Source organism: Salinispora goodfellowii (assembly GCF_059570675.1).
In genome coordinates this window covers 1-111,351 of sequence record NZ_JCANTD010000015.1, presented here as the reverse complement: position 1 = coordinate 111,351, position 111,351 = coordinate 1, and the positions used below count along the sequence as shown (strand labels likewise).

General features: G+C 69.8%; 115 protein-coding genes, 3 tRNA genes, 1 rRNA gene and 2 pseudogenes (1 of these 121 only partly in view). 74 read left to right on the top strand and 47 right to left on the bottom strand.

Annotation, left to right across the window (positions count from 1 at the left end; all coding sequences use genetic code 11):
- From T398_RS15950 to T398_RS15930, 5 genes are all read left to right on the top strand, one after another.
- On the top strand, nucleotides 1-369 hold the final stretch of the coding sequence (locus T398_RS15950) for a substrate-binding domain-containing protein (protein ID WP_496447815.1). Its footprint begins 1,362 nt before the window's first position; only the last 369 of its 1,731 coding nucleotides appear in the window; its start codon lies off the left edge, out of view; the stop codon is at nucleotides 367-369.
- 238 nt (nucleotides 370-607) lie between these two features.
- Nucleotides 608-2,083, top strand: coding sequence for a sugar transferase (locus T398_RS15945; protein WP_496447813.1), 1,476 nt, complete (start codon nucleotides 608-610; stop codon nucleotides 2,081-2,083).
- Between the two features lie 128 nt (nucleotides 2,084-2,211).
- Complete coding sequence (gene xylA / locus T398_RS15940) at nucleotides 2,212-3,399, top strand: xylose isomerase (RefSeq protein WP_496447812.1); 1,188 nt, start codon at nucleotides 2,212-2,214, stop codon at nucleotides 3,397-3,399.
- Nucleotides 3,400-3,410: 11 nt separating this feature from the next.
- Nucleotides 3,411-4,871, top strand: a complete 1,461-nt coding sequence (xylB, locus tag T398_RS15935; protein WP_496447810.1) for a xylulokinase — start codon at nucleotides 3,411-3,413, stop codon at nucleotides 4,869-4,871.
- A gap of 34 nt (nucleotides 4,872-4,905) precedes the next feature.
- Nucleotides 4,906-6,330, top strand: a complete 1,425-nt coding sequence (locus tag T398_RS15930) for an MFS transporter (protein WP_496447808.1) — start codon at nucleotides 4,906-4,908, stop codon at nucleotides 6,328-6,330.
- 11 nt (nucleotides 6,331-6,341) lie between these two features.
- Here T398_RS15930 and T398_RS15925 read toward each other — a convergent pair whose 3' ends face one another.
- From T398_RS15925 to T398_RS15895, 7 genes are all read right to left on the bottom strand, one after another.
- Nucleotides 6,342-7,295: a carbohydrate ABC transporter permease gene (locus T398_RS15925; RefSeq protein WP_496447806.1), complete on the bottom strand. Its 954-nt coding sequence runs from the start codon at nucleotides 7,293-7,295 to the stop codon at nucleotides 6,342-6,344.
- 4 nt (nucleotides 7,296-7,299) lie between these two features.
- Complete coding sequence (locus tag T398_RS15920) at nucleotides 7,300-8,352, bottom strand: carbohydrate ABC transporter permease (RefSeq protein WP_496447805.1); 1,053 nt, start codon at nucleotides 8,350-8,352, stop codon at nucleotides 7,300-7,302.
- A gap of 67 nt (nucleotides 8,353-8,419) precedes the next feature.
- Entirely contained in the window at nucleotides 8,420-9,763 is a 1,344-nt protein-coding gene (locus tag T398_RS15915) for an ABC transporter substrate-binding protein (protein ID WP_496447803.1), read from the bottom strand.
- Nucleotides 9,764-9,958: 195 nt separating this feature from the next.
- Nucleotides 9,959-10,102 (bottom strand): GPGG-motif small membrane protein, encoded by a 144-nt coding sequence (locus T398_RS15910; RefSeq protein ID WP_496447802.1) that lies wholly within the window; start codon nucleotides 10,100-10,102, stop codon nucleotides 9,959-9,961.
- Nucleotides 10,093-10,869 (bottom strand): metallophosphoesterase family protein, encoded by a 777-nt coding sequence (locus T398_RS15905; RefSeq protein WP_496447800.1) that lies wholly within the window; start codon nucleotides 10,867-10,869, stop codon nucleotides 10,093-10,095. The genes T398_RS15910 and T398_RS15905 overlap by 10 nt, the downstream gene beginning before the upstream one ends.
- Nucleotides 10,870-10,879: 10 nt before the next feature.
- Nucleotides 10,880-11,158: a hypothetical protein gene (locus T398_RS15900; RefSeq protein ID WP_496447799.1), complete on the bottom strand. Its 279-nt coding sequence runs from the start codon at nucleotides 11,156-11,158 to the stop codon at nucleotides 10,880-10,882.
- Entirely contained in the window at nucleotides 11,155-11,739 is a 585-nt protein-coding gene (locus tag T398_RS15895; RefSeq protein ID WP_496447797.1) for a nucleotidyltransferase family protein, read from the bottom strand. The genes T398_RS15900 and T398_RS15895 overlap by 4 nt, the downstream gene beginning before the upstream one ends.
- A gap of 159 nt (nucleotides 11,740-11,898) precedes the next feature.
- Here T398_RS15895 and T398_RS15890 point away from each other — a divergent pair, with 159 nt between their 5' ends.
- Together T398_RS15890 and T398_RS15885 are read left to right on the top strand one after the other, a co-directional pair.
- Nucleotides 11,899-12,729 (top strand): dTMP kinase, encoded by an 831-nt coding sequence (locus T398_RS15890; protein WP_496447796.1) that lies wholly within the window; start codon nucleotides 11,899-11,901, stop codon nucleotides 12,727-12,729.
- Nucleotides 12,730-13,037: 308 nt separating this feature from the next.
- A complete protein-coding gene (locus T398_RS15885; RefSeq protein WP_496447795.1) occupies nucleotides 13,038-14,030 on the top strand; it encodes a sigma-70 family RNA polymerase sigma factor in 993 nt (330 codons plus the stop codon).
- 59 nt (nucleotides 14,031-14,089) lie between these two features.
- Here the strand turns inward: T398_RS15885 and T398_RS15880 are convergent, their stop codons facing one another.
- From T398_RS15880 to T398_RS15870, 3 genes are all read right to left on the bottom strand, one after another.
- Nucleotides 14,090-15,061, bottom strand: a complete 972-nt coding sequence (locus T398_RS15880) for a C40 family peptidase (RefSeq protein ID WP_496447793.1) — start codon at nucleotides 15,059-15,061, stop codon at nucleotides 14,090-14,092.
- A gap of 179 nt (nucleotides 15,062-15,240) precedes the next feature.
- Nucleotides 15,241-15,576, bottom strand: coding sequence for a DUF3817 domain-containing protein (locus tag T398_RS15875; RefSeq protein WP_496447791.1), 336 nt, complete (start codon nucleotides 15,574-15,576; stop codon nucleotides 15,241-15,243).
- A gap of 25 nt (nucleotides 15,577-15,601) precedes the next feature.
- Complete coding sequence (locus T398_RS15870; RefSeq protein WP_496447789.1) at nucleotides 15,602-16,015, bottom strand: hypothetical protein; 414 nt, start codon at nucleotides 16,013-16,015, stop codon at nucleotides 15,602-15,604.
- A gap of 158 nt (nucleotides 16,016-16,173) precedes the next feature.
- Here T398_RS15870 and T398_RS15865 point away from each other — a divergent pair, with 158 nt between their 5' ends.
- Genes T398_RS15865 through T398_RS15855 form a run of 3 tightly spaced genes read left to right on the top strand, consistent with a single transcriptional unit; the run spans nucleotide 16,174 to nucleotide 17,383 of the window.
- Nucleotides 16,174-16,494 (top strand): DUF6158 family protein, encoded by a 321-nt coding sequence (locus T398_RS15865; protein WP_496447788.1) that lies wholly within the window; start codon nucleotides 16,174-16,176, stop codon nucleotides 16,492-16,494.
- Nucleotides 16,494-16,811 (top strand): SRPBCC family protein, encoded by a 318-nt coding sequence (locus T398_RS15860; RefSeq protein ID WP_496447786.1) that lies wholly within the window; start codon nucleotides 16,494-16,496, stop codon nucleotides 16,809-16,811. Before T398_RS15865 ends, T398_RS15860 begins: the two co-directional genes overlap by 1 nt.
- A gap of 50 nt (nucleotides 16,812-16,861) precedes the next feature.
- Nucleotides 16,862-17,383 (top strand): DUF1360 domain-containing protein, encoded by a 522-nt coding sequence (locus T398_RS15855; protein ID WP_496447785.1) that lies wholly within the window; start codon nucleotides 16,862-16,864, stop codon nucleotides 17,381-17,383.
- A gap of 168 nt (nucleotides 17,384-17,551) precedes the next feature.
- On the opposite strand, the gene T398_RS15850 is transcribed toward T398_RS15855, so the two are convergent.
- The 3 genes from T398_RS15850 to T398_RS15840 form a co-directional block, all read right to left on the bottom strand.
- Nucleotides 17,552-17,758 (bottom strand): hypothetical protein, encoded by a 207-nt coding sequence (locus T398_RS15850; RefSeq protein ID WP_496447784.1) that lies wholly within the window; start codon nucleotides 17,756-17,758, stop codon nucleotides 17,552-17,554.
- A gap of 102 nt (nucleotides 17,759-17,860) precedes the next feature.
- The gene (locus T398_RS15845; RefSeq protein WP_496447783.1) at nucleotides 17,861-18,106 is read right to left on the bottom strand and encodes a hypothetical protein; all 246 of its coding nucleotides are present in this window, start codon (nucleotides 18,104-18,106) and stop codon (nucleotides 17,861-17,863) included.
- Nucleotides 18,107-18,145: 39 nt separating this feature from the next.
- Nucleotides 18,146-19,243: a 3-deoxy-7-phosphoheptulonate synthase gene (locus T398_RS15840; protein ID WP_496447781.1), complete on the bottom strand. Its 1,098-nt coding sequence runs from the start codon at nucleotides 19,241-19,243 to the stop codon at nucleotides 18,146-18,148.
- A 308-nt stretch (nucleotides 19,244-19,551) separates the two neighbouring features.
- Between T398_RS15840 and T398_RS15835 the strand changes: the two genes are divergently transcribed.
- The 9 genes from T398_RS15835 (at nucleotide 19,552) to T398_RS15795 (ending at nucleotide 28,978) form a co-directional block, all read left to right on the top strand.
- Complete coding sequence (locus tag T398_RS15835; RefSeq protein WP_496447779.1) at nucleotides 19,552-20,703, top strand: alkaline phosphatase PhoX; 1,152 nt, start codon at nucleotides 19,552-19,554, stop codon at nucleotides 20,701-20,703.
- Nucleotides 20,704-20,796: 93 nt separating this feature from the next.
- Entirely contained in the window at nucleotides 20,797-22,089 is a 1,293-nt protein-coding gene (locus tag T398_RS15830; RefSeq protein WP_496447778.1) for a M16 family metallopeptidase, read from the top strand.
- Nucleotides 22,086-23,432, top strand: coding sequence for a M16 family metallopeptidase (locus T398_RS15825; RefSeq protein ID WP_496447776.1), 1,347 nt, complete (start codon nucleotides 22,086-22,088; stop codon nucleotides 23,430-23,432). The genes T398_RS15830 and T398_RS15825 overlap by 4 nt, the downstream gene beginning before the upstream one ends.
- Nucleotides 23,433-23,512: 80 nt before the next feature.
- Nucleotides 23,513-24,538, top strand: coding sequence for an aspartate-semialdehyde dehydrogenase (locus tag T398_RS15820; RefSeq protein WP_496447774.1), 1,026 nt, complete (start codon nucleotides 23,513-23,515; stop codon nucleotides 24,536-24,538).
- Between the two features lie 80 nt (nucleotides 24,539-24,618).
- On the top strand, nucleotides 24,619-25,056 hold the full coding sequence (locus tag T398_RS15815) for a PPOX class F420-dependent oxidoreductase (RefSeq protein WP_496447772.1): 438 nt from the start codon (nucleotides 24,619-24,621) through the stop codon (nucleotides 25,054-25,056).
- A gap of 83 nt (nucleotides 25,057-25,139) precedes the next feature.
- A complete protein-coding gene (locus tag T398_RS15810; RefSeq protein WP_018222920.1) occupies nucleotides 25,140-25,556 on the top strand; it encodes a CBS domain-containing protein in 417 nt (138 codons plus the stop codon).
- A 149-nt stretch (nucleotides 25,557-25,705) separates the two neighbouring features.
- Nucleotides 25,706-26,077, top strand: a complete 372-nt coding sequence (locus T398_RS15805) for an SCP2 sterol-binding domain-containing protein (RefSeq protein ID WP_496447770.1) — start codon at nucleotides 25,706-25,708, stop codon at nucleotides 26,075-26,077.
- Nucleotides 26,077-28,134, top strand: a complete 2,058-nt coding sequence (locus tag T398_RS15800; RefSeq protein ID WP_496447768.1) for an amylo-alpha-1,6-glucosidase — start codon at nucleotides 26,077-26,079, stop codon at nucleotides 28,132-28,134. The genes T398_RS15805 and T398_RS15800 overlap by 1 nt, the downstream gene beginning before the upstream one ends.
- Nucleotides 28,135-28,249: 115 nt before the next feature.
- Nucleotides 28,250-28,978: a lysophospholipid acyltransferase family protein gene (locus T398_RS15795; protein WP_496447767.1), complete on the top strand. Its 729-nt coding sequence runs from the start codon at nucleotides 28,250-28,252 to the stop codon at nucleotides 28,976-28,978.
- Between the two features lie 107 nt (nucleotides 28,979-29,085).
- On the opposite strand, the gene T398_RS15790 is transcribed toward T398_RS15795, so the two are convergent.
- The 4 genes from T398_RS15790 to T398_RS15775 form a co-directional block, all read right to left on the bottom strand.
- The gene (locus T398_RS15790) at nucleotides 29,086-29,634 is read right to left on the bottom strand and encodes a dihydrofolate reductase family protein (RefSeq protein ID WP_496447765.1); all 549 of its coding nucleotides are present in this window, start codon (nucleotides 29,632-29,634) and stop codon (nucleotides 29,086-29,088) included.
- A 134-nt stretch (nucleotides 29,635-29,768) separates the two neighbouring features.
- A complete protein-coding gene (locus T398_RS15785; protein ID WP_496447764.1) occupies nucleotides 29,769-30,737 on the bottom strand; it encodes a YHYH protein in 969 nt (322 codons plus the stop codon).
- 217 nt (nucleotides 30,738-30,954) lie between these two features.
- On the bottom strand, nucleotides 30,955-31,146 hold the full coding sequence (locus T398_RS15780) for a DUF397 domain-containing protein (RefSeq protein ID WP_018216705.1): 192 nt from the start codon (nucleotides 31,144-31,146) through the stop codon (nucleotides 30,955-30,957).
- On the bottom strand, nucleotides 31,133-31,939 hold the full coding sequence (locus T398_RS15775) for a helix-turn-helix domain-containing protein (RefSeq protein ID WP_496447762.1): 807 nt from the start codon (nucleotides 31,937-31,939) through the stop codon (nucleotides 31,133-31,135). Before T398_RS15775 ends, T398_RS15780 begins: the two co-directional genes overlap by 14 nt.
- Before the next feature lie 420 nt (nucleotides 31,940-32,359).
- On the opposite strand from T398_RS15775, the gene T398_RS15770 reads away from it, so the two are divergent.
- On the top strand, nucleotides 32,360-32,554 hold the full coding sequence (locus tag T398_RS15770) for a hypothetical protein (protein ID WP_496447760.1): 195 nt from the start codon (nucleotides 32,360-32,362) through the stop codon (nucleotides 32,552-32,554).
- Between the two features lie 729 nt (nucleotides 32,555-33,283).
- On the opposite strand, the gene T398_RS15765 is transcribed toward T398_RS15770, so the two are convergent.
- On the bottom strand, nucleotides 33,284-33,793 hold the full coding sequence (locus tag T398_RS15765) for an SAM-dependent methyltransferase (protein ID WP_396758902.1): 510 nt from the start codon (nucleotides 33,791-33,793) through the stop codon (nucleotides 33,284-33,286).
- Nucleotides 33,794-33,821: 28 nt separating this feature from the next.
- Complete coding sequence (locus T398_RS15760) at nucleotides 33,822-35,216, bottom strand: NsdA family TPR-like regulatory protein (protein WP_496447759.1); 1,395 nt, start codon at nucleotides 35,214-35,216, stop codon at nucleotides 33,822-33,824.
- A 343-nt stretch (nucleotides 35,217-35,559) separates the two neighbouring features.
- Here T398_RS15760 and T398_RS15755 point away from each other — a divergent pair, with 343 nt between their 5' ends.
- The 3 genes from T398_RS15755 to T398_RS15745 all read left to right on the top strand — a co-directional run bounded on the left by T398_RS15755 (nucleotide 35,560) and on the right by T398_RS15745 (nucleotide 38,410).
- On the top strand, nucleotides 35,560-36,129 hold the full coding sequence (locus tag T398_RS15755; RefSeq protein ID WP_496447757.1) for a hypothetical protein: 570 nt from the start codon (nucleotides 35,560-35,562) through the stop codon (nucleotides 36,127-36,129).
- A 68-nt stretch (nucleotides 36,130-36,197) separates the two neighbouring features.
- Complete coding sequence (locus tag T398_RS15750; protein WP_496447755.1) at nucleotides 36,198-36,614, top strand: helix-turn-helix domain-containing protein; 417 nt, start codon at nucleotides 36,198-36,200, stop codon at nucleotides 36,612-36,614.
- A 350-nt stretch (nucleotides 36,615-36,964) separates the two neighbouring features.
- Nucleotides 36,965-38,410, top strand: coding sequence for a UDP-N-acetylmuramate--L-alanine ligase (locus tag T398_RS15745; RefSeq protein ID WP_496447754.1), 1,446 nt, complete (start codon nucleotides 36,965-36,967; stop codon nucleotides 38,408-38,410).
- Between the two features lie 3 nt (nucleotides 38,411-38,413).
- Here T398_RS15745 and T398_RS15740 read toward each other — a convergent pair whose 3' ends face one another.
- Entirely contained in the window at nucleotides 38,414-39,811 is a 1,398-nt protein-coding gene (locus tag T398_RS15740) for a UDP-N-acetylmuramoyl-tripeptide--D-alanyl-D-alanine ligase (protein ID WP_496447752.1), read from the bottom strand.
- Nucleotides 39,812-40,156: 345 nt separating this feature from the next.
- Between T398_RS15740 and T398_RS15735 the strand changes: the two genes are divergently transcribed.
- Nucleotides 40,157-40,696: a hypothetical protein gene (locus T398_RS15735; RefSeq protein ID WP_496447751.1), complete on the top strand. Its 540-nt coding sequence runs from the start codon at nucleotides 40,157-40,159 to the stop codon at nucleotides 40,694-40,696.
- A gap of 59 nt (nucleotides 40,697-40,755) precedes the next feature.
- Here T398_RS15735 and T398_RS15730 read toward each other — a convergent pair whose 3' ends face one another.
- Complete coding sequence (locus T398_RS15730) at nucleotides 40,756-41,481, bottom strand: sigma factor-like helix-turn-helix DNA-binding protein (RefSeq protein ID WP_496447749.1); 726 nt, start codon at nucleotides 41,479-41,481, stop codon at nucleotides 40,756-40,758.
- Between the two features lie 1,449 nt (nucleotides 41,482-42,930).
- Between T398_RS15730 and T398_RS15725 the strand changes: the two genes are divergently transcribed.
- Both T398_RS15725 and T398_RS15720 read left to right on the top strand, forming a co-directional pair.
- Nucleotides 42,931-43,323 carry a hypothetical protein gene (locus T398_RS15725; protein WP_496447747.1) on the top strand — a complete coding sequence of 131 codons (393 nt, stop codon included), beginning with the start codon at nucleotides 42,931-42,933 and terminating at the stop codon, nucleotides 43,321-43,323.
- The gene (locus T398_RS15720; RefSeq protein WP_496447745.1) at nucleotides 43,320-45,533 is read left to right on the top strand and encodes a tyrosine-type recombinase/integrase; all 2,214 of its coding nucleotides are present in this window, start codon (nucleotides 43,320-43,322) and stop codon (nucleotides 45,531-45,533) included. The genes T398_RS15725 and T398_RS15720 overlap by 4 nt, the downstream gene beginning before the upstream one ends.
- Here the strand turns inward: T398_RS15720 and T398_RS15715 are convergent.
- The 3 genes from T398_RS15715 to T398_RS15705 form a co-directional block, all read right to left on the bottom strand.
- A tRNA-Arg gene (locus tag T398_RS15715) sits at nucleotides 45,534-45,609 on the bottom strand. It abuts the gene before it with no gap.
- Nucleotides 45,610-45,694: 85 nt separating this feature from the next.
- Complete coding sequence (locus T398_RS15710) at nucleotides 45,695-46,735, bottom strand: alpha/beta hydrolase (protein WP_496447744.1); 1,041 nt, start codon at nucleotides 46,733-46,735, stop codon at nucleotides 45,695-45,697.
- Between the two features lie 117 nt (nucleotides 46,736-46,852).
- Nucleotides 46,853-47,242 carry an HPF/RaiA family ribosome-associated protein gene (locus T398_RS15705; RefSeq protein WP_496447743.1) on the bottom strand — a complete coding sequence of 130 codons (390 nt, stop codon included), beginning with the start codon at nucleotides 47,240-47,242 and terminating at the stop codon, nucleotides 46,853-46,855.
- 300 nt (nucleotides 47,243-47,542) lie between these two features.
- Between T398_RS15705 and T398_RS15700 the strand changes: the two genes are divergently transcribed.
- From T398_RS15700 to T398_RS15690, 3 genes are all read left to right on the top strand, one after another.
- Complete coding sequence (locus tag T398_RS15700; protein ID WP_496447742.1) at nucleotides 47,543-48,283, top strand: single-stranded DNA-binding protein; 741 nt, start codon at nucleotides 47,543-47,545, stop codon at nucleotides 48,281-48,283.
- 261 nt (nucleotides 48,284-48,544) lie between these two features.
- A complete protein-coding gene (locus T398_RS15695) occupies nucleotides 48,545-49,546 on the top strand; it encodes a cobalamin biosynthesis protein (protein ID WP_496447740.1) in 1,002 nt (333 codons plus the stop codon).
- The gene (locus T398_RS15690; protein WP_496447739.1) at nucleotides 49,543-51,096 is read left to right on the top strand and encodes a cobyric acid synthase; all 1,554 of its coding nucleotides are present in this window, start codon (nucleotides 49,543-49,545) and stop codon (nucleotides 51,094-51,096) included. Before T398_RS15695 ends, T398_RS15690 begins: the two co-directional genes overlap by 4 nt.
- Nucleotides 51,097-51,222: 126 nt before the next feature.
- On the opposite strand, the gene T398_RS15685 is transcribed toward T398_RS15690, so the two are convergent.
- Nucleotides 51,223-51,699 carry a rhodanese-like domain-containing protein gene (locus T398_RS15685; protein ID WP_496447738.1) on the bottom strand — a complete coding sequence of 159 codons (477 nt, stop codon included), beginning with the start codon at nucleotides 51,697-51,699 and terminating at the stop codon, nucleotides 51,223-51,225.
- Between the two features lie 61 nt (nucleotides 51,700-51,760).
- Between T398_RS15685 and T398_RS15680 the strand changes: the two genes are divergently transcribed.
- From T398_RS15680 to T398_RS15670, 3 genes are all read left to right on the top strand, one after another.
- Nucleotides 51,761-52,441: a uridine kinase family protein gene (locus T398_RS15680; RefSeq protein WP_496447736.1), complete on the top strand. Its 681-nt coding sequence runs from the start codon at nucleotides 51,761-51,763 to the stop codon at nucleotides 52,439-52,441.
- The gene (locus tag T398_RS15675) at nucleotides 52,428-53,774 is read left to right on the top strand and encodes a dipeptidase (RefSeq protein WP_496447835.1); all 1,347 of its coding nucleotides are present in this window, start codon (nucleotides 52,428-52,430) and stop codon (nucleotides 53,772-53,774) included. Before T398_RS15680 ends, T398_RS15675 begins: the two co-directional genes overlap by 14 nt.
- Nucleotides 53,775-53,961: 187 nt before the next feature.
- A complete protein-coding gene (locus T398_RS15670; protein WP_018216694.1) occupies nucleotides 53,962-54,168 on the top strand; it encodes a hypothetical protein in 207 nt (68 codons plus the stop codon).
- 87 nt (nucleotides 54,169-54,255) lie between these two features.
- Here T398_RS15670 and T398_RS15665 read toward each other — a convergent pair whose 3' ends face one another.
- Both T398_RS15665 and T398_RS15660 read right to left on the bottom strand, forming a co-directional pair.
- Entirely contained in the window at nucleotides 54,256-55,086 is an 831-nt protein-coding gene (locus T398_RS15665; RefSeq protein WP_496447735.1) for an SURF1 family cytochrome oxidase biogenesis protein, read from the bottom strand.
- 78 nt (nucleotides 55,087-55,164) lie between these two features.
- Nucleotides 55,165-57,297 carry a transglycosylase domain-containing protein gene (locus tag T398_RS15660; protein ID WP_496447733.1) on the bottom strand — a complete coding sequence of 711 codons (2,133 nt, stop codon included), beginning with the start codon at nucleotides 57,295-57,297 and terminating at the stop codon, nucleotides 55,165-55,167.
- A gap of 121 nt (nucleotides 57,298-57,418) precedes the next feature.
- Here T398_RS15660 and cobC point away from each other — a divergent pair, with 121 nt between their 5' ends.
- Genes cobC through cobA form a run of 3 tightly spaced genes read left to right on the top strand, consistent with a single transcriptional unit; the run spans nucleotide 57,419 to nucleotide 60,961 of the window.
- Nucleotides 57,419-58,555 carry an Rv2231c family histidinol phosphate aminotransferase CobC gene (cobC, locus tag T398_RS15655; RefSeq protein WP_496447731.1) on the top strand — a complete coding sequence of 379 codons (1,137 nt, stop codon included), beginning with the start codon at nucleotides 57,419-57,421 and terminating at the stop codon, nucleotides 58,553-58,555.
- On the top strand, nucleotides 58,555-59,646 hold the full coding sequence (gene cobT / locus T398_RS15650; protein WP_496447834.1) for a nicotinate-nucleotide--dimethylbenzimidazole phosphoribosyltransferase: 1,092 nt from the start codon (nucleotides 58,555-58,557) through the stop codon (nucleotides 59,644-59,646). The genes cobC and cobT overlap by 1 nt, the downstream gene beginning before the upstream one ends.
- A gap of 34 nt (nucleotides 59,647-59,680) precedes the next feature.
- Nucleotides 59,681-60,961, top strand: coding sequence for a uroporphyrinogen-III C-methyltransferase (cobA, locus tag T398_RS15645; RefSeq protein WP_496447729.1), 1,281 nt, complete (start codon nucleotides 59,681-59,683; stop codon nucleotides 60,959-60,961).
- A 72-nt stretch (nucleotides 60,962-61,033) separates the two neighbouring features.
- Here the strand turns inward: cobA and otsB are convergent, their stop codons facing one another.
- Both otsB and T398_RS15635 read right to left on the bottom strand, forming a co-directional pair.
- Entirely contained in the window at nucleotides 61,034-63,637 is a 2,604-nt protein-coding gene (gene otsB / locus T398_RS15640; protein WP_496447727.1) for a trehalose-phosphatase, read from the bottom strand.
- A complete protein-coding gene (locus T398_RS15635; protein ID WP_496447726.1) occupies nucleotides 63,634-65,034 on the bottom strand; it encodes an alpha,alpha-trehalose-phosphate synthase (UDP-forming) in 1,401 nt (466 codons plus the stop codon). The genes otsB and T398_RS15635 overlap by 4 nt, the downstream gene beginning before the upstream one ends.
- Before the next feature lie 329 nt (nucleotides 65,035-65,363).
- Here T398_RS15635 and ettA point away from each other — a divergent pair, with 329 nt between their 5' ends.
- The 4 genes from ettA to T398_RS15615 all read left to right on the top strand — a co-directional run bounded on the left by ettA (nucleotide 65,364) and on the right by T398_RS15615 (nucleotide 68,930).
- A complete protein-coding gene (gene ettA, locus T398_RS15630; protein ID WP_496447724.1) occupies nucleotides 65,364-67,040 on the top strand; it encodes an energy-dependent translational throttle protein EttA in 1,677 nt (558 codons plus the stop codon).
- 3 nt (nucleotides 67,041-67,043) lie between these two features.
- The gene (locus T398_RS15625) at nucleotides 67,044-67,490 is read left to right on the top strand and encodes an acyl-CoA thioesterase (protein WP_496447722.1); all 447 of its coding nucleotides are present in this window, start codon (nucleotides 67,044-67,046) and stop codon (nucleotides 67,488-67,490) included.
- Nucleotides 67,487-68,215: a DUF8185 domain-containing protein gene (locus T398_RS15620; protein WP_496447721.1), complete on the top strand. Its 729-nt coding sequence runs from the start codon at nucleotides 67,487-67,489 to the stop codon at nucleotides 68,213-68,215. Before T398_RS15625 ends, T398_RS15620 begins: the two co-directional genes overlap by 4 nt.
- Nucleotides 68,216-68,345: 130 nt before the next feature.
- Nucleotides 68,346-68,930: a type III secretion system chaperone family protein gene (locus T398_RS15615; protein ID WP_496447719.1), complete on the top strand. Its 585-nt coding sequence runs from the start codon at nucleotides 68,346-68,348 to the stop codon at nucleotides 68,928-68,930.
- A 58-nt stretch (nucleotides 68,931-68,988) separates the two neighbouring features.
- Here T398_RS15615 and T398_RS15610 read toward each other — a convergent pair whose 3' ends face one another.
- From T398_RS15610 to T398_RS15600, 3 genes are all read right to left on the bottom strand, one after another.
- A complete protein-coding gene (locus tag T398_RS15610) occupies nucleotides 68,989-69,477 on the bottom strand; it encodes a globin (RefSeq protein WP_496447718.1) in 489 nt (162 codons plus the stop codon).
- Nucleotides 69,474-70,853 carry an MFS transporter gene (locus T398_RS15605; protein WP_496447716.1) on the bottom strand — a complete coding sequence of 460 codons (1,380 nt, stop codon included), beginning with the start codon at nucleotides 70,851-70,853 and terminating at the stop codon, nucleotides 69,474-69,476. The genes T398_RS15610 and T398_RS15605 overlap by 4 nt, the downstream gene beginning before the upstream one ends.
- 272 nt (nucleotides 70,854-71,125) lie before the next feature.
- Nucleotides 71,126-72,169 carry a mechanosensitive ion channel family protein gene (locus T398_RS15600; RefSeq protein ID WP_496447714.1) on the bottom strand — a complete coding sequence of 348 codons (1,044 nt, stop codon included), beginning with the start codon at nucleotides 72,167-72,169 and terminating at the stop codon, nucleotides 71,126-71,128.
- Nucleotides 72,170-72,469: 300 nt separating this feature from the next.
- On the opposite strand from T398_RS15600, the gene T398_RS15595 reads away from it, so the two are divergent.
- Nucleotides 72,470-73,003 (top strand): HNH endonuclease, encoded by a 534-nt coding sequence (locus T398_RS15595; protein WP_496447713.1) that lies wholly within the window; start codon nucleotides 72,470-72,472, stop codon nucleotides 73,001-73,003.
- Between the two features lie 72 nt (nucleotides 73,004-73,075).
- Here T398_RS15595 and T398_RS15590 read toward each other — a convergent pair whose 3' ends face one another.
- From T398_RS15590 to T398_RS15580, 3 genes are all read right to left on the bottom strand, one after another.
- The gene (locus tag T398_RS15590) at nucleotides 73,076-73,948 is read right to left on the bottom strand and encodes a class F sortase (RefSeq protein WP_496447711.1); all 873 of its coding nucleotides are present in this window, start codon (nucleotides 73,946-73,948) and stop codon (nucleotides 73,076-73,078) included.
- A gap of 11 nt (nucleotides 73,949-73,959) precedes the next feature.
- On the bottom strand, nucleotides 73,960-74,430 hold the full coding sequence (locus T398_RS15585; RefSeq protein WP_496447832.1) for a hypothetical protein: 471 nt from the start codon (nucleotides 74,428-74,430) through the stop codon (nucleotides 73,960-73,962).
- 146 nt (nucleotides 74,431-74,576) lie between these two features.
- Entirely contained in the window at nucleotides 74,577-75,053 is a 477-nt protein-coding gene (locus tag T398_RS15580; RefSeq protein WP_496447709.1) for an Lrp/AsnC family transcriptional regulator, read from the bottom strand.
- A 162-nt stretch (nucleotides 75,054-75,215) separates the two neighbouring features.
- Between T398_RS15580 and T398_RS15575 the strand changes: the two genes are divergently transcribed.
- The 14 genes from T398_RS15575 to T398_RS15510 are packed head-to-tail and all read left to right on the top strand — an operon-like array spanning nucleotide 75,216 to nucleotide 88,089.
- Nucleotides 75,216-76,112, top strand: a complete 897-nt coding sequence (locus T398_RS15575) for a tryptophan 2,3-dioxygenase (protein ID WP_496447707.1) — start codon at nucleotides 75,216-75,218, stop codon at nucleotides 76,110-76,112.
- A gap of 20 nt (nucleotides 76,113-76,132) precedes the next feature.
- On the top strand, nucleotides 76,133-77,422 hold the full coding sequence (gene kynU, locus T398_RS15570) for a kynureninase (RefSeq protein WP_496447705.1): 1,290 nt from the start codon (nucleotides 76,133-76,135) through the stop codon (nucleotides 77,420-77,422).
- The gene (locus tag T398_RS15565; RefSeq protein ID WP_496447703.1) at nucleotides 77,422-78,759 is read left to right on the top strand and encodes an FAD-dependent oxidoreductase; all 1,338 of its coding nucleotides are present in this window, start codon (nucleotides 77,422-77,424) and stop codon (nucleotides 78,757-78,759) included. The genes kynU and T398_RS15565 overlap by 1 nt, the downstream gene beginning before the upstream one ends.
- Nucleotides 78,760-78,779: 20 nt before the next feature.
- Nucleotides 78,780-80,261: a 2-hydroxymuconic semialdehyde dehydrogenase gene (locus T398_RS15560; protein ID WP_496447831.1), complete on the top strand. Its 1,482-nt coding sequence runs from the start codon at nucleotides 78,780-78,782 to the stop codon at nucleotides 80,259-80,261.
- Nucleotides 80,258-81,055, top strand: coding sequence for a 2-keto-4-pentenoate hydratase (locus tag T398_RS15555; RefSeq protein ID WP_018216671.1), 798 nt, complete (start codon nucleotides 80,258-80,260; stop codon nucleotides 81,053-81,055). The genes T398_RS15560 and T398_RS15555 overlap by 4 nt, the downstream gene beginning before the upstream one ends.
- The gene (locus tag T398_RS15550; protein WP_496447702.1) at nucleotides 81,052-81,978 is read left to right on the top strand and encodes an acetaldehyde dehydrogenase (acetylating); all 927 of its coding nucleotides are present in this window, start codon (nucleotides 81,052-81,054) and stop codon (nucleotides 81,976-81,978) included. Before T398_RS15555 ends, T398_RS15550 begins: the two co-directional genes overlap by 4 nt.
- Nucleotides 81,975-83,030, top strand: coding sequence for a 4-hydroxy-2-oxovalerate aldolase (dmpG, locus tag T398_RS15545; protein WP_496447701.1), 1,056 nt, complete (start codon nucleotides 81,975-81,977; stop codon nucleotides 83,028-83,030). Before T398_RS15550 ends, dmpG begins: the two co-directional genes overlap by 4 nt.
- Nucleotides 83,027-83,800 carry a 2-keto-4-pentenoate hydratase gene (locus T398_RS15540; RefSeq protein WP_496447699.1) on the top strand — a complete coding sequence of 258 codons (774 nt, stop codon included), beginning with the start codon at nucleotides 83,027-83,029 and terminating at the stop codon, nucleotides 83,798-83,800. The genes dmpG and T398_RS15540 overlap by 4 nt, the downstream gene beginning before the upstream one ends.
- A complete protein-coding gene (locus tag T398_RS15535) occupies nucleotides 83,797-84,261 on the top strand; it encodes a RidA family protein (RefSeq protein ID WP_496447697.1) in 465 nt (154 codons plus the stop codon). Before T398_RS15540 ends, T398_RS15535 begins: the two co-directional genes overlap by 4 nt.
- Nucleotides 84,258-84,782: a 3-hydroxyanthranilate 3,4-dioxygenase gene (locus T398_RS15530; protein WP_496447695.1), complete on the top strand. Its 525-nt coding sequence runs from the start codon at nucleotides 84,258-84,260 to the stop codon at nucleotides 84,780-84,782. The genes T398_RS15535 and T398_RS15530 overlap by 4 nt, the downstream gene beginning before the upstream one ends.
- Nucleotides 84,782-85,867 carry an amidohydrolase family protein gene (locus T398_RS15525; RefSeq protein WP_496447694.1) on the top strand — a complete coding sequence of 362 codons (1,086 nt, stop codon included), beginning with the start codon at nucleotides 84,782-84,784 and terminating at the stop codon, nucleotides 85,865-85,867. Before T398_RS15530 ends, T398_RS15525 begins: the two co-directional genes overlap by 1 nt.
- Entirely contained in the window at nucleotides 85,864-87,330 is a 1,467-nt protein-coding gene (locus T398_RS15520) for an amidase (RefSeq protein ID WP_496447692.1), read from the top strand. The genes T398_RS15525 and T398_RS15520 overlap by 4 nt, the downstream gene beginning before the upstream one ends.
- A 53-nt stretch (nucleotides 87,331-87,383) precedes the next feature.
- Nucleotides 87,384-87,689 (top strand): aa3-type cytochrome oxidase subunit CtaJ, encoded by a 306-nt coding sequence (gene ctaJ, locus T398_RS15515; RefSeq protein ID WP_496447690.1) that lies wholly within the window; start codon nucleotides 87,384-87,386, stop codon nucleotides 87,687-87,689.
- A complete protein-coding gene (locus T398_RS15510) occupies nucleotides 87,676-88,089 on the top strand; it encodes a DUF5130 family protein (protein ID WP_496447688.1) in 414 nt (137 codons plus the stop codon). Before ctaJ ends, T398_RS15510 begins: the two co-directional genes overlap by 14 nt.
- Nucleotides 88,090-88,158: 69 nt before the next feature.
- Here the strand turns inward: T398_RS15510 and pepN are convergent, their stop codons facing one another.
- Entirely contained in the window at nucleotides 88,159-90,705 is a 2,547-nt protein-coding gene (gene pepN / locus T398_RS15505) for an aminopeptidase N (protein ID WP_496447829.1), read from the bottom strand.
- 217 nt (nucleotides 90,706-90,922) lie between these two features.
- Between pepN and T398_RS15500 the strand changes: the two genes are divergently transcribed.
- The 3 genes from T398_RS15500 (at nucleotide 90,923) to T398_RS15490 (ending at nucleotide 93,466) form a co-directional block, all read left to right on the top strand.
- Nucleotides 90,923-91,546, top strand: coding sequence for a mycothiol-dependent nitroreductase Rv2466c family protein (locus T398_RS15500; RefSeq protein WP_496447687.1), 624 nt, complete (start codon nucleotides 90,923-90,925; stop codon nucleotides 91,544-91,546).
- A gap of 133 nt (nucleotides 91,547-91,679) precedes the next feature.
- Entirely contained in the window at nucleotides 91,680-92,894 is a 1,215-nt protein-coding gene (locus T398_RS15495; RefSeq protein WP_496447685.1) for a DUF1015 family protein, read from the top strand.
- 104 nt (nucleotides 92,895-92,998) lie between these two features.
- Nucleotides 92,999-93,466 (top strand): ribose-5-phosphate isomerase, encoded by a 468-nt coding sequence (locus T398_RS15490; RefSeq protein ID WP_496447684.1) that lies wholly within the window; start codon nucleotides 92,999-93,001, stop codon nucleotides 93,464-93,466.
- Nucleotides 93,467-93,475: 9 nt separating this feature from the next.
- Here T398_RS15490 and T398_RS15485 read toward each other — a convergent pair whose 3' ends face one another.
- Together T398_RS15485 and T398_RS15480 are read right to left on the bottom strand one after the other, a co-directional pair.
- Nucleotides 93,476-93,793, bottom strand: coding sequence for a hypothetical protein (locus tag T398_RS15485; protein ID WP_496447682.1), 318 nt, complete (start codon nucleotides 93,791-93,793; stop codon nucleotides 93,476-93,478).
- 22 nt (nucleotides 93,794-93,815) lie between these two features.
- Nucleotides 93,816-94,513, bottom strand: a pseudogene (locus T398_RS15480) (GNAT family N-acetyltransferase).
- 133 nt (nucleotides 94,514-94,646) lie between these two features.
- Here T398_RS15480 and T398_RS15475 point away from each other — a divergent pair.
- From T398_RS15475 to T398_RS15455, 5 genes are all read left to right on the top strand, one after another.
- On the top strand, nucleotides 94,647-95,213 hold the full coding sequence (locus T398_RS15475) for a hypothetical protein (protein WP_496447680.1): 567 nt from the start codon (nucleotides 94,647-94,649) through the stop codon (nucleotides 95,211-95,213).
- Nucleotides 95,214-95,450: 237 nt separating this feature from the next.
- Nucleotides 95,451-95,774, top strand: coding sequence for a DUF6059 family protein (locus T398_RS15470; RefSeq protein WP_496447678.1), 324 nt, complete (start codon nucleotides 95,451-95,453; stop codon nucleotides 95,772-95,774).
- 204 nt (nucleotides 95,775-95,978) lie between these two features.
- Nucleotides 95,979-96,323: an ArsR/SmtB family transcription factor gene (locus tag T398_RS15465; protein WP_496447676.1), complete on the top strand. Its 345-nt coding sequence runs from the start codon at nucleotides 95,979-95,981 to the stop codon at nucleotides 96,321-96,323.
- A 20-nt stretch (nucleotides 96,324-96,343) separates the two neighbouring features.
- On the top strand, nucleotides 96,344-96,604 hold the full coding sequence (locus T398_RS15460) for a hypothetical protein (protein ID WP_496447828.1): 261 nt from the start codon (nucleotides 96,344-96,346) through the stop codon (nucleotides 96,602-96,604).
- Nucleotides 96,605-96,613: 9 nt separating this feature from the next.
- Entirely contained in the window at nucleotides 96,614-97,582 is a 969-nt protein-coding gene (locus tag T398_RS15455; RefSeq protein WP_496447675.1) for an NAD(P)-dependent alcohol dehydrogenase, read from the top strand.
- A 52-nt stretch (nucleotides 97,583-97,634) separates the two neighbouring features.
- Here T398_RS15455 and T398_RS15450 read toward each other — a convergent pair whose 3' ends face one another.
- From T398_RS15450 to T398_RS15425, 6 genes and pseudogenes are all read right to left on the bottom strand, one after another.
- On the bottom strand, nucleotides 97,635-98,075 hold the full coding sequence (locus tag T398_RS15450) for a hypothetical protein (protein ID WP_496447674.1): 441 nt from the start codon (nucleotides 98,073-98,075) through the stop codon (nucleotides 97,635-97,637).
- A 154-nt stretch (nucleotides 98,076-98,229) separates the two neighbouring features.
- A complete protein-coding gene (locus T398_RS15445; protein ID WP_496447673.1) occupies nucleotides 98,230-98,793 on the bottom strand; it encodes a hypothetical protein in 564 nt (187 codons plus the stop codon).
- A gap of 124 nt (nucleotides 98,794-98,917) precedes the next feature.
- Nucleotides 98,918-99,233, bottom strand: a pseudogene (locus T398_RS15440) (hypothetical protein).
- A gap of 382 nt (nucleotides 99,234-99,615) precedes the next feature.
- Nucleotides 99,616-99,834: a hypothetical protein gene (locus T398_RS15435; protein ID WP_496447672.1), complete on the bottom strand. Its 219-nt coding sequence runs from the start codon at nucleotides 99,832-99,834 to the stop codon at nucleotides 99,616-99,618.
- Nucleotides 99,835-100,082: 248 nt separating this feature from the next.
- On the bottom strand, nucleotides 100,083-100,628 hold the full coding sequence (locus tag T398_RS15430) for a GNAT family N-acetyltransferase (RefSeq protein WP_496447671.1): 546 nt from the start codon (nucleotides 100,626-100,628) through the stop codon (nucleotides 100,083-100,085).
- A 14-nt stretch (nucleotides 100,629-100,642) separates the two neighbouring features.
- Nucleotides 100,643-101,923, bottom strand: a complete 1,281-nt coding sequence (locus T398_RS15425; RefSeq protein WP_496447670.1) for an NsdA family TPR-like regulatory protein — start codon at nucleotides 101,921-101,923, stop codon at nucleotides 100,643-100,645.
- A 633-nt stretch (nucleotides 101,924-102,556) separates the two neighbouring features.
- On the opposite strand from T398_RS15425, the gene T398_RS15420 reads away from it, so the two are divergent.
- From T398_RS15420 to T398_RS15400, 5 genes are all read left to right on the top strand, one after another.
- Nucleotides 102,557-102,679, top strand: coding sequence for a hypothetical protein (locus tag T398_RS15420; protein WP_496447669.1), 123 nt, complete (start codon nucleotides 102,557-102,559; stop codon nucleotides 102,677-102,679).
- Nucleotides 102,680-102,685: 6 nt separating this feature from the next.
- Nucleotides 102,686-102,886 carry a hypothetical protein gene (locus tag T398_RS15415; RefSeq protein WP_496447668.1) on the top strand — a complete coding sequence of 67 codons (201 nt, stop codon included), beginning with the start codon at nucleotides 102,686-102,688 and terminating at the stop codon, nucleotides 102,884-102,886.
- A 72-nt stretch (nucleotides 102,887-102,958) separates the two neighbouring features.
- Complete coding sequence (locus T398_RS15410; protein WP_496447667.1) at nucleotides 102,959-103,216, top strand: DivIVA domain-containing protein; 258 nt, start codon at nucleotides 102,959-102,961, stop codon at nucleotides 103,214-103,216.
- 237 nt (nucleotides 103,217-103,453) lie between these two features.
- Complete coding sequence (locus T398_RS15405; protein ID WP_496447666.1) at nucleotides 103,454-103,654, top strand: hypothetical protein; 201 nt, start codon at nucleotides 103,454-103,456, stop codon at nucleotides 103,652-103,654.
- Nucleotides 103,651-104,055, top strand: a complete 405-nt coding sequence (locus tag T398_RS15400) for a type II toxin-antitoxin system VapC family toxin (RefSeq protein WP_496447664.1) — start codon at nucleotides 103,651-103,653, stop codon at nucleotides 104,053-104,055. The genes T398_RS15405 and T398_RS15400 overlap by 4 nt, the downstream gene beginning before the upstream one ends.
- A 124-nt stretch (nucleotides 104,056-104,179) precedes the next feature.
- Here the strand turns inward: T398_RS15400 and T398_RS15395 are convergent, their stop codons facing one another.
- Entirely contained in the window at nucleotides 104,180-104,356 is a 177-nt protein-coding gene (locus T398_RS15395) for a GNAT family N-acetyltransferase (RefSeq protein WP_496447662.1), read from the bottom strand.
- A gap of 78 nt (nucleotides 104,357-104,434) precedes the next feature.
- Nucleotides 104,435-104,508 (bottom strand) — tRNA-Gly (locus T398_RS15390).
- Between the two features lie 295 nt (nucleotides 104,509-104,803).
- On the opposite strand from T398_RS15390, the gene T398_RS15385 reads away from it, so the two are divergent.
- The 6 genes from T398_RS15385 (at nucleotide 104,804) to T398_RS15360 (ending at nucleotide 110,292) form a co-directional block, all read left to right on the top strand.
- Nucleotides 104,804-104,877: transfer RNA gene (locus T398_RS15385), tRNA-Pro, on the top strand.
- 143 nt (nucleotides 104,878-105,020) lie between these two features.
- Entirely contained in the window at nucleotides 105,021-106,373 is a 1,353-nt protein-coding gene (gene tig, locus T398_RS15380) for a trigger factor (protein WP_496447660.1), read from the top strand.
- 170 nt (nucleotides 106,374-106,543) lie between these two features.
- Entirely contained in the window at nucleotides 106,544-107,185 is a 642-nt protein-coding gene (locus T398_RS15375) for an ATP-dependent Clp protease proteolytic subunit (protein ID WP_018216647.1), read from the top strand.
- Nucleotides 107,186-107,199: 14 nt separating this feature from the next.
- Entirely contained in the window at nucleotides 107,200-107,862 is a 663-nt protein-coding gene (locus tag T398_RS15370; RefSeq protein WP_018216646.1) for an ATP-dependent Clp protease proteolytic subunit, read from the top strand.
- Between the two features lie 205 nt (nucleotides 107,863-108,067).
- A complete protein-coding gene (gene clpX, locus T398_RS15365; RefSeq protein ID WP_496447659.1) occupies nucleotides 108,068-109,357 on the top strand; it encodes an ATP-dependent Clp protease ATP-binding subunit ClpX in 1,290 nt (429 codons plus the stop codon).
- 128 nt (nucleotides 109,358-109,485) lie between these two features.
- Nucleotides 109,486-110,292, top strand: a complete 807-nt coding sequence (locus T398_RS15360; RefSeq protein ID WP_496447657.1) for a carbon-nitrogen hydrolase family protein — start codon at nucleotides 109,486-109,488, stop codon at nucleotides 110,290-110,292.
- Between the two features lie 72 nt (nucleotides 110,293-110,364).
- Here the strand turns inward: T398_RS15360 and T398_RS15355 are convergent, their stop codons facing one another.
- Complete coding sequence (locus tag T398_RS15355; RefSeq protein WP_496447655.1) at nucleotides 110,365-110,586, bottom strand: hypothetical protein; 222 nt, start codon at nucleotides 110,584-110,586, stop codon at nucleotides 110,365-110,367.
- Nucleotides 110,587-111,219: 633 nt separating this feature from the next.
- Between T398_RS15355 and T398_RS15350 the strand changes: the two genes are divergently transcribed.
- Nucleotides 111,220-111,351 (top strand): 16S ribosomal RNA (locus T398_RS15350); the annotation flags it as partial.

Sequence of the window (111,351 nt, the reverse complement as noted above, 5' to 3'; positions counted from 1 at the left end):
GCGGCGTTGACCCAGATTCAGCCGACCCGGGGTGACACTGGTCTGTTCGACACGGTGCTCGCCGCGTACGAGGCGGTCCAGGAGGACTGGGATCAGGGGCAGGTCAATTCGATCGTGCTCTTCACCGACGGTAAGAATGACGACGGCAACGGCGTCAGCCAGCAGCAACTGATCGCCGAACTGGAGCGGATCAAGGACCCGGAGCGGCCGGTGCAGGTGGTTCTGATCGGGATCGGCGCGGACGTCAGCAAGGCAGAGCTGGAGTCGATCACGAAGGTTACCGGCGGTGGCTCCTTCATTACCGAGGATCCGACCAAGATTGGTGACATCTTCCTGAACGCCATCGCGCTGCGCGAGACGGGCTCCTGAACTGACCCGAGGATCAGCGGCGAGTCTGTCAGTAACGTCGAGAACGATGCGGCGGGACTGACTCGGCCGGGCAGCCCGCCGCGCAAAGTGACGGTAATACGTCGGAAACATTCGGTGTCCATAATCCGCAGGGCAGGATGTCGTTGTTCCGGCGGGAACCAGGCCATCCCTCGGCTCGGACCACCGGGCCGTTTCCGGCCATGACCACCGGGGGCGAGGGTGAGGTGGGGGAGGGTCGGTGAACTCGGCGACGCTGCTGACCTCCGGCCGGTCAACGGCGGGCGGTGTGTCCCCGCCAAGGACTCGCGCTGCGCTGCGGTCCTACCTCCGGGCTCTGGTGGTGCTCGACACCGCGGCGCTCAGCCTCGCCGTTCTCGTCGGCTACCTCACGCGTTTCGGTATCGGGCCCCCCGGCGGCGCTGAGCTGCCCTACGTCGTGTTCGCGCCCGGCCTGGTGCTGGCGTGGCTGGTCTCGCTCAAGGCTTTTCGCTGCTACGACGATCGGGTCGTCGGCTATGGCGCCGACGAGTATCGGCGGGTGGGCGTGGCCAGCCTGCGCCTTGCCAGTGGGGTCGTGATCGCGGGCTGGATCCTGGATGTCGGCGTGTCCCGGGGGTTCCTCCTCACCTCCTTCGCCGCCGGTGTGGTCGGGCTCGAGCTGACCCGCTTCGTTGCCCGCAAGAGGTTGCACCGGTTCCGCGTCCGGGGCCGTGGTTGGTCCCGGAAGGTTCTCGTGGTCGGGGACGCCGCGCATGTCCTGGAGTTGGTGCACACGCTGCGGCGCGAGCCGTACGCGGGTTACCAGGTAATCGGGGCGTGCATCCCGGATGTGTTGCTCGCTCCGGTCCCGCAGCAGTTGGGGGACGTGCCCGTGGTGGGCTCGTTTCGGGGCATCCCCGAGGCTGCCACCGCCATCGGCGCCGACACCGTGGCGGTGACCGCCTCCGGAGAGCTGACCGCCACCCGGCTGCGTCGGCTCGGCTGGCAGCTGGAGAGCACCGGGGTTGATCTCGTGGTCGCGCCGGCACTGACCGATGTCACGGGACCCCGAATCCACACCCGTCCGGTGGCCGGGCTACCGCTGATCCACGTCGAAGCACCGGAGTTCCGGGGCGCCCGCAAACTGGTGAAAGGGCTGTTCGATCGGGCGTTCGCGCTCTTCGCACTGACCCTGCTGCTGCCGCTGTTGATCGTGATTGCGTTGACCGTACTGGTCGACAGCCGGGGGCCGGTGTTGTTTCGGCAGACCCGGGTCGGACAGGGAGGCCGGGAGTTCGGGGTGTGGAAGTTCCGCACGATGGTGGTCGACGCCGACGCCCGGCTGGTGGAGTTGGCGGCGCGGAACGAGACCGACGGCCTGCTGTTCAAACTGCGGGACGACCCCCGGGTGACCCGGGTCGGTCGACTGCTGCGCAACTGGTCGCTGGATGAGCTGCCACAGCTGGTCAACGTCCTGTTCGGGCAGATGAGCCTGGTCGGCCCCCGCCCACCGCTGCCCTCGGAGGTCGCCCGGTACGACGGCGATGTTGCCCGGCGGCTGCTGGTCAAGCCCGGCATGACCGGCCTCTGGCAGATCAGTGGCCGGTCCGACCTGAGCTGGGAGGACGGTGTCCGGCTCGACCTCTACTACGTGGAGAACTGGTCCCTCGCCGCCGATCTGACCATCCTCTGGAAGACCTTCGGCGCGGTGGTGAACCGCCGCGGGGCGTACTAGTTCGTGTGCTCCGAGCGGTCCGGCGGCGCTCGCCCCCGCGGCTTCGGATGGGTGCGCGTGGTGGGAGTCTTGGCCTTGGTCTGGTAGACCAACCACAGAACCTGGCGGACGACACCCCGGAGGCTGGCATGGCGCCCCGTCCCACCCCTGCCGACAAGTTCTCCTTCGGCCTCTGGACGGTGGGCTGGCAGGCCCGGGATCCGTTCGGCGATGCCAGCCGGCCGGCGCTGGACGCGGTCGAGGCGGTGCACCGCCTCGCCGAGTTGGGGGCGTACGGCGTCACCTTCCACGATGACGACCTGCTCCCCTTCGGGGCGGACGCTGCCACCCGCGACGCCCACCTCACCCGGTTTCGTCGGGCCCTCGACGAGACCGGCCTGGTGGTTCCGATGGTCACCAGTAACCTCTTCACCCACCCCGTGTTCAAGGACGGCGGCTTCACCAGCAACGACCGGGCTGTCCGGCGGTACGCGCTCCGCAAGGCGCTGCGCGCCGTGGACCTCGCCGCGGAGCTGGGCGCAGGCACCTTCGTCCTGTGGGGCGGTCGGGAGGGCGCCGAGTACGACGTCGCCAAGGATGTCCGCGCCGCGCTGGACCGCTACCGCGAGGCGGTTGACCTGCTCTGCCAGTACGTGGTGGCGCAGGGATACGAGCTGCGGTTCGCGATCGAGCCCAAGCCCAACGAGCCGCGCGGCGACATTCTGCTGCCCACCGTCGGGCACGCGCTCGCCTTCATCGCCACCCTGGCCCGCCCGGAGTTGGTCGGTCTCAACCCGGAGGTCGGCCATGAGCAGATGGCCGGGCTCAACTTCGTCCACGGCATCGCGCAGGCGCTCTGGCAGGGCAAGCTGTTCCACCTCGACCTCAACGGCCAGCGTGGGGTCAAGTACGACCAGGACCTGGTCTTCGGCCACGGTGATCTGCTCAATGCCTTCGCCCTGGTCGACCTCCTGGAGAACGGCGGTCCGGGGGGCGGGCCAGCCTACGACGGCCCCCGGCACTTCGACTACAAGCCGTCGCGCACCGAGGACCGGACCGGGGTGTGGGCCTCGGCCGAGGCGAACATGCGCACCTACCTGCTCCTCAAGGAGCGGGCTGCGGCGTTCCGGGCGGACCCGGAGGTGACCGCGGCACTGGCCACGAGCCGGGTGGGTGAGCTGGCAACACCAACCCTCGCCCCGGGCGAGACCCACGCCGGGCTCCGCGCCGACCGTACTGCCTTCGAGGAGTACGACGTGACCGCTGCCGGCGCCCGCGGCTACCACTTCGTCCGGCTCAACCAACTCGCCGTCGAGCATCTGCTCGGTGCGCGCTGAGGGCGGGCCGGATGCCGCTGGTCGCCGGAGTCGACTCGTCGACCCAGTCCTGCAAGATCGTCATTCGGGACGCGAAGAGCGGCGTCCTGGTCCGCCAGGGTCGGGCGCCGCACCCGGCGGGCACCGAGGTCGACCCGGCGGCCTGGTGGTCCGCGCTGGGCGAGGCGGTGTCGGCCGCCGGCGGGCTCGCCGACGTCGCGGCGATCTCGGTCGCCGGGCAACAGCACGGCATGGTCTGCCTTGACGACGCCGGCGCGGTGGTCCGCCCGGCGTTGCTCTGGAACGACACCCGCTCTGCCGGCGCCGCCGCCGACCTGGTGGCCGAGGCGGGCGACGGCGACGCCGGGCGACGGTTCTGGGCGGACGCGGTGGGGGTGGTGCCGGTGGCCAGCCTCACCGTCACCAAGCTGCGTTGGCTGGCCCGGCACGAGCCGGGCAACGCCGCCCGGGTGGCTGCGGTCTGCCTGCCGCACGACTGGCTCACCTGGCGGCTCGCCGGCGCCCCCGGCCTCGCGGCGCTGAGCACCGACCGCAGCGACGCCAGCGGCACCGGTTACTGGTCCCCGGCCAGCGCAACGTATCGCCGGGACCTGCTCGAGCAGGCGTTCGGCCGGATGGTGACCGTGCCCCGGGTGCTCGGCCCGGTGGAGTCGGCCGGCCGACTCGATCCGTCCGTGCTCGCGGGAGCACCGGAGCTGCCGGAGGTCTCGCTCGGCCCCGGCGCGGGTGACAACGCCGCCGCCGCGTTCGCGGTCGGCGCTGGCCCCGGCGACGTGGTCGTCTCGATCGGCACCTCCGGAACCGTGTGCGGTGTCGCGGACCAGCCGACGGCGGACCCGACCGGTGTCGTCGCCGGCTTCGCCGACATCACCGGTCGATACCTGCCGTTGGTCTGTACGCTCAACGCGGCCCAGGTGCTCGACGCCGCCGCCGCGCTGCTCGGGGTCGGCCTCGCCGAGCTGGCCGACCTGGCGTTGTCCGCGCCACCCGGGGCGGATGGCCTGGTCCTGGTGCCCTACCTGGCGGGGGAGCGGACCCCGAACCGGCCGGACGCCAGCGGCGCGGTGCACGGGCTGACGCTGCGTACCGCCACCCCGGCGCACCTGGCGCGGGCGGCCGTCGAGGGGATGCTCTGCGCACTCGCCGACGGCCTGGACGCCCTCGTCGCGCAGGGGTTCGCCGTCCGGCGGGTGATTCTGGTTGGTGGTGGCGCCCGCTCCGCCGCGGTGCGCCAGGTCGCTCCGCAGGTGTTCGGGGTGCCGGTGGTGGTGCCGCCCCCGGGCGAGTACGTCGCCGACGGCGCCGCCCGCCAGGCCGCCTGGGCTGTCCTGGGCGGGGCGCAGCCGCCGAGGTGGACCGGGGCCGGGTCACGACGCTACGAGGCGGACCCGGTGCCGGCGATTCGGGCCCGGTATGCGCAGGCCCGGGAGCACGTCCTCGACCACGGGAGCGCATCGTCGTCACCCCGGTGACCGGGTGGTGGGCCGGCCCTGGTTGGCTGCCGGTATGGCCTTGGTCACCGGTGGACCGGTGCGGACGTGGGGTGGCAGCCCGACGCACCGGTTCTACAGCGTCGTGGTGTTCGTGCTGCTCGCCTCCCTGGACAATGTGGCGATCGGCCTGGTGCCGCCGCTGTATGGCTCGATCGCCGACGCGCTCGATGTGTCACGGCGCCTACTCGGCCTGGTCACCGCGGCCAACTTCCTGGTCAGCGCGGTGGCGGCGGTGGGGTGGGCCTACGTCGGGGACCGCACCAACCGTAAGCCGCTGCTCATGGTTGGCACGCTGATCTGGGCGTTCGGCACCGGTGGCAGTGCGGTGGCGGGCAGCTATCCGACCTTCCTGGCCGCCCAGGTGGTCGGTGCGGTGGGGCTCGGCGCCGTTGGGTCGGTTGGCTTCTCGGTGGTCACCGACTTGATCTCGCCCCGCCGTCGGGGTCTGGTGATGAGCTTCTGGGGGCTGTCCCAGGGGGTCGGCACGCTGGCCGGCACCCTGGTGGGCGGCCTGCTCGGGGCGGCGGACTGGCGACGTCCGTTCCTGGTGCTCACCGTCGTGGGGCTCGGTGCCACCGCGGCCTACCTGTTCACCTTCGACATCCAGCGTGGTCAGGGCGAACCGGAGCTGGCCGACCGGTTGGCCGGTGGCGCCGAGTACGATCACCGGATCAGCCGGGCCGACCTGCCGCGGATTCTGGGCCGGCGGACGAATCGCTGGCTGATCCTGCAGGGGCTCACCGCGCAGGCCGCGTTCGGCTCGCTGGTCTGGCTGCCGGTGCTCTTCGCCGAGCGGGCGGAGGCGCAGGGCTACTCGGCTGCGACCGCGGTCGTGGTGGGCAGCGTCTTCGCCACCCTGTTCCAGCTCGGCGGGGTCTTCTCCATCGTGGGCGGGTTGGTCGGGGATGCCCTGCAACGCCGTACCCCGTCCGGCCGGGCGAAGGTCGCCGCGGTCGGGATCCTCGCGGCGTTGCCGTTCTATCTGGTGCTCTTCTTCGTGCCGATTCGCATTGACGTGCCCGACGGAGCCGGCTCGGGCACCATCGTCCGGGCGGTGCTGGCGAGTGTGCTGACCGAGCCGACGGTCGGGCTGAGTCTGCTCACTGCGTTGCTGGCACTCGCCCTGACCTCGGCCAACTCACCGAACTGGTTCGCCTTGATCGCCGATGTCAACCCGCCGGAGCATCGCGGCACTGTGTACAGTCTCGGCAACCTGGTCAACGGGGTCGGCCGGGCGACCGGGAACGGACTGGTCGGGGTGGTGTTCCACGGGCTGCGGGTGGCCTTCCCGCCGCCGTTGAACTACGCGGTCGGGCTCGCCGCGTTCCAGCTGTTCTTCGTGCCGACCGGGATCATGTACTGGCTCGCCGCCCGCAGCTCCCCACGGGATATCGCTGCGGTGCGGGTCCTGCTCCGGACCCGCGCCAAGCGGATGTAGTACGGGCGCGGTCACCCCTTGACGCTGCCGGCGAGGAGCCCGCGGACGAAGTAGCGCTGCAACGACAGGAAGACGAGCAGCGGTACGACGATGGCGACGAACGCGCCGGAGGTGAGGCGTTGCCACTCGTTGCCCCGGGTTCCGGCCAGCTCGGCGAGGCGGACGGTGAGCGGTGCGGTTTCGTCCCCGCCGCCGGCGAAGATCAACGCGACCAGCAGGTCGTTCCAGACCCAGAGGAACTGGAAGATGCCGTACGCGGCGAGTGCTGGGGTGATCAGCGGCAGCACGATCGTACGGAAGATCTTGGGGTGGGTGGCACCGTCGACCCGGGCCGCTTCCATCAGGTCCCGGGGTAGCTGGGACACGAAGTTGTGCAGCAGAAAGACGCCCAGGGGCAGCGCGAAGCAGGTGTGGGCGAACCAGACCTGGATGAACCGCTGCTCGTCGTCGAGGTTCCAGGCGGGCAGCAGGTCGATGCCGCCGACACTGATGCCCTGGGAGAAGAAGCTGAGCAGTGGGACCAGGGCCATCTGGAGCGGGACGATCTGCAACGCGAATATTCCGATGTAGATCCAGTCCCGACCCCGGAAGTTGATCCACGCCAGCGCGTACGCGGCCAGCGCCGCGAAGGCCAACGGGAACAACACCGACGGCAGCGTGATGACGATCGAGTTGAGGAAGTAGCTGGCCAACTGGCCGGCCGACGAGGAACGGCCGAAGAGTACCTGCTCGTAGTTCTCCAGCGTCAGCTGTGGATCAGCGAAGAACGTCCACCAGCCGGTCGTCTTGATCTGGTCCTCGGGTCGGAGGGACGAGACGAGGAGCCCGAAGGTCGGGATGGTCCAGACAATCGCGATCACGATTGAGGCAGCGGTCGCCCAGCGGGTGTTGAGCCGCCGGCGGACGCGGCCGGCGATTTTCGGCGGCACCGCGGTTCCGGCCCGCGTCGGGGTGGTTGTGGTCACGGGGTCATACCTCCCGCTGCCGACGCAGGCTGCGTACCTGGTAGATGACGATGGGAATGACCAGGATGAACAGGACGACAGCGAGGGCCGAGCCCTGGCCGGTCTGCCCGTACCGGAACGCCTGGTTGTACATCTCGGTTGCGATGACGTTGGTGTCGAAGTTGCCGTTCGTCATCGTGCGGACGATGTCGAAGAGCTTCAGCGTGGCGATCGAGATGGTCACCACCACCACGACCAGGGCGGGCCGGATGCCCGGCAGGGTGATCCGCCAGAACTGCTGCCAGGCGTTCACACCATCGATGCGAGCAGCCTCGATCATGTCGGTGGGGATGGCCTTGATGGCGGCCGAGAGTACTACCATGGCGAAGCCGGCCTGGATCCAGATCATCACCACGATCAGCAGCAGCGTGTTCAGTGGCGGGTTCGCCAGCCACTGCTGGGGCTCGCCGCCGAGCCACACCCAGATCTGGTTCAGCAGGCCGATCTGGTCTGCCCCCGCGGGCCGGAACGCGTAGACGAACTTCCAGATGATGCCGGCGCCGACGAACGAGATCGCCATCGGTAGGAAGATCAGGGATTTGGCCAGGGCCTCGAGGCGGGCGCGGTCAACGAGCACTGCGTAGATCAGGCCGACCGAGGTGGCCAGCAGCGGCACCAGGAGCACCCAGAGCGCGGTGTTTCGCAGGATGTCGACGATCTCGGGCCGGTCGACCAGCCAGCCGTAGTTGCGCAGCCCGACCCACTGCGTGCTGTCACCGTTCTTGAGCGACAGCACGAGGGTGCGGATCGCGGGGATGACCAGCCCGATGCCGAGCATCAGGACCGTGGGTAGCAGAAAGAAGAGGGCGAACAGGCCCTCGCGGGACCGGCGCCGGCCCGGCTCCAGCGGAGTCCCGGCGGCGACGGCCGCGGTGAGCCGGGCCTGCCGACGGCGGGTGAGCCGGGTGGGGACGACGTCGAGCAGCAGCAGCAGGCCACCGACCACCGCCACGAAGGCGACCACCCCATACAGCAACATGGCGAGTTTCGGCGCCTCGTCGGCGAAGTCGAAGTTCATCCGCCCTCCGGGGATGCGTGGGCTGGCGGTGGCCCGGCCGTGGGGCCGGGCCACCGGGGCGGGCTGATCAGCTGGGCCAGGAACTCTCGATGGCGGCCAGGGCCGCCGCGGTGTCCTTGCCGCTGATCCAGGACACCATCTCCTTCCAGAACGTCCCGGCGCCGACGGCGGCGGGCATCAGGTCGGAGCCGTCGAAGCGGAAGACCGTCTGCTTGTCCTGAAGGAGCTCGACCGAGAGCCGGTCGATCGGGTTGGTCACGTTCGAGAGGTCGAGCTTCGTGTTCGCCGACACCCAGTTGCCCAGCTTGGCCCGGGCGTTGGCGTACTCGCCGGAGGCGAGGTACGCCTGCACCGCCTGGACCTCCGGGCGGTCGTCGAAGGCGACGGTGAACTCGCCGCCCCCCAACACCGGCTTGCCCTTCGCCGGGTCGATGGGCGGGAAGTAGAACGCGAAGATGTCGCCGTCCTCGGCGACCTCGCTCTCCTCGGGCCACTGGTTGGCGTAGAACGACGCCTGTCGGTGCAGGGCGCACTCGCCCTGGAGGATCGGCAGGCCGGCCTCCTGGAACGAGGTGGTGGCGATACTCTGCACGCCGCCGTAGCCGCCGTTGACGTACGTGTCGTTTCGCAGGATGGTGCCGGCGCGATCGACGGCGTCCACGACGCGCTGGTCGTCGAAGGGGATGGCGTGGGTGGTCCACTGGTCGTAGACCTCGGGGGTCTGCGTCCGCAGCAGCACGTCCTCGATCCAGTCGGTGGCTGGCCAGCCGGTGGCGTCACCGGACTCGATGCCGACGCACCACGGCGTGATGTCGTCGGCGGCGGCGCGGTCACTGAGTTTGATCAGATCGTCCCAGCTGGTCGGCACCGACCAGCCCTGCTCCTGGAACATCTTCGGGGAGTACCAGACGAATGACTTGACGTTCGAGCCCAGTGGAGCACCGTAGAACTCCCCGTTCACGGTGCTGTATTGGAGCCAGTCGGCAGCGTAGTTCTCCTCGGCCATCGCCCTGGTCTCGGCCGATGTCGGCTTGAGCTTGCCGGCCTGCGCGAAGCGGTTCAGTAGGCCCGGCTGTGGGATGAAGGCGATGTCTGGCGCGTTGCCGCCGTCCACCCGGACCTGGAGCTGTGCCTCGAACTCGCCGCTGCCCTCGTAGTCGATCTCAATGCCGGTGCAGTCGGCGAACTGTTCCCAGGACTGCTCGAGCAGGTCCGCCTCGGCGTCGCGGATGGACGCGTAGATGGAGACCTCGGTGCCGCCGTTGCCCTGGTACTGCTCGTATACCGCGCATTCCGGCGAATCGGCCCTGCCGCTGTCGCCGTCGTCGCTACCGCAGGCGGTGGCGCCGACGGCCAGGCCGAGCACGCCAGCTAATACGAAGGCTTGGCGTGGTCTGGCGAAGACCGCCATGCCGTCCTCCTTCCTGGCCGGCGCGGGTCGGTGCGACAGACCTGGCGCCGGTCCGATGGGCGTGCTCCACACAAAAGCGTTTGCAGCTGGAGTGGTCCACCCCGAAGACGACACGAGCGGGTAACAATCTGAATACAGCGATGCGATGGTCTGGGTCGGTCAAGCGCTGAGCCGCCAGCTGGTTCCCTGCCACCGTCAGCTGATGACGTTGACCCCGCCCGGTCCGACCAGCAGCCCACCGACGATGAGGACGACTCCCCACAGGATCCGCTGCCGGAACAGGGCGAGAATGCCGGCCACCACCAGGACGGCCGAGATCAGCCAGAGAATCAGCTCCACGCCGGCTTGGTACCCAGGCTGCCCATCCGGGAAACCTCGCCCGGTTCGAGGTGCTCACCCAGGTGGAAGACGCTGTACGCCTGTTTGATCACCGGGTGTGCCACGTTCCGCACCCGTACTCCTCCGGGTGTGGTGCCGCGTTCGGTCCCGTGATGAGCATGTCCGTGTAGGGCGAGTGTGGTGGGGGCTGAGTCGATTGCCTGGCCCAGCTGGTAGCAGCCGAGGAAGGCATAGATCTCCGGCGGCTCGCCGGCCAGCGTGTCGGGCACCGGGGAGTAGTGGGTCAGGGCCACCAGCAGGTCGCAGTCGAGGGAATGTAGGGCGGCCTTGAGCGCGTCCGCGCTCTCGGTGCTGGCCTGCACGAACGCCTTCATCTCCGGTTCGCCGAAGTCGGCGGCGCACCGCCCGGCGAAGCCACCACCGAACCCCTTCACCCCGGCGATGCCGAGCCGGCTGCCGCCGCAGTCCAGCACCGTCCCGTTACCCTCCAGCACGGTGATTCCAGCGGCCTCGAGCACCTCCACCACCTGCGGTACCTCGTTGCACTGGTAGTCGTGGTTGCCGAGTACGGTCACCACCGGCACCCCCAGGCCACCGAACTCGCGTGCCACACACTGCGCCTCCGCCTCGGTGCCGTGCCGGGTCAGATCACCGGCGAGCAACAGCACGTCGGCGTGGTTCGGCATGTCCTCAAGAGCCGGCCGGAAGCGGCCGACCACGTCCTCGTCCAGATGTACGTCGCCCACGGCGGCGATTCGGATCACCATCGGGTCTCCCTCAGGGCAGTTGTTCGATCTCCGTGGGCGGGTGCGCGCGGATCACCCCGATGTCGCTGGTGACCGCCAGTTCCGGGAAGTGCTCGGCGACGCGCCGGAGAATCTCGTCCCGGCGTTGTACGCTCTCCACCTCGCCGTGCAGCACCAGGCCGAGCTCCCGGCGGACCACGGTGATGCCCTGCTCAGCCACGTCGGGGTCCTCGGCGAGGAGCCGGTGAATCTCGGCTGCCACGTACTCGTCGGTCGCCCGTCGGGTGGCCACGTCCTGGTGTTCGGTCACGGTGTTCCCCTTCGTTCCGGGGTGCCGGCGTACGCCACCACCTCAAGCCGGTCCAGCAGCACCAGGAACGCCTCGGCGTACGGCGAGTGGCGCGTGTCCCGGCATACCCGTTCCCAGTCGATCTGCTCGCGCAGCGAGCGAGCCAGGGGCAGGCCCCGGGTGAAGTCGCAGTGGTGCTGGGAGAAACTGAGCAGTTTGTGCACCATCAGCTGGGTCGCCGAGAGCACCGGCATGTGGATCGCGTCCACCGGACGGACGATGGTCTCGACGAAGGTCTTGTCCGTCACCGGTGTTTCGACGGGTCGGTGGATCAGGTCCACCACGCGGTCGTCGTCGATGACCTTGACCAGCCAGTCCTCGGGCGGGCGCTCGGCGAGGAAGCCGGCCGCGACCAGGGCGCCCAGGGCCTGGTCAACGTCGGACTCCCGGATCAGGAAGTCGACGTCGTGTTCGCTGGAGTGGCCGCCGTGCGCGTAGACCGCGAAGCTGCCGCCGAGCGCGAAGGGGATGTCTTGCTGCTTGAGCACGGCGGCGACCTTCTTCAACGTGTGCACCAGGGTCTCGGCCCCGCGCTCGGCCATCTGGCTCTCCGTTCCTGGTGGTCGGGAGGAGGTGTCAGGTCGGTACCCGGCATCATGGTCTGCCACACCTGGCAGCGCGCGCGGGAAAGCGTCAACTGCCACCAAAGGGTGGTGGAGCGGCCGAATGAGCGGGTGCGTGGGTCGGATAGCGTGTGCAGGGTGGCCGATTCCAAGCTGGCGCGACGCGGCAAGGCCCGATTGCGAGGCGGGAAGGCCCGACTGCGTGCCGTCGCCCTGATCGGCATCGACGGTTCGGGTAAGACGACGCAGGCCCACCGGCTGGCCGCGGCCCTGACCGCGATCGGGCTTCCCGCCACCTACCATCGCAACGCCGGTGGCCGGCGTTTCCTCGGCCGGATGGCGCGGTGGCTGGGTCGACGGGACGCGCAGCGGCTCCTCGGGCGGGCCGGCCTCCTGGCCGCAGAGTCCGCGTTGCGTTGGCTTGCCATCGCCGCCGCCCTGCTGGGGCGCCGGCTTACCGGCCGGGTCGCGGTGATGGACCGCTACTCCGCCTGCCAGTTTGCGAGCATTCGGGCGCACGGCGGTCATCGGTGGGAGCGGCTGGCCCGGCTCGGCTACCGGGTCTTCCCCCGGCCGCAGGTAACGTTTCTGCTGGTTGTTGACCCCGCCGAGGCGTACCGGCGGATCGAGCGACGCGGCACTGACCACGAGAGTATGCGATACCTGATCGCGGCGGATCGCGCGTACCGGAGCCTGCCAGAGCACCACACCTTCGTGCTGGTGGACGCGGACCGTCCGGCGGACGAGGTGACCCGGCAGATCAGGGAGCACCTGCACAGTTGGTTGGGCGCGGCGCCGGAGCCGGCTCGGGTTCCGGTGTCTGAGGTGATCGGCACGAATGGTGGGGTGGCCGCCGGGCTGGCCCCCGGGCGCGGCAGGGAAACGGCCCGCGGATTGTTCACCCGGGCGTGGGGTATCACCACGGGTGTGGATGAACCGACCGGGCCGCCGTGGCAGATCCGGGCGTGACCAGGATCGCAGCCTGGTGGTGACCCGGGTCGCTGTGCCGTGGTCGGGGTGGTGTTGCGATGGACTTGGGCCTGGACCTGGCCTGGACCGGTGGGCCGTCGATCCAGCTGTCGGGCGTCCTGCTCAGCTCAGGGCCGCCACCTGAGGTGCTGACAGCAAGTATGGACCGTTCTCTCAGCTAATTATCAGGCATTCGTGACACGTTCGACTCACGGAATGGAATCCCTGACGCGTCTCAACTGTTGTGCAGGTGTCAGCGCCGATGAGCAGCAGCGGAAGGTGCGGGGAGGGAGCTGGCGGACGTGGGGATGGCAAGGAACCGGGCAACCGGCGCGAGCGAGGGGACCGTGAGTAACGTGGACAAGAATATCGGCATGCGGACCGACGAGGTCGCCGAGGAGCGCGATCTGGTCGGCGTCTACCTTCACGAGATTTCCCGGACCCCGTTGCTGGACGCCGCCACGGAGGTCGATCTCTCCAAGGCGATCGAGGCCGGCCTCTACGCCGAGCATCTGCTTGACGAGGACCGTGTCCCGGCCGGCGTCGAGAAGGCCGAACTCCAACGGCTGGTCGCTGACGGGGCGCGGGCCAAGGACCTGTTCATCCGGGCCAACCTGCGACTGGTCGTGTCGATCGCCCGACGGTATGTCCGTTCCGGGATGCCGATGCTGGACTTGATCCAGGAGGGCAACACCGGCCTGGTCCGGGCGGTGGAGAAGTTCGACTACGAGCGTGGTTTCAAGTTCTCCACCTACGCGACCTGGTGGATCCGCCAGGCGATCAGCCGGGCGATCGCCCAGCAGGAGCGCACCGTGCGGCTACCGGTGCACCTGGTGGAGGATGTCAACCGGATGCGGAACGTGGCCCGGCAGCTCACCCGTGAGCTCGGTAGCGACCCGGAGCCGGAGCAGATCGCGACGGCGCTCGGCGTCACCATCGAGCGGGTCAACGAGCTGGTTCGCTGGTCGCAGGACACCGTGTCGTTGGATACGCCGGTCGGTGACGACGGCGACACCAACCTCGGTGACCTGGTCGCCGACAGCGACGCGCCGTCACCGGAGGAGATCGTCCTCACTGGTCTGGAGCGGCAGCGCATCGAGGGCCTCCTCAGTCACCTGGACGACCGGTCGGCGGGCATCATGCGCGCCCGCTACGGCCTCGAGGACGGTCGGGAGCACTCGCTGACTGAGGTGGCCTCGCGGTTTTCGCTCTCGCGGGAGCGGATCCGGCAGCTGGAGATTCAGGCGCTCGGCCGGCTGCGCGAGCTGGCCCGCGCCGAAGGGCTCCAGGCGGCAGCCTGAGCGGTACCGGGCCGGCGTCCGTCGGGGCGCCGGCCCGACCCTGTTTGGGCGGGTGGTGGTCAGCGGACCCGGCCATACCCCACGATCGGCATGATGTTCATGTCGCGTTTGAGCACGTTGCGCCCCGCGGTGGGGGCATCGATGATCTGACCATTACCCACGTAGAGGGCGACATGCCCCAGCCCGCGGTAGAAGACCAGGTCACCGGGGCTCAGGTCGTGGCGTTTGAGGTGCGCCACCACCTCCCACTGCCGGCGGGTGCTGTGCGGCAGCGACTTCCCGGCCGCTCGCCACGCCGCCGAGGTCAGGCCCGAGCAGTCGTACCCGGCGCCGTCGTCCCCGCCCCACCGGTAGGGCTTGCCCAGCGCCCCGTACGCGTACCGCACCGCCACCCCGGCCGCGCCGGAGACCGATGGTGTCGCTCGGACCTGGTCCGGGTCGGCCCCGGCGGGTTCGGTTGCCCGGCCGTACGCCTGCCGGCGCAGCTCGTACAGGTCGGCCAGGTCGCGCTCGATCCGCTTGCGGGTGCTGGCCAGCCCTCGGGCCTGCGCTGCCGCCTTCTCCACGGTTGCCTCCAGCCGGGTCCGTTGCGCGAGGAGCTGACGCTGGTCGTTGGTGCAGGCGGTGATGCGTTTCTGCCGCTCCTGGGCGAGTCGGTCGACGGTGGTGAGCCGGTCTACCAGGGTCGTGGCGTCGTCTGGGCGCAGTAGTGCGGTGGCGGTGCCGAGTTCACCGGTCTTGTACGCGGCCACCGCCAGTTGGTTGACCTCGGCTCGGCTCCGCGCGACCTGTTGCTCCAGCGGGCCCAGCCGGGCGGTCAACCGGGCCAGGGTGGCTTTGTTCGCCTTGAGGTCCTCGGCGAGGGTGTTGTGTGCCTCCACGACCTGCTCCAGCTCGGTGGAGGCTTTCTCGATCCGCCGGGTCAGCTCGGCGGGGGAGGGCTCGGCCTGGGCGGGCGCGACCGGTGCGACCAGCGTGGCCGAGATGGCGGCGACGGCGAGGGCGGGAAGGCGTTTCCGGATGGACGGCAAGTGCGACGGCTCCTTCTCCCCACCAGCCACCGGGTAGGGGCGGAGGCCCCAGCGGCGCCGGACCCGTGCCCTCCGGATGGACGGCGTTGAGCGGGCCGACCCGGACAAGGTAACCCGGGGCAGGAGTGAACCGCAGGGGAAGCCGAGGCGATTGTTGCCGAACGGAAGTACGTGAACTTCTATCGGACGGGGGTGTTGGCCACCGGCTCCGGGGGTGCGGCCTGCCCGGTCACCCACCCGCTCACCCGCCGCTCGGCGAAGAAGGAGACGAACGGAACGGTTCCCGCCAGCATCACCAGGATCATGCGTTTCAACGGCCAGCCGGCCCGCCGGGACAGGTCGAAGGCGGCCACCAGGTAGACCATGTAGAGGAAGCCGTGGGCCTGGCCCACCGTCTCCACCACGATCGGGTAATCGAAGCCGTATTTGAGCGGCATGCCGATCACCATGAGCAGGATCAGCACCACGCCGACGATCCAGGCGATCACGCGGTACCGGGTCAGGGCTGCGCCCACCGTCGTCCGTCCTTCCGACCCGGGCCTAGCCGGGGTAGTCGCCGGGCCGTGCACCCGGATTGTCGGTCAACCACCGCAGGTAGCGGTTGTAGGCGGTGAGCTCCGGATCGTTACTGTCCGGCACGGCGGCCGCGGTGCGGCTGGCCCGTACCGGCCGGCGTACCGCCAGCCGGGTCGGCTCGGTGGTCGTGGACGATTCGGTGGTTTCCGCCGCTGGGCCCGGCGCCTCGGGTCCGCGGAGTTCCTGGCGGACCTCCCGCCACCAGACGAAGACGACGAAGCCGGCAAAAACCGGCCATTCCACGGCGTAGCCCCAGCTGATCGGATTGCCGCCGGCCGCGCGGCTGAGCTGCCACCAGCCGAGCCCGAGGAAGCCCACGACGAGCACGACCAGGGCCACGTGGCGCACGATCCACGCCGGGGTCCAGAGCCGCTTCATGGCCTCGAGGGTACCGGGGGCGGGGGCGCGTTCCGACAGCCGTGTCCGCGCGGCTGGGCGTGTGTTCCGACCGCCGTGTCCTCGCAGCGGGCTGGTTTGCCGGCACCTCGGGTGGGCATCCGGCCAGACGCCAGCCCAGAACAGTGAAGGGGGCGACGATGACCGGATCCGTGCGGCGGGATGAGTACCCGAGCCCGGAGCAGCGGATGCCCGAATGGGATGGAGACCACCTGCACGACCGGGCCTCCGGCACCGCGGACTCCGACGGCGAACTGCTCGGCGTCGACCCGGCCGACCTCGGCGATGCCGACCTGATCCGTGAGTTGCGCAGCCTGCACCGAACGCGGCTGGACACCCTGCGGCACGCCGCCGACGCGGCGCTCGCCACCCACCTGCGCCGGACCGCCGAGCTCGAGACCGAGTATCTCGCCCGGCGTCCGGGGCGGGAGGTCGACCCGAGCCGACTGCGGGAGTCGTGATGGCGTCAGCCGAGCGGGGTATCTCGGCCCCTCCGGAGGTCGTGTTCAACACGGCGATCGACCCGAGCCGGATGTCGGCGTGGCTCCCCGAGCCGCTTCGCGTCGGCGGCCGGCCGGACACCGACATCCGTCGGGCGGAGCTGACGGCCCGCTGGCGGGCCACCGGGGACTGGACCGCCGAGATCCGGGTTGACCCGGCCGACGCCGGTGGGGCGTGGATCCGGCTCGACCTGACCGGTGGCACCGCCGAGCGGCTGGTGGACGAGGCGTTGGAAGACCTCGCCCAAGCGGTGGCCGACAACCTGCAGGCGGGCTGAGTCGGGGGAACCGTCGAGCCCCGCGGCTCGGCGATCAGACCGAGGGAGCGGTGACCGAGTTGAAGGCGAAAGTGACCCGTCTGCGTCGGGCCTACGCGCCACACGAGTACCGGCCGCTCGGCGGCTACCTGGTGGCCATGGGTGCCTACGCCGGGGTGACGTCCGCGATCGCCGGGCTGGTGAAGGCCACTCGGCGGCCGCTGCCGGAGCGGCCCGCGACGGCCGACGTGGTTCTGCTGGCCATCGCGACCTACAAGCTCAGCCGGCTGCTCTCCAAGAAGGCCGTGACCAGTCCGCTGCGGGCCCCGTTCACCCGCTACGCCCGGCCGATTGGCAGTGGCGAGGTGATGGAGGAGGTGCGCGACTCGGGCAGCTCCACCCGGCACGCCGTCGGTGAGCTGCTCAGTTGCCCGTTCTGCCTGGCCGTCTGGGTAGCTACCGGGCTCACCGGCGGACTGGTGCTGACGCCGCGGCTGACCCGTCTCGTCGCCACCGCTCTCACCGCTATGACGGCGTCGGACTTTATCCAGTTGGCGCACGCGACGGCGCAGCAGGCGGCCGAGCGGAGCTAGGGTCAGCAGCGCCGGATCCCTTGCTGACGTCAGCTCGTTCGCCCCTCCGAGTTCTGGTACACCTGCGCCGGCTGATCTCCGTCGCACGCACGATCACGGCGGGTCCGGGCGACACCGGACCCGCCGTGATCGTGCGACCCCTCGGCCGGCACCGAGCGGAGCAGGCGCTCAGCTCTCCTCGCCCGACCAACCGCGGGGAGACTCCTCTTCCCGCTCGTCGGCGTCCGCGCCGGTGATGATGTCTCGATCAACCGCGGTGACATCGTGCTCCCGGGCGAAGTCCGGCTCCGGCAGGGTGTCCCGGCCCTCCGGCGGCTGGCCGAGAGCCGCGAGCTGTTCCTGCTGCTCGGAGCGCCGCTGGGCGGGCTGGGACATGTCACTCTCCTTCATGACGGATCACCGGGCTGCGGATCGGCCCCCGGCATCGCCCGACCCGCTGCCGGGCGTCGGCGGACCGGCTCGTCGACCGCGGCCCAGTCAGGTGGCCGACCCGCCCAGCAGGTCGGCCGCCTCGTCCACGGAGTACTCGCCCTCGGGCAGTCCGCAGATGCGGGTGAGTAGCTCCGCCGGCAGCTGGGCGGCGACCGCTCGCCGGTAGATGTCGCCCTGGCTGATCCGTTCTTGGCCCCGGTAGAGGTCCTCGAGTAGGTCGTCGAGACGGCGCAGGTCGGACTCGGTCTCGGGCACCGCGGTAACGGGTGGGTTGTCGGTCACGGCGCCCAACTACCCGGGGCCGTAACCGGTAAACCACCCACCCGGCGGTCAGACCGGGGTGACGGCCGGAGCCCGCCGCCGGGTGCGTACGGCGGCCGCCAGGTCGGCCAGGACCTGCTCCGTGGTGTCCCAGCCGATGCAGGCATCGGTGATCGACTGCCCGTACGTGAGCTCGCGGGTCGGGTCCAGGTCCTGCCGACCCGCGAGCAGGAAGCTCTCCAGCATGACGCCGACGATGCCGTGCTGGCCGCCGGCGAGTTGGGCGGCCACGTCGGCGGCGACGAGTGGCTGGTTGCGGTGGTCCTTGCCGCTGTTGGCGTGGCTGGCGTCGATGATCAGCCGTTCGGGAAGCCCGGCGGCGCGCAGCAGCGCCAGCGCGTCGTTCACCGACTCGGCGTCGTAGTTCGGCTGGTTGCCCCCACCGCGCAGCACCAGGTGGCCGTCGGTGTTACCGCGGGTATGCATGATCGCTGGCGTGCCGGAGGCGTCGATGCCGGGGAAGACGTGCGGCACGCCGGCCGCCCGGATGGCGTCCACCGCGGTGGAGATGCTGCCGTCGGGACGGTTCTTCATGCCGATCGGCATCGACAGGCCGGAGGCGAGCTGGCGGTGTACCTGGCTCTCCACCGTCCGGGCGCCGATCGCGCCCCAGGCGACCGTGTCGGCGATGTACTGCGGGGTGATCGGGTCGAGGAACTCGCAGCCGACCGGAAGACCCAGGCGCAGCACGTCGATCAGGAGCGCTCGGGCCCGGCGCAGGCCGGTGTTCACATCACCGGAGCCGTCCAGGCCGGGGTCGTTGATAAGCCCCTTCCAGCCGACGGTCGAGCGCGGCTTCTCGAAGTAGACCCGCATCACCACGAGCAGGTCGTCGGCGAGTCGATCGGCGAGCTCGCGGAGTCGGTGCGCGTAGGCGAGGGCGGCGACCGGGTCATGTACCGAACAGGGGCCGACCACTACCAGGAGGCGGTCGTCGGTACGGTCCAACACTCGGCCGACGGCCCGTCTGCCAGTCAGTACGGCCGAGGTGAGCGGACTGTCCAGGGGGAGTTCGTGGTGTAGCAGGGCCGGGGTGGTCAGCGGCACCACGCGGTCGATCCGCTGGTCGTTGATCCGGTTCGTCTCGGAGGTGGTCACGGTGGGCATCCCTTCGCCGACCGTGCCCGGGGCCGGTGCCCGGGAGAGCCGGCTGCTCGTACGCAAAAAGGCAGGAGCGGAAGCTCCTGCCTTGCCGGCTCGTGCGGGTGACTTCAGCTCACGATGAGGTCACCGGCGGGAGAGCCGGCTGCCTAAACCATCGATACGAGCGTGTCACGTCGGCGAGTCTACCTGACTCGACGGCATTGGCCACCGGCCCGTTCGGAAAGGCTCATCTGATTTTTACCAGCTTCGATGGCGATATCGATAGGTTTGTGGTGCCAACGACCGGCCGCTCCCTCTCCCGGAGGTTTTCCATGGATCGTCGTACTCTGCTCCGCGCTGGCGTCGCCGGTGGCGCCGCGGCCTTCTCCGGCAGTCTCTGGGCTGGCGCCGCGCTGGCCGACCCCGCCCAGCCCGGGGAGAGCCCTTACGGGCCCCTGCAGCCGGCCGATGCCCTGGGCATCCAGCTGCCCGCGGGATTCACCAGTCGGATCGTGGCCCGCTCCCGGCAGGCCGTCACCGGTACCGCGTACACCTGGCACGACGCGCCCGACGGCGGCGCCTGCTTCGCCGCCGGTGCCGGCTGGATCTACGTCTCCAACTCGGAGATCACCCCGGGTGGCGGCGCGTCGGCGATCCGGTTCGACGCCGACGGCGGTGTCGCCTCGGCCTACCAGATCCTGTCGGGCACCCGGCAGAACTGCGCGGGTGGAGCGACGCCGTGGGAGACCTGGCTCTCCTGCGAGGAGGTCAGCCGGGGCTACGTCTACGAGACCGACCCGACCGGTGGTGCGAACGCCCTACGGCGGGACGCGATGGGTCTGTTCAAGCACGAGGCCGCCGCCTGCGATCCAGGTCGTCAGGTGATCTACCTCACCGAGGACGAGCGCGACGGCTGCCTCTACCGGTTCCGGCCGACGACCTGGGGTGACCTCTCGGCCGGCACCCTGGAGGTGCTGGTGGCCGGCACCGCCACCAGCGGCCCGGTGTCCTGGGCCCCGGTGCCCGACCCGGACGGCTCGCCGACGTACACCCGAGACCAGGTCTCCGGGGCGAAGCGGTTCAACGGCGGGGAGGGCTGCTGGTACGCCGACGGGACCTGTTGGTTCACCACGAAGGGGGACAACCGGGTTTGGGCGTACGACGCGGTCAACGAGCGGATCGACCTGGCGTACGACGACTCGTTGGTATCCGGTACCGCCCCGCTGACCGGGGTGGACAACATCACCGGTACCGCCGGCGGTGACCTCTACGTCGCCGAGGACGGCGGAAACATGGAGATCAACATCATCACCCCGGACGAGGTCGTCGCCCCGTTCCTGCGGATCACCGGTCAGTCCCGGTCGGAGATCTGCGGTCCGGCGTTCTCGCCCGACGGCACCCGGTTCTACTTCTCGTCCCAGCGCGGCACCTCCGGATCGTCCTCCGGCGGCATCACCTACGAGGTACGCGGCCCGTTCCGCTGAGCGAGCCGGCGGGGCCCCCGGCTGAGCCAGCGTGTGGGGCCCCGCCCCGCGGCGCACCGCCCCCGCGCCTCGGAGATCGGATAGCGTCCTCCCATGCCCGACAGCGGTTTTCCCTGGCCCATCGAGACGACCCGACTGGACAACGGCCTGCGCGTGGTGGTGAGTGAGGACCGCACCGCCCCAGCCGTGGCCGTCAACCTCTGGTACGACATCGGCTCCCGGCACGAACCGGAGGGGCAGACCGGCTTCGCTCACCTCTTCGAGCACCTGATGTTCGAGGGCTCGACAAACGTGGCGAAGACCGAACACATGAAGCTGGTCCAGGGATGTGGTGGGTCCCTCAACGCCACCACCAACCCGGACCGCACCAACTACTTCGAGACGGTCCCCGCCGAGCACCTCGAGTTGGCCCTCTGGCTCGAAGCCGACCGGATGGGCGGGTTGGTACCGGCGTTGACCCAGGAGACGCTGGACAACCAGCGGGACGTGGTCAAGAACGAGCGGCGGCAGCGCTACGACAACGTCCCGTACGGCGACGCCTGGCTGCGGCTGCTGCCGCTGCTCTACCCACCCGGCCACCCGTACCACCACGCGACGATCGGCTCGATGGCCGACCTGAACGCCGCCGACCTCCCCACCTTCCAGGCGTTCCACACCGCGTACTACGCGCCGAACAACGCTGTGCTGACGGTCGTCGGCGACACCTCCGCCGCCGAGGTCTTCGCCCTGGCCGAGAAGTACTTCGGCGCGATCCCACCCCGACCGGAGATCCCGGCCGCGCCGGACGGCCAGCACGTTTCCGGCGCCGGCGTGGCGACGACGGAGACGGTCGTCACCGAGGTACCCGCGCCCCGGGTGTACGTCGCGCACCGTACCCACCCGTTCGGCACCGCCGGCTACGACGTGACCAGCGTGCTCGCCACCGTCCTCGGTAGCGGGCGGGGCAGCCGCCTCTACCAACGGCTCGTCGACGGGGAGCGGATCGCGCAGCCAGACCTGGTCGGGGCGTACGGGGTGGACCTGGCATACGCCCCGGCGCCGTTGATCGCCACCGCCACCGCCCGCCCCGGGGTGTCGGCGAAGCGGTTGGCCGCCGGGTTGGGCGAGGTTGTTGACGAGGTGGCCACCGTGCCGGTTACCGCCGCGGAGCTGGACCGGGCCAAGGCGCTGCTCAGTACCGCCTGGTGGCGGCAGATGTCGACGGTGGAGGGCCGAGCCGACACCCTCGGCCGGTGCGCGACCCAGTTCGGTGACCCGCGCCGGGCGGCCGAGCGGCTGCCGGCGTGGCTGGCGGTGACCGCCGAGCAGATCGCGGCGGTGGCTGCCGAGGTGCTCGCCCCCGTCGACCGGGTGACCCTGACCTACCTGCCCGAGGAGAACTCATGACGCTGATCAGCACCCAGCCCGGTCCGGGGGCCGCCCGACCGTACCGGTTTCCGCAGGTGGTTCGCCGCGGTGTCGCGGGTGGGCAACTGGTCGCCGCGCACCTGCCGGGGCAGCCGCTGGCGGTGGCGCTGTTGCTGCTCGACGCCGGCGCCGGCCGCGAGCCACAGGGGCGGGAGGGGCTGGGCGCGGTGCTCGCCAAGGCCCTGGAGGAGGGGACAGCGCAGCGGGACGCGACGGCGTACGCGCTGGCCATCGAGGCGCTCGGCACCGAGCTGGTGGCCGGCCTGGACTGGGACTCCTTCCAGGTGAGCGTGCAGGTGCCGGTGGATCGGCTGCCCGCCGCGGTGGAGCTGTTGGCGGAGGCGGTGCGCACGCCGCGGCTGGAGCCGGACGATGTCCGGCGGGTACGCGACGACGAGGCGACCGCCCAGCGCATGGATTGGGCGAATCCGGGCCCGCGGGCCGATGCGGCGCTGCGGGCCGACCTGTTCGGCGCCGAGAACCGCTGGGGCCGGCCGCTGTACGGCGATCCGGAGACGGTGGCCGGGCTGGAGGTCGAGGACGTCCGGATCTTCCACTCGGAGTGGTTCCTTCGGCCGGGCACTCTGATCGTCGTCGGGGACCTGGAGCGACTCGACCTGGAGGCGCTCGCGGCGACGGCGTTCGCCGGTACCGGTGGCGGCGCGGTGGACCGGGGTGGCCCGGTCGAGGTCACCCCACGCGACGGCCGCAAGATCATTCTGGTGGACCGGCCGGGTTCGGTGCAGTCGACGCTGCGGCTCGGGCATCCGTCGCCGCACCGCGCACACCCCGACCACGTACCGATGCGGCTCGCCGGCACCGTACTCGGTGGCGCCTTCACCTCCCGGCTCAACCATCTGATCCGTGAGGTGCGGGGCTACACGTACGGGATCCGGGGTGACTTCGTGTCGTCTCGCCGGTTCGGGCGGTTCGCGGTCAGCTCCGGCGTGCAGACCGCGGTGACCGCGCCCGCGTTGGTCGAGGCGGTCGGCGAGATCACCCGTACCCAGCAGACCGGGGTGACCGAACCGGAGCTGGCGGTGGCCCGCTCCTGGCTGGCCGGCCAGCTCTCGGTCGAGTTGCAGACCCCGCGGGCGATCGCCGCGGCGCTGACCACGCTGGTCGTCCACGACCTACCCGACGACTACCATGCCCGGCTGCGTGCGGCGCTGCTCGCCGCCGAGGTCGAGGAGGTCTCGGCGGCCGCCGCCGCGCACCTGCACCCGGAGGAGTTGACCCTGGTGGTCGAGGGGGACGCCGCCCAGATCCGGGCCGAGCTGGCGGCGACCGACCTGGGGGAGGTCATCACCAGCACGCGCTGACCGCCACCGCCCGGATCGCCAGGTCCGGGCGGTGGGAAAGGATTCTTGGTTGGCGGGCTCCGCTGGGTAGCCTCGCGGGTATGAGGATCGGCATTGTGGGGGCCACCGGCCAGGTCGGTGGGGTAATGCGGCAGGTGTTGGCGGAGCGGGAGTTCCCCGCCGAACAGGTTCGGCTGTTCGCCTCCGCGCGGTCGGCGGGGCGGACCCTGCCCTGGCGCGGCGGCGAGTTGACGGTGGAGGACGCGGCCGTCGCCGACTACTCGGGGCTGGACATCGTTCTCTTCTCGGCCGGCAAGGAATCCGCCAAGGATCTGGCCCCCCGGGTCGCCGAAGCCGGAGCTGTGGTGATCGACAACTCGTCGGCTTTTCGAATGGACCCGGCGGTGCCGCTCGTCGTCGCCGAGGTGAATCCACACGCTGCCCGGCACCGGCCCCGCGGGATCATCGCCAACCCGAACTGCACCACGATGGCCGCGATGCCGGTGCTGCGTCCGCTGCACGCCGAGGCGGAGTTGGTGAGTCTCGTCGTCTCGACCTACCAGGCGGTCTCCGGGGCCGGCCTCGCCGGCGTGGCTGAGCTGGACGAGCAGGTCCGGAAGGTGGCCGAGCACGCGAGCGGCCTCACCTTCGACGGCGCGGCGGTGGACTTCCCGGTGCCCCGGTCGTTCGCCCAGCCGATCGCGTTCAACGTGCTCCCGCTCGCCGGTTCGATCGTTGACGACGGGTCCGAGGAGACCGACGAGGAGCAGAAGCTGCGGAACGAGAGCCGCAAGATCCTCGAGATCCCCGAGCTCAAGGTCTCCGGCACCTGCGTCCGGGTTCCCGTCTTCACCGGTCACTCACTTCAGGTCAACGCGCGTTTTGCCCGGCCGATCACCCCGCAGCGGGCCCGGGAATTGCTGGCTGACGCGCCCGGTGTCGCCCTCTCCGAGGTGCCCACCCCGCTGCAGGCCGCCGGTCAGGACCCGACCTATGTGGGCCGAATCCGCGCCGACCAGACTGTCGCACACGGTCTCGCTCTCTTCTGCGCCAACGACAACCTGCGGAAGGGGGCGGCGCTCAACGCCGTGCAGATCGCCGAACTGGTCGCCGCCGAGCGCGCCTGAGCCACACCGTCGGCGCCGCTCATACCCCCGGGGCGGCGCCGACGTGTTTGGATTGTGGTGACCAGACGAGGGAGGCAACCGTGACCGACCAGAGCCAGGCGCCGCTGCTCGAGCTCCTCGCGGAGCACCGGATGGGTGTGTTGGCGACGCTGCGGCGGGGCCGGCCGGCGCAGCTGTCCACCGTGCTCTACCAGTACGACCCGGCGGCCGGGCTGATCCGGATCTCGGTCACCGACAACCGGGCCAAGGTCGCCAACCTGCGCCGGGATCCGCGGGCCAGCTTCCACGTCAGCAGCGGCGCCGGCTGGGCGTACGCGGTCGCCGAGGGGCGGGCCGAGCTGACTCCGGTCGCCGAGCGCGCGGACGACCCTACGGTCGAGGAGCTGGTCGACCTCTACCGGGCGATGCAGGGTGAACACTCGGACTGGGACGACTTCCGCCGGGAGATGGTGGCGCAGCGCCGGCTGGTGTTGCGGCTGCACGTCGAGCGGGTCTACGGCCTGCCCCCGCGCGGCTGAGCGGCCGCCCCATCGCGTCCGGGTTCGTTACCTGCCGCCCTGGTGGGGGTAGTCCGCGGTGCCGACAGCGAGAGGGGAGCACCATGACAACGGTCGAAGAGTTCATGACGACCCGGTTGGTGACGATGGACGGCAACGACACGCTCATCGCGGCCGCCCAGGAGATGCGGGACTGCGCCATCGGGGACGTGGTGGTCACTGATGGTGACGATGTCGTTGGTATTGTGACAGACCGTGACATTACCGTGCGAGCGGTGGCGGAGAACATGAACCCGGCCTCGACCCGGTTGAACGAGATCACCACCCGGGATGTGATCACGGTCAGCCAGCACGACGACGCCGTGGCCGCCGCCGACCTGATGCGGACCTACGCGGTGCGTCGGCTGCCGGTGGTCGAGGATGGGCAGCTGATCGGCCTGGTGTCGATGGGGGATCTGGCGGTGGAGCGTGAACCGCAGTCGGTGCTCGCGGACATCAGCGCGGACGACCCGAACAACTAGCGCGGCCCGGCCAGGTCTCACCCGATCCGGGCGAGGTTGACCGCTCCGGATCGGGGGACTCGTGCGCGGAGGCCGATGGCACGACGTGGGAGAGGTGCCATGGGCAGCCCAGTCGCGCGTGCGGACGGGCCGGCGGGAGGTGGGGACCCATGTCGGAAGCGACCACGGCCTTCTTCAAGGATCTCGACCGGCGGGGCTACGAGCCACTGTTGATCAAGACCACCGGGACGGTCCGGTTCGACCTGCACGAGGGGGCGCACACGACGCACTGGCTCCTCCGGATCGACCGGGGACAGTTGCGGGTGAGTCGGGAGGACCTGGAGGCCGACGCGGTCATCGGGCTCAGCCCGGCGCTCTTCGAGGAGCTGGCCGCCGGTCGGGAGCACGGCATCGCGGCCAGCCTGCGGGGAGAGCTGAGGGTCAGTGGTGATCCACGGCTCTTCGTCCAGGTGGAACGGCTCTTCCCGGGCGACCCACGCGCGCGTGGCCCACGCCGAGCCCTCGAACGGGAGGTTCGTTGATGCCGGGCAACACGGTGCGCATCCTCGACGGCAACACCTTCGTGGTCTCCGCGGAGAATGGGGACATCGAGGCGACGCCGACCGAGCCGACCGGTCTCTTCTCCCTCGACACCCGCTTCCTGTCCACCTGGGTGCTGACGATCAACGGCGAACGGCTCAACCCGCTCTCCTATGACGACCTGCAGTACTACGAGGCGCGGTTTTTCCTGGTGCCGGGGGCGGCGACGCACTACGTCGATGCCAAGCTCTCGGTCATCCGGGAACGGGCGGTGGGGGGAAGCTTCCAGGAGACGCTCACCATTCTCAATCACGACGAGAATCCGGTCGAGCTGGAGGTCCGGATGGCGGCGGCAGCCGACTTCGCCGACCTGTTCGAGATCAAGGATGACCAGCTGAACAAGAAGGGCGAGCGCTACACCGAGGCCGAGTCGGACCGGCTGCGGTTGGGCTACCGGCGCGGCAACTTTCGGCGCGAAACAATGATCACCTCGTCGGCGCCGGCCCGGTTCGACCAGGGCGGCTTCGCGTACACCATCGACCTGGCGGCGAATGAGCAGTGGGTGGCGGAGATCGACGTCCGGACCCTGACCCTCGGCCCCAGCGGCCGGGACCTGCGCAGGGGGCTGCGTGCGCACGGCACCGAGCGGCTCGCCCTGGAACAGGACCTCAAGGAGTGGATCGCGAACGCTCCCAAGGTCAACAGTGAACGCGGGGATCTGACCGAGACGTACCGCCGCTGCCTGGTCGACCTGGCGGCGCTGCGCTTCGTTCCGTTCTCGCTGGGTGGGGCGGCGCTACCGGCCGCCGGCCTGCCGTGGTTCATGACCATGTTCGGTCGGGACAGCCTCCTGACCTGCCTGCAGGTACTGCCGTTCACCCCGGAGCTGTCCAAGACGACGCTACAGATCCTCGCCGCCCTTCAGGGCACCCGGTTCGACGACTTCCGGGAGGAGGACCCGGGCCGGATCCTGCACGAGATGCGGTACGGCGAGACGGCCGCCTTCGAGGAGCAGCCCCACTCGCCGTACTACGGCTCGGTGGACGCGACCCCGCTGTTCATCGTGCTCCTTGACGAGTACGAGCGGTGGAGTGGGGACGCCGAACTGGTGCGGGCGCTGCAGGTCGAGTGTCGGGCTGCGTTGAAATGGATCGATAGCTGCGCCGACCTGGTGGGTAACGGCTATATCTGGTACGAACGGCGCAACACCGACACTGGGCTGGAAAACCAGTGCTGGAAGGACTCCTGGGACTCCATCTCCTACCGCGACGGCACCCTGCCGCCGTTCCCCCGCGCCACCTGCGAGGTGCAGGGATACGCGTACGACGCGAAGGTGCGGGCGGCTCGGTTGGCCCGCGAGTTCTGGGACGACCCGGCCTACGCCGAGCAACTGGAGCGGGAGGCGGCCGACCTCAAGGAACGGTTCAACCAGGAGTGGTGGGTGGCGGACGGCGGGTACTACGCACTCGCTCTGGACCCGGACGGCCGGCAGTGCGACGTGCTCAGCTCCAACATCGGGCACCTGCTCTGGAGCGGCATCGTCGACGACGAGCGAGCCCGGACAATCGCCGAGCACCTGGTGGGGCCACGGCTCTTCTCCGGCTGGGGGGTGCGGACGCTGGCCAGGGGGGAGGCCCGATACAACCCAATCGGCTATCACAACGGCACCATCTGGCCGTTCGACAACTCGTTCGTCGCCTGGGGTCTGCGCAAGTACGGTTTCGCGGAGGAGGCGGCGACGGTCGCCAACGGCATCCTCGACGCCGCCCGCTACTTCGACGGTCGGCTGCCGGAGGCGTTCGGCGGCTACCCACGGGAGCTGACCAGGTTCCCGGTCGAATACCCGACCGCGTGCACGCCCCAGGCCTGGTCCACCGGCGCCCCGCTGTTGCTGCTGCGGACCATGCTCGGGCTGGAGCCACACCAGGGCCACCTGGTTGTCGAGCCGCGCCTGCCAGCGGGGATGGGGCGGATCGAGGTACTGGACATCCCGGGCCGGTGGGGTCGAGTGGACGCGTTCGCCCGCGGCCGACTCGACCTGCGCCAGCGCGGCGAGTGAGGTGAGCCGACCCGGCCCGACCCCGACCCCGACCCCGGCCGGGAGCAGGCGGACGGCGCCAACAAGGGGGCTTCCACCTACCGAGGGGTCACCGAAACCGGGGTAGGGTCGGCGGATGCCGGAACTCGTGTATCCGCCCGTGATCGCCGCCGCCAAGACAATGTTCCGGGTACTCGACCTGAAGATCACCATTGAGGGTGCCCACCACGTACCGCGGACCGGCGGCGCGGTCCTCGCCAGCAACCACGTCAGCTACCTCGACTTCATCTTCTGCGGCCTGGGCGCGCGCGAGTCGAAGCGGCTGGTCCGGTTCATGGCCAAGAAGTCCGTGTTCACGCACCGGATCTCCGGGCCGTTGATGCGGGGCATGCGGCACATCCCGGTCGACCGCCGGGCCGGAACCGGTTCCTTTGTCGAGGCGGTCGCCGCGCTGCGGCGGGGCGAGGTGGTCGGAGTCTTCCCCGAGGCGACGATCAGCCGGTCCTTCACCGTCAAGCAGCTCAAGAGCGGCGCGACCCGGATGGCCCGGGAAGCCGAGGTGCCGGTGCTGCCGGTGGCGGTCTGGGGAACCCAGCGGCTGTGGACCAAGGGACGGCCGCGCACCCTTGGCCGGCGGCACACCCCGATCACCATCCTGATCGGCGAGCCGATGAAACCGGCCGCCTACCCGGACGCGAACGCGATGACCACCGACCTGGCCGAGCGGCTGAGCGCCCTGGTCGACCGGAACCAACGGGAGTACCCGGAGCGCCCCGCCGGCCCCGACGACACCTGGTGGCTCCCGGCGCACCTGGGCGGCAGCGCGCCAACCCCCGCCGAGGCGGGCACCCTGGATCGCTCCTGAGCCGCCCACGGGTCTGGATTGCTTCGGAGCGGACGCGGTCACCCGCCCGCCTCCGTGGCCGCGGCGAACAGGTGACCAAGTACGGCCTGGGCGGTGGAAGGGGGGCGTCAGCGGGTTCGGTCGAGCTCGTAGTCGGCGAGCACGGCGCCGGAGGGGGTTCCCTCCAGCCGTAGCAGCTTCCACTGCCGTAGCTGCTCGTCACCCTCGCCGAGTAGTCGTCGCCCGGAGCCCAGCACCGCCGGGGCGATCACGAGTCGGAGCTCGTCAACCAGATTCTCCGCCAGGAGGGACTGGGCGAGGCGAACGCTGCCGTGGACGCCGATGTCGCCACCCGGACGCTCCTTGAGCCGGCGAGCGAGATCGGCGACCGGGCTCGAGACGGCCGTGGTGTTGGTCCACGGTACGGTCGGAGCCGTCGAGCTGATCAGGAACTTCGGCACCTCGTTGATGAAGTCGGCGAAGGGCTGTTCCTCCGCCGTCGGCCAGTACGGCGCCCACTCGTCGTAGGTCCGTCGGCCGAGCAGCACGGTGTCCTGGGCCTTGATCGTGCGGGCGAGGTTGGCGTACATCACCTCGTCGAAGTCGAAAATGTAGCGGTCGGGTGCCTCCACCACCCCGTCCATTGACATCAGTGTGTAGAGCACGAGCTTACGCATGCAGATCTCCCTCGGCGGTCGTACGGGACGGGATGATTGTCGAGCCCCGATATGACAACGGCTCTAGGCTACGCGGGTAGCGGAGGGGGCCAGCATCGACGGCCGGTAGGCAATGGTCGCGGCCGGCGGCTTAACTAGGGCCTGCCCCCGCGTCCGGAGTGGCGGAAGCTCTCCGCGAGGGTGCCGACGAACTGTCGTGGGATGAACGGGAACGTGTCGGTGAGGACGTAGTAGTAGGTGCCGTCGGGATACTCGGGCGTGACCCCGTGCCGACCGTTGGCCAAGTCGAGCAGGCCGTGACCCTCGACGAACTCGAAGTCCTCGGTGTAGGTGCCGTCGTACGCTCCGCCCGGGCCGTCCGGCCGGACGCCGGAGCGGAGCCGGTACGAGGAGGTCAACTCAGTGCTGCCGGAGGTCGGGTCCATCGCGTCGGCGTAACCGAGTCCCGTGTAGATGGGGAAGCCGTCGCCAGCCCAGCCGAGGAGTGGGGAGTGGCGGCTCGCGTCCCGCTGGCCGGCTACTGCCGTGGGTAGCCCGTGGTAGTGGTATGCCCCGGTCGGCTGGACATGCGCGTTGTTGTCATCCAAACCGAGATTGGTCTTGGGGCTGATCGCCTCGACTGTCCAGCCGGAGGCCGGGTCCCGTCGGTACCACTCGGCGGCGAGTGGGTCGAAGGGAACCCCGTTGATCGCGATGCCGAAGGGTTGCGGCAGGACGAGTGGGGTGGCGCGGCTGGCCTGGGTGCCGTTGCGCGGCAGCTGGAACTCGTACGCCTGGGCCGAGACGGTGTGGGGGTTGCCCGCGTTCGGGAAGCTGCCCCTCGGGTGGTTCGGCAGTCCGTTGGCGCGGATGATTCGACTGTCCCCGGTGACCGTCACGTCGATCTGGGTCCCGGTGGCGCTGTCGGCGATCGAGTAGCTGCCCGTCAGCTCGGTCGACGCCGGGGTGGTCGGTGCGTCGATGGGGGTGGCTGACGTCGAGGGGTCGTTGACCCCGGTGACCGTCGTCCGGCCACACGCCGATACCCCGAGGGCGGCGGCGAGCCCACCGAGCAGGAAGACGCGGCGGGTGGGTCGACCGGAACCGTGTCGAGGAGAAGTCATGCCACTACTGTGGCCGCTGATCTCAGGTGCTGACTGTGCAGGGCCTGTGGACCAGCTGGAAATTGCTGAAACGACTCCGCATTCTTACGAATGCGGACACAATTACTCGGGCCGCGCTTTCCGGCCAGCCGCCCATCACCACCGAGAATCCCCAGCCCGGCGGGACCTGGACTGGGGATTCTCTTCGCGTTGGGGGTCTGTCCTGGGTGAGGTGGGGTCAGGGCTGCTCGGGGAGCTGCGCGACAAAAGCCCGCCACGCCGTGGGTCCGAACACCAACGCCGGGCCGCTCGGGTCCTTGGAATCCCGGACGCCGACGACTCCCGGCAGATTGTCGGCGACCTCGACGCAGTTGCCGCCGCTCGCCCCGCTACGGGTAGACTTCTTCCACCGGGCGCTATTGAGGTCCATGGTAGGTCTCTACTTCCTTCAACAGGTCGACGGACGGGTTGCGCGGCAGAGCCTCGTTGCGAATGCTCTCCCACATCATGTGCAGCTTAGCCACTCCATCGTCTTTGTCGACCACCTCGCCGCCCAGCTGATTTTCCAAGTGGCCGATCCACCGCCCCTCAGCCGATCGGGCCAGCGCGAACGGCCCCGACAGCCCGATGTGGATTCCACTGGTGGCGGGGACGATCAGCACGTGTACGTGCGGCAGCTCGGTCATGGAGATCAAATGGGCGATTTGCTGTGCCATGATCCCGCTGAAGCTGTCGCCGGTGCGCCGCAGGGCACCCTCGTCCAGCACCGCAACGAGCTGCGGCGGGTGATCGTTGGTCAGGATCTTCTGTCGCTCCATCCGCGCGGCGGTCAACTGCTCAACCTCACCGTCGCTGAGGCTGTCGTCGGTGCGCAGGACCGTCCGGGCATAGTGTTCCGTCTGGAGCAAACCGGGAATCAGGATCGGCTCGAAGTAGCGAAGTTGGGTAGCGGTGCGCTCCGCGTCCAGCCACGGCAGGAACCAGGACGGGGTACCCAGCTTGGAGGCCAGCCGCTCGAACAGCCCGCCGGTCCTGAGCGCACGGTCGGTCCCCCGGATGAAGTCGATGGTGAGCGCGCGGCTGCCGTTCTCCACGGAGCTGACGTGTGAGGCGGTGTATCCCGCGGCCCGCCCGAAGGCCTCCTGCGTCAAGCCCGCCGCGCCCCTGGCCCGGCGAATCTCGCTCACGATGAAGTCGGCGATTGGCCCTGGCACATCGGTCATTCAGCACTCCTCAATTTAGTGATCGACTACCCATCTCGCTACCTGCCGGACTGGCGTTAGCCCACCGCGGCCCAGCGGACCCACACGCCTGGTAATCCCAAGGCTGTGGCGTGCAACCTGGAGTTAGATCCTTAGTCGGTGGGGCATCTGAGTCCGCCGGAGGCGCCGTCGGGGTCGCCCTTCGCTTAAGGAGTTCAGGCGAGGGCGACGTTACCAATGTCCATTCAGATATGGGAGTGTCGTTGTGCCGACAGTAGTGAGCCAAGATTTGCCGCAGCGAAAGGGTCGGGCCGTGTCTGAAGTCGGGTTCCCGCGTTTGCTGAGCATGGGGGATGGTGGGCGTGCGGTGGGAAGAGCGCGCGTCTTTCACGTCCACGAGGACGTGCTTCGAGCTGTGCTTGCTGGGCTGCGGAGGCTGTGATGACCGACGACCGAAGACCGTCTGAGCTGCACCCCAACCGCGACCCGTCCGGGACGCCCCCACTGCCCGACGGCCACTGGGTACGAGCGAGTCGCCCCCCAGACCCGAGCCCACTCACCACCCGGCAGAAGCTGACGGCAGTGCTGGTGGTGACGATCGTTGTTGCCGCTGTCATAATCGGCGTGCTCCGGTGACGAGGTGGAAAGAACTTCCCGGCCAGCTCCGGAGGAGGGCTCGACTTCGCGCCCCCTTTGCCGCACAGTTGGCCGCATTTGGCCACCGGGCCGGTAAACATCAGAAAGGCCAAGCTGAATGCGCCATCGGGCGCCCAGTCGAAGGAGTGCCCGAGCTACGCCTCGGCGGATCCGTTTCACGCCCCCGGTAGTCCAGGTAGGCGGCGGACCTCATCCGGCCAGCAGCCGGTCGATGTCCGCCAACGGGGAATCTACGCAGTTCGCGGATGGGCTGGTCAGGGGTGCCGGAGTTCCCTTCGACCGACAGGGTTGGTCGGTGGGAACGGCCGCGGACCCCAAGCTCAACGAGGCCCTGAGGTGGGACTTCCTCTTCCGGCGAAGGTGCCGCTTCGCCCGACCGTGCTACCTGGCTTCGCCGATAGCTGGCCGGCCTCGACCGGCAGCGGCGGTACGGCCTGCGCCCACTTGCTGGGTGGGAGAGGCGATCTTCAACCACGAATAGCCGCACCACGGATAGCCCCAGGCGGCCGGTTCGGCTGAAAGGAAGTGCCTGTGCGCCCGGCAGGATTCGAACCTGCGGCCTTGGGATTAGAAGTTGAATCCCGCTAGTGTTCCGGCGTTATCGTGAGTCCGTAGGGGTGTCTATCTGTGCAGGTAGACACCCCTACGGCTGCTTCCTGGTGAGTCTCTATATTGGCTTGTCCGCAGACGTCCGGGCTCACGGCGGGCTCACTTCGGCGGCTGCTCTGCCTGGGCCGCTCCGGGGTCCGCGAAGTACAGCCCGAGCATCTGGGTCGACCAGGATGGCTGTCTGACATCGCCGCGCGGGCCAAACTCTGAGAACCAGGGCTTGATGTCCAACACGGGCGTGCCGTCCACAGCGTCCAACTCTTCAACGTGCAGGTCAAGGCCGTCAACCTTGACGAGGCGGCATCGAGACACACCCAACCAGTTGATGCGACGCATGTTGCGGTGGCCGAAGATTCCCACCTCGGGCCACTCCGGGTTGTCCCTGGGCCGGCGTGCTCCGAGGTTTAGATCGGTTGGGTCAGTGAGATGGAACCGAAACACGATCTCAAGGTGAGAAAACTCCTCTAACCCCTTCGCGGATGCCGGGGTGAACCGATTTTCATCGATTCGGATAACGGCCCGGCTTGCGCCCCAATAGTCATCCGTGGGCTCGGATCTTCCGCCTACAACCCACGCAATGGGCTCCACGGTGAAATTCTCGGCTGCCATTCCCGCCTCTCCTTCTGCTGCTGACCGTTTAGGCGAAAGTTGAAAGATAGTTCTTGGCGCGGGTGTCCACGTCTTGGACTCTTCGGACGCTCCGGCGTCTGTACGGAGAGAGGATGGCACGCATCTCGGCGGCGACCTGGCGTGTGCGGCCGGACCGGACGCCTTCCATGGCATCGAGCGCACGCGACCATGTCGTGCAGGCTTCTTCAATCTCGCCCTGTTTGGCTTGAACGGCTCCCAAGTATCCGAGCGTCACGGCATGGGTTCGAGTGAAGGCTGACGCCTTGCGGGTTTTCACGCTGCGGAGAAACTGAGCTGTCGCTCCGGCCGCATCGCCGGTGTCGCGCAGCGCGCAGGCTGTCTCATGCGCCAAGCTCGCTTCCCCGAAGAAGAAGACTCGGCCGGGCTCGTCATCTCCGCTGGTGGCGGCAGCTAGGTCAGCTTCGGCCCGAAGAAGTGCACGAGCCGCGCTCTGCCCTTCGCCGTTGACAGCCAACGCGCGTGCATATACGACCCCGAGCAAGGCACGCTCTCGTGGAGATGCAGCTTCGTACCGTTCGCCGTCTACTGAAGCCGAGGCGAGGTTGAGAGCGCGTTTCTGGTGTCCGAGGTCGATGGCCTGGTGCGCCATCGCGCGTAGCACATGGCCTGCCATCGCCGGATTGTCGGCTTCCGCCGCCAGCTTGACTGCGACGTTGAAGTAGTGCTGAGCCACGTTGTGTTCGCCGTTGTCGAACGCCATCCAGCCGGCGAGGTAGGAAAGCTCGCTTGCAGCGGTGAACATGTCCCGCCTCAGAGAGTCGTCCGAGTAGCGTCCGCACAGATAGCTCGTCACATCGGACGTGAGATATTGGACGACTGCCGAGCGTGCATGTCCACCGCCCCGCCGTTGATCGACGCGGGAAAAGAGAGACATCATGTCGTGCACTGCCTCGACGTCGCCCCGGCTGACGGTCATTCCGCCGGCTGCGCCACGTGCCCGGCCACGTTCGGCCATTCGCGGCCACCAGCGTTCAGAGGGCAGCGCCAGCGCGGCGAGCGAGTAAGCGGCAGTGCTGAGAACGCGTCTGCGTTCAGCGTCCACGTCGACTCTCCCGATCTCAGTTAGCGCCGCCAGCGTATCGACTCGCCATCCGAGCATGTCCTTGGAGGACAGCGGCGGACTCGGCAACCCGATCTCATCAAGGGTGACCACCCGGCCAAGCTTCCGAGACAGCGCCTCACACAGCAGCATGGGTGCCCGCCCAGAGGGCTTGGAGCCCGCTACCCAGTGTGAGACGTGGGAGCGGCCAACGCCTGCGAACTCTTGGGCGTTGCACTCCTGCGCGACGCGGAGGAAGGCGCGGGCCACCTCGGCGTGCGACATGCCGGCCTCGGTGATGACGGATGCGAGCTTGGCGTTGCCGGATCGCACCTGCGGCACGTTGCACCCCCGCTAGAAGTCGATCTTTCACCACGTTCACCGCCATGACGTGCGTGACAGCGCACCTACCGCCCGTGGTTTGCGGTTCGCTACAGGTACGCAGGGCGGTCGTTCCTCAGTGGAAGCCGAGAAGCGGCCCACACGCCGACAGGCTCCCGTACGGCAAGCGGAAGCGTGACGTTCGCGCACTGCTGCGGAGTGCGCGAACCGATCGCTTGACCTGTGCACCGGGACAAGAACCGATTACGGACGGACTTTCAACGTGGTGTATCAGCCGGGACCGAATGATCTGCTGCGGGTGGCGCGGCTGGCGTCGCGGTCGCCCTCTGGATCGGGCCGGCCGATGTCGCGACAGGAACTGGCCGAGTCTGTCAATGCGTGGTTGTACGAGCACACGGGCCGACGGACCGCTATCGCTAGTCGCTACATCGGCGTTCTTGAGCGTGGCGATACCCGGTGGCCGTCGGCGCACTACCGCTTGGCGCTGCGTGCGGTGTTGGGCAAGGCCACCGATGTTGAGCTTGGCTTCTTCATCATTCAGGGGCACGCCAAGGATCCTGACCGGAGCATGGTGGCGCCGGCTCCAACCGCAGGGCCGCTTGACGCGGCGTCAGCCGGCTTCTACCCCGTCAGTTCGTCAGCGGTGGACACCGGCCCAAGAACGGCGGCCGGCGGGCTCGCGGTGGCTTCTACCGGTGCGGTGGCAGTGCGGGTCAGCGTCAGCGTGGCCGGGGCTTCGGTGGCGGGCCAAGAGGGGCTACCCGGCTGCATCACGCTGGTGGCCGGTCCGCTGCGGGTGCTGATCGATGTCTCAAGCGATGTTCCGACCGGCGGTGCGGCGGCCGTGGCCGGTGCCGCTGTAGCGGCCGGCGGGGCGCGGGTGTACTCGCTCGCTGAGCGACGGGCGCGGTAGCGATGGCTGCCGTCACGCCGTCACACGCTACTACGCCGCGCTTGGTGGCCGATCCGGTAACTGGGTTCTTGACGCATGACGATGTCGCGGATGCGCGCCGGTCGTTGGGGGCTCGGTTGGCGTTGACCCGTAAGGCTGTTGGTGTCACTCAGGTGCGGCTCGCGCGGATGGTGCAGTGGTCGCGGAGCACGGTCGCCAACGTGGAGACGGCGCGGCAGGTGGCCCCACGGGAGTTCTGGCTTGCCCGCGACATCGCGTTGGGCGCGGGTGGGCTGCTGGTGGCGGAGTGGGCGCGTACTGACGCGCTGGCACGTCGTCTGCGCGAACAGATGGTGGCGGAACTTGTTCGGCAGCGCCTTGCAGCGTCACCGCCGGTGTGCGTGTGCCGTGATCTGCGACGGCTGCTCGACCTGGCGGACTCGTCGCAGTCGCTCGGAGGCTCGCTGGCTGTTCTCGTCGGCGAGGACGGAGCTGTCCATGGATGACGACGACGCGGACCTGATCCGGCCTCGGCACCGACCGCATCGGTCGCGTCGGTTTCCCGGTGGTCGGCCGTGTGCCTGTCCGTCGTGTCGCACCTCCCGCAAGCGGAAGCGCACACTCCCGGGATCGGCAGGGCCGGCCGCTGTGTCCGCCCCAGTTCCTGCTGCGCCGACGTTACCGGCGGGAGCGGTGGAGTGGCCGACAGAAATCGATTGGACTCGCGCAGCCGAGTTGGTGACCCGGGGCCAGCTTGAACGCGCGCAAGGAATCGCACGAGTGAAAGGAGCGATCTTCTCCAGCACGTCAGCTCATGGCACCAACCTGTCAGCTCTATTGAAGGAGACACGGCACCATGACCGACACGATCACTGGTAACCCGACCATCGAGGCGTACTCCGGCCCGGTGGACCTGTCCCGCCCGCACTTCGTGGGCGTCGGCGGCTGCGCGATGTCCGGCCTGGCGCGGCTGCTGGCCGAGCTGGGCCACCAGGTCACCGGCAGCGACCTGCACGACTCGGCGGCTCTCGCGGCGCTGCGTACGGCCGGCGTCCGGGTGCAGGTGGGCCACGACGCGGCGCACATCGAGGGCGCGTCGTGCGTCGTCTACACGACCGTTGCGCGGAACGCGCCGGAGGTCGACGCGGCGCGTTCCGCCGGCATCCCGGTGGTGCACCGGGCGCAGGTTCTGGACAAGTTGGCCGCCGGGCGGCGGCTGGTGGCGGTGTCCGGGTCGCACGGCAAGTCCACGACGGCCGGCATGCTCGCGCACATCCTGCGCACCCTCGGGCAGGACCCGACGTACCTCATCGGGGCCGACCTGAACGGGCCAAGCTCGGGCGCCCACCTCGGCGCGTCCCGGCTGCTGGTGGTTGAGGCGGACGAGTCGGACCGGTCGTTTCACTTCCTGGCCCCGTCGATCGCGGTCATCACCAACGTGACCGACGACCACCCGGAGAACTTCACCGACCACGCCGACGTGCTACGCGCCTACGTCGCGTTCGGCGCGCGGATCGCACCGCACGGGTTCCTGATCGTCAACGCCGACTGCGTGGGCGCGACCGTGGCTGCCGACGTCATCGCCGCCGAGCGACCCGATCTGACGGTGCTGCGCTACGGCCGCGACCGGGCGGCGGACGTGCGGCTGCTGGACGTGCACGCCGAGGGGTGGAGCACGTCGGGGTCGGTGCGGATGCCCAACGGCGTCGAGGTCGGGGTGACCCTGCCGCGACCGGCCACGCATCACCTGGGTAACGCGGTGGCGGCCGTGGCGTGCGCGGTGGCGCTCGGGCTCGACCCCGCCGACGTGGCCGGCGCGGCGTGCACCTTCCCCGGGGTACGCCGCCGGTTCGAGCACATCGACACCCGCTCCGGGGTGACGGTGATCGACTCGTACGCCGATCACCCGAACGAGATCGCCGCCGACCTGGACGCCGCGCGCACCCTGGCGCGGGGTCGGGTGTTCGTGGTGTTCCAGCCGTCCGGACACGCCCGGGTCTTGGCCTTCGGCAACCGGATCGGTGGGGTCTTGGCGGACAAGGCCGACTACGTGCTGCTGCTCGATGTGCACGGCACCGTGCCGGCGGGTCGACCGGTCGCGGACGGCACGGCCATCCTGGGGCGGCTGCGTGACGGCGACTACTGCCTGCCGCTTGGCCCCGACCACGCCGCCCGGATCGTCGGCCGGATGGCCGGCCGCGGTGACGTGGTGCTGACGATGGGCACCGGTGACGTCACCGGTTACGGCGCGGCGATCCTCGACGCCCTGAGCAGCCGGTCCGAGGTCGCGTTGTCTGCGTGACCTCTACGCCTGGGCGGTGACAGCGCCGGGTTCCTCGATTAGCTTGTCCGCGAGCGCGAGGAGCCCGGCGCTGTTGGCTGCCTTGACCAACACCACGTCGCCCGGCCGCAACCCGTCGCGCAGCAGCTCCCACGCCTCGGCTACGTTCGCCGCCCGGTCCACCGTCGTGCCGGTGCCGGCGGCGGCGTCCGCGTATTGCCCGGCGGCGGCTCCGCCGATGGCTACGAGCCACCCGGCCCCGACTTCGGCCACCTGCTGCCCGATCTCGCGGTGTACCTGGGCGGCGTGCTCGCCCAGCTCGGCCATCTCCCCGAGCACCGCGACCGCCCGCCGGCCGTCTCCGGCCATCGCCTGCAAGGCGCGCAGCGCGGCCCGCATCGCGTCGGGCGCGGCGTTGTAGGCGTCGTTGATGACGGTCACCCCGTCGGCGCGGGTGCTGACCTGCATCCGTCCCGGCGACACTGCCTCGGCCTGTGACACCGCCTCGGCTACCGCCTCGATCGGGTGACCCAACCCGAGGGCGACGGTGGCGGCGGCCAGCGCGTTGGATGCCTGGTGCAGCCCGTAGAGACGCAACCGCACCTCGGCGGCCTGGCCGTCGTGCGCCAGCCGGAACCCGGCGCGGCCCAGCTCGTCCACGGTCACGTCTTCGGCGCGTACGTCCGCCGGGTCGTCGATGCCGTAGGTGAGCACTCGGGCGCTGGTGCGGCTGGCCATGGACGCGACGAGAAGATCGTCACCGTTGAGCACCGCCAACCCACCGTCGCGGGCGTCGGGCAGCGCTTCCACGATCTCGCCCTTGGCTAGAGCGATGTTCTCCACCGATCCGAACTCGCCAAGGTGCGCGTGCCCGACGCGGGTCACGACGCTGACGGTGGGCGGGGCGATGCGGGTCAGGTAGGCCACGTGCCCGATGCCGCGTGCGCCCATCTCCAACACCAGATAGCGGGTGTCGGCGGTGGCGCGGGTGACCGTGTAAGGCAACCCAAGCTCGTTGTTGTTCGACGCCCGGTTGGCCACCGTGGCACCCCACGTCGGCAGCACCTGCGCGAGGATGTCCTTGGTCGAGGTCTTGCCGACCGAGCCGGTCACACCGATCACCGTGGTCTGCGGCAGTCGGTCAACGACCGCGCGGGCAAGGCGGCCGTAGGCGGTGGGTACGTCCTCGACGACCACTGCTGGCACGCCGACCGGCCGTGACGCCAGTACCGCCGCCGCGCCGGCCTCGATCGCCTGAGCGGCAAAGTCGTGCCCGTCGACGCGTTCACCGGGCAGCGCCACGTACATGCCGCCGGTCTCTACGCGCCGGCTGTCGAACACGACTGGGGCGGTCACCGTGACGCCGTGGGGGGCGTCGTGGACGGTTCCGCCGACAACGGCCGTGATCTCTTGCAAGGTCATCGGAAGCACGTGATGAACCTACCGTGTGCGGTCGGCGGATCGAGGGCTGTAGCCGGATCGTGGATGTCGGTCCTCTGGCAGCTACTGGCAATAGCCCAACTGACACGAGGCCAACTGTCGCTAGCGCTACTGCGCTGTGCCAAGCTGTGTTTTATGTACCGCAATTCGCCTGCTGGTCGCCGCAGCGTGTGCGCTCGGCGGTCGACGCGTCGGCGCTTGCGTTCCGCGCCGTGGATGATGCTCAAGCCGCGAACGCGGGCGGCCTGGGCGTCGTGGGCTGATGATCTGTTTAATCTTCGGTCCGAGTTGGTCCACGATCAGGTGTGGCGTGCTCAGGCAGCGGGTGTGGATGCGCCGGTGATGGTGCTGCCGGTGGGTGATCCGGCCCTGCCGCTGGGCGAGCGTGCGGCGGAGCCTCGGGGGTTGTCGGAGGCGGCGCGGCGTCGTCGGGTGCTGGCTGATCAGGTGGCGGACGCTTTTGCGGATCAGCCGATGATCGATCCGTGGCACGTGGGGGCGGACGTGCTCACGCAACAGGTGTTGCCGGCGAGGTTGGGCGATGATCCGGCGATGCGGCAACCCTTAGTCGATGCTGCCGCTGTCGTGGAGCGGGGTGGGCCGGGTGTGCTGCGGGTCGTGTCCGGTGGCGGTGGGGTGGCGCTGCGGGTGCATGGGCCGTCGTGGTCGCTGGTGTTTCGGGTCAGTCCGGTCGTGAATGCGATCGTGGTGTTCCTGGACGCGACGTCTCGCTACGGCTGGCGGGTCGAGGACGACACGGAGTCTCGGGAGTTGATCCAAGAGGCGGTGACTCGTGTGGTGGCGGAGGCGGCGCGCTATGGGTGGGGTGGGGACAAGTACGCGCGGCCGGTGGCGCCGGTCGCCTGAGAGCTGTCGGGCCGCCTCGTGGTCGCGGTGAGCGTCTGACGGGACGGCCGGACCTGTGCCTAGCTGGGCGGTCGCTGCTGCGGGATCTGGCGGGCGATGAGCTGGCGGAGTTGCCGTACGGCGGTGGCGCGGCGCTTGGATGCGTTGCTCTGGGACAGATTCAGCTCTGCGGCGACCTGGCCGAGGGGTTCGCCGTCGAGGTAGGTACGTCGAAGGAGTTCGGCGCTGGCGGGGTCGATGCGATCGGCGGGTCGCATCTGGGCGGACTGCGCGACGAACTCTTGTAGGCGGGCGATGACGGCATCCATGCCTCGGGAGTCGGGTCCGTTGTGGTGCCTGGCGTGGTGAACGCTGATCTCCTGGTCGTCGCCCACGGGCACCTCTCGGGGTTGCTCCTCGCGAAGGCGTGTGATGCGGGCTTGGTGCTCGGCGGCGGTTTCGTCGTGGCGGCGGGTGAGTTGTTTGCGGCGGTGCTCGGTGCGTCCGCTGGCGTGGTCGTACGCGCCGCCGAGGAGCCGGGAGTAGACGTTGGGCCGGTCGATGTCCAGCCGCCAGCGTGTTTCGGCCGCGGTGGTCACGGTGGCTTGCATCCGGTCGAGGAAGGCGTAGAACAGCTCGTGTTGGGCGTTCGCGGCGCGTTCGGCGGAGGTTTCGCCGGGGGCGGAGAGTCGGGCGGCGCGGGTGAGGAGTCCAGGGGCGGCGACGCCGGGTGGGGTGGAGAAGGTGAGTTGGCCGGGCAGGGGGATGCCGTGGGGGTGCCTTGTGGGCACTCGGTGTTCGGGCACGGGTTCGTGTCCTCCCAACGTCGCCTCGGGCTGGGTGGGACACGCCGGGCCGCCTGTCGGCGGCGGTGAGCCGGGTCGACGCTGACCCCTGGTGTAGCCCCGGCGTGCTGCGGACACCGCCGGGAGTCGCACAAGCGTACGAGAGATCACGTCGGGGTGCCACGATGTTGTGCGGCCCCCGCTGCGAGCACTCGTCGTCGCTCGACTCCACAACCGACAGCCCGACCGACCCCCCGCCGGCCTGACCTTGATCTCTTTTGAGCGTACGCGCGGGCCAGAAAAAATCTTCGAGTAGCAAGCACAAAGTTGTCGATCTTGGAATATTCGGGCTCCTGGCGGTCCCCTTCAACAGGTAGAAGGATCCGTGCACGCGGCGCGGCGTTACCGGGAGGGAGGTGAAGGCCGGAGGAGCCGGGCCGTGCATGACGGGCGGTGCCGTCAATCCTGCTTGCGTCGTGTTCGCGCTGCTCAGCCTCGGTTATTCGGGGGCAAGCCGGCTTGCCGGCGCGGCAGCACCTCAAAGCCCGGCCATGGCTGGACCGGGCGGGTGTCGTCGGCGCTTTCGGTGCTGTGGCCTGCGGTTCCGGCCGATGTTAGCCGTAACAGTGAGAATCGGTCACGGCTCGGACGTGTCGGCTGGCGTCCTGGCGGCGATCGTGGTCCGGGCCTGCGGCCAACTCACCGCCAGGTGCGGTCGGGGTCTGCTCGTGCCGCCGTGCACTGCGGTCGGTATCCGGGGTGGCGTGTGTCCCGTGGTCGGGGTCCGGCGTGAGGGTCTGACGCCTGGTTGCTGGCTGCTGGTCTCCCCTCGGGTGCCGTGTGCGTCCTGTTTCTCTCTGGGGCGGGGCGGGGGACCGGCCGCCAGGCCGCAGCCCCCGACCCCGCCCACCGCTCCTTTCCCCTCTCCCTCTCGTCTGTCGCGGGATCGGCCATGCCGATCCCGCTTCTTGACCAAGTAGGGAAACTCGTACGCATCCCCGCCCGCCCCTCCGGGGTGTTGACCGGGCTCGCCTCACCCCTGGCGTCCTGGACGTGATCGCCGGTCGCCCGGTGCGCGGGGTCTACGCCGGTCCCCGTACTGCCGTCCGCTCGTGGCCGTCCGGCTGTGAGTCGTCCCGGCGTTCGCTCGCCCGAAGCGCGTCGCGCTGGGTCTGTCCGCCCGGCCTCTGGGTCGCCGGCTCGATCGCCTCGCCCCCGGCTCGGTCCCTTCTGCTCGTCGTTCTGGCTCTGGGCGGCGCTGTCACCGTCGTCTGTCCCTTGTGGAGGCTTGCCTTGCCGTGTCACACCTGCTGCGCCGTTGCCGAGCCTTTGCGGTCGCGCCTCTTGCCGTTGGTGCGGAGTCGCGGTCCGCCCCGGCTGTCGGGCTGCGTGCTGTCCCCGTCCCGACTACCGCACCACCTGTGAGCACCACCTGTAGAGCACTACCTCATCCAACCTTTGGAGTTTGTTGTGAGCAGCATTCCTGTTGATCTTTCTCGTCTGGTCGGCCTGCTGTGCGTGGCTGCACCGGAGCCCAAGACCGATCTCGACGGCGAGCAGCGCAAGGACCGTGACGGTAACCACCTGTGGGTGACCGGCATCGCGGTACGCCGTGCGGGCACGCGGAAGGCGTCGGTGATCGATGTGCAGACCTCGGCCCAGCCGGAGGGTGTGACGGAGGGCAGTCCGGTCGGGGTGACCGAGTTGGACGTGTCGCTGTGGGAGATCGAGGGTCGGCACGGCCTGTCCTACAAGGCGGCGTCGATCTACCCGAAGCGGCCCGGCAACAGCGGCGGATCGGCGTCGGCTGCGGTGCCGGGTCCTGCCGGTCGGGAGCGCGGCGGAAAGGCCACCGGCTCATGACCGCCGTTGGAGTGATGCTGCCGGCATCGGCCCTGCCGCCGACGCCTGCGCCGTCGCCGTCGCTGACCCCCGGGTTTCCTGGCTTCGTGCCGAGGTTTCCGGGGGTCACCCTCGATCGGCTTCAGTCGTGGCTACCGACCATCGTCACCGCCGTCGTGGTCCTGGTGGCCGTCGTCGTGGCCCTGGCCGTGGCGGCGCGATTGCTCCGCCGGCTGGCACCTCGGGTGCACTGGTACCTGTTCGGGTTCCCGGTGCTGCGGATACGGATGCGGTACTCCTGGCGGCACCTGTGCCTCAACGCGGGATTGACCGGCACCGACCGGCCGACCACCGGGCAACTCGGGCCACTGCTGGTGAAGGGCCAGCCGATCATGCCGGTCCTGCCGCTGCTGTGGCGCATCCGCCCCCGCTCGTTCGGGGCAACGGCGGTGATCCTGCTGCACCCGGGGCAGGTTCCGGAGCCGTTCGTGAACGCGGCGGAGGCGATGGCGCACGCCTGGGGTGTGCACGGGGTGCGGGTCGACGCGCGGCTACGCGGCCGGGTCCGGTTGACCATTCTCACCGCCGATCCCCTCACCTCTCAGCGGACGGAGCCGGCGACCTGGACGACCGGGCCGCTGAGAGGATCAGTGTTCCGTCGCTGCGCTTGCCGCGATCCGGAGACTGGCAAGCAGTACGGCCAATCCTGCCCGAAGCTCAATCAGCGGCGTCACGGCACCTGGGGTGTTCGTCAAGAGCTTCCGCCGAATGTCGAGGGCGAACGTCGCACCTTCCGCCGGTCCGGCTACACGTCGGCCACCCAAGCTCAGGCGGATCTGGATGCGGTCCGCGCGCTGCTGGCCCTGCCTGACGTCGATGATGAGGACGGCCAGCGGCGCACGGGCGATCTGTTGGAGCGCGTGGCCTCCAACAGAGAGCCGCTGCCGGATCTAGAGGAGACGCGTCGGAAGTTCCGTAGCGGCCAGTCCTTGACGGCGCGCATCATGGTCGGGGAATTCCTCGACACCTGGCTTGCCGGTCGCAAGATCCGCGCGAGCACGGTCAACCGATACGGGCGAGACATCCGCCTGCACCTTAAGCCGCGTATCGGGGAAATTCGTCTGGACCGGCTTCGCGTGTCGCACCTGTCGGAGATGTTCAACGCCATCGTTGAACGCAACATTGAGATCGAGGAAGCCAACGCGCTTCGACGTGCCGCTATCGAAGAACTCAAGGCGCTTCGGGGTCGTGAGCGTCGCCGTGCCGCGCGTGCCGCCATCGCTGAAATGCCGCCCTTTCGCCGCCCGGTTGGTCCGACGACTCGGCGACACATCAGAGCGACGCTGCGGGCTGCTCTGAACGATGCGATCACGCAAGAGCTGATTACCTTCAACCCGGCGGCCCATGTCGAACTCGATCCCGTAAACCGCCCCAAGGGACTCGTGTGGACTGACGAACGAGTCGCGCAGTGGCGGGCTACCGGCGAAAGGCCGTCGCCAGTCATGGTGTGGACAACTGAGCAGACGAGCGCCTTCCTCGACGGCATCGCGGATGACGAGCTGTACGCGCTGTTTCACCTCATCGCACTTCGTGGCCTGCGGCGCGGTGAGGCGTGCGGACTGCGGCCGGAAGACGTGGACCTCAAGGGCCAGGCGCTGACCGTCGCCACGCAGCTTGTTGACATCAACGGCGAGATCGAAGAGAACGCACCCAAGAGCGACGCGGGCAACCGCCTGGTGGCGCTCGACGGCGGAACCGTGAAGGTGATCAAGCGCCACAACAAGCGGCAGCGTCAGGCACGCGAGGAGGCCGGGGCGGCGTGGCTGAACAGTGGCCGTCTCTTCACGCGGCCCAACGGAGAGTGGGTAGAGCCGACGTGGCTGTCGGACTACTTCGACCGGCTCGTTAAGCGCTTGGGCCTCCCGCCGATCCGCCTGCACGACCTCCGCCACGGCGCGGCCACGATAGCGCTCAAGGCCGGAGCCGAGATGAAGGTGGTACAGGAGATGCTCGGACACTCCTCGTACGCGCTCACGGCGGACACGTACACGGCTGTCCTGCCCGAGCTGGCCATGGAGGCAGCCGAAGCTACTGCCCGCCTGATCTCCGGTCGGGGCGCCAAGCGCACTCCCGGGCTCACCTCGGGCTCACACGGGGGTGAGGCATCGAAAGGTGTCGCCAAGAAAGATCGCAAAAAGGGCAAGAAGCAGCAGGTCAAGCCCGCTGTGTGATGGTGCGCCCGGCAGGATTCGAACCTGCGGCCTTGGGATTAGAAGTCCCCTGCTCTATCCGCTGAGCTACGGGCGCGTGCCGCGGAATGGTGCCCGAGAAGGGTACCGCCGCGGGCTCGGTTGGCGGGGGAGCGGGTGGTGGTGACCATGTCCGGCGGCAATCAGGCCGGCGGTGCCGTCGACCTCGCCTCGGCGGCCTGGCGGGTCGTCGGTGGTGCCGCCTGCGCTGGCGGGCGTTGTCCGCTGTCGATACTCCCGGTGCCGAGGAACCCGTCGGCCCATCGTCCGACCTCCGTCAGGACTCTGTCGCGGACGGTGGGCGCGGAGAGCGTGAGGTCGTGCAGCCCACCGTCGACCCGGAGCAGGGTGACGTGCCGGCCGAGCCGGGGCGCCCAGCGCGCCATGTGCTCCACATCCAGTACCGAGTCAGCGCTGGCGGCTGCGTCCCGCCACTTCAGCCCCTTGAAGCTGCGCGTCGAGGCGGCCACGAGCATCGGTGCCGGGATGTTCAGCCCGGCGCGGAGCTGTTGCTGGCCCCGCCGGATCGCGGCCAGCCAGCCGGCCCGGATCGGGAAACCGCCGAGTGGCTTCCAGGCGAGGTTGTAGTTCCACTCGCCGCGGTGGTTGGCGTGCAGGCTCTCGCCGTACACGGTGCTGAGGCCGTTGGCGAGGGTGCGCTTGGGCGACCGGTGCGCCAGACGGGCGACGGCCGCCGCTGCGGGGCGCCGCAGCACCCAGGGGAGGTTCAGGTCGAAGAAGGGGCTGTTGAGGAAAAGCCCGTCAACCACACCGGCGTCCCGCCGGGCGTGCGCCCAGAGCGAGACGATCAGGCCGCCGGTGGAGTGGCCCATGCCGAGCATGGTGTCGTGCCCGTCATCCGATCTGATGATCTCTGCGGCGGCGTCCAACTCCGCGAAGTAGTCACCGAGGTCCAGGCAGAAGTTCGCCGTCTGGTGCGGGAGCAGGCTGCGACCGTACTTGCGCAGGTCCAGGGCGTAGAAGTCCCAGCCCTGGGCGGCGAAGTGGTCGGCGACGTGGGTCTGGAAGAAGTAGTCGACATACCCGTGCACGTAGAGCACCGCACGGTTGGTGGGTCGCTCGGCGCGGCGGCGCACCAGGGTCGCCACCACCGGCCCCTCGTCGTCGGTGCCCAGGTCGATTGTGTGCCGCTCGTAGGGCGGCCCCAGCACGTCCGGTTCCACGACTGCGACGGTACGCCGGCCAGCTACCGGATGGTAGCCCTCCTCCCGGCGTTGTGCGGGAGGAGGGCCGGGGTACGTCCGAGCTGATGGTGGCGGTGGTGGTGGTGGTGCGGACCGTCAGTCGTCGGGGTCCTGTGCTGCCCCGGGTGGCGGGGTGGTGTCGCGCAGGTGCTTGTTGTGCCGGGGTTCCTGTCGGGTCTTCGCGTCGTTGAGGCGGCGGCGCAGGTCGTCCCGGACGTCGTTGAGTGCCGCCTGCAGGTCCTCCTCCGCCGAGGTGGTGACGATCCTCTGCCGGCCGGCGATCCAGCACTCCAGGGTGACCTTCTGCCCCTTCGTCTCCCGGTTCTTGACCGACACCTCCAGCTCGGTGGCGTCGGCGTGGAAGCTGGCGAGCCGGGCATCGAGCATGTGGAAATGGTCGGCGATCCAGGCCCGGTCGCCCTGCGCGAAGCCGGCCCCCACCCGGAGGCACTCGTTGACGGTGGCCGGGTTGGTGACCCCGCTCATGACTGCGCCTGGCCGGTGCCGGTGGTGATCGTCATCATGATCACTGACCCCTTCATCCGGTTACGTTCTTCTTGGTCCAGGTATACCCAATTTCTTCCGTTCCGGAACATGGTCAATTCTGCTGCTTGCTCCACTGCTGTCCCAGGGCCAGAGGCCCCTAGCACACGGGCCTTTGAACAGGTTGTTGTCCACACCCAGCTCCGTTGTCCACAGCTCACCCCAGTGCGATGGCAGTGCCCGACGGGGCCGGACAGGCTCAGGCCGAGCACTTCGCGATGACAATCTGACCCGGGAGGGACGATGTTCGACACCCACGTCACGGTGATCGGCACCGCGGTGACCGCGCCCGAGTGGCGGCGCACCAACCAGAGTCAGACCCTGGTGGCCAACTTCAAGGTGGCCTCCACCGCGCGCCGCCTCGACCGCGAGAGCGGTCACTGGGTTGACGGCAACAGCCTTCGCCTCCGGGTCCACTGCTGGCGTCGGCTCGCCGAGGGGGTTGTGGCCTCGGTGATGGTCGGCGACCCGGTGATCGTCTCGGGGCGGCTCCACACCCGGGACTGGACCGACGATGCCGGCAGCCACCGGACCCACTACGAACTGGAGGCCGTCGCGGTCGGCCACGACCTGTCCCGTGGCCGGGGTCGGTTTCTGCGTAACCGACCGGCGGCCACGACCGGCGACACAACCGGAACCACGGCGGATCCCATGGCCGAGCCGCAGTTGCCCGGTGCGCAGACCGAGTTGACGTCGGCGGTCCCCGCCGACCGGCCGGCCGACGGGGAGTCGGAGCTGGCCGTGCGCCACGACCAGCCGATTGCTGTCGGCGCCGATGTGGATCCCTTGGACGATCCGATCGCTGAGGCGGACCGGGACGACGCTGGTTCTGGTCCGACCGACCGGTCTGCCCCCGCCGGGAGCCCGAGTGAGCCAGCGGAGCCGACCGACGGGACCAGCCCAGATGATGCGGCCAACCAGAGCGCCGAGCCGACACCCAGCGGTAACCGGGCTCGCCGGGGCCGCGGGCGGGTGCCCGTCTGAGGCCGTTCACCTCGGGCAGGTGCCGGCCCGCGAGGGTCCGGAGGGAGCGGCGTGACGGGGGCGGGGTGCCGGCCCCCGTTGGGCCGTCACCCCGCACGGCACACACCTCGGTGTGGGTCGCTGTCCGGCATCATGTGTGGCCAGCGCGAGCGGCGAGTGTGGCCGGCGGGAGCGGCGAGCCGGGGCCGGCGGGAGCGGCGAGCCGGGCGGGCGGGCCGGACGTGGGGCTCGGCTACGCTGACCGGCCGGAGGTGATGGCCGGTGCGGCAGGCGACGGTAGCGGGGCTCGTCGCGGGATACGCGGTGGACGCGCTGGTCGGCGACCCTCGTCGCTGGCACCCGGTGGCGGGGTTCGGCCGTGCGGCGAGCGCCCTGGAGCGGCGGATCTACCGGCCGGACCGGGCGGCCGGCGCGGCCTACACCGCGCTGGCGGTGGGAGTGCCGGTGGCGCTCGGTGTCGCGGCGACGGTCGCCACCCGAGGGCGCCCCTGTGCGCGGGGCGTAGTCGTGGCTGCCGGCACCTGGGCTGTGCTCGGCGGGCGCACGTTGCGCCGGGAGGCGGCGGTGCTCGGTGCGGCGCTTGCCGATGGTGACCTGCCGTCGGCCCGGCAACGTCTGGGACACCTCTGCGGGCGGGATCCGGCAACGCTGGACGAGCCGGAGCTGGCCCGCGCCGCCGTCGAGTCGGTGGCCGAGAACACCTCCGACGCCGTCGTCGCCCCGTTGCTCTGGGGCGCGGTCGCCGGCCTGCCCGGGCTGCTGGGCTACCGGGCGGCGAACACCCTCGACGCGATGGTTGGCCACCGCTCCTCCCGGTACGCGCGCTTCGGCACCCCCGCGGCCCGCCTCGATGACCTGCTCAACCTCGTTCCATCCCGGCTGACCGGACTGCTGACGGTCGCCGTGGCGCCGCTGGCCCAAGGGGACCGGGAGCGGGCCTGGCGGGTCTGGCGCCGGGACCGGAACGACCACCCCAGCCCCAACGCCGGGCAGTGCGAAGCGGCGGTCGCCGGGGCGCTCGGGGTCCGGCTCGGCGGGCGCAACGTCTACGCCCGCCGGGTCGAGGTGCGCCCGTTCCTCGGCGACGGCCCCCGTCCAGACGCAAGCCACCTTCCTCGGGTGGCCCGGATCTCCGCCGCCGTCGGGCTCGCCACGCTCGGGCTCGCCACGGCGTACCCGTTGACCGTGGGGCGTCTGCTCTCCGCCGTGGGCCGCCGGGCGATCAGCGGCGGGCAACGGGCCGTACGCGGGCGGCGGCGGTGAGCGGCGGACTGCTGGTCACCGGGACCACCTCGGACGCCGGCAAGAGCGTCCTCACCGCCGGGATCTGTCGCTGGCTGCACCGGCAGGGCGTGCGGGTGGCGCCGTTCAAGGCGCAGAACATGTCCAACAACTCGGCGGTCGTGGTCGGCCCGGACGGGCGCGGCGGTGAGATCGGCCGGGCGCAGGCGATGCAGGCGGCGGCCTGCGGCCTCACCCCCCAGCTGCGGTTCAACCCGGTGCTGCTCAAGCCGGGCAGCGACCGGAGCAGCCAGGTGGTGCTGCTCGGCGAGGCGGTCGACACCCTCACCGCCGGCTCGTTCCGGCAGCTTCGCCCCCGCCTCGCCGAAACCGCGTACGCGGCCCTAGCCGACCTGCGGGCCGCCTACGACGTGGTGATCTGTGAGGGGGCGGGTAGCCCGGCGGAGATCAACCTACGGGCCGGGGACTACGTCAACATGGGGCTGGCGCGGCACGCCGGCCTGCCCGCGATCGTGGTCGGGGACATCGACCGGGGCGGGGTGTTCGCCTCCATGTTCGGCACGGTGGCCCTGCTGGAGCAAGCCGACCAGGAGTTGGTCGCGGGGTTCGTCATCAACAAGTTCCGCGGCGACCCGGGCCTGTTGGCGCCGGGCCTGGACATGCTGCGCCAGGTCACCGGAAGGCCCACCTACGGGGTGCTGCCCTGGTCGCTTGACCTCTGGCTCGACGCGGAGGACTCGCTGGCGTACGGGCGGGTACTCGGCCGTCCGGCCGCGCCCCGCGGCCGCGACTGGCTGGACGTGGCCGTGGTCCGGCTGCCCCGGATCAGCAACGCCACCGACGTCGAGGCGCTCGCCACCGAGCCGGGTGTGCGGGTGCGCCTCACCGTCGAGCCCGCCGAGCTCGCCGCCGCCGACCTAGTCGTGCTGCCCGGCTCCAAGGCGACGGTGGCGGACCTGGCCTGGCTGCGCCAGACCGGCCTCGCGGATGCCGTGCTCGCCCACGCCGCCGCCGGGCGGCCCCTGCTCGGCATCTGCGGAGGTTTCCAGATGCTCGGCCGCCGCATCCACGATCGGGTGGAGAGCGGGCAGGGCAGCGTACCCGGCCTGGGGGTGCTACCGGTTGAGGTCACCTTCGACCCGGGCAAGACGGTCCGGCAGTCGGCCGGCACCGGGTGGGATGGCGTCCCGGTCCGCGGCTACGAGATCCACCACGGGTACGTCTCGGCCGCCGACCCCGACCTCACCCCGCTCTTCGCGTACGCCGACGGTACCGGTGAGGGCGCGGTCGCCGGGGCGGTGTACGGCACCCACTGGCATGGCGCGTTCGAGTCGGACGGGTTCCGTCGCCGCTTCCTGACCGAGGTGGCGCGGCAGGCGGGCCGCCCCGGGTTCCGGGCGGCCCCGGACACCTCCTTCGCCGCCGCCCGCGAACGTTCCCTGGACCTGCTCGGGGATCTGGTCGAGGAGCACCTGGACACCGCCGCACTGTGGCGGCTGATCGAAACCGGACCGCCGTCGGGCCTGCCGTTCATCCCGCCGGGCGCACCCGACGGGGACCCGGCCACCTGACCGGCAACCACCTGACCGGCAACCACCTGACCGGCAACCACCTGACGGTGACCCGCCGGACGGTGACCCGCCGGACGGTGACCCGCCGGACGGGAGCCGGCCGTCTGACGGGAGTTGGTCCCGGTGTCAGTCGCGGACGTCGGCGGGGCGGTCGGAGAGTGGGAGTCCCGCCTCCTGCCAGGCCTGTACCCCTCCGATGATGTCGGTGGCGTGACGTAGTCCCAGCGCGCGTAGGCCCGCCACCGCCAGGCTGGAGCTGTAACCTTCCCGGCACACCACCACGACCTCCCGGTCGTACCGGGTGGCCTCCGGGATCCGCCAGGTACTGGCCGGGTCCAGCCGCCACTCCAGCACCGCCCGTTCGATGACGATCGCACCGGGCAGCTCACCCTGCTCCGCCCGCTGCCGCTCGGTGCGGGTGTCGATCAGCAACGCCCCGGCGCGGATCGCCTCGACGGCCTGGTGCGGGGCCAGCCGGCGCACTCCGGCGCGGGCCTGCTCCAACAGGGCATCAACGCCTGGGCTCATCACGCTGTGGGACACCAGCCGATCATGCCGCCCGCGCCCGGCGACGCGCGGTCGAACGGCGTCGGCCAGCGGCACGACCGCCCGAACGGGCGACGGACCGAGGTGGCGCGGTTCCGCCGCCGGATACGGTCAGGCCGTGGCGGTAGCGGTGATGGAGTCGTATGCCCGGCTGGCAGAGCGGGTGTGTGCGGCGCCGGCGCGCTTGGGGAAGACCCGGCTGGTGGCGGTGGACGGACCCAGCGGCGCGGGCAAGAGCTGGTTCGCGGCACGGCTCGCCGATGCGCTCGCCGCCGGGCCGGGCCGGGCCCGCCCGGTGGTGATACACACCGACGACCTGCTCGACGGCTGGGCTGACCAGCTCACCTTCTGGTCCCGGCTGGAAGAGTCGGTGCTGGCGCCGGTGCGGGCGGGGCGGGCGGGGGAGTACCGGCGGTTCAGCTGGGTCCGGCGGTCGTTCCTGCCCCGCCCGGTGCCGGTGCCGGTGGCACCGGTCCTGCTGCTGGAGGGGGTGAGCGCGGCGCGTGCCGCGGTGGCGCCGGAGCTGAGCCTCGCCGTGTTCGTCACCGCCCCAGCACAGCTGCGGCTCACCCGGGCGGTGACCCGGGACGGCCCGGGTATTCTGCCGGAGCTGCGCCGCTGGCACACGGGTGAGCGGGCCCACTTCGTCGCCGACGGCACCTGCGGCCGGGCGGACTTGGTGGTGGACGGCGCGCCGGTGTTGCCCCACGACCGCGCCCGGTACTACCTGCGGCGAGGCCGGTCGGTAAGGCCGGCATACGATGCCGGTCATGACAACACCGATCATGTCCGAGTCTGACCTGCGGGCCGCGCTCGAGCGGGAACTGCCCGGCGTCCGGGCGGACCTCGAGCGCCTCGTCCGGATCCCGAGTATCGCGTTCGACGGCTTCGACCACACCCACGTGGAGCGTTCCGCGGCTGCGGTCGCGGAGCTGCTGCGGGACTGCGGCCTTGAGGTGCGGCTGGCCCGGTCTGGTGGGCAACCGGCCGTGATTGGGACGAAGGCGGCGCCACCCGGTGCCCCTACCGTGCTGCTCTACGCCCACCACGACGTGCAGCCGGTCGGTGACCGGTCGCTGTGGGAGTCGGACCCGTTCGAGCCGGTGGAGCGGGACGGCCGCCTCTATGGCCGTGGCGCCGCCGACGACAAGGCGGGCATCATGGCGCACATCGCGGCGCTGCGGGCATTCGGTGACTCGCTGCCGGTGGGCGTCGTGCTGTTCATCGAGGGCGAGGAGGAGTACGGCTCCGACTCGCTGGCCGGGCTGCTCGCCGAGTACCGGGACGAGCTCACCTCGGATGTCATCGTGATCGCCGACTCCACCAACTGGGACATTGGCGTGCCGGCGTTGACCACGTCGCTGCGCGGGGTCGTGAACTGCTTCGTCGAGGTTCGCACGCTGGAGCACGCCGTGCACAGCGGCATGTACGGCGGCCCGGTGCCGGACGGGCTGACGGCGCTGGCCCGGCTGCTCGCCACCTTGCACGACGACGCCGGGAACGTGGCCGTGGACGGGCTGGTCAGCCGCGGCGGCGCGGGGGTGGACTATCCGGAGGACCGCTTCCGCGCCGAGGCGGGGCTGGCGGAGGGTGTGCAGTTCATCGGCACCGATCAGATCACGGACCGGCTCTGGACCAAGCCGGCCCTGGCGGTACTCGGCCTCGACGCGCCGGCCACCGGGGAGGCGCCGAACGCCCTGGTCCCGGCCGCGAAGGCCAAGCTGAGCCTGCGGCTGGCGCCGGGTGATGACCCCAAGGGAGCGTACGCGGCGCTTCGTGCGCACCTGAGCAAGCATGCTCCGTGGGGTGCGCAGGTGTCGGTCACCCTGGAGCACGACGGCGAACCCTGCCGCATCGACGCCTCCGGCCCGATGTTCGACGCGGCTCGCTCCGCGTTCCGTACCGCCTGGGACGGCACCGATCCGGTGGACATCGGGGTCGGTGGTTCGATCCCGTTCATCGCCACGTTCCAGGAGATGTTCCCGCAGGCCGCGATCCTGGTGACCGGGGTGGAAGATCCGTACGCCCGGGCGCACGGCCCGAACGAGAGCCTGCACCTGGGGGAGTTCGCTCGGGTGTGCCTGGCCGAGGCGCTGTTGCTGCGCAACGTCGCCACCGCTGGGCGGGACTGAGCCCCAGCACGGTTGAGCCCGGCCGGTTGGCCTCAGCGTTGCGGAGCGGTCTGCGGACGGACGCGCTGGCGGTGGGTGGACACCTCCGTCGGCGCGTCCCAGCCGTCCCGAGTGTCAGAACCATAACGTCCGGTTCTGGCTGGGCGTTTCCGGCGTGTCGGTCACCGGGTTGAGATAGTCTTCGTACATGAGTACGAACGAGGTGATGGCCCGCCTGGAGGCCGCCGTCAGTGCTTTGGGAGACGTTGACGTCTCCGCGTGGTCCGATGAGTCACTCAAGGAGCGGCTCGGTCAGCTCTCTGTCGCGCTGGTCGCACTCGATTCGACGCTCGCCCGGGTCGCTGACGGGGTGCGCGCCCGGGGCCTGCGCATCGAGGAGCCCGTTTCGTTCTGATGCCCGCCCGCCGGCCCGCGCCGCCGGTGCGACGGCGCGGACGCGCACCGAGGCGGTCCCCGGCCGTGCCAGCTTCGCCCCCGATGATCAGGTCAAGGTTGCATCGGCGGTCCGGTCGGTGGGACGTTCGGTGGGACGTTCGCGCACCACGCCGGCCCGTCGTTGGGCCTCCCGCCGGGCGAAGTAGCCGAAGCCGAGCAGCGTCATCCCGGCGAAGATCCACCACTGTACGACGTACCCGTAGTTCTGCCAGCTGTTCGTGTAGCCGACCGGGACCGTCTGGAAGGTCGGGTCGGCGGCGGGGGCCTGCTGATCGAGCAGCACATACCCGCCGTAGATCGGGTACGGCAGCTCCCCGGCCAGCTTGGGCAGGCTGACGCGGCGGGTCTCCAGTTTGCCGTCGCGGCGGGTGACCGGGAGCGAACCGCCCTCACCGGCGCGGATTCGGCCGGTCACGGTGACCGGGCCGGCGGGGGTCGCGGGCACGGTCGGCTGGACGGTGGCGTCCCCGCCCGGTGCGGGCGGGATCCAGCCCCGGTTGACCAGCACGGCCGTGCCGTCGGTCAGCAACAGCGGGGTCAGTACCTCGAAGCCGACCGTACGGTCCAGTGAGCGCCCCCGGACCAGGATCACGTTCGCGGCGTCGTACCGTCCGGTGACGGTGACCTTCGTCCAGGTCCGCTCGGTGGTGGGGGCGGGCCCGACGGCGCCGGTCTCCCCGGTCGGGGCGGCTACCGCCTCGGCCAGCGGCACCGGGTCCATCCGCTGGCCGGCGTCGATCTGTTCGTTGATCGCGGTGCGATCGTGGTAACGGGCCAGTTGCCAGTCGGCGAGTAACACCATGATCACCGCCGCTATCAGGGTCAGCGCGAGCGCGCCCAGCCAGCGTGGCGTCAGCAGGAACCGGTACACGGCCATGAGGTTACCTGTAGGCGTGGCGGGTCGATCGGTGCGACCGCCGGTGGCCGCTACCCCCTGCCCAGGTAGGCGCCCAGGTCAGCCGACGATGGTGTCCGAGGGGGGTGTGAAGTCGCGGGTCGGTTTGTCCTCAAGCGCGTCGCGCAGGGTGTTCGCGACCGCATGGATGGGAATCTGCGACTGACCGTCACCGACGGCGTTGAAGGGGTTGTCCGGGTCGGAGATGAAGCTGGCCGCGGCCAGTTCGGGAGTGAAGCCGACGAACCAGGCCGACCGGGTGCTGTCGGTGGTACCGGTCTTGCCGGCCACCGGACGGCCCACGGTGCCGCGGACGCTGTCCGCTGTTGACCAGCCGCCGCAGCCGCCCCGGGCCGGGGAGTCGCCGGTGGGGCACCGCGCGGCGTCGGTGGCGGCCCGGGCGGCGTCGGCGCTGACCACCTGGCGACAGCGGGGCTTGGCGACCTCCCGTTCGATCCCGCCGGCCGTCCGGAAGATTGTCGGGGTGCCGTCCCGGTCGTAGATCGCCTGCACCGGGATCGCTTCGCAGTACCGGCCCTCGGCGGCGACGGCGCCGTAGGCGTTCGCCATCTCCAGCGGGGTGGCGTCGGAGACCCCCAGGGTGAAGGCACCCCAGGTTTTCGCGTTCGCCGGCGCGGCGTGGTGCCGGTCCACATCGGTGCGCCAGCGCAGCCCCAGCTGTTCGGCGAGGCGTACCGCCCGGTCCGCCCCGACCTGCTCCTCAAGCCAGACGAAGTACGTGTTGACCGATTTTCCGAAGCCGGACCACATGGTCTGCACACCGGACATGGCGCCGCTCGCGTTCGACGGGGCCCAGCCGTTGTAGACCTCCGACCGGTACCGGTACGGCGCGTTGAAGGTGGTGTTCAGGGTCATGCCCGAATCGAGGGCGGCGAGCAGCGGGAACATCTTGAAGGTTGATCCGGCCTGGTAGCCGGGGAGGTCACCGCCGCCGAGCAGGGGTGCGACCGTGTTCGGGTAGCTGGCCTTGACCTTCGGGCCGACCTCCGGGTTGGAGCTGAGCGGATTCCCGTCCAGGTTCAGGGAGTAGGTCCGGTTCACCGCCATGGCCTTGAGCCGGCCGGTGCCGGGTTCCGTGAGCACGATGCCGTTCGCGTACGGGCTGCCGGTTCTCCCCTTCGTGCCGACGTTCTTCTCCGCCGCCTCCTGAATCTTCGGGTCCACGCTGAGCACGATCCGGTACCCGCCCCGACGCAGCTTGTCCATCCGTTCCAGGCGGTTCTCGCCGAACGCTGGCTGCGCACTCCACCAGTTCTTCACGTAGTCGCAGATGAATCCCCAGCTGTTCCACTCCTGGGGCACCGACGCGCAGTCGTTGGACGGGTAGCTCAGGGTCAGCTCGATCGGTTCGGACCTGGCGCTGGCGGCGGCGTCCGGTGAGAGGTATCCGAGGTCGGTCATCCGGTCCAGGATGTAGTTGCGACGGGCGGTCGCCTCCTTCTGGTCGGAACTGGCCGGGTCGAACCGGGATGGCGACTTGACCAGTCCGGCGAGGGTGGCGGCCTCGATCACGGAGAGGTCCTTCGGGGTCTTGGAGAAGTAGATCTCGCTGGCGGCGTAGATGCCGTAGGCGCGATGCCCGAAGTATGCGGAGTTGAGGTATCGCTCCAGGATCTGCTCCTTGGCCAGCTCCTTCTCCAGTTCCATGGCCAGCCGCATCTCCCGGATCTTGCGTAGGCTGGTCTGCTGGGTCGCCTCCTGTACCTCCTTCGGGGTCGTGGCGCTGTCCCGCAGGGCCATCCGGACGTACTGCATGGTGATGGTGGAGGCGCCCTGGGAGATGCCGTTGGAGCGGGCGTTGGCCACGAAGGCGCGGGCGATGCCCTTCGGGTCGACGCCGGTGTGCTGGTAGAAGCGGGCGTCCTCAGCAGCGATGATGGCTTGCTGGATGTTCGGTGACATGTCGGCGAGCTTTGTGTACTGCCGGTACTCCTCGTAGAACATCGTCAGGACGGTCTTGCCGTCCGGCGCGTACAGGTACGAGGTCTCGGCCGGCAGGGCGGTTTTGAGGATCTTGGTTTTGTGTTCCATCGCGTGCGCCGTCACCTTGGCGCCGATGCCGGCTGCGGCGGCGATCGGGTAGGCCAGGGCGGCGATGACGATGCCGGCGATGAGCCCGGCGCGGAGAAGTGGGACGAGACGACCGGCGGCAGCAAGGGGACGGTTGCTCACAGGGCCAAGTTATGACATTTCCGATTCGTGCTAGAGAAATATTCATTAATCCGTCGTTCGTGATGCGGCCCACGTCGCGATGCGCTGTGCCACGCGCCCCCTTCCCGGCAGGATCGCGGTCATGCGTACGCAGTCGAGCGGGGGAGCGGCCGCGCTGCCGGACAACCTGCCGGATGCCCCGGTGGACAACCCACCGGAGGTACCGGCGGCACCGGAGCTCGACCTTGGCCACCATGGAGATGTCGAGGCCGTACCCGGTCTGGTCGACCTCGCGGTGAACGTGCGCCAGGCGTCGATGCCGGACTGGCTGGCCGACCCGATCACCGCTGCCCTCGGTGACCTGGCCCGATATCCGGACCCGGCTGCGGCGCGGGCCGCCGTCGCCGCGCGGCACGGTCGAGAACCGGCGCAGGTGCTGCTCACCGCCGGGGCGGCCGAGGGATTCGTGCTGATCGCCCAGGCGCTGCGCGGGATCCGCCGCCCGGTGGTGGTGCACCCGCAGTTCACCGAGCCGGAGGCGGCGCTGCGTGCGGCCGGACACCGGGTCGAGCGGGTGCTGCTCGACCCCGGCGACGGATTCCGGCTCGACCCCGCCCAGGTTCCGGCCGATGCCGACCTGGTCCTGATCGGCAACCCCACGAACCCGACCTCGGTGCTGCATCCGGCCGCCGACCTGGCCGCGCTCGCCCGGCCGGGCCGGGTGCTCGTGGTGGACGAGGCGTTCGCCGACACCACCCTCGCGCCCGGAGTGGCCGGCGAGCCGGAGTCGCTTGCTGCCCGGTCCGATCTGCCCGGCCTGCTGGTGGTGCGGAGCCTCACCAAGACGTGGGGGCTGGCCGGGCTGCGCGTCGGCTACCTACTCGGTGCAGCGGAACTGCTGGACCGCCTGGCCGCCGTGCAGCCGCTGTGGCCGGTCTCCACCCCGGCCCTCGCGGCCGCGACAGCCTGCGCCGGCCCCGAAGCGGTGCGAGCTGAACGCCAGATCGCCGCCGACCTCGCCGCCGATCGCGACCACCTCCTCGCCCGGCTGGCGCCCCTACCCGGGGTACGCGTCGTCGGCCGGCCGGCGGGCGCCTTCGTCCTCGTCCACCACCCGGGCGCCGACGCGGTACGTCGTGCCCTGCGGGAGCGAGGCTGGGCAGTACGCCGCGGCGACACCTTCCCCGGGCTGGGCCCGGACTGGCTGCGGATCGCGGTCCGCGATCCGGCGACAACCGATGCGTTTACCACCGTGCTGGCCGAGATTCTGGAGGGATGATGCTGGAGACGACGAGGGCGGCGATCGGACCGCTGGACGAACAGGCGATGGCTGCCGCCGCGGACCTGCAGCGCCGGCTGACCAAACCCGCGGGCTCCCTCGGGGCGCTGGAAGATCTCTCCATTCGGCTCGCCGGCCTGGCCGGCACCTGCCCGCCGCCGCTGCCCGAGCCGGCCGCGGTGGCGATCTTCGCCGGAGACCACGGGGTGCACGCCCAGGGTGTGACGCCCTGGCCACAGGAGGTCACCGGGCAGATGATCGGCAACTTCCTCGCCGGCGGGGCGGTGGTCAACGCGTTCGCCCGGCAGGCCGGCGCCGCGGTCACCGTCGTGGACGTCGGGGTCGCCACGCCGCCAACGCCGGTTGCGGCCGTACCGTCCGGGTCGGGCCAAGCCGGCGGCACCGGACCCCGGCTGGTTGAGGCGAACGTCCGGCGCGGTACCCGGGATCTGGCCGTCACCGCCGCCCTCACCCGGGAGGAGGCCCGGGCCGCGGTGGAAACGGGCATCCGGGTCGCCGGCGAACTCATCGATGCCGGCGCCGCCATCCTGCTCACCGGGGATATGGGTATCGGCAACACCACGCCGGCCGCCGCGCTGATCGCGGTCTTCGCCGAGGCGGACCCCGCCACGGTGACCGGTCGGGGCACCGGAGTGGACGATCCGACGCACCAGCGCAAGATCGAGGTGGTCCGGGCGGCGCTGCGCCGGCATCAGCCGGACCCGACGGACCCGCTGGGTGTGCTGGCCGCGGTGGGTGGCCTGGAACACGCGGCCCTGGCCGGGCTGATGCTGGGCGCTGCCGCCCGACGGGTGCCGGTGCTGCTCGACGGAGTCATCGCCGACTCGGCCGCGCTGGCCGCCGCAGCCTTCACCCCGGCTGCCACCGGCGCGATGGTGGCCGGCCACCGCTCGGTCGAGCCGGGAGCCGCGGTGGCGCTGCGCCGGCTGGGGCTGACCCCCCTGGTCGACCTCGGGCTGCGCCTCGGCGAGGGCACCGGGGCGCTGCTGGCCCTACCGGTGGTTACGGGCGCCGTCCGCGTGCTGCACGAGGTCGCCACCTTCGACTCGGCGGGGGTGGCGCAGAAATGAGTGCACTGCCCGTCCGACCAGCCGGGACGGCGGCGTGAGCGGCAGTCCGTACCCGCTCGGTCTGCGGCTGGCCGGCCGGCGGGTGGTCGTGGTCGGTGGCGGAGTGGTGGCCACCCGCCGGGTGCCGGCGTTGCTCGACGCGGGCGCAGACGTCCTCCTGGTCGCTCCGGAGCTGACCCCGGCGCTGCGCGCCCACGCCGACGCCGGGCGGCTGCGCTGGCAGCGGCGGCGGTTCGCCGCGGACGACCTCGACGGCGCCTGGCTGGTGCAGGTCGCGGTGGATGACCCGACCGCCGCCGCCGCGATCAGCGCGGTGGCCGACGAGCGGCGGATCTTCTGTGTTCGGGCCGATGATCGCGCCGCCGCCACCGCGTGGACGCCGGCGGTGACCCGGCAGGGCCCGGTGACGGTGGCGGTTCTCGGCGGTGGTGACCCCCGCCGGGCGATGGCCGTCCGGGACGCCGTCCGGGATCTGCTCGCCGCCGGGCCGGGCCGGCTGGCCCCGCCGCCGGCCGCTGTCGGCGCCGGCGGTGCTCCGGGGCCGGTGCGCGTCGATCGCTGGCAGGCTTCGCCGCACCCAACCGGCCGCGGTGGACAGGTCGCCCTGGTCGGAGCGGGCCCGGGTGACCCGGAGTTGATCACCGTCAAGGGGCGGCGGCTCCTCGCCGAGGCGGAGGTGGTGGTCACCGACCGGCTCGTGCCCGGGCTGCTCCTGGACGAGTTGGGCCCCGAGGTCGAGCTGGTGGACGCCGCCAAGATCCCCTACGGCCCGGCCCGCACCCAGGAGGAGATCAACCGGATCCTGGTGGACCGGGCCCGGGCCGGCAGGGCCGTGGTCCGGCTCAAGGGGGGCGACCCGTACGTCTTCGGTCGCGGCGGCGAGGAGCTGCTGGCCTGCGCCGGTGCGGGCGTACCGGTGACGGTGGTACCCGGAGTGACCAGCGCCATCGCCGCCGCGGCCGGTGCCGGTGTCCCGGTGACCCACCGGGCGGTCGCGCACGAGTTCACCGTGGTCTCCGGGCACCTTCCGCCGGACTCGCCCGACTCCATGGTGCGGTGGGAGCACCTTGCCGGGCTGCGCGGCACGTTGGTGATTCTGATGGGACTGAAGAATCTGGCGGCGATATCCGCGACGCTGGTCGCCTACGGTCGCGCGGCCCAGACCCCGGCTGTGGTCGTGCAGGAGGGCACGACCGGCGCCCAGCGTACGATCCGCTCAACGTTGGGCGTGGTGGCGGCCGACGTGGCTGCGGCGGGCCTCCGCCCCCCGGCGGTCGTGGTCGTCGGCGACGTGGTCGGGACCCTGGACTTCTGAGCGCGGCCGACGCTCGCACCACGGGCAGAGTCGCCCCGACAGCCGGCGCGCGCCGGCTGTCGGGGCCGCGGCTCACTGCTTGAGCATGTTGTCCAACAGCAGGGCGCAGCGGATCACCCCGAGGTGGCTGTATGCCTGTGGGTGGTTGCCCAACCCGCGCTCGGTCAGCGGGTCGTACTGCTCGGGCAGCAGCCCGGTCGGCCCGGCGGTGTCGATCATCTGGGTGAACAACTCCTCCGCGTCGCCCCGGCGGCCCGTACGCAGGTACGCCTCGATCAGCCACGAGGTGCAGATGTGGAAACCGCCCTCCCGACCGGGTAGGCCGTCCTCCCAGTGGTAGCGGTAGACCACCGGTCCGCTGCGCAGATCTGCCTCGATCTTGAGGACGGTGGAGACGAAGCGGGGGTCGTCCCCGGGGAGCAGGCCGGAGAGGCCGATCCAGAGCGAGGAGGCGTCACTGTCCTCGTGCCCGTACGCGACGCTGTACGCCTCGGCCTGCTCGTGCCAGCCGAACTCGAGCACGTTGGCGCCGATCCGGTCGCGTAGCTCCACCCACTCGGGCTGCTCCTCCCCGCCGTGCTTGCGGACCACGTGCAGTGCCCGGTCGACGGTCAGCCAGCACATCACCTTCGAGAAGATGTGGTGTCGGGGCGCCAGCCGTGCCTCCCAGATGCCGTGGTCCGGCTCGTGCCAGCGGCGGCGGACCGCCTCCACCATGTTCTCCAGGACCCGCCACTCGTCGTCCCGGACGGAGCCGCGAGCGTCGGCCACGGCCGCGATCAGGTCGGCGATCGGACCGAAGACGTCGAGTTGGAGCTGGTGGTTGGCGAGGTTGCCGACCCGGACGGGCCGGGAGCCGGCGTAGCCGGGCAGGGTGTCGATGACCGCCTCGGCGCCCAACTCGTAGCCGTCAACTGTGTAGAGCGGGTGTAGCCGTTCGGGGTGCCCGCCGGTCCGGTCCACGACTCCGTCGATCCAGCGCAGCAGCGCCTCGGCCTCCTCGGTGGAGCCGAGGTCGACCAGAGCGCGGGCGGTCAGCGCCGCGTCGCGGAGCCAGCAGTAGCGGTAGTCCCAGTTGCGGACGCCGCCCAACTCCTCGGGGAGGGAGGTGGTCGCGGCGGCCAGGATCGAGCCGCTCGGCTGGTGGCACAGCCCGCGGAGGGTGAGCGCGCTGCGGGCGACCAGGTCCCGGCCGGTGGTCGGCAACCGCAGCGTGGCCACCCAGTCCTTCCAGGGCTGCTCCGCCGCGGCCTGCCGTTCGTGAATCGGCTGCCGGTGGTGTTCCAGGCTGTGGGTGCCGAAGCGCATCTCCAACACGACGGGCCCGCCCGCGGCGGAGAGGTCAACGGTGGCCGTCGCCGTCTCGTACACGCCGTCGCCGACCACCTCCCAGGTGACGCCGGGGGAGTAGAGCGCGACCGGGTGGTTGGAGCCGAGCACCAGCAGCCCGTCGTCGAGCGGTTGGAGCTGGACGGCGACCTGGCCGAACTCGGGCCGGGGGGCGAACTCCAGCTGCGCCCGGCCGCGTCCGGTGAGCACCCGGACCAGGGTCGAGTCGGCACTGACGATCGCCGGCCCGTCCGGTGTGGTCTCGGTGTCCGGGGTGTCCAGCCAGTCGGTCACGGTCAGGCCGGACCATCGGGTCTCGACGGTCATCGTGTTGGAGCGATAGCGCTGGCCGAGCGGGATGCCACCGCGCTCCGGTACGACGCTGAAGTAGCCGGCGGGGCTGCCGCCGACCAGGTCGGCGAAGATCGCGGCGGAGTCGGGCTTGGGGTTGCACAGCCAGGTGACCTTGGCTTCGGGGGTGAGGAGCGCGACCGTCCGGCCGTTGGCCAGCATCGAGTGCCGCTCGATCGGCACCGCCCGCTCGCCGAAGAGCCAGTTCCGGCGGGTTTCCAGCAGTAGGCCGAGGGCGCGGGCGGCCTCGATCGGCTCGGCGACCCGATACTGCGCTCTGGTCTCGCCGGGCCCGATCTTGATGCCGACGTCTGGCCCGTGCAGGTTGCCGAAGGCGTTCTCGTCGGTGACATCATCGCCGATGAACAGCACCGCGCTGGCGGAGAGCTGGGTACGCAGTTGGTCAACGGCGGTGCCTTTGTGGGTGGCGACCACCGACAGCTCGATGACCTCTTTGCCCTGGGTGACGGTGACGTCGTCCCAGGTCGCGGGGCCGTTTCGGACCGCCTCGACGGCTGCGGCGGCGATCTCTGGATCAACCCCGCGGGTGTGTACGGCGACGCTGGCCGGCTTGTGCTCCAGCCGAACTCCGGGGTGGGTGCCGACAATCTCGCGCAGCGCGTCCCGGAGCCGGGTGCGGACGGCGACCAACTCGGGGGAGAGCCGTTCGACGAAGCCGATGTCGAACTCGGAACCGTGGCTGCCGACGAGGTGGACCTCGCTGGGCAGCCGGGACAGGGCGGCCAGATCCCGCAGCGCCCGACCGGAGACGACCGCCACGTTGGTCTGCGGTAGCGAGGCGAGCGCCCGGACCGCAGCCGCCGCCTCCGGCAGCGGTACGGCCCGGGTCGGGTCCTCGACGATCGGGGCGAGGGTGCCGTCGTAGTCGCAGGCGATCAGCATTTGGGGGACGCGGGCGATGCGACCGATCGCGGTGCGCAGTTCCTGCTCCAGGCCGCCACCGACCGGGTTGCCGAGTGTGGTGCCGGTGCTCACGAGGCATCCGGTCCCGGTACGCCGAGTTCGGTGAGGAAGGACTTCGCCCAGTGCCCCACGTCGTGGGTGCGCAGATGACGTTGCATTGTCCGCATGCGGCGACGCGCCTCCGGCTTCTCCACGTGCACGGCCCGCAGCAGGGCCTCCTTGACCGCGTCCGGGTCGTGCGGGTTACACAGGAACGATTGGCGCAGCTCGGTGGCGGCGCCGGCGAATTCACTCAGCACCAGCGCGCCACCCCGGTCGGCGCGCGCTGCTACGTACTCCTTGGCCACCAGATTCATTCCGTCTCGCAGCGGGGTCACCATCATCACGTCGGCGGCGACGTACATCGCGGCCAGTTCGGTGCGACTGTACGACTGGTGCAGATAATGCACCGCCGGTACCCCAACCCGGCCAAATTCGCCATTTATCCGACCAACCTCGCGCTCCACCTTGACGCGAAGTGCCTGGTAGTGCTCCACCCGTTCCCTGCTCGGCGTTGCCACCTGCACCATAACCGCATCCGGAACTGTCAACTTTCCGTCAGAGAGCAGCTCGCGGAAGGCCTTGAGTCGTAACTCGATGCCCTTGGTGTAGTCGAGCCGGTCGACGCCCAGGATGATCGTGCGTGGGTTTCCCAGCTCCGCGCGGATCTCCTCCGCCCGCGCCCGGATCGTCGGATCCACCGCGAGTCGCTCCATCTCCTGGGTGTCGATGGAGATGGGGAACGCGCCCGCCTTCACCCGGCGGCCGTCGACCTGGATCATCTGCCCCTCGTAGCGCAGCCCGAGCAGGTGCCGGGCCAGTCGGACGAAGTTCTGCGCCGCGAGCCGCTGCTGGAAGCCCACCAGGTCGGCGCCGAGTAGCCCGCGGAGGATCTCGGTGCGGAACGGCATCTGCATGAACAGCTCGATCGGCGGGAACGGGATGTGCAGGAAGAAGCCGATCCGTAGGTCGGGGCGGAGCTCGCGGAGCATCGCCGGTACCAGCTGGAGTTGGTAGTCCTGCACCCAGACCGTCGCACCCTCCGCCGCGACATCCGATGCCGCCTCCGCGAAGCGGGCGTTCACCAGCCGGTAGGTCTCCCGCCAGCGGCGCTTGTAAACCGGGGTCTCGACCGCGTCGTGGTACAGCGGCCAGATCATGGCGTTGGACTGCCCCTCGTAGTAGCGCTCCAACTCCTCCATGCTCAACGGCACCGGATGTAGCCGGATGCCCTCCAGGTCGAACGGCTCCGGCGCGGCCCCCTTACCGCCGGCCCAGCCCACCCAGGTGCCGTGGTGCTCGGCGAGGACAGGATGCAGTGCGGTCACGAGCCCACCCGGGCTGCGTCGCCACTGCCGTCCCTCGGGTGTGCTCACCTCGTCGACGGGCAGTCGATTGGCCACTACGACAAAGGAACTGCGGACGGTCACGTTGGGCCACCTCCGGGTGCTGACGAATCCCCCGCGTCGAGCGTACTGAGCGTAGCCGCGGCGTCTGGTGTACCGTGCCGGACTTAGCCCACCAGCTCGCCGGCCCTGAACCCCAAACGTGATCTTGTCGACAATTCTGGGGTTCTGCCGGGGCGGGCAGGTCGGGTCGCCAGCCCGGCGGGGTGATGTGGGCGCAGCCGGGGTGACCTGTCAGGATTGACGGCGGGTCGGCGTGATCGGCCCGCCGACGGGCGACCTCGGCTCCGCATCCGCGGCGGCCCCGCCCGCGTTAGACCACACCCGTTGATCGATGGAGGGTAGCCCGCACCGTGGCCCAGTACATCTACGTCCTGGAAAAGGCGCGCAAGGCGCATGGCGACAAGGTCGTGCTCGACAACGTGACGCTGAGCTTCCTGCCAGGTGCCAAGATCGGTGTGGTCGGCCCGAACGGCGCCGGCAAGTCCAGCCTGCTGAAGATCATGGCGGGGCTGGACCGGCCGAGCAACGGCGAGGCCCGGCTGATGCCCGGCTACACCGTCGGCATGCTGGCTCAGGAGCCACCGCTCAATGACGCGAAGACGGTCCTCGGCAACGTCGAGGAGGCGGTCGCGGAGACCAAGACCAAGCTGGATCGGTTCAACAAGATCGCCGAGCAGATGGCCACCGACTACTCCGACGAGTTGATGGCGGAGATGGGCCGTCTCCAGGAGGAGCTGGACCACGCCGACGCGTGGGACATCGACTCCAAGCTCGAACTGGCCATGGACGCGTTGCGCTGCCCGCCGCCGGACGCCGACGTGACCCAACTTTCCGGTGGTGAGCGGCGCCGGGTGGCGCTCTGCAAGCTGCTGCTGGAGACGCCCGATCTGCTCCTGCTCGACGAGCCCACCAACCACCTCGACGCGGAGAGCGTGCAGTGGCTGGAGCAGCATCTGGCCAAGTACGCCGGCACCGTCATCGCGATCACGCACGACCGCTACTTCCTGGACAACGTGGCCGGCTGGATTCTGGAGTTGGACCGGGGCCGGGCCGTCGGCTACGAGGGCAACTACTCCACCTACCTGGAGAAGAAGGCGGCCCGGCTGGCGGTCGAGGGCCGGCGGGACGCCAAGATGAAGAAGCGGCTCTCCGACGAGTTGGAGTGGGTCCGCTCGAACGCCAAGGCACGCCAGACCAAGTCCAAGGCCCGTCTCGACCGGTACGACGAGATGGCCGCCGAGGCGGACAAGACCCGCAAGCTGGACTTCGAGGAGATCCAGATCCCGCCGGGCCCACGTCTGGGTAGCTCCGTGATCGAGGCGCAGAACCTCACCAAGGGTTTCGGCGACCGGGTGCTGATCGACGACCTGAGCTTCTCGCTGCCGCGCAACGGCATCGTCGGCATCATCGGCCCGAACGGCGTCGGGAAGACGACCCTCTTCAAGACCATCGTCGGGCTGGAGCAGCCGACCGCGGGCAGCGTGAAGGTCGGTGACACCGTCTCCCTGTCGTACGTGGACCAGACCCGGGCGGGACTGGCCGGGGACAAGACGGTCTGGGAGGTCGTCTCCGACGGCTTGGACCACCTGATGGTGGGCAAGGTCGAGATGCCGTCGCGGGCGTACATCGCCGCGTTCGGATTCAAGGGACCGGACCAGCAGAAGCCGACCAAGGTCCTCTCCGGGGGCGAGCGCAACCGGCTCAACCTGGCGTTGACGCTCAAGATCGGCGGAAACGTGATCCTGCTGGACGAGCCGACCAACGACCTGGACGTGGAGACCCTCTCCAGTCTGGAGAACGCGTTGCTGGACTTCCCCGGCTGCGCCGTGGTCATCTCCCACGACCGGATGTTCCTGGACCGGGTCGCCACGCACATCCTGGCCTGGGAGGGGGATGACCAGAACCCGGCGAGCTGGTTCTGGTTCGAGGGCAACTTCGAAGCGTACGAGAAGAACAAGATCGAGCGCCTCGGTGCCGAGGCGGCCCGGCCGCACCGGGTCACCTACCGCAAGCTCACCCGCGACTGACTCATGGCTGACCGGTTTCTCTACCACTGCACGCTCCGCTGGTCCGACCTGGACGCGTACGGGCACATCAACAACTCACGCTTCCTCACCCTCTACGAGGAGGCGCGGGTGGCCCTGATGTTCGCCGGGGGGCGGGCCTGGGGCGTCGGCTCGTTCGCCGACGGTGTGGTGATTCGGCGGCACGAGGTGGACTACCTGCGGCCGGTCGACTACGCGCTCGGCCGGGCCACCGCGGAGTCGGCGCCGACGGTCCGGATCGAGCTCTGGGTGTCGGAGATCCGGGTTGCCTCCGTTACCGTCGACTACGAGATGTACGACGGTGACGTGCTGGTCAGCCGGGCCCGGTCGGTGCTGGTGCCGTTTGATCTGAGCCGGCAGCTGCCGCGCCGCCTCTCCGCCGAGGAGCGGACCTTCCTGCGCACCTACCTCATCCAGGAGGGATCGGCGTGACTGACCCGGGCACCGTGGGACGGGGCGGATATCCGCCCACGATGCCCGGCGGGACGGGCCACGGGCTGGCCGGTGTCGCTGACGCGGGCGCGTTCCTGGCCCGGCTGGTCCGGCTGGACCGGGGGGCGTTGGTGCGGTTGCGGCCTGCCAGCGGGCCGGAGCGGACCGCCCTGTGGGCGCGGTTGCCGTGGGGGGTGCTGGTGGTCCACACGGTGGCCGGCGGTGGCCCCGGTGACGCCACCGTTTCCGCCAGCGAGCTGTTGGCGGAGCTGACTGCGGGCGGCTCGGCACTGCCCGTCCGGCGGGACGCGCAGTGGCGCTGGCCGCTGCCGCCGCCCGCCAGCCGGCGGGTGGAGACGCTCCCCGCGGCCGAGCTGCGGCGGGTGGCCGAGGCTGCGGCGGCGGCCCTCCGGGATGCCGCCGCTGGGCGTGGAGTGGAGGGTAGGGCGCTCGGGGAGCGGGCGCTGCGCGATGCGCTCCTGGATCATGTGCCGGTGGTCGTCACCCCGGACGACGCTCCCACCACGCCGGTCGAGGTGCCCCAGCGGTTGGTTCAGGGCTTGGTGCGGATGGGCTTTCTCAGCGCACCGGAGGCGCCCGGTGGGGTGGTGCAGGTGCGGGCGGCCGGTCAATGGGTCGGCCTGGTTGGCCCGTACGGGGCAGTATGGTTGCAGCGGGGGACAGATCTGACTGTTCGGACGATCCTTGGTCAGCAGTCTGGATGACCCCCATCATCCTTTTGTCCTAGGGGTTTCATTAGGGGGGTGCTTCTTCCCGGCCGTCCGGGTACCGTCCATCCTCGGATCCAACGCAGCGTTAAGGGCTGGATCCGCTGGGGAGCGAGGTGGGAGAGCGATGCCGTGGTGGTCGTGGCGCCCCGGTCCCGCTGACGGCGATGAGCCGGAGAGCCGGAGCAGGGCCACAGTGGAGGACGCGGTCCGGGTCAGCCCGCCGGCCCCCCGACAACCGGGTGACAGTTGTACCGGGGCCGATCGTTCTCCGGCCGTGGACACCTCCGCCACGGTCGCACCGGTCACGCTCGGCCGGATCAGCGCCGCGCTCGACCAGCTCGACGTCCGCTACCTGGCCGACGGCGACGGAAACCTGCTGGCGATGTGGGAGCGGCACGCGGTCCTGGTCGCGCTCGAGGGCCCGGAAGACGAGATCCTGGTGCTGCGCGTTCGGCCGCATGCGACCGTCCCGCCGGATTGGGAGGATCGGGCCTACCGGGTGGTCAACGAGTGGAACCACACCCGTCGCTTCTGTAAGGCGTACATCGGAGATCCGTCCGAACGTGGCCAGCTTCCGATCTATGCCGAGCTGCAGGTGCCGTTCGCCGCTGGCGTGCACGACGCGCTCCTGGTTGAAATGATCGACTGTGGGGCGGCGGTAGCCACCAGCTTCGTCGACTGGCTGCACGACGAAGGTGCCCTGCTCTGACCCGCTCCGCCCTGCTCGGACCCGCTCCGCCCTGCTCGGACCGCCCGGGTCTGCTGGGTCACGCCGATGCGGCCGGGTCCTCCAGGGCGTTCACCATGAAATACGCAGCCCGCTCCAGGTAGTCCCAGAGCGCGGTGGCGAGCTCCGGTGGCAGGTCCAGTCGATCCACGGCCTGCCGCATGTGCCGTAGCCAGGCGTCCCGTTCCGCCGCCCCGATCCGGAACGGTGCGTGCCGCATCCGCAGTCGCGGGTGTCCCCGCTGGGCGGAGTAGGTGTTCGGCCCGCCCCAGTACTGCATCAGGAACAGGGTGAGCCGCTCCGCGGCGGGCCCCAGATCCTCCTCTGGATACATCGGCCGCAGCAGCGGGTCGTCGGCGACGCCCGCATAGAACTCATCCACCAACTTACGGAAGGTGGGCTCGCCGCCAACCGCAGCGAAGAAACTCGTTGCGGAGGCGGGGTTGCCGGATTCACCTGCGGGATGCACGGCTCCATCCTGCCAGGTTTCGGTGGCCGTCCGCCGCCGGCCGGACGTGGGCCGGGTCACGTACCGGCCTGCCTCCGACCCGGCGCGGACACTGTGTTGCGATGCCGTTCCTGGGCGTCCTGCTGGCCTTCGCCCGGGCTGTCGACCAGCTGGTCCCCGGGGCGGTCGACAGCCGAAGATCCTGCCCGGGGGGCGGGCGGTGCCGGCGCCGGATCGGGTACGGCAGCTCCCGAAGCCGCCTCGACCGCGGCGTCAACCCTCGCCTGACTCGGCCACGACAGCGCCGCGACGGTCATCAGTAGTACCCCGGCGCTACTCCAGAGGCCGACCACGAGCGGTATGGAGAACCGTTCGGCGAGCAGCCCGGTTACCAGAACCGCCAGGCCCTGGATCACCTGTGTGCCGGAGGCCATGACACCGAAGGCGCGAGCTCGGTAGCCGTCCGGTAGCGCCTGGACGAACAGGCCGTTGGCCGTTGGCAGCAGCCCGGCGACGGCGAATCCGCACCCGGCGGCCAGCAGCGCCACCACCAGTGGTGACGGGTCGAGCAGGGTGGGAACCAGAAGCAGCGGAGCGAGCACTGCCAGCGGACGCATCAGGGCGATCCGTCGGGCCGGTGCGACCAGGCGGCCGATGACCAGGCCGCCGAGGATGTACCCGGCCGGGACGGCGGCCATGATGATGGCCTGGGCGAGGCCTTTGTCCATGTCGTCGGCGTGCTGGCCGGCCCACGCCGCCGCCAGCCCTTCCGGGACGATGGAGAAGAGCATGGCGCTGAACACGAGGATCGCGATGGCACGTAGCACGGGTTGGCCGAAGACGATGCGGAATCCCTCGCCGGTCTCCCGCAGTAGGTTGCTGCGGTGCGCAGCCTGCATCTCCGTTGGTCGGGCGACCACCCCGCGACGGATCAGCGTGGCGGAAACGGCGTAGGTCGCCGAGGTGATCAGCAGGGCGAGGGTGGGGCTGGTCGCCGCGATCGCCGCGCCAGCCAGATAGCCAACCACCTGCGCGGCCTGGCCGACGCTGGCGTTGATCGAGACTCCGACCACGAGGCGGTCACCGGCCAGGATCCGTGGCAGCAGTGCCGACCGGGCGGCCTGACTCGGCGGGTTGGCGAGGGTGGCGGTGAAGAGGAGCGCCAAGACCAGCGGAGTCGGCATCCCGGGCACCGCGATGACCAGCAGCAGCACCATCCGGATCAGGTCGCAGGTGACCATCACGGTTCGGTGCGGATGCCGCTCGGCGACGGCCGCGAGCAGTGGACCGCCGACCAGCCAGGGCAGGTAGCTGATGGCGAACGCCGCCGCGGAGAGGGCTACTGACTCGGTCTCCCGGTAGACCAGGAGGGCCACCGCAGCCTTCGCGAGATAGTCACCAACCCAGGAGAGGACTCCGGCCGTCAGAACAAATCGGTACTCGCGCTGGGCGAACACCTCCCTGAATGTGGCCGGACGGGTTGGAGAAGGTCGGCCGTTGGGCACATCGCCTCCATCGTTCCCGGACCAGGCACTCCTTTTGTGCCGAGCCGGGAAGCATCGTCCGATTCGCCGATCAGCGAGGGGAATTTCCTCCGCTGCCGGGGAGCTGTATCGGATTCTGCCGGATTCGCCGGCAACCAGCCACGGCGAAATGGTTGATCGTCGGATCGCCGACGGAACGAAAAGAGGATAGGCGAAGCGGTGGTCGACCGAACGTGCCGCTTTGGTCACGGCGTGCCACTGGTGCCGCCCATCCGGGATGCTTGCACCGGCAGGCCCGGGAACCGGGCCGCGGCGATCTTATCGGTAAAGCCGGAGTTCTCCAGTGCACCCGCCAGCCGGCGACGTAGCTCCCGTCCGACGGCGAACTGACCGTCCGCCGTCGTCTTCACCACGGTGCGGATCACCGCGCCGTCCATCGTCATCTGCTCGACACCCAGCACCTCAGGCGGTTCGATGACCTCCGCGGCCAGGTCCGGGTCCACCGCGACCGATGCGGCTGCGTCCCGTAGCACAGCTGTCGCCTCCTCGGTGCTGGCGAAGCCGATCGGTAGGTCCACCACGACCAGCGCCCAGCCCTGACTCTTGTTGCCGACCCGGATGATTTCTCCGTTGCGGATGTACCAGAGGACTCCGCGCGCGTCGCGTACCGTCGTCACCCGCAGGCCGACCGACTCCACAAAGCCGGTCGCCTCACCGAAGTCGACCGTGTCCCCGACGCCGTACTGGTCCTCGATCAGCATGAACAGCCCGGCGATCAGGTCCTTCACCAGACTCTGCGCGCCGAAACCCAGGGCCACCCCGACGATGCCGGCGCTGGCGAGCAGTGGCGCCAGGTCGAAGCTGAATTCCTTGAGCACCATCAGCAACGCGATGCCGAAGATAAATGCCGTGGAGAGGCTGAGTAGCACCGAGCCGATGGCCTCGGTGCGCTGTCGGCGTCGCTCTGGTACGAACTCACCCGGCTGGGTGACCGGGGTGGGGATCCGCTCTCGCAACGGTCGCAGCATCGTGGGCGTGCCCGCGCTGCTGGTGCTGCGGACGAGTCGTCTGATGGCTCGGCGGATCAGCCATCGGGACATCAGGGCCAGCACCAGAATCAGTGCGATCCGGAGGGGCTTGATCAAGATCCAGTAGCTGCCCTCGGCGAACCACGCGGCGCCGGTCAGGTCGTGCAGGGCGGCGCAGAGCGGCTCCTGAAGACATTTCGCGTTGGGCTCGTCGGTGGTGAGGGAGCCGGCGATCGCGGCCGAAACAATGGAGGCATCCACCCTGCCTTCGTACCGCAGCCGGCTCCGGTCGCCGCGTGCGGCCCGCCGGCGACCGCAAACGGCCTTGGCGCGCAGTGTCGGTGCGGTGATTGCGCACCGCTGCCGGTGGTCCCGGGCCAGGTCGTCGCCAGAAAGCCTCCCGCGGGGTACCCCGGATTAACGCGTGCAATCCCGAGCCTTATCAGGGACGATTGGCGCACGGACGGCGATGATTTGGCTCGACGTCCGGCCGGTGGGTCGCTGCGCCCGCTTCCGTCCGGTGGCACTAGCGAGGGGCGCTGAACCGGAGGGGTGAGCGCGATGCCTGACATACGACCCACAGTGGGCTCGGGCGCGCTGGTCCTCAACGCCACCTACGAGCCCCTGTGCGTCGTATCGGTCCGACGTGCGGCCATCCTGGTGCTCACCGCTAAGGCTGTCTGCGTCACCGATGGTGATGGTGTCCTGCACAGTGCCCGCAACTCGCTGCCGGTCCCCTCGGTCGTGCGGCTCACCCGCTTCGTCCGGGTGCCTTTTCGGGCTCACGTCGGGCTGTCCCGGCGGGCGATCTTCGCGCGGGACGGGTGGCGGTGCGCCTACTGCCGGGGCCCGGCGGAGACCATCGATCACGTCCTCCCGCGGAGCCGGGGTGGTCGGCACTCCTGGGAGAACGTGGTGGCGGCGTGCGGCCGGTGCAACCACACCAAGGGCGACAAGACGCCGGCCGAACTGGGCTGGCGGCTCCCCGCCACGCCGATGGCGCCGAAAGGCATCGCGTGGCGGGTCCTCGGGCACCGACCCCCCGACCCGCGTTGGGTCGATTGGCTCGACCTGCGCGAGCCCGAAGCGGCCTGAGCCACGCGTGAGCCCGGAGCCGCCTGAGGCACCGCGTGAGCCCGGAGCCGCCAGAGTGGCCGCGCCGGCGGCTCAGCCGCTCCGCGCCTCGACCAGGGAGGCGAAGACCACCACATTGTCGGCGTAGCCGGTCTGGCCACCAACCCATTGTCCGCCGCAGGTCACCAGCCGTAGGTTTGGTCGGTCGAAGTCCCCGAACACCTGGTCGGTCGGGAATCGTTCCTTGGCGAACCGCTCCACCGAGTTGACCTCGAAGACCGCGACCTGCCCATCGGTCCGGTCCACCTCGACCCGGTCTCCCGCACGGAGGTTACGCAGCCCCTGGAAGACCGCCGGCCCGGTGTCGGTGTCCACGTGCCCGACGAGGACCGCCGGACCGTACTGCCCGGGCGTGGGACCCTGGTCGTACCAGCCCGCCTCCTGGGCGCGAGCCGCGTCCGGCGCCGCGATGGTGCCGTCCGGTGCCAGCCCCACGCTGTGCACCGGGGCGGTGACGTCGATGGCATCGATCTCGACCGCGACCGGATCGCTCGCTGGTAGCACCGGGAACTTCTTCGGCGGCGGTCGCAGGCCGGCGGTGAACCGCTCCGGGAGGACGCTGATGCCGGTCACCTGTTCCACCCCGAGCATGGCGATGATCAACATCATCAGGGCCCCGATAGCCAGTACGGGTATCCCGGGGCTGCGGGAGAACCCCAGCTGCCGCCGGGCCCGTACCCACCGCTGGCGCGGACGTGGGGGCAGTGGCTCGGTGGCCGGGTCGGTGGTGACGACGCTCGCCGCGGACGCCTGCCCGGCGGCCCGGCGTAGCCGGCGGGCGGTCCCGGCGGCCAGCCGGCCGGCGGCCGACACCGCCCGCCGGCTGCCCGCGCGGACCCTGCCACTGCCCGCCGCGCGGGCAGCATCCGCCGCCTGCTGTCGCCTCCGTCTGTCTGCTCGGGCCATGATGGGTCGGGTCAGGCGCCGTTCCCGGTGCGGCGGTTGCCGAAGAAGCCGAAGCCGATGGCCAGCGCCACCGCCACCACGCCCCCGGCCAGAAGGTAGGAGCCGGTGTTACCGACGGCGGTGCCACCGCTACCGGTCGCCGGGCCCTTCGTCGGCTGGGACATGTTGAGCACTGTCAGTGTCGTGCTGGCGGTCTTGTTGTTTTCGCAGCGCAGGTCAACCCGGTAGTCGCCGGCCTCCTTGCTGCTCGGGATGGTGGCGTGGCCGGTGAGGAAACCGTTGTCGGGCCGGAGGAAGACCTGGCCATCGAAGGCACCTGAGTGCACCGTCGCCTGACGGTTGTTGTCCCGGTCGCAGCTGGCCCGGAGATCGACGCGGGTGCCCGCCTGTGCCGGATTCGGCGTGACCTCGATGAAGGTGTGCTCGCCGGCGCTGGCAGGTGCGCCCCCGAACAGGACGAACGCTGCCACCAGAGCCAGCATGGCGAGTACGCGACGACCCCGCATGATTCCCCCTCCCGGTGCCGACCACCGGACCCTCCCCGGGTACCGCGGCCTGCTTTCCCGCTGGTTTCCGGGCAAACCCTCGTGGACGCTCGGCGGCCTTCCCGGTCAACCCGAGCGGGCACTCAGCGGCGGCGGCGGGACGGGGCCGGTTCGCTGTCCGTGGAGCCAGCTGGTGTGACCGGACGCCAGCCGAGCGGCGTGGAGAGCACCATCGTGCTGGACGGTTGGCCGTACGGAGCGAGTCGATCAATCACCGCCTCGAACTCCTCGATCGAGCCGGCGGTGACGGTCAGCATGCTGCACGCGTCGCCGGTGATCCGATGGATCTGCATGACCTCCGGCCAGCCCGTGATCTCCGGGATGTTGAGGATGCAGCGGGCCCCGTAGCAGGACATGCGGATCAGCGCGACCACCGTTCGCCCGGCTCGGGCCGGGTCCACGTGTGCGTGGTAGCCGGTGATGACGCCGGATTCCTCCAGCCGACGTACCCGCTCGGCTACCGCCGGTGGGGAGAGGTGCACCCGTCGGGATAGCTCGCTGTACGACAGCCGGGCGTCGGCCTGCAGTTCACGCAGCAGGGCCCAGTCCATCTCGTCCACACTGGGGAATCTTACGTTCTCCAACCAGATCTGGGGTATTGCCTTCGGTTTGGTAGGTGAACGGCCGGGACAGCCGTTGTCTCGGCATTCCACTGGTGCCGTCTGCCGCGACATCATGACCGCTACCGCAGTACGGCCGGCTCGAGCGGAGGGAGCGGACTGGTGGAACGAACAGAGGTACGGGCGGCCACCCCGACGGAGGTACGGCCGGTAACTCCGCGGCAACGCGCTAAGCGAGCGGCCCACAACGGCGGTGAGCCGACCCTGGAGTTCACCGGGCGGATTCCGTACGACGCCTATGTGCAGGCCAGTACCCTGCACCGGCTGCAGACTCCGCTGAGTAGCGACCCGGGCGAGATGTCCTTCCTCGTGACCAGCCAGATCATGGAGCTGTACTTCAATCTGACCTGTCACGAACTGCGCGAGGCACAGCGGCTGCTGCGGGCGGACCGGATTCCGGACACCCAGGCGCCGCTGCGTCGTGCCGCCCTACACCTGGAAGGGCTGAACGCCGCCTGGCGGAGCCTGCGTTGGATGACTCCCGCCGACTTCAACCGGTTCCGTAATCTCCTCGGCGAGGGCTCCGGTTTCCAGTCGGCGATGTACCGCCACGTCGAGCTCCTGCTCGGCTTGCGCGATCCGGCCCTGATCCGCCCGTTCCGTCGGCAGGCCGAGGTGCATGCCGAACTGACCGCTGCCCTGAACGCCCCCAGCCTCTGGGACGACGTGCTCGCGCTGCTCGCCCGGCACGGTCACGACCTTCCTCCGGTGCTCCTCGGTCGGGACGTCGCCGCGGAGCACCAGCCGCATCCGGCGGTGGAGGCGGCCTGGGTGCGGATCTACGCCGGTCGCCCCGACGACCAGTTTCGGCTGCTCGGCGAGGCGCTGACCGAGGTGGCCGAGGGGTTCGGCGACTGGCGCTGGAATCACGTCAAGGCGGTGCAGCGGACGATGGGCGCCAAGGTCGGCAGCGGTGGCTCCGCCGGCCTGGCCTGGCTGCAGCGGAGCATGGCCCGGGTGGTCTTCCCGGAGCTGTGGTCAGCCCGGACCGAGATGTGAGCGGGAGCGGAGCAAACCGTATGCACAAGGAAGAGCTGAACCAGGAGGAGAAGGCGGCGAACCGGCTGGACACCGCTGATCCTGGCCACCGGCACCTGTTCCACGTACCCCCCGCCGACGGCGGCCGCTTCCAGCAGGCGGCCTACCTGGCCGGGAACTCGCTGGGCCTGCAACCCCGGGCAACCAGGGACGAGTTGCTCGCCGATCTGGAGGCGTGGCGCCGGCTCGGGGTGGAGGGACACCTGGCGGCCGATCGACCGTGGCTGCCCTACCACGAGTTGCTGACCGGGCCGGCCGCCCGGCTGGTCGGCGCCCGGCCGGCGGAGGTGGTGGTGATGAACTCCCTCACCGTCAACCTGCACCTGCTGATGGTGAGCTTCTACCGGCCGACCGGTACCCGCACCAGGATCGTCATCGAGGACAGCGCCTTTCCCTCGGACAGCTATGCCGTCCGGAGCCAGGCCCGGTTCCACGGCCTTGACCCGGATACCACGGTGCTGCGCCTGGCTCCCCGTACCGGCGAGGACACCCTGCGTACGGCCGACGTGCTTGACCTGCTCGCGGCGGAGGGGGACACGATCGCGTTGCTGCTGCTCGGCGGCGTCAACTATCTGACCGGCGAGCTGATGGAGATCCCGGAGATCACCGCAGCCGGTCGGGCGGCCGGTGCGGTGGTCGGATGGGATCTGGCGCACGCCGCGGGAAACGTGCCACTGGCCCTACACGAATGGGATGTCGACTTCGCGGCCTGGTGCTCCTACAAGTACCTGAACTCCGGGCCGGGCGGGCTCTCCGGGGTGTTCGTCCACGAGCGCCACCTCGCCGATCCGACGCTGCCCCGGTTCGAGGGCTGGTGGAGTACCGAGGCGGCTACCCGGTTCGAGATGTCGCCGGTGGCCCGACCACCGGCGACGGCGGAGGCCTGGCAGGTCTCCAACCCGCCGATCTTCGCGATGGGGCCGGTACGCACGTCGTTGGAGCTCTTCGACTCGGTCGGCATGACGGCGTTGCGGGAGCGCAGTGTCCGGCTCACCGGCTACCTGGAGTGGTTGCTGGACCAGGTCACCCCGGGGCGGCCCCTGGCAGTGGTCACTCCGCGCGACCCGGCCCGCCGGGGCGCGCAACTGTCAGTGCGGATCGGCACCGGGAGCGCCGCGGATCTGGCGAAGCGGCTGCGGTTGGAGCACGGGGTTGTCGCAGATGCGCGGGAGCCAGATGTTGTCCGGTTCGCACCGGTGCCGCTTTACTCGACGTACCACGATTGCTGGCGGGTGGCCGACGCGTTGGCCGCCACGGTGGAGGTGCATTGATGAGTACAGAGCGCGCTGAGGTCGCCGTCGTCGGTGCCGGACTCTCCGGCTGCCTGCTCGCCGCCTTCCTGGCCCGGCGGGGCTATCCGGTCGCCCTCTACGAACGCCGCCCCGACCCCCGGGCCGGTCGGGTGGAGCGGGGTCGCTCCATCAACCTGGCGCTCTCCGAACGAGGGCTGGACGCGCTGCGCCGGATCGGCCTGGACACCCGGGTGCTGGCCGACGCGTTGCCGATGCGGGGCCGGATGATTCACCCGGTGGCCGGCGAGCAGCAGTTTCAGGGCTACAGCGCGGCCGGGGACCGGGCGATCAACTCGATCAGTCGGGGGGCGCTGAACAACGCCCTGCTCTCCGCGGCCGCCGCGTTGCCGGGCGTGCGGGTCGCCTTCGACCACCGGTTGGTGGATCTTGACCCGGCAACCGGAGAGATGACTTTCGAAACCCCGCCGGGGAAGGTCGTTGATATCGCGTCGGTGGTCCTGGGCGCGGATGGCGCCGGTTCGGCGGTCCGCGGCCAGCTACTCGGCCACGGCCTGCTGCGGGAGAGTCTGGACTTTCTCGACTACGGCTACAAGGAGCTGACCATTCCGCCGGTGGGCGGAGCCTTCGCGCTCGACCCGGAGGCGCTGCACATCTGGCCGCGGGGCACCTCGATGATGATCGCGTTGCCGAACCCGGACCGCTCCTTCACCTGTACGCTCTTCTGGCCCACCCACGGCACCGCGAGCTTTGCCGCACTGGGCAGCCCGGCGGCGATCGAGCAACACTTCGCGCAGCACTACCCGGACCTGCTTCCCCTCGCCCCGAACCTGGTTGACGACTATCTACACAATCCGGTCGGGGTCCTCGGCACCGTCCGCTGTGACCCCTGGCAGGCGAATGGGAGAGTCGGGTTGCTCGGCGACGCGGCGCACGCCATCGTGCCGTTCTACGGTCAGGGCGCCAACTGTGCCTTCGAGGACGTGGTGGAGCTGGACCGCTGCCTCGACGAGTGTGCCGACGACTGGTCCGCGGCGCTACCGCTGTTCCAACGCCGCCGGCAGGACAACGCCGAGGCGATCGCCCAGATGGCACTGACCAACTTCGTCGAGATGCGCGACCGGGTCGCCTCGCCGCTGTTCCAGCTCAGCCGACGGGTGGAGCAGACGCTGGAGCGGGCGCTACCCGGCCGGTACGTGTCCCGGTACGAGTTGGTCTCCTTCTCGACCACCCCGTACGCGCAGGTGCGCCGTCGAGTCCGTCGCCAGCACCAACTGCTGGGGGTCGCGGTCGGTGGCGCAGCGGCCCTGCTGGCCGGCGTGGTCGGGGCGGCGCTCCGCCGAGGGAGGCGCGGATGACCCGGTGGGATGCGCGCCAGATGACGGGCCGGGCACCGGACGGGCCGGCCCTGCTGCCCAACTTCATCGCTGGTGAGTTCGTTGCCACTGGCCGTCGCTTCACCAAGCACAGCCCGGTCACCGGGGAGCCGCTCTTCGAGGTTGTTGCGGCGGATCAGGCCGGCGTGGACGACGCGGTGGCCGCCGCCCGTGCCGCGCTGCGCGGCCCCTGGGGCCGCCTCGGCGAACGAGAGCGCGCCGAGGTGCTGCTCCGGGTCGGCGACGAGTTGGAGCGCCGCTTCGATGACCTGGTCACCGCCGAGGTGGCCGACACCGGCAAGCCGATCTCGCAGGCCCGGACGCTGGACATCCCGCGCGGTGCGGCCAACTTCCGTGCCTTCGCCGAGATCGCCGCGACCACCCCGACCGAGTCATTCAGTACCCGCACCCCATCCGGTGGTCGGGCGCTCAACTACGCGCTGCGCAAGCCGGTCGGCGTGGTCGCCGTGATCGTCCCGTGGAACCTGCCGTTGCTCCTGCTCACCTGGAAGGTCGCGCCCGCGTTGGCGTGCGGCAACGCGGTGGTGGTCAAGCCCAGTGAGGAGACACCCGCCTCGGCGACCCTGCTCGCCGAGGTGATGGCCGCTGCCGGCGTGCCCGAGGGCGTCTTCAACGTGGTGCACGGCTTCGGAGCCGGCTCGGCGGGGGAGTTCCTCACCCGGCACCCCGACGTCGACGCGATCACCTTCACCGGCGAGTCGACCACCGGCGGAGCCATCATGCGGGCCGCCGCCGACGGGGTGAAGGCGGTCTCCTTCGAGCTGGGTGGCAAGAACGCCGGGCTGGTCTTCGCCGACGCCGACCTGTCGGCGGCGGTGGACGGCTCGGTACGGTCCAGCTTCACCAACGGTGGCCAGGTCTGCCTCTGCACCGAACGCATCTACGTGCAGCGTCCGGTCTTCGCGGAGTTCACCGCCCGGCTGGCCGAGCGGGCCGCCGAGCTGTCGTACGGTTGGCCCGTTGACGAGGCCACGATGAACATGCCGCTGATCTCGCCCACCCACCGGAAGAAGGTCCTCGGCCACTACGAGCTGGCCCGCGCCGACGGGGCGGAGGTCCTCGCCGGTGGGAGTACGCCCCGCTTCGGCGACGCCCGCGACGGCGGCGCGTACATCCAACCGACGGTACTCACCGGGCTCGGCCCGGATGCCCGGACCAACCAGGAGGAGATCTTCGGCCCGGTCGTGCACGTGGCGCCCTTCGACGACGAGGAGGAGGCGTACGCGCTGGCCAACGGCACCGAGTACGGCCTGGCGGCGGCGGTGTGGACCCGGGACGTGGGTCGGGCCCACCGGGCCGGTGCCCGGCTGGACGCAGGGATCGTCTGGGTCAACACCTGGTATCTGCGTGATCTGCGTACCCCGTTCGGCGGGGTGAAGTCGTCCGGTGTCGGCCGGGAGGGCGGCATTCACTCGCTGGGTTTCTATTCCGAGCTCACCAACGTCTGTGTGGACCTGACATGACTGTCGACTACGAGACCGCCGCCCGGGAGCTCATCGAGGCTCGGGAGAGCGGCAAACCCTGCCCTCCGCTGCGCGGGCGGCTCATCCCGGACGGCGACATTGACTCGGCGTACCTCGTGCAACAGGCGCAGGTGCGCCAGTGGCTGCGGCAGGGGCACCGGCGAGTCGGCGCCAAGATTGGTCTGACCTCTGCAGCGGTGCAGGAGAGCCTCGGCGTCTACCAGCCGGACTTCGGGGTGCTGACCGAGGTCACGGCGGTGCCCGACGGGGTGGAGGTGCCGCCTGGTCGGCTGCTCCAGCCCCGGGTGGAGGCCGAGATCGCGTTTGTGCTCGGCGCGGACCTGCCGGACGAGCGGATCACCACCGCCGACCTGACCCGGGCGGTAGATCACCTGTTGCCGGCGATCGAGATTGTGGACTCCCGGATCGCCGGCTGGGATATTGCCATCGTGGACACCATCGCGGACAACGCCTCCAGCGGGCTGTTCGTGTTGGGTACCACGCCCCGCCGGCTCGCCGATGTGGATCTGCGGCTCGCCGGCATGGTGCTGGAGCAGGCCGGCGAGCCGGTCTCGGTCGGTGCCGCGGCGGCCTGCCTTGGCAACCCGCTGCACGCGCTGGCCTGGCTGGCCCGGACCCTCGCCCGCTCCGGCGATCCGCTGCGGGCGGGCGACGTGGTGCTCTCCGGGGCGCTCGGCCCGCTGGTGCCGGCGACGCCCGGCGCCGCATATGAGGCGCGGATTTCCGGCCTCGGATCGGTACGTACCTGCTTCGCGAAGGAGGTCGAGGAGTGAGCGTCGGGGTGGCAGTGCTCGGTTCCGGGAATATCGGGACCGACTTGATGATCAAAGTTTTGCGGCTCAGCGACAGTCTGCGGATGGTCGCCATGGCGGGCATCGACCCGGACTCCGACGGGCTGGCTCGGGCCCGGCGACTCGGTGTCACCACCACCGCCGAAGGGGTGGCGGGGCTCGTGGCGCTGCCCGAGTTCGCCGATGTGGAGCTGGTCTTCGACGCCACCTCCGCCGGGGCGCACCGACACCACGACGCCGTGCTGCGCGCCCACGGTCGGACCGTGGTCGACCTGACCCCCGCCGCGGTCGGGCCGTACGTGGTGCCGCCGGTCAACCTGGACGAACACCTGCGGGAAGCCAACGTCAACATGGTCACCTGCGGCGGACAGGCGACCGTGCCGATCGTCGCCGCCGTCGCCCGGGTCAGCCCGGTCGCGTACGGGGAGATCGTCGCCTCGATCTCCGCGAAGTCGGCCGGGCCGGGCACCCGGGCCAACATCGACGAGTTCACCGAGACCACCGCCCGGGCGATCGAGGTGGTTGGCGGCGCCGAGTTGGGCAAGGCCATCATCGTGCTCAACCCGGCTGACCCGCCGTTGCTGATGCGGGACACCGTGTACTGCCTCTGCCCGGACCCGGATGCGGACCGCGCCGCGATCGCCACCGCCATCGCCGACATGGTCCGGGACGTACAGGAGTACGTCCCCGGCTACCGCCTGAAGCAGGATGTGCAGTTCGACCGGGTGGACAGCTACCTACCGGCGCTCGGTCGGCGCCTCACCGCCCTGCAGGTCTCGACGTTCCTGGAGGTCTCCGGGGCCGGGCACTACCTGCCCACGTACGCGGGCAACCTGGACATCATGACCTCGGCCGCGCTGCGCACCGCGGAGCGGCTGATCGACCGGCGGGTGGTACCGGCATGACCCAGCTCTACCTCCAGGATGTGACGCTGCGGGACGGGATGCACGCCATCGCCCACCGCTACACCGTTGACCAGGTGCGGACGATCGCCACCGCGCTCGACGTCGCCGGAATCGCGGCGATCGAGGTGGCGCACGGCGACGGGCTGGCCGGGTCGAGTGTCAACTACGGGCATGGTGCGGCGAGCGACGCGGAGTGGATCGCGGCGGCGGCCGAGGTGCTGACGTCGGCACGGCTGACCACGCTGCTGGTGCCCGGAATCGGCACCATCGCCGACCTGAGGGCGGCGCGGGACCTCGGCGTAACCAGCGTGCGGATCGCCACCCACTGCACCGAGGCCGACATCTCCGCCCAGCACATCGGTTGGGCCCGGGAGAACGGGATGGACGTCTCCGGGTTCCTGATGATGGCCCACATGAACGATCCGGCCGCGTTGGCGGGGCAGGCCAAGCTGATGGAGTCGTACGGGGCGCACTGCGTATACGTCACCGACTCCGGCGGTCGGCTGCTGATGTCCGATGTGGCCGAGCGCATCGACGCCTACCGTCAGGTGCTCGAACCGGAGACGCAGATCGGCATCCACGCCCACCACAACCTCTCGCTCGGGGTGGCGAACAGCGTGGTCGCGGTGGAGCACGGCCGGGTCCTCGGCGATGGGCCGCTGGACGCGCCGGCCGGCCGAACCGTCCGGGTCGACGCCTCCCTCGCCGGGCAGGGCGCGGGCGCGGGTAACGCGCCGTTGGAGGTCTTCGTCGCGGTCGCCGAGTTGCATGGCTGGGAGCACGGCTGCGATGTCTTCGCGTTGATGGACGCAGCCGAGGACGTGGTCCGGCCGTTGCAGGACCGACCGGTGCGGGTGGACCGGGAGACGCTTTCGCTGGGCTACGCCGGTGTCTACTCCAGCTTCCTGCGGCACGCCGAGCGGGCGTCCGAACGCTACGGCGTGGATGTCCGCTCGATCTTGGTCGAGCTGGGCCGGCGCCAGATGGTCGGCGGCCAGGAGGACATGATCGTGGATGTGGCGCTGGACCTGGCCGGCAAGGAGGAGACGTGATCGGAGCAGATATCGCCGGGATCGCCGGTCAACTGGTCGCGGCGGCCGACCGGGGTACGGCGATCGGCCAGCTCGCCGCCGAGACCGGGCTCGACGTCGATGCCGCGTACGCGGTGCAGGCCGAGTTGGTGCGGCGCCGGCTGGACCGGGGTGAGCAGCTGGTGGGCCTCAAGATGGGGCTGACCAGTAAGGCGAAGATGGCTCAGGTCGGGGTGGACGAGGTGATCTGGGGCCGGCTCACCGACCGGATGCGGGTCGCCGACGGCGGGACCGTCTCGGTCGGAGACTTCATCCATCCCCGGGTGGAGCCGGAGGTGGCCTTCCTGCTGGACCGGCAGCCCGAGCCGGGCGAGCCGGTCGCGGAGTTCGCCACCGCGGTCCGCGCGGTCGCCCCGGCCATCGAGTTGATCGACTCCCGGTATGCGGACTTCACCTTCTCGCTGCCGGACGTCATCGCCGACAACACGTCGGCGGGGGCCTTCGTGGTGGGGCCGTGGTGCCCGGTTCCGGACGGCCTGGACAACCTTGGCGTGCTGCTGGAGATCGATGGCCAGGTCGCCCAGGTGGGGTCGACCGCGGCGATCCTGGGTGACCCACGTCGTGCCTTCGACGAGGGGGTCCGCCTCGCCGGCCAGCACGGGGTTCGGCTCCACCCGGGCTGGGTCTTTCTGGCCGGCGCCGCGACGGCCGCCGTCGCGCTGCGACCCGGCGCGCACGTCCGTGCGGTGGTGGAGAAGCTCGGCGCCGCGTCGCTGCGGGCGGCGGCGTGACCGGCGGGGCGGCACCGGCGCTGGACCCCGGTGGGCGGGCAGCCGCCCGGGTCGTGGCCGGGAAGGCCGTGCCGCGTGGGGCCTTCCCGCACGTCAAGGTGGCCGGTGGCTTCATCTTCATCTCCGGCACCTCCTCCCGCCGCCCGGACAACACCTTCGCGGGTGTCGCCGTTGACGAGTTCGGCACCACCAACCTTGACATCCGGGCCCAGACCCGGTCGGTGATCGCGAACATCCGGGATCTGCTCGAGCCGGTCGGTGCCGGGCTGGCCGACCTGGTGCAGGTGACCAGCTACCTGGTCAACATGAACGACTTCGGTGGCTACAACGAGGTGTGGGCGGAGTTCTTCGACGCGAGCGGGCCGACTCGGACCACGGTGGCGGTCCACCAGCTACCGCACCCGCACCTGTTGATCGAAATGCAGGCCGTCGCCCTGCGCCCCGAAGGAGGTCCGTTGTGAGCGAGATAGCTGAGCCGTTCAGCTTCCCCGGTTGGATTGCGGATAACCAGCACCTGCTGAAGCCGCCGGTGGGCAACAAGGAACTGCTCCCCGGCAGTTCCGACTTCATCACCATGGTCGTCGGCGGGCCGAACCAGCGCACCGACTATCACGTCGAGCCGTACGAGGAGTTCTTCTACCAGGTCAAAGGAGACATGCACGTCAACCTGATGCTCCCGGACGGGCCGCAGACGGTGCACATCCGCGAGGGGCAGATGTGGATGCTGCCGCGCGCAGTTCCGCACTCGCCGCAGCGGCCGGAGGCCGGCTCGATCGGTTTGGTGATCGAGCGGGTCCGCGAGGAGGGCACCCTGGAACGGTTCCAGTGGTACTGCCCCGAGTGCGCCAACAAGGTGCACGAGGTGGAGTTGCAGGTCCGGGACATCGCCGCCGACCTGCCCCCGGTCTTCGCCGCCTTCTACGCCGACGAGGCGGCGCGGACCTGCGACAAGTGCGGCACGCTGCATCCGGGCAAGGGCTGATGGGTACCCCGGTCATCGATGTGCACTCGCACGCCGTACCGCGGGGTTGGCCGGACCTCGCCGCGGCCTGCGGTGGTTCTGGCTGGCCCTGGCTGCGGGTCGACTCCGAGCGCGCTGCGATGATCATGGTCGGTGAGCTGGAGTTCCGCCCGGTCGGCGCGGAGTGCTGGGACCCGGCGATCCGCTTGGCGGACATGGCCGCCGACGGCGTCGACGTGCAGGTGGTCTCGCCAACGCCCGTCTTCTTCTGCTACGACCGCCCGGCCGCCCAGGCCGTCAGGGTGGCGCGGATCTTCAACGACCGCATGCTGGAGATCACGGCGGCCGGAGCCGGCCGGCTGGTGCCGTTCTGCCAGGTGCCGTTGCAGGACCCGGAGGTCGCCAGCGCCGAGCTGGACCGCTGTCTCGCCGCCGGGCACGCCGGGGTGGAGATCGGCAACCACGTCGGCGACCTCGACCTGGACGACGGCGGCATCGTCGAGTTCCTCACCCACTGCGCCGAGGTCGGCGCGCCGGTCCTCGTCCACCCGTGGGACATGCCCGGCGGGCCGCGGCTGGATCGGTGGATGGCGCGGTGGCTTACCGGGATGCCGGCCGAGACCCACCTGTCGGTGCTGGCGATGATCCTCGGCGGGGTCTTCGACCGGGTGCCGGAGACGTTGCGGATCTGCTTCGCGCACGGCGGTGGCAGCTTCCCGTTCTGGCTGGGCCGCGCGGACAACGCCTGGCACCGTCGCGGAGATCTGGTCCGCGGCGCCTCGACCCGGCCCCCCAGCTCGTACGTTGACCGCTTCTTCGTCGACTCGGTGGTGTTCGAACCGGCGGCGCTGCGGCTGCTGGTCGACACGATCGGTGTCGACCAGGTGCTGCTCGGCAGCGACTATCCGTATCCACTGGGGGAGCGGCCGGTCGGTGCGGTCGTGCACCGCTCCGATTTCCTCACCCCGGACCAACGGGCCGGCCTGCTCGGCGGCAACGCGCTGCGCTTTCTCGCTGCCGGGGGGCAGGGCGAACCCACCGCGGCCGACCCGTACGGCCTGTCGGGGCAGCGGCCCGATCGGGCAGCGGGCAGGATTACGGCATGACCGAGCCGCACGATCTGACCGCATTGGAGCAGGCCGCCGCGATCGCCAGCGGCGAGCGGACCAGCCGGGAACTGGTCGAGCACCAGCTGACCCGGGTGGCGGCGCTCGGGGACACCGTCGGTGCGTTCGTCACCGTGACCCCGGAGCTGGCCCTCGCCGCCGCTGACGCGGCGGACGCCGTTCCGCGCACGGCCCGCGGCCCATTGCACGGCGTGCCCACGGCGATCAAGGATCTGACCCTCACCGCCGGTGTACGCACGACCTTCGGCTCCGCTGCCTTCGCCGACTTCGTACCGCCGGTCGACGCGGACGTGGTCCGCTTCATCCGGGCCGCTGGCCTGGTCAGCCTCGGCAAGACCACCACCTCCGAGCTGGGCTGCTCGCTCTACTCGGAAGGGCGGGTCGCCCCGCCGGCCCGTAACCCGTGGGATCTCGCCAACACCGCCGGCGGCTCCAGCGGTGGTGCGGCGGCGGCGGTGGCGGCCGGTCTCCTTCCGGTGGCCCAGGGCTCCGACGGCGGCGGTTCGCTGCGTATTCCGGCCTCGTTGTGCGGGTTGGTCGGCTACAAGCCCAGCCGTGGGGTGGTCTCCGGCGGTCCGGTCGGCTTCGGGGCCTACGGCCTGCCGACCAGCGGCCCGATCGGGCGGACCGTGGCCGACGTGGCCGCGTTGCTCGACGTGTTGGCGCAGCCGGTTCCCGGTGAGCCCTACCTGGCGCCGCCACCGCCGGCCGGGGGTTGGCTGGCGGCGGCCCGGACCGCCACGCCGGGCCGGCTGCGGATCGGCCGCTTCACCACCCCGATGCTCGCCGACGAGCCCGTCCACCCGGACTGTGTCGCCGCCGTGGACCAGGCCGCCGCCCTGCTCACCGCCGCCGGGCATGAGGTGGTCGAGGTGCCGCCGCCGTTGACGCCGACGGCGTGGCCGCTGTTCGAGACCGTCTGGTACGTGCTCTCGCTCGCCCCGGTGCCGCCCGAGCGAGAGAGTCAGCTACTGCCGTTGACCCGGTTGCTGCGGGACCGCGGGGCGGCGATCTCCGCTGCCAGCCTCACTGCCGCGCTCGGTGAGCTCCAGGCGCAGGTCCGGCTCGGGATCCGCCGGGCCGCCGGCTGCGATCTGCTGCTCTGTCCCACCCTCGCCGCACCGCAGGCACCAGTGGGCTGGTTTACCGATGTTCGTAACCCAGAGGACGACTTTGACCGTCAACGTCGTTTCTCACCGTATTGTGCAATTTTCAATGTCACGGGTGACCCCTCGGTGTCGCTCCCGGTGGGTACCACCGCCGACGGGCTACCGGTCGGGGTCCTCCTCAACGGCCGGCTGGGCAACGACGCGCAGCTGCTCGCCGCCGCCGCCCAGCTGGAGCAGCTCAGTGGGGGGTGGGATCGCCACCCCGCAATCTGGCGGGCGGTTGGCTCCGCTAACGTGAATACCACAAGCGGAGTCGGGGAATCGTCCACCTGACCGTCCACCCCGACCCGGATTCCTGGTCTCTCTTTCGCCTGGGGGCGTTGGGATTGTCTGTAACCGATACGTTGCTGGTCTTCGTCGGAATCCCGGCGGTGGCAGCGCTGGTAATCGCTGGTGTGGCATACGCCGCCAGCAGCCGCGGCGCTGGTGGCGGTGGCAAGCGCTACCGGCCCGGCCGGCCCTTCGACTTCACTCCGGTCTGGTTCCTGAGTAGTCCGGAGGTGCTGGCCGACTCGGCGGGCACCGTACTGACCGCCGGTGCCCAGGCGCCCGCGCTGACGGGCCGTAAGCAGGAGCAGGCCGGCCAGCAGGCGCCGGCCGGTGGAACCGGAGGCGCAAGTGACCGTTGGTGAGCTGCAGTCGTCGTCCGAGACGGCGGCCCCGCCGGAGCTGGACGGCCCGTTCTCGACCCGCCAGCTGCTCCGCGTTGACGAGGCCATGCGCTTGGCCGACGGGAGCACCGGGCTGACCTTTTCGATCTTCGTCGGTGGCCTCGACGAGCCGGTCCGGGAAGACGCCGAGCGGCGGCACCGCCAGCTCGCCGACCCCGACCGGTCGGTCCTGATCGCGATCTCGCCGAACCAGCGGCAACTGGAGATCGTCACCGGCCAGCACGCCCGCCGGCGCATCCCGGACACGTACGTGCGGCTCGCCGCGCTGTCGATGGTGGCCGCCTTCGGGGGCGGCGACCTGACCGGTGGCATCGTCACCGGCCTGGACCAACTGGCCAGCCACGCCGGTAAGGGCTGCTGACACCCCGGCAAGCACTCGGCCCGGGTCGGTGTGGGCGAACGCTCCACACCGACCCCGGGCCGTTGCGTGTCAGCCGCTTCGGGCGTCCCGCGCCCGGGCCTTGAGGGCCCGGATGACGCCGTCGCGGCCCTCGGCGACCAGCCGCCGCAGCGGTGCCGGTTGGCCCGCGCCGGCCAGCCAGCCGTCGGTCGCCGCCACGGTCTCCTCCTCAACCAGGTACGCCGGGTACGCCAGCAGGACGAACTCCTGCGCCGGCTCACTGTCCCGGCTGGCCCAGACCTGCGCGATGGTGGCGAAGTACCGCTCCCGGTAGGGGCGGACCAGCTCGACCTGCGTCGGGTGGGCGAAGCCCCGCAACAGTGCGCGGTGCCGCCAGTTCGGCAGCGGCTCCGGACCGGTCAACCGGGCCCAGACGGCTGCCTTGTTCTCCGGCGTGGGCACGAGCGCGTGCGCCAACGCGGCTTCCCGCTCGCCGCTCGCGGTGCGGTCGGAGGCCAGCTCCGCCTCGATGTCGTCGGGACCGGCCGCGCCGTTGGTCACCAGCGCGGTCAGCACCGACCACCGCAGCTCGGTGTCCATGCGCAGCCCGGACGGGACCCCGTTCCCCTCCAGCCAGCCCCGCAACGCCGCCAGGTCCTCAGCCGACCGAGCGGCGGAGGCGTACGCCCGAGCCCAGGCGAGCTGGAAGCCGCTGCCCGGCTCGGCGGCGGTGAGGGCGGTCTTCGCGGTGCGGGCCAGGTCGGCCCAGCCGCTCGGTGCCCACGTCGGGTCGGCGTAGAAGGTGAGGGCGGTGGTGACCTGCCGCAGGGTGGCGGTGACCAGGTTGATGTCGGTCTCGGCGGGGAGGCCGGCGAGCACCAGCGCCACATAGTCCCGGGCGGCCAGCTCGGCGTCACGGATCATGTCCCACGCGGCAGTCCAGCACAGTGCCCGCGCCAGCGACGACTCGAAGCCGGTGATGTGCTGCACCACGGTGGCCATCGATCGCTCGTCGAGCCGCAGCTTGGTGTAGGTCAGGTCGTCGTCGTTGAGTAGCAGCACGTCCGCGGCGGGAACCCCGGCCAGCTCGGCCAACTCCGTCGTCTCACCGACGACGTCGACCTCCAACCGCTGGCGACGGACCAGCCGGCCGTCGGTGCGGTCGTAGAGGCCGACCCCGATCCGGTGGGTACGCAGGGTCGGGTGGTCGGCCGGCGCCTCTTGGCGGACCACGACCCGCTGGTAGTTGCCGTCGGCGCCGATCGCCAGCTCCGGGCGCAGCGTGTTCACCTGGGCGGTCTCCAGCCACTGGGCGGCGAACTTGCGCAGCTCCCGCCCCGAGGCCGCCTCCAGCTCGGAGAGCAGGTCGTCGAAGGTGGCGTTACCCCAGGCGTGCTTGCGGAAGTACGACCGGAGCCCGGCCACGAACGGCTCCTCGCCCACATACGCGACGAGCTGCTTGAGCACGCTCGCGCCCTTGGCGTACGTGATCCCGTCGAAGTTGACCTCGACCGCCTCCAGGTCCGGCATCTCGCAGTAGACCGGGTGGGTGGAGGAGAGTTGGTCCTGTCGGTAGCCCCAGTTCTTGCGGACGGAGAGGAAGGTGGTCCACGCCTCGGAGAAGCGGGTCGCGTGGGTGTTGCACCAGTGGCTGGCCCACTCGGCGAACGACTCGTTCAGCCAGAGGTCGTTCCACCAGCGCATGGTGACCAGGTCGCCGAACCACATGTGCGCCAGCTCGTGCAGGATCGTGTTGGCGCGCTGCTCGTACTCGAAGTCGGTGACCTGCGACCGGAAGATGAACGCGGACTCGGCGTGCGTGACGCAGCCGAAGTTCTCCATCGCGCCCGCGTTGAAGTCCGGCACCCAGAGCTGGTCGTACTTGGGCAGCGGGTACCGAATGTCGAACTGGGCGTGGAAGAAGTCGAAGCCCTGCTTCGTGACCAGAAAGAGATCGTCGGCGTCCAGGTACTGCGCCATCGAGGCGCGAACGAAGACACCCAGGTCGATGCCGTCGTGGCTGTCCCGTACCTCGTGGTAGGGCCCGGCGCAGAGCGCGGTGATGTAGGTGCTCATCCGCACCGACTCCACGAAGTGGACCGTCTTGCCGCCCTCGCCGGCTGGCTCCTCCCGCTCCACCGGCATGTTGGAGACGACCTTCCAGTGCTCCGGCACGGTGGCATGCCAGGTGTAGACACTCTTCAGGTCGGGTTGGTCGAAGGCCGCGTAGACCCGTTGCGCGTCCGCCGTCTCGAACTGGCTGTAGAGGTAGGTCTCGCCGTCGACCGGATCCACCGTGCGGTGTAGCCCTTGACCACTGTTGGAGTACGCGAAGTCCGCGTCCACCACGAGGGTGTTCTCCGCGGCCAGGTCGGGCAGGGTGAGCCCCGCCTCCGCCGACCAGCCACCCAGCTCCAGCGGGGTGCCGTTCAGGGTGGCCGACCGGACCGAGTTCGCGGCGACCTCGATGAAGGTACTCGCACCCGGCTCACTGCACCGGAACCGGACCTCGGTCCGGGACCGGAACGTGTGGCCTTCGGCCTGCACGGCGCTCGACAGGTCCAGGTTGATGTCGTACCCGGTCACGTCGAGTAGCCGGCTTCGCTCAATGGCCTCCGCCTGCGTCAGGTTGCGCACTCCCGGCACTGTTTGTCTCCATCTCTCGTCTCACCGCACGCTGACCGCGGCGTCGTCGGGCAACCGCTCGTAGCGGTCGCGCGAATCGAGTCTTACACGCACCTGTGCCGGCGGGTGGGACAGGTCACGGTCTCTTTCCGTGTTGTGTCTGGGAACTTGCGGCGAGGATCGGGGCAGGCGTCGAAAACCGGCGCACCGGTTGTGAAGGGGCTTCACTGTGAGTGAGCGTGTCACCGTCGACATGTGGTTCGACCCGATCTGCCCGTGGGCGTGGATCACCTCTCGTTGGCTGCTGGAGGTCGAGCGGGTCCGGCCCGTGGAGATCCGCTTCCACGTGATGAGTCTGTCCGTGCTCAACGAGGGCCGGGACCTGCCGGCGGAGTACCAGGCGCTGATGAGGTCCGGATGGGGTCCGGTCCGGGTCTGTGTCGCCGCCGAGCAGCGGTATGGCACCGGGGCGCTGCGGGACCTCTACACCGCGCTGGGTAACCGGATCCATCTGCAGTCCGAGCAGCTCACCGGGGAGCTGTTCACCGCTGCCCTGACCGACGCCGGACTCGATCCGGAGCTGGCCGGGGCCGCCGGCAGCACCGAGTTCGACGAAGCGCTGCGCGCCAGCCACGAGGCGGGCATGCGGCCGGTCGGCACCGACGTCGGTACCCCCGTCATCCACGCCCCGGGTCCGGACGGGAAGCCGGTCGCCTTCTTCGGCCCGGTTGTCACCCCGGCTCCCCGGGGCGAGGCCGCCGGCCGGCTGTGGGATGGAGTCCTGCTGGTCGCCGGCACGCCGGGGTTCTTCGAACTCAAGCGCTCCCGTGAGCTCGGCCCCATCTTCGACTGAGTGCGAGGCGGGCCCCTGGCATCGCCGGGAGATGCCAGGGGCCCGCGGTACCGCCGGCGCCGGCGGGTTGCTCCGGTGCTCAGCGGGTGGGCCCGGACACCGGGGGTGAGCGATACCGGTAGCGTCAGCGGGCATGACGGTCGCCCATCCAATCGCCCGGGCCTGGATCACCACCGGTGGCACCGGCGCGCAGAACTACGACGAGTTCGCCGACGATGCGGAGATCACCTCGATCATTGAGGTGAATCCGCACAGCGCCCTCGGCATCGAGATGCCGCATCGGGCCCCGGAGAGCCGGGGGAAGGCATTTCTCGACGCGCTCCCGGAGGCGGTAGCCCGGCTTGCCGAGGCGAAGGAGGCGGGCAGCTACACCCCCGCCGAACAGGTGGTGGTCCTCTACCGGATCAGCGCCCCGCAGGAGGAACCCGGGTACGGGCTGTTCGTGATGGTCGACACCGACCAGATCTCCACCAGCGCCGCCGAGCCGGGCCTGGTCATCCGCAACGAGGATGTCTTCATCGCCAAGGTGCGCGAGCGGGTGGCCTTGGCCGAGGCGCTGGAGCATCTGCTGTCGCCGGTGCTCCTGCTGCAGACCGGCCGGGGCGACGAGCTGCACACCGCCCTCGCGGCGGCGGCCGACCGGGCCGGGGTGCCGGCGGCGACCGACACCGACCAGACCGGACGGACGCACGCCATCTGGCTGGTCGGCCCGGGCGAGCAGCAGGACGAGCTGACCGCTCTGGCCGGCGGTGGCGAGTTGGTCGTCGCCGACGGCAACCACCGTAGTCTGGCGGCCCAGACCGGCGGGCTACCGCGCTTCCTGGCCGTGGTCACCACGCCGGCCTCGGTCGCCATCGCCCCGTACAACCGGTTGGTTGACGAGCTCACCACCAGCCCAGCTGAGGTGATCGACCGGCTCCGCGCGGCCGGCGCCCAGGTCGAGCCGATCGACGGCCCGGTTGAGGTCCCGGCGGCCGGCGGCACCATCCACCTCCGGCTTCCCGATGCGGCGTACGCCGTACGCCTGCCCCCGGTCGGCGCGGGGCGCCTGGAGAACCTGGACCATGCCCTGGTCGAGCGGTTGCTGCTGCGGGACACGCTGGGGCTGGACCCGGGCGACAAGCGGATCACCTACGTCGGCGGCGACTACCCGGCGAGCTGGCTCACCGGTGAGGTTGACGCCGGCCGCGCCGAGCTGGCCGTGCTCGTCGCACCGGTGACCGTGGACGACTTCGTCGCGGTGAACCTGGCGCGGGAGAAGATGCCCCGCAAGAGCACCTGGTTCACCCCGAAGGCCCGTGGCGGCCTGGTCGTCGCCGAGTTGCTGTCCGGACCGGGCGGAGGGTAGGCATACTCACCCGGGCTGTCTGACGTCTTCCCGGACTGTGCTGAAGTTGTCTCCGACCGACCCGCGAGCGTCGGTCGGAGACGAGCCCTGTCAGACTGCCCGGTATGCGTGTCTACCTGGGATCCGACCACGCCGGTTTCGAGCTGAAGGCGCACCTGGCCAACCACCTGGCCAAGGAGGGGTACGACGTGGTTGACGTCGGCCCGCAAGCCTACGATCCGGACGACGACTACCCGGCATTCTGCCTACACACCGGCGACCGGGTGGCTACCGATCGGGGGAGCCTCGGCGTGGTCATCGGGGGCTCCGGCAACGGTGAGCAGATCGCCGCGAACAAGATCGACGGTGTTCGGGCCGCGCTGGCCTGGAGTATCGAGACCGCGCACCTGGCCCGGGAGCACAACAACGCCAACATTGTCGCGATCGGCGGGCGGCAGCACACCCTCGATGAGGCCACCGCCATCGTCGAGGCGTTCCTGACCACCCCGTTCTCCGAAAAGCAACGGCACACCCGCCGCATTGACCAGGTGGCCGACTACGAGCGCACCCGGAAGCTTCCAGACCTGCCCTGAACCGGGTCGTCACCGACGGGGGAGGTCCGCGCGCGGAGTCCAGTTCCGGCGGACCAGGACTACCTGGGCCTCGGCCTCCGCCAGGTCCTGCTCCGTCGGTCGGGTGGCGTCGCGGGCCCGCATCGCCGCGGTCACGCTCAGCTGCGACGAGCCCGAGCCGACCAGGCTCCGCAGCCCGCGTTCGCTCTCCTCGGCGCCGCCCCGGCGGACCCGGGACGGCTGGCCGCCGTTCTGCCCCCCGGCAGTTGTCCGGGCCGGGCTCGGGCTCTCGGCGGTGCGGTCAGCGGGTTGCCGGTGCCGCCGCCGTCGTCGTTCCACGTCACCCATCAGCCGACCGTACCCCGCGGCGTCAGAAGATCTCCATGGCGGCGGGAGCCCGTTGCCAACCGAAGGCCGGACCGGCGGCGGCTAGGGCGCCGGGCCGCAGTTCCCGAACCCGGCCGGCAGCGGCTAGTTGACCAGTTCGGTCCCGCCCAGGTACAGCTCACCGAGGGCCCGGATGTCGCAGGCCAGGTCGGCTGCGTGTTGAGCCGGCGTGGTTCGTTGAGCAGCCGCAGCAGCGGGTCGTCCAGCGCCATGCCGCGCAGGGTGAGCCGGCGGGTCAGGTCGAGGGCGAGCAGCAGGCGCCACATCGCCAGCTGGGCGGCCGGATCGCTGTCAGCCGGAGGCGGCCTTCAGCGGCGGTGGGACCGGGTAGGCGTAGCTCGGCGGTCTCACACTCCACCACCAACTGCTGGCAGGCCAGGCCATAGCCGAAGCGAGGGTAGATCCGCCCTTCGCTGGCCCACAGCAGCGCGACCGGTTCCGGGCCGACATCGCGTACGTCGCGGAGCTGCCGCCGCATCAACTCGGTGAGCAGGCCACGGCGGCGGTCGCCACCAGCTCGGTGTTGTCGCGGACGATCAGGGTGCGCTCGGGCTCCTGGATGCTCTGCTGGATGGCCCGCGACTCGGCGTCCATGCTGCGGTGGAAGAGGGTGCCGAGCAGCTCACCCAACTCCTCGAGATCCTCGGTATGAGCGACACCGATGTTCGGTACGAAGGTCATGTCTTCGTGTCTAGCGCACCACGTCGGGTCGGTTGGCCCCGGTGGTCCGTAGCGGACGCATATGTGTGTACTGGCTACCCTCGATAGTCAGACGGGGCCCGCCGGTTCCCGTCTGGTCCAGGGGAGGGACGACATGGCCGACCAGACGCAACCGTGGGCCGAGCGGACCGTGGAGGTGCCGCCGCAGCCCGGAGTCGAGGTGCCGCCGCAGCCCGGGGTCGAGGTGCCGCCGCAGCCGGATGCCTTCCAGCGGGGGGTGGCCTCGGTAGGGCAGACCGGTGCCCGTCGGACCACGCCGTTTCCGGTGGTCGGGGAGGAGGCCGGGGCGGGCTGGCCGGCGGCGCGGGCTTCGCGTCGGCCGATGAGCTGGCATCTCGCGCAGCTCCGCCCGGGCCGGGAGTGGAGCGCCGGCGGAGCGCTCTTCGCGTTCGTCTGTTGGGGGATCTGGGCGATTTCGGGTGGCGGTAACCTCGCCGCACCACTGTTGATCTTCCTGTTGAGTCTGCTGGTCGCGGTCGGGCTGTTCGCTCTCGCCCGGCTCGTTGGCCGGGTGGTGCTGGAGCAGCGTCTGGGCCGGGTGCGACGTGGCGCCCGTGGCGCGCACCTGGTGACGGCTGTCTTTCTCGTCAGCCTCGGCTTCGGGTGGCTCAAGCAGACCGAGTGGGTGGTGTCGTTCTGGAGCTGGATTACCAACAGCTGACGGGGTGGGTTCTCCTTCCGCTGACTTGAGTCGGCGTTGAGTGGGGCTCGGGAGAATCGGTCGGCTCAGCTTGGCGCCGGATTCGAGGAGCCCCTTGACGTACACATCAGTGGCCAGGCTGGTGGCCGCGGCGGACCTTGCGCAGCTTCCTGCGTACGGGAACCTGGGTCGGCTCTTGGCCGGTTGTACCGAGGAGGGTGTCGACCGCGCCGCACACGTTGAGGGTGTGGCGGGTTGATGGGTTGGCTCCGGCGAATCACGTCCGAGGTGGCGTTCGGCCTGAGCCTGTTCGGGGCGTCAGTCATCGGAATGGATGCCCGGGAGATTCTGCGGGGCGGTCGGGCCTGGTGGGGCGAGGCGGGGCCAGCGGGTGGTAGCGGCGGCCGGGGAGTCGATGCCATCCCGGCCGACGGGTTTCCCCCGCTCGTTGGGGGGCCGCCGGCTGGCGCGTCCAGGCCGGGGCGGGTTCTCGAACAGCCGCCACCAGGTCACCCGGAGCGGCTCGTCCCAGATCAGCCCCTCACCGACGAAGAGCGGCGGGTCTGGCGTCAGTTGTGGTGATCGTCCGGCCCCACGCGCTGCGGGTAGCGGTCAGCTGCCCCGCGGTGGCCTCGAGCGCGGGTCGGCAGCGCGGCCCTGACCGGTCGAGCAGTCGTTGTCTCGTGCCGCTCCGGGCGCAACCGCATTGAGTGTTGCCGACGGGGGTGGTGACTGCTACGGTTTCACGTGTAAGAAAAAATTGACACATGAAGGGGTTCTGTTGCAGTGAGCGGACCGGCCGGAGACGACCTGGTCGAGATGCTGGCGGCGTTGGCCAATCCGATTCGACTACGCATAGTCGCGACCTTGGCCGGCCGTCGTGACTACGTGAGCCAGTTGGCCCGCGAGATTGGAGTGAGTCGTCCACTCCTGCACATGCATCTGCGGCGGCTGGAAGCGGCAGGTCTGATCACCGGCCGACTCGAGCTCTCCGACGATGGCAAAGCCATGAAGTACTACGAAGTCACCGACTTCGACCTGCACCTGACCGCATCGGCGGTGGCCGAGGCGGCCCAGACCCTCACCCGGCTGGACCCAGGAAAGGGTCCCGCAGCCAAGGAGTCAACGTAATGGACCCGCTTGGAGGGGAAATGTCCTGGCCAGCGACAGTCTTCCTGCTGGTCGTGGTCATCGTGGCGGCCTTCCTGGTCGCCCTGGTCATCGTCGGGCTGTTCGAGGGCCGAAAAGAGAAGCGGGCAGCCGCTCGAGCAGACGACCTGCGTCAGCTCGTGCACCGGTTCGAGAAGCTCGCCGAGAACACCCTCGACGCCCAGCAGCGAAGCGCCGTTGACCTCGCCGAACTACGAACCCGCACGGCATCGATCGAACACATACTACGCAGCGTGGATTGAGGGGAAGCGATGAAAGGAATCCGGTTCTACGCGTACGGCTCGCCCGAGGTCCTCACCCTTCAGGATCTCGACATGCCCGCCGTCGGCGACGACGACGTGCTGATCCGGGTGCGGGCGGCCTCGGTCAACCCCCTGGACTGGCACCTGATGCGCGGTACCCCGTACATCACCCGGGCGCAGGGCGGGGTATCCCGCCCCAAGTCGAGCACGCTCGGTGCCGACCTGGCCGGGCAGGTCGAGGCAGTGGGCAGCAACGTCACCACGCTCCAGGTGGGAGACGAGGTGTTCGCGCTGAAGCAGGGGGCGTTCGCCGAGTACGTCACGATGCGCCACGACGCCGGAGTGCTGAAGAAGCCGGCCAGCCTGACCCTGGAGCAGGCCGCTTCCGTGCCGGTCGCCGCCCTCACCGCGTACCAGGCGTTACGCCACCACGGGCGGCTGCAACCCGGCCAGCGGCTCCTGGTCAACGGTGCGGCGGGCGGGGTGGGCACCTTCGCCGTGCAGATCGGCAAGGCGCTGGGAGCCGAGGTGACCGGGGTCTGCAGCAGCCGGAACGTCGAGCTGGTCCGTGACCTGGGTGCCGACCACGTCATTGACTACACCAAAGAGGACTTTACCCGCAGCGGACAACGCTACGACGTCGTCCTCGACAATGTCGGGAACCATCCGCTCCTCGCCTGCCGACGCATGCTCACCCCGCGGGGAACACTCCTGATGAACAGCGGTTCGGGCGACGGGCTTCTCGGCCCCCTGGCTCGCGTGCTCCGCGGGTTGGCCCTGTCGCCGTTCGTCCGGCAACGCCTGGTGTTCTTCGTGGCGAGCCCCAACCGGGACGACCTGGCAGCGCTCTGCGACCTTTTCGAATCCGGGAAGGTCACCCCGGTCATCGACCGGACCTACTCCCTGAGTGAGGTGCCCAAGGCGATCAGCTACCTCGAGGAAGGCCACGCCCAGGGAAAGGTCGTCATCACCGTCTGACCGGCCGATCCGCCCTCGTTCGACGTCGCACCGCACTCCGGCCCCGGTCCGATCACGAGAGTACGAGGAACGTGGGGACCGCGACCAGCACACCCACGACGGCTCCGGCGAGGACCTGGCTGGTGCTGTGATCGCGGAGCCGGACCCGCGACCAGGCGACCAGCACCACGACCGGGACGACGGCGAGCAGCGCCGGGCCGAAGACGTTGATGAGCACCCCAGCGGAGCCGGCCGACACCGCGGCATGCGCACTGAGTTTCCACACCTGGTTGATCCCGGTGGTGACCAGCAGGACCGCGAACATCACGACAACCATCGCGATGAGCGGCCGTGGCGCACCCAGCAAGACCAGCACGGCGAGACCGGCGAGTACGGAGAGCAGCCCGTAGACCAGCGGCCGGCGGCGCTGTTCCCGTACGCCGATGTGGTGATCGGTGAGCGTGCCACGGCGTAAACCGAAGTAGATGAGTGGAACCACATGGGGCCGACTCACCGGGAGGGCAACGTGAGCCGGAGCGCCGCGAACACCGACGACCGACGCAGCGAGGGTACCGCCGGCACGGTCGGCGGGCGACGGGGCTCCTGAGACGGGCCTTCGCCGCGTCAAGCCGCCAGGCGGAGGACGCCCACCGGGTCAAAGCGCCAGCTCAGCCCGAAACGTCGGCCGTACGGTTGAGGGCCCCTCGTCGCACGACATAGGAGAGCGTGAAGCCCGTCAGCAAGACCATCAGCAACGGCAACAAACTGACTTCCTCGGACATGTCAACCAACAGCGGCGTCTCGGCCTCGCTGCGCACCCCACCCAGATCCTTGACCGCACCGGTCAGCATCGCGGGCAACCAGTGCAGGGCGTACTCCCGGGGGGCGTCCGCCGAGCTGAACCTCATTACCACAAACGCAACCAGCGCCGCGTTAATCGCAATGGCACCACCAATCACGCCGACGACGGTCGCATGGAGTGAGTGCGAGTGTCGCACCAAGCTTGCGGTGGAGAAGAGGACCGCAGCCCAGAGCGCGGCGGCCAGCGTTACCGCCAGCGAACGCGTACCGAATGGGCCCGTGATCACCGTCAGCGCTACTACCGATGCGGTAAGGGCCCCCAGCATGGGCAGAAGTCGCCAGTGTCGCCGCTTGGCCAGCCTCCCGCCAAGCAGGACGGCCGTCGCTAACAGCGCAACCACGACCCCGGTGTAGAGCAAGTCGTCGGACATGGGTGCCCTTTCCGCAGGAGGCTTCGATGCGGCAGTGGACAGTACCAATAGCGGGTGGGCCGCGCTATCCCGGAGAGTTGACTCCTCGCCGGGAACGGCTGTAGGCCCAGGCGTGCGTTAGCGGTCAGCCGTGGTGTGCAGTGTCGATGACGAGGTCGGCGCGGTCGCGAGTACCGTCGGCGGCGAGGAACTTCTCCTCCTCGACCATCCACTTCTGCCAGAGCTGCGCGGCACCGGCGAAGGAGCGGTCGCGGGCGAGGCCGCGCGCCAGCCGCAACGGGTGCCGGCGCGTCGACCCAGATCGCGTAGGCGAGCCGACCGATCGTGTCGCGGCGGGTGCAGGAGCCGCTCGGGCCGTCGATGCCGATGATGCGAAGGCCGTTGATCGGCTTGCGGGCCGCAATAGCGGCGGCAAGTCGATCGATCGCGTTGACGGTCACGGCGAGACCCTACTGCGCTGACTACGGTCAGAGGTGTCAACGCCGGCTGAAATTTTCAGGCGGAGCCGACAAGAGGCGGCCGTATGGTGCAAATATGGACCCTCTCGATCTACCTGCCATTGTCGATGTGTGCAGATCCCTCAAGCGAGGCTGGGACTCGCGCGGAGTCAAGCAAGAGGCGTGGGGTGCAGATCAGGAGGACCTGCTGACCCCTGTGGATCCTCTGGCAAGCGTGACGCTCAGGCTGGGTGAGACGTCCGGCGTAGCCGAAATCTGGCCGACCGGATACGTAAGGCTGATGCGCGGAGATAGCCGTGTTGACCATGTCCAGGTCAGTGGGCCTTCTGATCTGCGAGATCAGCTCGTGCGGTTGACGAACTGGCTAACCGATCACACCCCATGACGGCAGTGGGCGGAGGTCGGTGCTAACCGCACGCTTTCGAAGTCGCTCGACCGCAGCGAAGATCTGCTGCTCGGGACCGGGCCGGCTCGGACGCCACTCGACGAGTAGCGGTCGGACAGCGTCGAGGAGTTCGGAGCGGTCCTCCGCAGTAGCCGGCCCGGGTAGTAGGTCAAGCGCGGTGACTGAGGCCACGGTCACCTGATGCCGGTACGCGTTCGTGGGTGTGTCTTGCCAGCGGGCGAGTTCCGCCACTCCTGCACGCGCTCATACACCTCGGCTGCGGCGGCTCGGATGAGGGCCGATTGCTGGCGAGGTGTAAGCCCGGTGCGGGCGTAGGGACGGTCGGCAGGATCCTGCGGCGGCGTGTCGGCGTCGCGCATGGCGGCGATCGTACCGGCGTCATGATCGGAACCGCCCGTGCGCGTACGACGCGGTGGAGCGAGCGGTTAGCCGGTGTTGGTGTTCCACTCTGGGGCGAGGATGGAGTAGAGCTGGGAGTCGCGCCATGCGCCGTTGGTGAAGACGTGGTCGCGGAGGCGGCCTTCGTGCTGCATGCCGAGTTGTTTGACGACGGCGATGGAGGCGGCGTTGTCGGGGCCGATGGCGGCGGTGATGCGGTGAAGCCGCAGCTCCCGGAAGCCGTAGTCGATGATGGTGCGGGCGGCATCGGTGGCGTAGCCACGGCCCCAGTGGTCGGCGCCGATGGCGTACCCGAGTTTGGCGGCCTGGTGGCCGGTGAGGCCGAGTCGGGCGAAGCCGATCATCCGGTCTGTGGGGTCGGCTACGGCTAGGTAGTACTCGGTGCGCGGGGTGAGCTGTGCCCTGGTCACTGCGCCTTCGATCATGGCGACGGTGGCGGCCTGGTCGCGGCTGTCGAAGGAGAGCCACTGGGTGACGCGGTCGTCGCCGACGATCGCCAGTGCGTCGGCCGCGTCATCGGGTCGCAGTTCGCGGAGGATGATGACGCGGCCGGGGACGGTGCTCGGGTACATGTGCTGATGGTGCCTTATCGAGGGAGGGCGTTGGCCGGGGTGTGGGTGAAGTGCTCGATGCTTTCGATGAGGTCGCGGGCGTCGTTGGCGTTGCCGCCGCGGGTGATGGCCTGGTGGACGCGTCGGACGGAGTGGATGATCCCGTTGATGCGCTGGTCGGCGGGGAAGTCGAGTACGGGGGCCAGGGCGTCGGCGGCGGCGTCGAGTTCTCCGTTCACCACGCGAGCGATGGCGAGGTTCGTGTGGGAGCCGGCCTGGTCGCCGAACGCCCAGGCGGGGTCGTAGCGGTCGGAGTATGCCTGGACGGCTTGCAGGGCGTAGCGCTCGGTGGCGTCGGCTTCGCCAGGTAGCCAGGCGAGGGTGTCGCTGGCGTAGTAGAGGGTGCGCGGGTGGTTGAAGGTGCAGATGCCGCCCATCTCGTCTATCTCGTCGGGGTGGATGCGGGACCAGGTGTTCTCGGCTTCGGTGATGGCGACCTTGGCCTGTTCGGCGTTACCGAGAGCGGCGTAGGCGCGGGCGGCGCTGATGGGTAGCCAGACGGCGGAGGTACCGCCGGCCTGGGTGGCGTACTCACGTCCGGCCTCGGCGTAGCGGACGGCTTCGGCGTAGCGTCCGGCCCAGTAGGCGACCAGGGATTGGAGGCCGCGGAGCCAGGCTTGCAGGCCGGGATGGCCGGACTGATCGGCGCAGAGAATGGCGGTGCGCGCTTGCAACATGGCGGAGTGCGGGTCGGCCATGTCGTGGGAGACCTTGGCGAGCAGGCCGCTTGTGGTACCGGCGAGGAAGTGCAAATCGCGCGACTGGGTTGGCTGTTGGCGGCGTTCGAGCAGGGTGAACAGGGTGTTCTGTGTTTCGACCAGGTCGGGCAGGATCTGGCTGACCGGGCGCTGCGGGTAGGCCAGGGCGAGGCGCTGCACGTCCTCGGTGAGTTGGTCGATGGCTGCCGGGGAGGTGGCTTCGGCGGCGAGCATGGCGTATTGGCGGGCGCGTTGTGCGGCCATGGCGAGGAGGTTTCCTTCCGGGCCGGCGCCGGTGGGCTCGACGAGGATCTGTCGGCCTGGCGCAGGGGTTAACTGGTGGGGTGCCCAGGGGCGCTGCAACTCGTCGACGGTCATGTCGAACATGGCCTGCAACGCTCGCCGGGTGGCGGGGGTTGAGGAGGCCAGGTCCCGTTCGCCGCGTGCCAGCCGCCCGAGGTGCCGGGCGCTGATGGCCGCATGGGAGTCCATGCGGCTGAACTCGTCGGCCAACTCCTCGTAGGTGCGGTCACTCTGCTGGATCAGGTGCTCCAGCACCGTGCGAGGTTCGCGGCGGTCTCGGGCCATCGTCGATGCCTTCCTGAGGGGCTGTCTCCACGCTCGCCTGTCCGAGGTCCTGAACTCAATGCAGGTCCGCATGGTGTCCGCCCGAGGTCCGCCAGAGGTGCTGGTTCGGTCCTCGATCGGTCTCCGTCGCCCGGTGTTCCATCTCCACCATGGACGTCTCACCCACCGCAATTGTGCATGTACTGGCCGCTGACGCGCAGGTTCCGGCCGGTCGGTGCCGCGCACGGCCCCGTGCCGGTGAGGTCGCTTCCGTGGCCTCGGGCGGTGTCCGGGTCCTGCGGTGTGTCGGCGGAGTGCGGCCAAGCCAGGGACCGCACCGGGGACCGCCGGCTGTCGCCTGTTCCGCCTGCGAGGGGCGGGGATGGAAGGTCGCCAGCCCTCGGCGCTCGCTGCGGGCACCGAGCGACCCGTCCCGTCTGCAACGGCGGGTCTGCCCGGACTGCGCTGGCGCCGGTCGGCAACCGCGACCCTTAGCGGCGTTCCCGATCGGGGTCGCGTCCTGAGCAGGGCACCGGGGCAGGTGCTGGCAGGCCTCACGGTGTCGGCCGTGGCCAGAGCCCGTCTGCCTCGGTGCCCACCCATCGGGCGGAGAGGGCAGGATCGATGGACCTGAGGCCGGGACGCGTCCTTCGGATCGGCGGTATCGCGTCGGTGCAGTTCGGCGGTGACCGGTCGCTGGTCTTCCGGGTCATCAAGGTCGGTGACCGGCAAACGTACGACAGGTAGACCTGGTTGACCGGGTACGTGCTCGACCGGGCCGGCAAAGCCGTGGAAAGGCGGGAGATCTTCGTCCAGCGAGCAGGGCTGGTGCAGGTGAGCGACGCCGTATGGGCCGAGAACGGAGCACTCGAAGCCGGCGCGGCAAACGCGGCCGGGTGGGCTAAGCCAGCAGGCAAGAGCGACGGTCTAAGCGTTGAGGAGGGCCAGAGGTGAGCACGCACTCAGTGGGGGTGTTCGGGGCGGCGGCACGGTTGGCGCGGGCTGGGTCCGGAGCAGGTACGGCGCATGCGGTTCCGCCGGGCCGGGTTCGGGCGGCGCGGCCTGGCCGAGGAGCATGTCGTTGCCTTCCTCCGCGCGGTCGTCGATGAGCTGACGGCCAGAGACGCTGCCGAAGCGAGCCTTCGGGCCGAGCACGCCCGGCTGAAGGGTGCGCTGCGCGACTGGCAGAGCCAGTTCGCTCCCCGGCCCGGCCGGGTGGGGTGTTGGACAGAACCTGAGCAGCGCAGACAACCTGTTGACAAGCTGAGTTGTCGTCTGGGGTGAACGGTGCCGATCGAAGGGCCGCCTTGATAGACGTACAGAAAGTCCTCCCCACCCACCCACCGGCCGGCAGCTGGCTGGCCGGCAGCTGGCACCTCCCACTTCCCTTCCCGCCCCTGGCCTGGCCTGTCGGGTCGGGAGCGGCTTGCCGTGTCGCCGGCCCCCCACGCGGCCGAGTGACGGTGGTGCCGGTGCTGACCGTGTGACAATGAGGGTGGTGCGTGCTGGAGGAGGTGGGTCATGATGTCGAGCAATGCCGAGCGGATGCCCGAGTGGCCGACGGCTGAGCATGTGCCGGCGGAGGAGTTGGCTCGCCGTCAGGGCGTGCGGCCGGTCGTCTCCGTTGACGACCTGGCCCGCCCGGACCTGTTCGAATCCGACGAAGAGTTGGATGACTTCCTCGGCGATCTGTACGCCTCCCGGCGGGCTAACGCCGCGTGAGCCTGGTCGTCCTAGACACCGATGTTGCCTCGGCGATTCTGCGGGGCCGACTGCATGACCGGCTTCGTGCCCGCCTGACCGGTAAGACCCTGTGCATCACGTTCGTCACACTCGGAGAGTTGACCAAGTGGACCGTGCTGCGAAGCTGGGGGCCACGCAAGCTGGCTGACCTCGCGCAGTGGCGATCCGGCGTGGTCCTGCTCCCCTTCGACGAGGCGGTCGCGACGACCTGGGGCCAGCTCCAGGCGAGGGCGCAGCATCGGGGGCGTCCCCGGCCGACGAATGACGCTTGGATCGCGGCCTGCTGCCTGGTCGACCGGCTGCCGCTGGCGACCTTCAACGGCAAGGACTACGCCGACTTCGCCGAGTACGACGGCCTACGCCTGTTCGACGTCTCGTAGCTTCACCGCTCCGGCCCGCCGCGCGGGATCCTGCGGCGGCGTGTCGGCGTCGCGCATCGCGGCGATCGTACCGGCGTCATGATCGGAACCGCCCGTGCGCGTACGACGCGGTGGAGGCGAGCGGTTAGCCGGTGTTGGTGTTCCACTCTGGGGCGAGGATGGAGTAGAGCTGGGAGTCGCGCCATGCGCCGTTGGTGAAGACGTGGTCGCGGAGGCGGCCTTCGTGCTGCATGCCGAGTTGTTTGACGACGGCGATGAAGGCGGCGTTGTCGGGCCGACGCCAGTGCGTCGGCCGCGTCATCGGGTCGCAGTTCAAAGAGAGCTGAAACGAGAACGGCCCAGGTTCGGAGATGACGCCGTTGACCTGGGCCGGAAGCGGTGGAGCGGGCGACGGGAATCGAACCCGCACCGTCAGTTTGGAAGACTGAAGCTCTACCATTGAGCTACGCCCGCAGCCGCCCCGCGTGGAGGCGTGTCGACAGCGTACCCAATGCCGCCGACCTCCGCGCAGCCTGCCCATGGCCGTCATTGTGTTCGAGCGGCGGGCGAGGCCGGGCATGTTCGGGACAGCGTTGCTCCCGGTGCGGTGCGGTGCGGTGCGGTGCGGTGCGGTGCGGACGGGTTGCTGTTGCCGCCCTCGCGAGCAGGCCGGCGGGCTCCGTCGGTCGACCCAACGGAGGAACACGCCACCGGATATGGCCCCGGGGAACTGTGCGTGGGTGCGGACGGCATAGACTGCTTCCCGCCACGGGGTGTGGCGCAGCTTGGTAGCGCACTCGCTTTGGGAGCGAGGGGCCGTGGGTTCAAATCCCGCCACCCCGACTGTCGTTCGCGGCCGGGTCGACCCGGGCACCGCCGTTTTGCGTGTGGTTCCCGGGCGCCGCCTGCAGGCCGTACCGGCTCGCCTACACTCGATGGGCTGTAGACAGCGCCCAGACCACCAAGATCCGTCAAGGAGTACGCCTGTGAAGAGCACCGTCGAGACTCTGAGCCCGACGCGCGTGCGGCTCGCCATCGAGGTGCCGTTCGTCGAGCTCGAGCCGAGCCTCAAGAAGGCGTACCGGGAGATCGGCCAGCAGGTCCAGGTTCCCGGCTTCCGCAAGGGGAAGGTTCCGGCCGCCGTGATCGATCAGCGGGTCGGCCGGGGCACCGTGCTCAACGAGGCGGTCCAGGAGGCCATCCCGCAGAACATCCTCTCGGCGGTGCGCGAGCACGACCTGAAGACGCTGGGTCGCCCCGAGGTCGAGATCACCGAGTTCGCGGACGGTGACTCGCTCAACTTCACCGCCGAGGTGGACATCCGGCCGGAGCTCACCCTCCCCGACCTGTCGACGGTCGAGGTGACCGTAGATGAGCTGGAGATCGATGACAGCGAGATCGATGAGCAGGTGCAGAGCCTGCGGGAGCGGTTCGCGACGCTGAAGACCGTCGAGCGGGCGGCCGCCGAGGGCGACTTCGTGCAGATCGACCTGAACGCGACCGTTGACGGCGAGGAGGTCCCAGGGGGCTCGGCGACCAACCTCTCGCACGAGGTCGGCAGCAAGCAGCTCCTGCCCGGCCTGGATGAGGCCGTCGCTGGCTTGGCGGCCGACGCGAGCACCACCTTCACCACGCAGCTGGTCGGCGGGGACTACGCCGGCCGCGACGCCGAGGTCTCGGTGACCGTCCGCACGGTCAAGGAGAAGGAGTTGCCGGAGCTGGACGACGACTTCGCCGAGCTGGCGAGTGAGTTCGACACCATGGCGGAGCTTCGCGACGACGTCCGCGAGCGGGTGACCCGGAGTAAGCAGGTCGAGCAGATCTACGCCGCCCGGGACAAGGCCCTCGAGCAGATTGTCGAGGCGGCCGAGGTGCCGGCGCCGGAGGGTGTTGTCCGCGAGGAGGTCGAGAGCCGCAAGGCGGCGATGGTGGATCAGCTCGAGCGGATCGGTGCCTCGATGGAGGAGTACCTCGCGGCCGAGGAGAAGACCGAGGAGCAGATCAACACCGAGCTGACCGAGGCGGCCACTCAGGGCGTGAAGATTCAGCTCCTGCTGGACACGGTCGCCGACGCGGAGGAGATTCAGGTCTCCGACGACGAGTTCGGCCACGAGATCGTGCACCGGGCGCAGCGCGCCGGGGTGGCTCCGCAGCAGTTCTACGACCAGCTGGTCCGCTCCGGTGCCGCCGGCGCGATCTTCGGTGACGTCCGGCGGGGCAAGGCCCTGGCCTCGATCATGGATCACATCACGATCAAGGACGCCAACGGCGAGGCGGTCAGCCTCGACGCCCTGCGCGCCGAGAACGAGGCCGCGCACGCGCACGCTCACGCGGAATGATCTTTGGTTTCGGCCGCCGTCCCCGCCGTTGGCTGGGGCGACGGCCGAAACCTGTTTTTGGGTACGCCTGACCGGGCTGCGCTGAGAGCGAACAGTGCCCCGACCGGGGTTCTGCCACTCGGTCGAGCCGTTAGTGTCGGGTAGGACGGTACGGAGAGCGAAGGGCTGCCATGACCGACATGCACATCCCGCCGACGCCGCTCCGGGCGATCGACGCCCGCGGTGGCGACAACATTGGCAACCTCGACGACTCGGTCTACAACCGGTTGCTCAAGGAGCGGATCATCTTCCTGGGCAGCGAGGTGACCGACCAGGTCGCCAACCGCATCTGCGCGCAGCTGCTGCTGCTCGCCGCGGAGGACCCGGACCGCGACATCAACCTCTGGATCAACTCGCCGGGCGGCTCGGTCTACTCGGGCATGGCGATCTACGACACGATGCAGTTCATCGACAACGACGTGTCCACGGTGGCGATGGGCATGGCGGCCTCAATGGGCCAGCTGCTGCTCTGCGCCGGCACCAAGGGCAAGCGGTACGCCCTGCCGCACGCCCGGATCATGATGCACCAGCCGTCGGGTGGCATGGGCGGCACCGCCTCGGACATCGCCATCCAGGCGGAGCAGATGCTCTACACCAAGCGGATGTTCCAGGAGCGGGTCGCCTTCCACACCGGCCAGACTCAGGCGGAGATCGAGGCAGACTCGGACCGGGACCGTTGGTTCACCGCCCAGGAGGCCATGGAGTACGGCTTCATCGACAAGGTGATCACCGGGGCCGCTCAGGTTCCGGAAGGCGCCGGGACCCTGAGCTGAGCGAGGAGCTGACGATGACCGACCTGAGCCTGCCGCCGCAGTTCGCGGCCGTGCACAACCGTTACGTACTGCCGTCATTCGTCGAGCGCACGTCGTACGGGGTTAAGGAGTCCAACCCGTACAACAAGCTCTTCGAGGATCGGATCATCTTCCTCGGGGTCCAGGTGGATGACGCGTCGGCCAACGACGTGATGGCCCAGCTGCTCACGCTGGAGGGCACGGACCCGGACCGCGACATCATCATGTACATCAACTCGCCGGGTGGCTCGTTCACGGCCATGACGGCGATCTACGACACCATGCAGTACGTCCGGCCGGATATCCAGACGGTCTGCCTGGGGCAGGCGGCCAGTGCGGCGGCGGTGCTGCTCTCGGCCGGCACGCCCGGTAAGCGGATGGCACTGCCGAATTCGCGGATCATCATCCACCAGCCTGCCACGGAGGGGGGCTACGGGCAGGGCTCGGATATCGAGATCCAGGCCCGGGAGATCCTGCGGATGCGTACCCAGCTGGAAGAGATGCTCTCCCGGCACTGCAACCAGCCGGTGGAGAAGGTCCGCAAGGATATCGACCGGGACAAGATTATGACGGCCGAGGAGTCTCGCGAATACGGGCTGGTCGACACCATCCTCACCAGCCGTAAGAAGGGCTTGCTGGCAGCCAACGCCGCCAACTGAGCCGGATTGGGTCAGAGGTCGGCCGGGGGTAGCCTCGTCCGACCTCTGACACACCCGTATTAGGGGTCGGAGAAACCCGCGCCAACGGGTAACGTCGAGTCTGTGCCGCTTCGCCGGTCGATCCGGCCGGTAGCTGGAGATGGGCGGCGCGGGTGTCCGGGAATCATGGCCGGATCACTGGCCGACGAGTGCAGGGAGACTGTAGGTGGCACGGATCGGTGACGGCGGCGACCTGCTGAAGTGCTCCTTCTGTGGGAAATCGCAGAAGCAGGTCAAGAAGCTTATCGCTGGTCCCGGTGTCTATATCTGCGACGAGTGCATCGATCTCTGTAACGAGATCATCGAAGAAGAGCTGGCCGAGTCGGGTGAAGTGAAGTGGGAAGAGCTTCCCAAGCCGATGGAGATCTGCCAGTTCCTCGATAACTACGTCGTGGGTCAGGCCCAGGCCAAGAAGGCGCTCGCCGTCGCGGTCTACAACCACTACAAGCGAATTCAGGCCGAGGCGGCCGGGGCGCCCAGCATGGACAGCGTTGAGCTGGCCAAGTCCAACATCCTGCTGCTTGGCCCCACCGGGTGCGGCAAGACCCACCTGGCGCAGACCCTGGCCCGGATGCTCAACGTGCCGTTCGCCATCGCGGACGCTACTGCCCTGACCGAGGCCGGCTACGTCGGGGAGGACGTGGAGAACATCCTCCTCAAGCTGATCCAGGCCGCTGACTACGACATCAAGCGCGCCGAGACCGGGATCATCTATATCGACGAGGTCGACAAGATCGCGCGCAAGTCGGAAAATCCGTCGATTACCCGCGATGTCTCCGGCGAGGGTGTGCAGCAGGCGCTGCTCAAGATGCTGGAGGGGACGGTTGCGAACGTTCCACCCCAGGGCGGCCGCAAGCACCCCCATCAGGAGTTCATCCAGATCGACACCACCAACGTGCTCTTCATCTGCGGCGGTGCCTTCGCCGGCCTTGACCAGATTATTGAGGCGCGTACCGGTCACGGCGGCACGGGCTTCGGTGCCCGGCTGCGGGCGGTCTCGGAGCGTTCCACCGATGACACCTTCAGCCAGGTGATGCCGGAGGACATGCTGAAGTTCGGTCTGATCCCCGAGTTCATCGGTCGGCTTCCGGTGATCACCAACGTTCGCAGCCTCGACCGTGAGGCCCTGGTGCAGATCCTCACCGAGCCGCGTAATGCGCTCGTCCGGCAGTACCAGCGCCTCTTCGAGTTGGACGGCGTCGAGCTGGAGTTCGAGCAGTCGGCCCTGGAGGCGATCGCCGACCAGGCGATGCTGCGGGGCACCGGTGCCCGCGGCCTTCGCGCGATCATGGAGGAGGTTCTGCTCTCCGTGATGTACGAGGTGCCGAGCAACCCCGACGCGGCCCGCGTTTTGATCAATCGCGACGTGGTGCTGGAGAACGTCAACCCGACGATTGTTCCGCGTGAGTTCACCAGCCGCCGGACGCGGCGGGAGCGCGAGGAGAAGTCGGCGTGACCGGGTTGGTCCGTCCCGAGGGCTGGCCCAGCCCCGCAAGGCCCTCCCGCCACCTCGCTGCTGCCAATTTCGCCGCGGCCGTAGTTCTGCTCCTGTTCCGCTTACTCCGCTGCCCGTAACCTGGGTCCATGCGAGTCGCGGTCTGCCAGTTGAACGCCCGGGATGATCGAGGGTCAAATCTGGCAGCCGCCGAGGCCCTGCTGGAGCGGGCGGCGGCCGGCGGTGCCCAGCTGGCGATCCTCCCCGAGTACGTCGACTATCTCGGTCCGGCCGCCGGGGAACCGGTCGCGGAACCGGTGGACGGGGAAGCCGGGACCTTCTTCGCCGGTGTCGCGCAGCGGCTCGGTATCTGGGTTGTGGTCGGCTCGATGCACGAGCGGGGCCCGGATCCGGAGCATTCGTACAACACCTGCCTGGTGTTCGATCGTTCCGGGAACCTTGCCGCAACCTATCGCAAGATCCACCTGTACGACGTGGAGATTCCCGGTCGGGTGTCGTATCTGGAGTCAGCCACGGTCGTCGCTGGCGTGCAGCCGGTCGTCGTTGACGTGGAGGGCCTTCGGGTCGGGCTGTCGATTTGCTATGACCTCCGGTTTCCCGAGCTCTATCGTCATCTCGTTACGGACGGTGCGGCGGAGCTACTCCTTGTCCCGGCAGCCTTCATGTTGCACACGGGGCGGGACCACTGGGAGGTGCTGTTGCGTGCCCGGGCCATCGAGAACCAGTGCTTCGTTGCGGCTGCCGCCCAGACGGGGGACCACGAGCCGAGCCGTACCTGCTTCGGGCGCAGCATGGTGATAGATCCCTGGGGGACGGTGCTCGCCCAGGTGCCGGACGGTTCTGGGCTCGCGATTGTCGACCTCGACCTGGAGCGGCTGCGGACAGTCCGGGCCGAGTTGCCGAGCCTGGCCAACCGTCGTCTCCAGTTTCCCTGAGCCCGGCCGATCGGTCTGAGCTGCAGCCAGCGAACGGCTTGTCGTCGGAGCCGCTGTTCGTCGAATCCGTCCTCAGCCCTGTAGGAGGACCCCGATTGTTGCGAGGCCGACGATGGCGGCGGCGGTGACCAGGAGCGCCGTTGTCATTCGAGAAGGTCCCCGGCGAGCCAGCCGGCCGACCGACAGGACCAGGACGACGAGTACGAAGGCACCGATGACGAGTTGCCAGAACGGTAGGAGCAGCCCGAGCAGCGCCTCCTCGGCCAGCACCGGGGGCGCTGTCAGCTTGGCCATGCAGACACTCTCCCACGGATGAGCGGTTCCGGTCTTCTGCACGGGGTTGAGTGGCGGGGGAGGTGGCCGCCGCCGACGGTTGGTATCAGTGATGGATCTTGATTTGCCTTCTGCGGGCCGACCGCGTAACTTTCTCTTTGCACGCGGGAAGCCGGGAAAACCGGCAGAGAGCGGGCACCAGGACCGTGGCGACATCGCCGAGCGGGGCTGGAGCGCGGGCGGGGTGAGGCGCTTCCGGAGACGGAGTTGCAATCACGAAGCCGACCGGGTAGAGTACTGAAGCCGGCAGGAGCCGGGCGGATAGCCGCGAAGCGGATGTCGGCCGGTCTGCCGATTCTCACAACAGTAACGACCGCCAAGTTGGCGTGCGTGAGTGTGGGTCGGACAATGCGAGTTTGACGCCTGAATGGTCAGGTTGACGATCGCGGAATTGTCCGGGTAGTTTAGAGCGGTTGCCTCCGGAGGGGCCCTGGTTTGGGGTTCTGCTGGTGTGTGGTTGTTCTTTGAGAACTCAACAGGGTGTTTGGAAAGCCAGTGCCGTTTTGGTCTGGGTTGGCCTGCTGTTTGGTGGGTTGGCTTGGGCTTGAATTTGGCAGCAAATATATTTTGTTGCTGGGATTTTTCTTCAAGTTTTTGTTGGAGAGTTTGATCCTGGCTCAGGACGAACGCTGGCGGCGTGCTTAACACATGCAAGTCGAGCGGAAAGGCCCTTCGGGGTACTCGAGCGGCGAACGGGTGAGTAACACGTGAGTAACCTGCCCCAGG

Excerpts from the sequence above, each read along its gene's own strand:
- xylA (WP_496447812.1), top strand. The coding sequence starts at position 2,212 with ATGGCGCCCCGTCCCACCCCTGCCGACAAGTTCTCCTTCGGCCTCTGG.
- xylB (WP_496447810.1), top strand. The coding sequence starts at position 3,411 with ATGCCGCTGGTCGCCGGAGTCGACTCGTCGACCCAGTCCTGCAAGATC.
- T398_RS15930 (WP_496447808.1), top strand. The coding sequence starts at position 4,906 with ATGGCCTTGGTCACCGGTGGACCGGTGCGGACGTGGGGTGGCAGCCCG.
- T398_RS15920 (WP_496447805.1), bottom strand. The coding sequence starts at position 8,352 with ATGAACTTCGACTTCGCCGACGAGGCGCCGAAACTCGCCATGTTGCTG.
- T398_RS15915 (WP_496447803.1), bottom strand. The coding sequence starts at position 9,763 with ATGGCGGTCTTCGCCAGACCACGCCAAGCCTTCGTATTAGCTGGCGTG.
- T398_RS15905 (WP_496447800.1), bottom strand. The coding sequence starts at position 10,869 with ATGGTGATCCGAATCGCCGCCGTGGGCGACGTACATCTGGACGAGGAC.
- T398_RS15895 (WP_496447797.1), bottom strand. The coding sequence starts at position 11,739 with ATGGCCGAGCGCGGGGCCGAGACCCTGGTGCACACGTTGAAGAAGGTC.
- T398_RS15885 (WP_496447795.1), top strand. The coding sequence starts at position 13,038 with ATGGCAAGGAACCGGGCAACCGGCGCGAGCGAGGGGACCGTGAGTAAC.
- T398_RS15870 (WP_496447789.1), bottom strand. The coding sequence starts at position 16,015 with ATGAAGCGGCTCTGGACCCCGGCGTGGATCGTGCGCCACGTGGCCCTG.
- T398_RS15865 (WP_496447788.1), top strand. The coding sequence starts at position 16,174 with ATGACCGGATCCGTGCGGCGGGATGAGTACCCGAGCCCGGAGCAGCGG.
- T398_RS15860 (WP_496447786.1), top strand. The coding sequence starts at position 16,494 with ATGGCGTCAGCCGAGCGGGGTATCTCGGCCCCTCCGGAGGTCGTGTTC.
- T398_RS15850 (WP_496447784.1), bottom strand. The coding sequence starts at position 17,758 with ATGTCCCAGCCCGCCCAGCGGCGCTCCGAGCAGCAGGAACAGCTCGCG.
- T398_RS15840 (WP_496447781.1), bottom strand. The coding sequence starts at position 19,243 with ATGCCCACCGTGACCACCTCCGAGACGAACCGGATCAACGACCAGCGG.
- T398_RS15835 (WP_496447779.1), top strand. The coding sequence starts at position 19,552 with ATGGATCGTCGTACTCTGCTCCGCGCTGGCGTCGCCGGTGGCGCCGCG.
- T398_RS15830 (WP_496447778.1), top strand. The coding sequence starts at position 20,797 with ATGCCCGACAGCGGTTTTCCCTGGCCCATCGAGACGACCCGACTGGAC.
- T398_RS15825 (WP_496447776.1), top strand. The coding sequence starts at position 22,086 with ATGACGCTGATCAGCACCCAGCCCGGTCCGGGGGCCGCCCGACCGTAC.
- T398_RS15820 (WP_496447774.1), top strand. The coding sequence starts at position 23,513 with ATGAGGATCGGCATTGTGGGGGCCACCGGCCAGGTCGGTGGGGTAATG.
- T398_RS15810 (WP_018222920.1), top strand. The coding sequence starts at position 25,140 with ATGACAACGGTCGAAGAGTTCATGACGACCCGGTTGGTGACGATGGAC.
- T398_RS15805 (WP_496447770.1), top strand. The coding sequence starts at position 25,706 with ATGTCGGAAGCGACCACGGCCTTCTTCAAGGATCTCGACCGGCGGGGC.
- T398_RS15800 (WP_496447768.1), top strand. The coding sequence starts at position 26,077 with ATGCCGGGCAACACGGTGCGCATCCTCGACGGCAACACCTTCGTGGTC.
- T398_RS15795 (WP_496447767.1), top strand. The coding sequence starts at position 28,250 with ATGCCGGAACTCGTGTATCCGCCCGTGATCGCCGCCGCCAAGACAATG.
- T398_RS15790 (WP_496447765.1), bottom strand. The coding sequence starts at position 29,634 with ATGCGTAAGCTCGTGCTCTACACACTGATGTCAATGGACGGGGTGGTG.
- T398_RS15785 (WP_496447764.1), bottom strand. The coding sequence starts at position 30,737 with ATGACTTCTCCTCGACACGGTTCCGGTCGACCCACCCGCCGCGTCTTC.
- T398_RS15780 (WP_018216705.1), bottom strand. The coding sequence starts at position 31,146 with ATGGACCTCAATAGCGCCCGGTGGAAGAAGTCTACCCGTAGCGGGGCG.
- T398_RS15775 (WP_496447762.1), bottom strand. The coding sequence starts at position 31,939 with ATGACCGATGTGCCAGGGCCAATCGCCGACTTCATCGTGAGCGAGATT.
- T398_RS15770 (WP_496447760.1), top strand. The coding sequence starts at position 32,360 with ATGACCGACGACCGAAGACCGTCTGAGCTGCACCCCAACCGCGACCCG.
- T398_RS15765 (WP_396758902.1), bottom strand. The coding sequence starts at position 33,793 with ATGGCAGCCGAGAATTTCACCGTGGAGCCCATTGCGTGGGTTGTAGGC.
- T398_RS15755 (WP_496447757.1), top strand. The coding sequence starts at position 35,560 with ATGTCGCGACAGGAACTGGCCGAGTCTGTCAATGCGTGGTTGTACGAG.
- T398_RS15745 (WP_496447754.1), top strand. The coding sequence starts at position 36,965 with ATGACCGACACGATCACTGGTAACCCGACCATCGAGGCGTACTCCGGC.
- T398_RS15740 (WP_496447752.1), bottom strand. The coding sequence starts at position 39,811 with ATGACCTTGCAAGAGATCACGGCCGTTGTCGGCGGAACCGTCCACGAC.
- T398_RS15720 (WP_496447745.1), top strand. The coding sequence starts at position 43,320 with ATGACCGCCGTTGGAGTGATGCTGCCGGCATCGGCCCTGCCGCCGACG.
- T398_RS15705 (WP_496447743.1), bottom strand. The coding sequence starts at position 47,242 with ATGAGCGGGGTCACCAACCCGGCCACCGTCAACGAGTGCCTCCGGGTG.
- T398_RS15700 (WP_496447742.1), top strand. The coding sequence starts at position 47,543 with ATGTTCGACACCCACGTCACGGTGATCGGCACCGCGGTGACCGCGCCC.
- T398_RS15675 (WP_496447835.1), top strand. The coding sequence starts at position 52,428 with ATGTCCGAGTCTGACCTGCGGGCCGCGCTCGAGCGGGAACTGCCCGGC.
- T398_RS15670 (WP_018216694.1), top strand. The coding sequence starts at position 53,962 with ATGAGTACGAACGAGGTGATGGCCCGCCTGGAGGCCGCCGTCAGTGCT.
- T398_RS15665 (WP_496447735.1), bottom strand. The coding sequence starts at position 55,086 with ATGGCCGTGTACCGGTTCCTGCTGACGCCACGCTGGCTGGGCGCGCTC.
- cobC (WP_496447731.1), top strand. The coding sequence starts at position 57,419 with ATGCGTACGCAGTCGAGCGGGGGAGCGGCCGCGCTGCCGGACAACCTG.
- cobT (WP_496447834.1), top strand. The coding sequence starts at position 58,555 with ATGCTGGAGACGACGAGGGCGGCGATCGGACCGCTGGACGAACAGGCG.
- T398_RS15625 (WP_496447722.1), top strand. The coding sequence starts at position 67,044 with ATGGCTGACCGGTTTCTCTACCACTGCACGCTCCGCTGGTCCGACCTG.
- T398_RS15615 (WP_496447719.1), top strand. The coding sequence starts at position 68,346 with ATGCCGTGGTGGTCGTGGCGCCCCGGTCCCGCTGACGGCGATGAGCCG.
- T398_RS15595 (WP_496447713.1), top strand. The coding sequence starts at position 72,470 with ATGCCTGACATACGACCCACAGTGGGCTCGGGCGCGCTGGTCCTCAAC.
- T398_RS15590 (WP_496447711.1), bottom strand. The coding sequence starts at position 73,948 with ATGGCCCGAGCAGACAGACGGAGGCGACAGCAGGCGGCGGATGCTGCC.
- T398_RS15585 (WP_496447832.1), bottom strand. The coding sequence starts at position 74,430 with ATGCTGGCTCTGGTGGCAGCGTTCGTCCTGTTCGGGGGCGCACCTGCC.
- kynU (WP_496447705.1), top strand. The coding sequence starts at position 76,133 with ATGCACAAGGAAGAGCTGAACCAGGAGGAGAAGGCGGCGAACCGGCTG.
- T398_RS15565 (WP_496447703.1), top strand. The coding sequence starts at position 77,422 with ATGAGTACAGAGCGCGCTGAGGTCGCCGTCGTCGGTGCCGGACTCTCC.
- T398_RS15560 (WP_496447831.1), top strand. The coding sequence starts at position 78,780 with ATGACGGGCCGGGCACCGGACGGGCCGGCCCTGCTGCCCAACTTCATC.
- T398_RS15555 (WP_018216671.1), top strand. The coding sequence starts at position 80,258 with ATGACTGTCGACTACGAGACCGCCGCCCGGGAGCTCATCGAGGCTCGG.
- dmpG (WP_496447701.1), top strand. The coding sequence starts at position 81,975 with ATGACCCAGCTCTACCTCCAGGATGTGACGCTGCGGGACGGGATGCAC.
- T398_RS15525 (WP_496447694.1), top strand. The coding sequence starts at position 84,782 with ATGGGTACCCCGGTCATCGATGTGCACTCGCACGCCGTACCGCGGGGT.
- T398_RS15520 (WP_496447692.1), top strand. The coding sequence starts at position 85,864 with ATGACCGAGCCGCACGATCTGACCGCATTGGAGCAGGCCGCCGCGATC.
- T398_RS15495 (WP_496447685.1), top strand. The coding sequence starts at position 91,680 with ATGACGGTCGCCCATCCAATCGCCCGGGCCTGGATCACCACCGGTGGC.
- T398_RS15490 (WP_496447684.1), top strand. The coding sequence starts at position 92,999 with ATGCGTGTCTACCTGGGATCCGACCACGCCGGTTTCGAGCTGAAGGCG.
- T398_RS15485 (WP_496447682.1), bottom strand. The coding sequence starts at position 93,793 with ATGGGTGACGTGGAACGACGACGGCGGCGGCACCGGCAACCCGCTGAC.
- T398_RS15475 (WP_496447680.1), top strand. The coding sequence starts at position 94,647 with ATGGCCGACCAGACGCAACCGTGGGCCGAGCGGACCGTGGAGGTGCCG.
- T398_RS15470 (WP_496447678.1), top strand. The coding sequence starts at position 95,451 with ATGGGTTGGCTCCGGCGAATCACGTCCGAGGTGGCGTTCGGCCTGAGC.
- T398_RS15460 (WP_496447828.1), top strand. The coding sequence starts at position 96,344 with ATGTCCTGGCCAGCGACAGTCTTCCTGCTGGTCGTGGTCATCGTGGCG.
- T398_RS15455 (WP_496447675.1), top strand. The coding sequence starts at position 96,614 with ATGAAAGGAATCCGGTTCTACGCGTACGGCTCGCCCGAGGTCCTCACC.
- T398_RS15445 (WP_496447673.1), bottom strand. The coding sequence starts at position 98,793 with ATGTCCGACGACTTGCTCTACACCGGGGTCGTGGTTGCGCTGTTAGCG.
- T398_RS15430 (WP_496447671.1), bottom strand. The coding sequence starts at position 100,628 with ATGTACCCGAGCACCGTCCCCGGCCGCGTCATCATCCTCCGCGAACTG.
- T398_RS15420 (WP_496447669.1), top strand. The coding sequence starts at position 102,557 with ATGGACCTGAGGCCGGGACGCGTCCTTCGGATCGGCGGTATCGCGTCG.
- T398_RS15410 (WP_496447667.1), top strand. The coding sequence starts at position 102,959 with ATGCGGTTCCGCCGGGCCGGGTTCGGGCGGCGCGGCCTGGCCGAGGAG.
- T398_RS15405 (WP_496447666.1), top strand. The coding sequence starts at position 103,454 with ATGATGTCGAGCAATGCCGAGCGGATGCCCGAGTGGCCGACGGCTGAG.
- T398_RS15395 (WP_496447662.1), bottom strand. The coding sequence starts at position 104,356 with ATGACGCGGCCGACGCACTGGCGTCGGCCCGACAACGCCGCCTTCATC.
- T398_RS15375 (WP_018216647.1), top strand. The coding sequence starts at position 106,544 with ATGACCGACATGCACATCCCGCCGACGCCGCTCCGGGCGATCGACGCC.
- T398_RS15370 (WP_018216646.1), top strand. The coding sequence starts at position 107,200 with ATGACCGACCTGAGCCTGCCGCCGCAGTTCGCGGCCGTGCACAACCGT.
- T398_RS15360 (WP_496447657.1), top strand. The coding sequence starts at position 109,486 with ATGCGAGTCGCGGTCTGCCAGTTGAACGCCCGGGATGATCGAGGGTCA.
- T398_RS15355 (WP_496447655.1), bottom strand. The coding sequence starts at position 110,586 with ATGGCCAAGCTGACAGCGCCCCCGGTGCTGGCCGAGGAGGCGCTGCTC.